Source organism: Pseudomonas rhizoryzae (assembly GCF_005250615.1).
Lineage (GTDB): Bacteria > Pseudomonadota > Gammaproteobacteria > Pseudomonadales > Pseudomonadaceae > Chryseomonas > Chryseomonas rhizoryzae.
The window spans coordinates 1-113,254 of record NZ_SULM01000009.1; the positions used below are offsets into that span (position 1 = coordinate 1).

The 113,254-nt window shown below is 65.2% G+C and carries 99 protein-coding genes, 6 tRNA genes and 2 pseudogenes (1 of these 107 cut by a window edge); 50 read left to right on the forward strand and 57 right to left on the reverse strand.

The annotated features are described in order from the left end of the window. The coding region (locus FAZ11_RS15670; RefSeq protein ID WP_241667486.1) for a thiamine pyrophosphate-dependent enzyme at positions 1–522 on the forward strand (522 nt) is incomplete at its 5' end. Positions 523–757: 235 nt separating this feature from the next. After that, on the forward strand, positions 758–1,492 hold the full coding sequence (locus tag FAZ11_RS15675) for an IclR family transcriptional regulator (RefSeq protein ID WP_058764793.1): 735 nt from the start codon (positions 758–760) through the stop codon (positions 1,490–1,492). A gap of 165 nt (positions 1,493–1,657) precedes the next feature. Here the strand turns inward: FAZ11_RS15675 and FAZ11_RS15680 are convergent, their stop codons facing one another. From FAZ11_RS15680 to FAZ11_RS15695, 4 genes are all read right to left on the reverse strand, one after another. Next, positions 1,658–3,526 (reverse strand): feruloyl-CoA synthase, encoded by a 1,869-nt coding sequence (locus tag FAZ11_RS15680; RefSeq protein WP_058764791.1) that lies wholly within the window; start codon positions 3,524–3,526, stop codon positions 1,658–1,660. A 77-nt stretch (positions 3,527–3,603) separates the two neighbouring features. After that, entirely contained in the window at positions 3,604–5,052 is a 1,449-nt protein-coding gene (locus FAZ11_RS15685) for an aldehyde dehydrogenase (protein WP_058764789.1), read from the reverse strand. 88 nt (positions 5,053–5,140) lie between these two features. Further along, positions 5,141–5,971, reverse strand: coding sequence for a p-hydroxycinnamoyl CoA hydratase/lyase (locus FAZ11_RS15690; protein ID WP_058764786.1), 831 nt, complete (start codon positions 5,969–5,971; stop codon positions 5,141–5,143). A gap of 118 nt (positions 5,972–6,089) precedes the next feature. Further along, positions 6,090–7,421: an MFS transporter gene (locus tag FAZ11_RS15695; RefSeq protein ID WP_058764783.1), complete on the reverse strand. Its 1,332-nt coding sequence runs from the start codon at positions 7,419–7,421 to the stop codon at positions 6,090–6,092. Between the two features lie 385 nt (positions 7,422–7,806). On the opposite strand from FAZ11_RS15695, the gene FAZ11_RS15700 reads away from it, so the two are divergent. Next, positions 7,807–8,865: an aromatic ring-hydroxylating oxygenase subunit alpha gene (locus tag FAZ11_RS15700; protein WP_058764781.1), complete on the forward strand. Its 1,059-nt coding sequence runs from the start codon at positions 7,807–7,809 to the stop codon at positions 8,863–8,865. 10 nt (positions 8,866–8,875) lie between these two features. Beyond that, complete coding sequence (locus FAZ11_RS15705; protein ID WP_058764779.1) at positions 8,876–9,829, forward strand: PDR/VanB family oxidoreductase; 954 nt, start codon at positions 8,876–8,878, stop codon at positions 9,827–9,829. A gap of 66 nt (positions 9,830–9,895) precedes the next feature. Here the strand turns inward: FAZ11_RS15705 and FAZ11_RS15710 are convergent, their stop codons facing one another. Both FAZ11_RS15710 and FAZ11_RS15715 read right to left on the reverse strand, forming a co-directional pair. Beyond that, positions 9,896–10,603, reverse strand: coding sequence for a GntR family transcriptional regulator (locus tag FAZ11_RS15710; protein ID WP_058774416.1), 708 nt, complete (start codon positions 10,601–10,603; stop codon positions 9,896–9,898). Then, positions 10,600–11,505, reverse strand: coding sequence for a LysR substrate-binding domain-containing protein (locus FAZ11_RS15715; RefSeq protein WP_058762321.1), 906 nt, complete (start codon positions 11,503–11,505; stop codon positions 10,600–10,602). Before FAZ11_RS15715 ends, FAZ11_RS15710 begins: the two co-directional genes overlap by 4 nt. 151 nt (positions 11,506–11,656) lie before the next feature. Between FAZ11_RS15715 and ydiJ the strand changes: the two genes are divergently transcribed. Further along, positions 11,657–14,686, forward strand: a complete 3,030-nt coding sequence (gene ydiJ / locus FAZ11_RS15720; protein ID WP_058774417.1) for a D-2-hydroxyglutarate dehydrogenase YdiJ — start codon at positions 11,657–11,659, stop codon at positions 14,684–14,686. Positions 14,687–15,140: 454 nt separating this feature from the next. Here the strand turns inward: ydiJ and FAZ11_RS15725 are convergent. Both FAZ11_RS15725 and FAZ11_RS15730 read right to left on the reverse strand, forming a co-directional pair. Next, positions 15,141–15,217: transfer RNA gene (locus FAZ11_RS15725), tRNA-Asp, on the reverse strand. A gap of 13 nt (positions 15,218–15,230) precedes the next feature. Continuing rightward, positions 15,231–15,306: transfer RNA gene (locus FAZ11_RS15730), tRNA-Val, on the reverse strand. Positions 15,307–15,526: 220 nt separating this feature from the next. On the opposite strand from FAZ11_RS15730, the gene rdgC reads away from it, so the two are divergent. Further along, positions 15,527–16,447, forward strand: coding sequence for a recombination-associated protein RdgC (gene rdgC / locus FAZ11_RS15735; protein WP_058774415.1), 921 nt, complete (start codon positions 15,527–15,529; stop codon positions 16,445–16,447). A gap of 61 nt (positions 16,448–16,508) precedes the next feature. After that, the gene (locus tag FAZ11_RS15740; RefSeq protein WP_058762323.1) at positions 16,509–17,450 is read left to right on the forward strand and encodes a bile acid:sodium symporter family protein; all 942 of its coding nucleotides are present in this window, start codon (positions 16,509–16,511) and stop codon (positions 17,448–17,450) included. Here FAZ11_RS15740 and FAZ11_RS15745 read toward each other — a convergent pair. Both FAZ11_RS15745 and FAZ11_RS15750 read right to left on the reverse strand, forming a co-directional pair. Then, positions 17,400–19,856: a putative bifunctional diguanylate cyclase/phosphodiesterase gene (locus FAZ11_RS15745; RefSeq protein WP_137279370.1), complete on the reverse strand. Its 2,457-nt coding sequence runs from the start codon at positions 19,854–19,856 to the stop codon at positions 17,400–17,402. The two genes, FAZ11_RS15740 and FAZ11_RS15745, sit on opposite strands and share 51 nt — an antisense overlap. A 184-nt stretch (positions 19,857–20,040) precedes the next feature. Continuing rightward, positions 20,041–20,607, reverse strand: a complete 567-nt coding sequence (locus FAZ11_RS15750; protein WP_058762325.1) for a GNAT family N-acetyltransferase — start codon at positions 20,605–20,607, stop codon at positions 20,041–20,043. 157 nt (positions 20,608–20,764) lie between these two features. Between FAZ11_RS15750 and FAZ11_RS15755 the strand changes: the two genes are divergently transcribed. From FAZ11_RS15755 to FAZ11_RS15770, 4 genes are all read left to right on the forward strand, one after another. Then, positions 20,765–24,235 (forward strand): hybrid sensor histidine kinase/response regulator, encoded by a 3,471-nt coding sequence (locus FAZ11_RS15755; RefSeq protein ID WP_058774413.1) that lies wholly within the window; start codon positions 20,765–20,767, stop codon positions 24,233–24,235. Positions 24,236–24,813: 578 nt separating this feature from the next. Beyond that, positions 24,814–25,695, forward strand: a complete 882-nt coding sequence (gene rfbD / locus FAZ11_RS15760) for a dTDP-4-dehydrorhamnose reductase (protein ID WP_058774412.1) — start codon at positions 24,814–24,816, stop codon at positions 25,693–25,695. A 97-nt stretch (positions 25,696–25,792) separates the two neighbouring features. Beyond that, on the forward strand, positions 25,793–26,074 hold the full coding sequence (locus FAZ11_RS15765; protein ID WP_058762328.1) for a DUF3509 domain-containing protein: 282 nt from the start codon (positions 25,793–25,795) through the stop codon (positions 26,072–26,074). A 23-nt stretch (positions 26,075–26,097) separates the two neighbouring features. Next, positions 26,098–26,535 carry a hypothetical protein gene (locus FAZ11_RS15770; protein WP_058783299.1) on the forward strand — a complete coding sequence of 146 codons (438 nt, stop codon included), beginning with the start codon at positions 26,098–26,100 and terminating at the stop codon, positions 26,533–26,535. Positions 26,536–26,660: 125 nt separating this feature from the next. Here the strand turns inward: FAZ11_RS15770 and FAZ11_RS15775 are convergent, their stop codons facing one another. Further along, on the reverse strand, positions 26,661–26,948 hold the full coding sequence (locus FAZ11_RS15775; RefSeq protein WP_058762330.1) for a DUF3509 domain-containing protein: 288 nt from the start codon (positions 26,946–26,948) through the stop codon (positions 26,661–26,663). Positions 26,949–27,280: 332 nt separating this feature from the next. On the opposite strand from FAZ11_RS15775, the gene FAZ11_RS15780 reads away from it, so the two are divergent. The 6 genes from FAZ11_RS15780 (at position 27,281) to FAZ11_RS15805 (ending at position 33,764) form a co-directional block, all read left to right on the forward strand. After that, positions 27,281–27,676 carry an ElaB/YgaM/YqjD family protein gene (locus FAZ11_RS15780; protein ID WP_058762331.1) on the forward strand — a complete coding sequence of 132 codons (396 nt, stop codon included), beginning with the start codon at positions 27,281–27,283 and terminating at the stop codon, positions 27,674–27,676. Between the two features lie 15 nt (positions 27,677–27,691). Further along, positions 27,692–28,081 carry a phage holin family protein gene (locus FAZ11_RS15785; protein WP_058762332.1) on the forward strand — a complete coding sequence of 130 codons (390 nt, stop codon included), beginning with the start codon at positions 27,692–27,694 and terminating at the stop codon, positions 28,079–28,081. Further along, positions 28,078–28,425 (forward strand): hypothetical protein, encoded by a 348-nt coding sequence (locus tag FAZ11_RS15790; RefSeq protein ID WP_058762333.1) that lies wholly within the window; start codon positions 28,078–28,080, stop codon positions 28,423–28,425. The genes FAZ11_RS15785 and FAZ11_RS15790 overlap by 4 nt, the downstream gene beginning before the upstream one ends. A 103-nt stretch (positions 28,426–28,528) precedes the next feature. Beyond that, entirely contained in the window at positions 28,529–29,707 is a 1,179-nt protein-coding gene (locus tag FAZ11_RS15795; RefSeq protein ID WP_058787329.1) for an EAL domain-containing protein, read from the forward strand. A gap of 94 nt (positions 29,708–29,801) precedes the next feature. Beyond that, entirely contained in the window at positions 29,802–31,133 is a 1,332-nt protein-coding gene (locus FAZ11_RS15800; protein WP_058762334.1) for a deoxyguanosinetriphosphate triphosphohydrolase, read from the forward strand. A gap of 9 nt (positions 31,134–31,142) precedes the next feature. After that, positions 31,143–33,764, forward strand: a complete 2,622-nt coding sequence (locus FAZ11_RS15805; RefSeq protein ID WP_058774320.1) for a ligase-associated DNA damage response DEXH box helicase — start codon at positions 31,143–31,145, stop codon at positions 33,762–33,764. On the opposite strand, the gene FAZ11_RS15810 is transcribed toward FAZ11_RS15805, so the two are convergent. Then, positions 33,718–34,569: a CvfB family protein gene (locus tag FAZ11_RS15810; protein WP_058782256.1), complete on the reverse strand. Its 852-nt coding sequence runs from the start codon at positions 34,567–34,569 to the stop codon at positions 33,718–33,720. The genes FAZ11_RS15805 and FAZ11_RS15810 overlap by 47 nt on opposite strands. Positions 34,570–34,824: 255 nt before the next feature. Between FAZ11_RS15810 and FAZ11_RS15815 the strand changes: the two genes are divergently transcribed. From FAZ11_RS15815 to dacB, 4 genes are all read left to right on the forward strand, one after another. Then, positions 34,825–35,034 carry a cold-shock protein gene (locus FAZ11_RS15815; protein WP_007159089.1) on the forward strand — a complete coding sequence of 70 codons (210 nt, stop codon included), beginning with the start codon at positions 34,825–34,827 and terminating at the stop codon, positions 35,032–35,034. 99 nt (positions 35,035–35,133) lie between these two features. Then, positions 35,134–35,787, forward strand: coding sequence for a hypothetical protein (locus FAZ11_RS15820; RefSeq protein WP_058774318.1), 654 nt, complete (start codon positions 35,134–35,136; stop codon positions 35,785–35,787). Beyond that, complete coding sequence (locus FAZ11_RS15825) at positions 35,784–35,963, forward strand: hypothetical protein (protein ID WP_137279369.1); 180 nt, start codon at positions 35,784–35,786, stop codon at positions 35,961–35,963. Before FAZ11_RS15820 ends, FAZ11_RS15825 begins: the two co-directional genes overlap by 4 nt. Positions 35,964–36,131: 168 nt before the next feature. Beyond that, entirely contained in the window at positions 36,132–37,592 is a 1,461-nt protein-coding gene (gene dacB, locus FAZ11_RS15830; protein ID WP_058762338.1) for a D-alanyl-D-alanine carboxypeptidase/D-alanyl-D-alanine endopeptidase, read from the forward strand. Between the two features lie 146 nt (positions 37,593–37,738). Here dacB and FAZ11_RS15835 read toward each other — a convergent pair whose 3' ends face one another. The 25 genes from FAZ11_RS15835 to FAZ11_RS15955 form a co-directional block, all read right to left on the reverse strand. After that, a complete protein-coding gene (locus tag FAZ11_RS15835) occupies positions 37,739–37,897 on the reverse strand; it encodes a DUF3309 family protein (RefSeq protein WP_007159093.1) in 159 nt (52 codons plus the stop codon). A gap of 208 nt (positions 37,898–38,105) precedes the next feature. Then, complete coding sequence (locus tag FAZ11_RS15840; RefSeq protein ID WP_058762339.1) at positions 38,106–39,761, reverse strand: cation acetate symporter; 1,656 nt, start codon at positions 39,759–39,761, stop codon at positions 38,106–38,108. Further along, positions 39,758–40,069, reverse strand: coding sequence for a DUF485 domain-containing protein (locus tag FAZ11_RS15845; RefSeq protein WP_058762340.1), 312 nt, complete (start codon positions 40,067–40,069; stop codon positions 39,758–39,760). The genes FAZ11_RS15840 and FAZ11_RS15845 overlap by 4 nt, the downstream gene beginning before the upstream one ends. Before the next feature lie 105 nt (positions 40,070–40,174). Next, on the reverse strand, positions 40,175–41,077 hold the full coding sequence (locus FAZ11_RS15850) for an efflux RND transporter periplasmic adaptor subunit (protein ID WP_058774317.1): 903 nt from the start codon (positions 41,075–41,077) through the stop codon (positions 40,175–40,177). A gap of 30 nt (positions 41,078–41,107) precedes the next feature. Next, positions 41,108–41,311, reverse strand: a complete 204-nt coding sequence (locus FAZ11_RS15855; protein WP_058762342.1) for a DUF1656 domain-containing protein — start codon at positions 41,309–41,311, stop codon at positions 41,108–41,110. Further along, a complete protein-coding gene (locus tag FAZ11_RS15860) occupies positions 41,298–43,289 on the reverse strand; it encodes an FUSC family protein (RefSeq protein ID WP_058774316.1) in 1,992 nt (663 codons plus the stop codon). The genes FAZ11_RS15855 and FAZ11_RS15860 overlap by 14 nt, the downstream gene beginning before the upstream one ends. Positions 43,290–43,443: 154 nt before the next feature. Then, positions 43,444–44,442, reverse strand: a complete 999-nt coding sequence (locus FAZ11_RS15865; protein WP_137279368.1) for a tRNA dihydrouridine synthase — start codon at positions 44,440–44,442, stop codon at positions 43,444–43,446. A gap of 10 nt (positions 44,443–44,452) precedes the next feature. Beyond that, positions 44,453–44,884, reverse strand: a complete 432-nt coding sequence (locus FAZ11_RS15870) for an acyl-CoA thioesterase (protein ID WP_058762345.1) — start codon at positions 44,882–44,884, stop codon at positions 44,453–44,455. Between the two features lie 75 nt (positions 44,885–44,959). Further along, positions 44,960–45,036 (reverse strand) — tRNA-Arg (locus FAZ11_RS15875). 60 nt (positions 45,037–45,096) lie between these two features. Further along, positions 45,097–45,173 (reverse strand) — tRNA-Arg (locus FAZ11_RS15880). Positions 45,174–45,280: 107 nt separating this feature from the next. Further along, positions 45,281–45,371, reverse strand: a tRNA-Ser gene (locus tag FAZ11_RS15885). A gap of 61 nt (positions 45,372–45,432) precedes the next feature. Then, a complete protein-coding gene (gene csrA, locus FAZ11_RS15890; RefSeq protein WP_007159101.1) occupies positions 45,433–45,618 on the reverse strand; it encodes a carbon storage regulator CsrA in 186 nt (61 codons plus the stop codon). Positions 45,619–45,773: 155 nt separating this feature from the next. Further along, positions 45,774–47,009 (reverse strand): aspartate kinase, encoded by a 1,236-nt coding sequence (locus tag FAZ11_RS15895; RefSeq protein WP_058762346.1) that lies wholly within the window; start codon positions 47,007–47,009, stop codon positions 45,774–45,776. A gap of 92 nt (positions 47,010–47,101) precedes the next feature. After that, positions 47,102–49,726, reverse strand: coding sequence for an alanine--tRNA ligase (alaS, locus tag FAZ11_RS15900; protein WP_137279367.1), 2,625 nt, complete (start codon positions 49,724–49,726; stop codon positions 47,102–47,104). Between the two features lie 185 nt (positions 49,727–49,911). After that, positions 49,912–50,910 (reverse strand): low-specificity L-threonine aldolase, encoded by a 999-nt coding sequence (gene ltaE, locus FAZ11_RS15905; protein ID WP_058782254.1) that lies wholly within the window; start codon positions 50,908–50,910, stop codon positions 49,912–49,914. 10 nt (positions 50,911–50,920) lie between these two features. Next, complete coding sequence (gene astE / locus FAZ11_RS15910) at positions 50,921–51,928, reverse strand: succinylglutamate desuccinylase (protein WP_058774312.1); 1,008 nt, start codon at positions 51,926–51,928, stop codon at positions 50,921–50,923. A gap of 36 nt (positions 51,929–51,964) precedes the next feature. Continuing rightward, the gene (locus FAZ11_RS15915) at positions 51,965–52,261 is read right to left on the reverse strand and encodes a hypothetical protein (protein ID WP_058762350.1); all 297 of its coding nucleotides are present in this window, start codon (positions 52,259–52,261) and stop codon (positions 51,965–51,967) included. A gap of 14 nt (positions 52,262–52,275) precedes the next feature. After that, a complete protein-coding gene (astB, locus tag FAZ11_RS15920; protein ID WP_137279366.1) occupies positions 52,276–53,637 on the reverse strand; it encodes an N-succinylarginine dihydrolase in 1,362 nt (453 codons plus the stop codon). Next, positions 53,634–55,097, reverse strand: a complete 1,464-nt coding sequence (gene astD, locus FAZ11_RS15925) for a succinylglutamate-semialdehyde dehydrogenase (RefSeq protein ID WP_137279365.1) — start codon at positions 55,095–55,097, stop codon at positions 53,634–53,636. Before astD ends, astB begins: the two co-directional genes overlap by 4 nt. Before the next feature lie 9 nt (positions 55,098–55,106). After that, entirely contained in the window at positions 55,107–56,114 is a 1,008-nt protein-coding gene (astA, locus tag FAZ11_RS15930; protein WP_137279364.1) for an arginine N-succinyltransferase, read from the reverse strand. A gap of 26 nt (positions 56,115–56,140) precedes the next feature. Then, entirely contained in the window at positions 56,141–57,160 is a 1,020-nt protein-coding gene (aruF, locus tag FAZ11_RS15935; RefSeq protein WP_058767168.1) for an arginine/ornithine succinyltransferase subunit alpha, read from the reverse strand. A gap of 62 nt (positions 57,161–57,222) precedes the next feature. Then, a complete protein-coding gene (locus FAZ11_RS15940) occupies positions 57,223–58,443 on the reverse strand; it encodes an aspartate aminotransferase family protein (RefSeq protein WP_137279363.1) in 1,221 nt (406 codons plus the stop codon). A gap of 187 nt (positions 58,444–58,630) precedes the next feature. Beyond that, positions 58,631–59,095 carry an outer membrane lipoprotein gene (locus FAZ11_RS15945; RefSeq protein WP_058762357.1) on the reverse strand — a complete coding sequence of 155 codons (465 nt, stop codon included), beginning with the start codon at positions 59,093–59,095 and terminating at the stop codon, positions 58,631–58,633. Between the two features lie 134 nt (positions 59,096–59,229). After that, a complete protein-coding gene (gene pdxH, locus FAZ11_RS15950; RefSeq protein WP_137279362.1) occupies positions 59,230–59,877 on the reverse strand; it encodes a pyridoxamine 5'-phosphate oxidase in 648 nt (215 codons plus the stop codon). An 82-nt stretch (positions 59,878–59,959) separates the two neighbouring features. After that, the gene (locus FAZ11_RS15955; protein WP_137279361.1) at positions 59,960–60,805 is read right to left on the reverse strand and encodes an OmpA family protein; all 846 of its coding nucleotides are present in this window, start codon (positions 60,803–60,805) and stop codon (positions 59,960–59,962) included. A gap of 270 nt (positions 60,806–61,075) precedes the next feature. On the opposite strand from FAZ11_RS15955, the gene FAZ11_RS15960 reads away from it, so the two are divergent. Beyond that, on the forward strand, positions 61,076–61,879 hold the full coding sequence (locus FAZ11_RS15960) for a formate/nitrite transporter family protein (protein ID WP_058779163.1): 804 nt from the start codon (positions 61,076–61,078) through the stop codon (positions 61,877–61,879). Here the strand turns inward: FAZ11_RS15960 and FAZ11_RS15965 are convergent. Next, entirely contained in the window at positions 61,865–62,794 is a 930-nt protein-coding gene (locus FAZ11_RS15965) for an AraC-like ligand-binding domain-containing protein (protein WP_058793556.1), read from the reverse strand. The genes FAZ11_RS15960 and FAZ11_RS15965 overlap by 15 nt on opposite strands. Positions 62,795–63,137: 343 nt before the next feature. Between FAZ11_RS15965 and FAZ11_RS24690 the strand changes: the two genes are divergently transcribed. The 11 genes and pseudogenes from FAZ11_RS24690 to FAZ11_RS25550 all read left to right on the forward strand — a co-directional run. After that, complete coding sequence (locus FAZ11_RS24690) at positions 63,138–63,290, forward strand: hypothetical protein (protein WP_155523357.1); 153 nt, start codon at positions 63,138–63,140, stop codon at positions 63,288–63,290. 33 nt (positions 63,291–63,323) lie between these two features. Next, positions 63,324–64,379 carry an aliphatic aldoxime dehydratase gene (gene oxdA, locus FAZ11_RS15970; RefSeq protein ID WP_058786513.1) on the forward strand — a complete coding sequence of 352 codons (1,056 nt, stop codon included), beginning with the start codon at positions 63,324–63,326 and terminating at the stop codon, positions 64,377–64,379. A 45-nt stretch (positions 64,380–64,424) separates the two neighbouring features. After that, positions 64,425–65,288, forward strand: a complete 864-nt coding sequence (locus FAZ11_RS15975; protein WP_137279360.1) for a transporter — start codon at positions 64,425–64,427, stop codon at positions 65,286–65,288. A gap of 174 nt (positions 65,289–65,462) precedes the next feature. Continuing rightward, positions 65,463–65,942 (forward strand): group I truncated hemoglobin, encoded by a 480-nt coding sequence (locus FAZ11_RS15980; RefSeq protein WP_058762364.1) that lies wholly within the window; start codon positions 65,463–65,465, stop codon positions 65,940–65,942. Between the two features lie 93 nt (positions 65,943–66,035). Next, positions 66,036–67,550: an amidase gene (locus tag FAZ11_RS15985; RefSeq protein WP_058779168.1), complete on the forward strand. Its 1,515-nt coding sequence runs from the start codon at positions 66,036–66,038 to the stop codon at positions 67,548–67,550. Positions 67,551–67,581: 31 nt separating this feature from the next. Continuing rightward, positions 67,582–68,211: a nitrile hydratase subunit alpha gene (nthA, locus tag FAZ11_RS15990; protein ID WP_058777011.1), complete on the forward strand. Its 630-nt coding sequence runs from the start codon at positions 67,582–67,584 to the stop codon at positions 68,209–68,211. 16 nt (positions 68,212–68,227) lie between these two features. Continuing rightward, complete coding sequence (gene nthB / locus FAZ11_RS15995; RefSeq protein WP_137279359.1) at positions 68,228–68,881, forward strand: nitrile hydratase subunit beta; 654 nt, start codon at positions 68,228–68,230, stop codon at positions 68,879–68,881. Further along, the gene (locus tag FAZ11_RS16000) at positions 68,878–69,297 is read left to right on the forward strand and encodes a nitrile hydratase accessory protein (RefSeq protein WP_058786516.1); all 420 of its coding nucleotides are present in this window, start codon (positions 68,878–68,880) and stop codon (positions 69,295–69,297) included. Before nthB ends, FAZ11_RS16000 begins: the two co-directional genes overlap by 4 nt. A gap of 48 nt (positions 69,298–69,345) precedes the next feature. Beyond that, positions 69,346–70,023 carry an energy-coupling factor ABC transporter permease gene (locus tag FAZ11_RS16005; RefSeq protein ID WP_058786517.1) on the forward strand — a complete coding sequence of 226 codons (678 nt, stop codon included), beginning with the start codon at positions 69,346–69,348 and terminating at the stop codon, positions 70,021–70,023. A gap of 61 nt (positions 70,024–70,084) precedes the next feature. Continuing rightward, positions 70,085–71,062 (forward strand): annotated as a pseudogene (locus FAZ11_RS25220) (PAS domain-containing protein); the annotation flags it as partial. Positions 71,063–71,137: 75 nt separating this feature from the next. Continuing rightward, positions 71,138–71,326 (forward strand): annotated as a pseudogene (locus tag FAZ11_RS25550) (methyl-accepting chemotaxis protein); the annotation flags it as partial. Between the two features lie 69 nt (positions 71,327–71,395). Here the strand turns inward: FAZ11_RS25550 and FAZ11_RS16015 are convergent. The 8 genes from FAZ11_RS16015 to FAZ11_RS16050 all read right to left on the reverse strand — a co-directional run bounded on the left by FAZ11_RS16015 (position 71,396) and on the right by FAZ11_RS16050 (position 80,775). Further along, positions 71,396–71,953: a TetR/AcrR family transcriptional regulator gene (locus FAZ11_RS16015; RefSeq protein WP_137279358.1), complete on the reverse strand. Its 558-nt coding sequence runs from the start codon at positions 71,951–71,953 to the stop codon at positions 71,396–71,398. Positions 71,954–71,956: 3 nt separating this feature from the next. Continuing rightward, positions 71,957–73,090 carry an acyl-CoA dehydrogenase family protein gene (locus FAZ11_RS16020; protein WP_058793549.1) on the reverse strand — a complete coding sequence of 378 codons (1,134 nt, stop codon included), beginning with the start codon at positions 73,088–73,090 and terminating at the stop codon, positions 71,957–71,959. A gap of 28 nt (positions 73,091–73,118) precedes the next feature. Next, positions 73,119–74,777, reverse strand: a complete 1,659-nt coding sequence (locus tag FAZ11_RS16025) for an AMP-binding protein (protein ID WP_058777018.1) — start codon at positions 74,775–74,777, stop codon at positions 73,119–73,121. 104 nt (positions 74,778–74,881) lie between these two features. Further along, on the reverse strand, positions 74,882–75,910 hold the full coding sequence (locus FAZ11_RS16030; RefSeq protein WP_058786519.1) for an AraC family transcriptional regulator: 1,029 nt from the start codon (positions 75,908–75,910) through the stop codon (positions 74,882–74,884). Between the two features lie 126 nt (positions 75,911–76,036). Next, positions 76,037–77,182 (reverse strand): serine hydrolase domain-containing protein, encoded by a 1,146-nt coding sequence (locus tag FAZ11_RS16035; protein WP_058782258.1) that lies wholly within the window; start codon positions 77,180–77,182, stop codon positions 76,037–76,039. A 159-nt stretch (positions 77,183–77,341) separates the two neighbouring features. Then, positions 77,342–79,486, reverse strand: coding sequence for an ATP-dependent DNA helicase DinG (gene dinG / locus FAZ11_RS16040; RefSeq protein WP_137279357.1), 2,145 nt, complete (start codon positions 79,484–79,486; stop codon positions 77,342–77,344). A gap of 275 nt (positions 79,487–79,761) precedes the next feature. Further along, the gene (locus tag FAZ11_RS16045) at positions 79,762–80,025 is read right to left on the reverse strand and encodes a DUF1145 domain-containing protein (RefSeq protein ID WP_058762376.1); all 264 of its coding nucleotides are present in this window, start codon (positions 80,023–80,025) and stop codon (positions 79,762–79,764) included. A gap of 90 nt (positions 80,026–80,115) precedes the next feature. Further along, positions 80,116–80,775: a PA1041 family peptidoglycan-binding anchor lipoprotein gene (locus FAZ11_RS16050; protein ID WP_058762377.1), complete on the reverse strand. Its 660-nt coding sequence runs from the start codon at positions 80,773–80,775 to the stop codon at positions 80,116–80,118. 137 nt (positions 80,776–80,912) lie between these two features. On the opposite strand from FAZ11_RS16050, the gene FAZ11_RS16055 reads away from it, so the two are divergent. Next, positions 80,913–81,410, forward strand: coding sequence for a DUF6231 family protein (locus tag FAZ11_RS16055; protein WP_137279356.1), 498 nt, complete (start codon positions 80,913–80,915; stop codon positions 81,408–81,410). Position 81,411: 1 nt separating this feature from the next. Then, the gene (locus tag FAZ11_RS16060) at positions 81,412–81,885 is read left to right on the forward strand and encodes a YchJ family protein (RefSeq protein WP_058774292.1); all 474 of its coding nucleotides are present in this window, start codon (positions 81,412–81,414) and stop codon (positions 81,883–81,885) included. 185 nt (positions 81,886–82,070) lie between these two features. Here FAZ11_RS16060 and FAZ11_RS16065 read toward each other — a convergent pair whose 3' ends face one another. Continuing rightward, the gene (locus tag FAZ11_RS16065; RefSeq protein ID WP_058774291.1) at positions 82,071–82,628 is read right to left on the reverse strand and encodes a hypothetical protein; all 558 of its coding nucleotides are present in this window, start codon (positions 82,626–82,628) and stop codon (positions 82,071–82,073) included. 167 nt (positions 82,629–82,795) lie between these two features. Between FAZ11_RS16065 and FAZ11_RS16070 the strand changes: the two genes are divergently transcribed. Further along, complete coding sequence (locus tag FAZ11_RS16070; protein WP_058762381.1) at positions 82,796–83,287, forward strand: LEA/WHy family protein; 492 nt, start codon at positions 82,796–82,798, stop codon at positions 83,285–83,287. Beyond that, the gene (locus FAZ11_RS16075) at positions 83,284–83,481 is read left to right on the forward strand and encodes an SEC-C metal-binding domain-containing protein (RefSeq protein WP_058762382.1); all 198 of its coding nucleotides are present in this window, start codon (positions 83,284–83,286) and stop codon (positions 83,479–83,481) included. Before FAZ11_RS16070 ends, FAZ11_RS16075 begins: the two co-directional genes overlap by 4 nt. A 580-nt stretch (positions 83,482–84,061) precedes the next feature. On the opposite strand, the gene FAZ11_RS16080 is transcribed toward FAZ11_RS16075, so the two are convergent. Next, positions 84,062–85,555 carry a RimK family protein gene (locus FAZ11_RS16080; protein WP_058774419.1) on the reverse strand — a complete coding sequence of 498 codons (1,494 nt, stop codon included), beginning with the start codon at positions 85,553–85,555 and terminating at the stop codon, positions 84,062–84,064. 139 nt (positions 85,556–85,694) lie between these two features. Here FAZ11_RS16080 and FAZ11_RS16085 point away from each other — a divergent pair, with 139 nt between their 5' ends. The 9 genes from FAZ11_RS16085 (at position 85,695) to FAZ11_RS16125 (ending at position 100,031) form a co-directional block, all read left to right on the forward strand. Then, entirely contained in the window at positions 85,695–86,822 is a 1,128-nt protein-coding gene (locus FAZ11_RS16085; RefSeq protein WP_058774418.1) for a GNAT family N-acetyltransferase/peptidase C39 family protein, read from the forward strand. 222 nt (positions 86,823–87,044) lie between these two features. Further along, positions 87,045–87,947 carry an AraC family transcriptional regulator gene (locus FAZ11_RS16090; protein ID WP_058762385.1) on the forward strand — a complete coding sequence of 301 codons (903 nt, stop codon included), beginning with the start codon at positions 87,045–87,047 and terminating at the stop codon, positions 87,945–87,947. Positions 87,948–88,018: 71 nt separating this feature from the next. Then, positions 88,019–88,852 carry a glutathione-dependent disulfide-bond oxidoreductase gene (gene yghU / locus FAZ11_RS16095; protein ID WP_058774043.1) on the forward strand — a complete coding sequence of 278 codons (834 nt, stop codon included), beginning with the start codon at positions 88,019–88,021 and terminating at the stop codon, positions 88,850–88,852. A 156-nt stretch (positions 88,853–89,008) separates the two neighbouring features. Beyond that, entirely contained in the window at positions 89,009–90,193 is a 1,185-nt protein-coding gene (locus tag FAZ11_RS16100) for an MdtA/MuxA family multidrug efflux RND transporter periplasmic adaptor subunit (RefSeq protein ID WP_137279355.1), read from the forward strand. After that, positions 90,190–93,354 (forward strand): efflux RND transporter permease subunit, encoded by a 3,165-nt coding sequence (locus FAZ11_RS16105; protein ID WP_137279354.1) that lies wholly within the window; start codon positions 90,190–90,192, stop codon positions 93,352–93,354. The genes FAZ11_RS16100 and FAZ11_RS16105 overlap by 4 nt, the downstream gene beginning before the upstream one ends. Then, positions 93,351–96,452: an efflux RND transporter permease subunit gene (locus FAZ11_RS16110; protein WP_137279353.1), complete on the forward strand. Its 3,102-nt coding sequence runs from the start codon at positions 93,351–93,353 to the stop codon at positions 96,450–96,452. Before FAZ11_RS16105 ends, FAZ11_RS16110 begins: the two co-directional genes overlap by 4 nt. A gap of 11 nt (positions 96,453–96,463) precedes the next feature. After that, entirely contained in the window at positions 96,464–97,903 is a 1,440-nt protein-coding gene (locus FAZ11_RS16115) for an efflux transporter outer membrane subunit (RefSeq protein WP_058774047.1), read from the forward strand. A gap of 53 nt (positions 97,904–97,956) precedes the next feature. Next, positions 97,957–99,366: an ATP-binding protein gene (locus FAZ11_RS16120; RefSeq protein ID WP_058774048.1), complete on the forward strand. Its 1,410-nt coding sequence runs from the start codon at positions 97,957–97,959 to the stop codon at positions 99,364–99,366. Beyond that, entirely contained in the window at positions 99,363–100,031 is a 669-nt protein-coding gene (locus FAZ11_RS16125; RefSeq protein WP_058774049.1) for a response regulator, read from the forward strand. Before FAZ11_RS16120 ends, FAZ11_RS16125 begins: the two co-directional genes overlap by 4 nt. Positions 100,032–100,243: 212 nt before the next feature. Here FAZ11_RS16125 and FAZ11_RS16130 read toward each other — a convergent pair whose 3' ends face one another. Beyond that, positions 100,244–102,565 carry a KAP family P-loop NTPase fold protein gene (locus FAZ11_RS16130; RefSeq protein WP_081320075.1) on the reverse strand — a complete coding sequence of 774 codons (2,322 nt, stop codon included), beginning with the start codon at positions 102,563–102,565 and terminating at the stop codon, positions 100,244–100,246. 487 nt (positions 102,566–103,052) lie between these two features. Here FAZ11_RS16130 and FAZ11_RS16135 point away from each other — a divergent pair, with 487 nt between their 5' ends. From FAZ11_RS16135 to FAZ11_RS16150, 4 genes are all read left to right on the forward strand, one after another. Then, positions 103,053–104,096, forward strand: a complete 1,044-nt coding sequence (locus FAZ11_RS16135) for an SDR family oxidoreductase (protein WP_058774050.1) — start codon at positions 103,053–103,055, stop codon at positions 104,094–104,096. An 81-nt stretch (positions 104,097–104,177) separates the two neighbouring features. After that, positions 104,178–104,717, forward strand: a complete 540-nt coding sequence (locus FAZ11_RS16140) for a DsbA family protein (RefSeq protein ID WP_058774051.1) — start codon at positions 104,178–104,180, stop codon at positions 104,715–104,717. 344 nt (positions 104,718–105,061) lie between these two features. Further along, positions 105,062–106,687 (forward strand): methyl-accepting chemotaxis protein, encoded by a 1,626-nt coding sequence (locus FAZ11_RS16145; protein WP_058774116.1) that lies wholly within the window; start codon positions 105,062–105,064, stop codon positions 106,685–106,687. A 191-nt stretch (positions 106,688–106,878) separates the two neighbouring features. Beyond that, positions 106,879–107,316, forward strand: coding sequence for a YqaA family protein (locus FAZ11_RS16150; protein WP_058774052.1), 438 nt, complete (start codon positions 106,879–106,881; stop codon positions 107,314–107,316). Between the two features lie 76 nt (positions 107,317–107,392). Here FAZ11_RS16150 and FAZ11_RS16155 read toward each other — a convergent pair whose 3' ends face one another. From FAZ11_RS16155 to pheS, 8 genes are all read right to left on the reverse strand, one after another. After that, complete coding sequence (locus FAZ11_RS16155; protein ID WP_058774053.1) at positions 107,393–108,166, reverse strand: hypothetical protein; 774 nt, start codon at positions 108,164–108,166, stop codon at positions 107,393–107,395. A 488-nt stretch (positions 108,167–108,654) separates the two neighbouring features. Beyond that, positions 108,655–109,053, reverse strand: a complete 399-nt coding sequence (uraH, locus tag FAZ11_RS16160) for a hydroxyisourate hydrolase (RefSeq protein WP_058774054.1) — start codon at positions 109,051–109,053, stop codon at positions 108,655–108,657. Between the two features lie 11 nt (positions 109,054–109,064). Next, on the reverse strand, positions 109,065–109,541 hold the full coding sequence (locus tag FAZ11_RS16165; RefSeq protein WP_058774055.1) for a GlcG/HbpS family heme-binding protein: 477 nt from the start codon (positions 109,539–109,541) through the stop codon (positions 109,065–109,067). A 268-nt stretch (positions 109,542–109,809) separates the two neighbouring features. Next, positions 109,810–109,886: transfer RNA gene (locus FAZ11_RS16170), tRNA-Pro, on the reverse strand. 63 nt (positions 109,887–109,949) lie between these two features. Next, positions 109,950–110,309 carry a MerR family transcriptional regulator gene (locus tag FAZ11_RS16175; protein WP_058762407.1) on the reverse strand — a complete coding sequence of 120 codons (360 nt, stop codon included), beginning with the start codon at positions 110,307–110,309 and terminating at the stop codon, positions 109,950–109,952. Further along, the gene (gene ihfA / locus FAZ11_RS16180; protein ID WP_007159196.1) at positions 110,290–110,592 is read right to left on the reverse strand and encodes an integration host factor subunit alpha; all 303 of its coding nucleotides are present in this window, start codon (positions 110,590–110,592) and stop codon (positions 110,290–110,292) included. The genes FAZ11_RS16175 and ihfA overlap by 20 nt, the downstream gene beginning before the upstream one ends. Before the next feature lie 3 nt (positions 110,593–110,595). Beyond that, on the reverse strand, positions 110,596–112,974 hold the full coding sequence (gene pheT / locus FAZ11_RS16185; protein ID WP_058774056.1) for a phenylalanine--tRNA ligase subunit beta: 2,379 nt from the start codon (positions 112,972–112,974) through the stop codon (positions 110,596–110,598). Between the two features lie 18 nt (positions 112,975–112,992). Further along, positions 112,993–113,254: the 3' portion of a phenylalanine--tRNA ligase subunit alpha gene (gene pheS / locus FAZ11_RS16190; protein WP_058782231.1), read on the reverse strand. The gene runs 740 nt beyond the window's last position; the window shows 262 of its 1,002 coding nt (coding positions 741–1,002); its start codon lies beyond the right edge, outside the window; its stop codon occupies positions 112,993–112,995.

Sequence of the window (113,254 nt, forward strand, 5' to 3'; positions counted from 1 at the left end):
ATCGTCGCCCTGGACAACGGCATCTACAAGATCTGGTTCGCCCGCAACTACAAGGCCTACATGCCCAACACGGTGCTGCTGGACAACGCCCTGGCCACCATGGGCGCCGGTCTGCCCTCGGCCATGGCCGCGCGCCTGGTGCATCCCAACACCCCCATCGTGGCGGTGTGCGGCGACGGCGGCTTCATGATGAACAGCCAGGAGCTGGAAACCGCGGTGCGCCTGAAGATGAACCTCGTGGTCATCATCCTGCGCGACGACGGCTACGGCATGATCCGCTGGAAGCAGGCGCAGATGGGCTTCGAGGACTTCGGCCTGGACTACGGCAACCCGGACTTCGTTCGCTACGCCGAGAGCTACGGCGCCCAGGGCCATCGCGTGGACAGCGCCGCCGCCTTCGCCCCGCTGGTGCAAAAGTGCCTGGACACCCCCGGCGTCCACGTCATCGACTGCCCGGTGGACTACTCCGAGAACGACCGCATCCTGCACCAGGAGATCAAGGAACGCAGCGCGGCGGTTTGAATATTGAGGAAACCCGGGACGCCCTGGCCGCACGGCCAGGGCACTCCTTGATGCCGACGTTTTGCGACCTCGCGCAGAGGCAGTGCAGGCCCGGCGGGCCAAGGCCACGGAAATACCCGGACCTAATAAAGGATACCTGCGCCGCCTGGATGGCTGACCAGCGTGAGCGATTCACTAGGCGCACGCCGGGCGCTCGCGGATAATGGTGCGATAGCTGCCCTTTAGGAACACGAGCTTGAACACCACCCGTCCTCGTCCAGGCGTTTCCGGCGTTGCCTCTGCTGATCGCGTCTTGACCGTTCTCACCGCCTTTCGCATCGGCGATGCCGCCCTGAGCCTCGCCGAACTGGCCAATCGCACCGGCCTGATCAAGAGCACCATCATGCGTCTGGTGGTGTCCCTGGAAAAATACGGCCTGGTAACCCGGCTCGCCGATGGCAACTACATCCTGGCCAGCGAGGTCGTGCGCCTCAATGCCGTCTACCAGGACTCCCACGATGTCGGCCGCCACATCATGCCGCGGCTGCACCAGCTCACCGAGCAGAGTGGCGAAACCGCTTCCTTCTATGTGAAACATGGCGCCTATCGACTCTGCCAGTATCGAGTGAACTCCCCGCATCGCCTGCGCCTGCACCTGCAACCCGGCGACATGCGCCCCATGGACCAGGCCGCCGGTGCCCTGGCCCTGCAGACGCCCTATGAAGTGGCCAAGGCGGGGATCATCCCCTTCTACTCCTGCGGCGCCACCGACCCGCACGCCTCTTCCGTGGCGCTCCCCATCTACGACGCCCAGGAAGAGCTGCTGGGCGCCATCGTGATCTCGGGGCCGGCCAATCGCCTCAGCCTGGAACGCGCCCAGACCCTGTACGAAGTGCTGCGCGAGGCTGCGGATGAACTGACCCGTAGCCTGGGCGGCAAGCCCATCTACGGCACGGGCCAGGCAAAGCGTAAACCTCGCAAGAGTGAGTGATCGGACGTAGAGCGGTCCCTGGCGCCGGTCACCGCCGCCCTCGCGTGTTGGGCTTCGCTGCGCTCAACCGCAACCTACGAAAGCCCGGCTCCACGTCGAGCGCAGCCCCGGGTGCCCCCTCTCCCTCCGGGAGAGGGCTGGGGTGAGGGAAACCCAACGCCTCCGCTACGCCCGAATCAGCAACGGCGCCGTACCGCCATAACAGGCCGCGACTCGCTCCGCTCTATGGCTCAGCACGCTGCGCTGATTCAGCGAACCCTTGTCGGTGATCTCGCCCCGGTCGGCGGACGGCGGCTCTTCCTGCAGGGCGATCCATTCCAGGCGGCTGGCGTTGCCGGAGGCGTGACGATTGAGGCGGGCCAACCAGTCGGCGAACCAGCGCTGCACCGGCGCACTGGCCAATACCGTTGCTGCATCAGCGGCCTCGTCCAGCCCCGCCAGTTGCCGGCAATCCGCCAGGCGGGGAAAGACCAGTAGGCCCAGGCACTCGCGATCCGGCGCCGCCACCACCACGTCCTGCACCAGGGGCGTACCCTCCAGCACCGCGCGATTGCGCAGCGGACCGACACTGACGAACACCCCGGACGACAGCTTGAAGTCCTCGGCGATACGGCCATCGAACATCAGCCCCAGCTGCGGATTGGCCGGATCGACCAGCTTGAGGGCATCGCCCGAACAGTAGAAACCTTCCTCGTCGAAGCAGGCCGCGGTCTGCTGCGGATCGCGCCAATAGCCGGGCATGATGTGCGGGCCACGGAAGCGCCCTTCCAGCTTGCCGTCCACCGGCACCAACTTGAGTTCGCAGCCCGGCGCCGGCACCCCGACGTAGCCGGCCACGGAAAGTGGCCCGGTGGTGAAGGTGCAACTGGGCGAGGCCTCGGTCATGCCCAGGCCGGCCATCATGCGGATGCGTTCGCCGCAGTGGGCCTCGGCGATGCGATCCAGGCGATCCCAGACGCTTTGCGACAGCCCCGCCGCGGCAAAGAAGAACAGCCGCATGCGCGCAAAGAAACGCTCGCGCAGCTCGGCGTCGCGCTCCAGGGCGTTGGCCAGCTCTTCCCAGCCGCGCGGCACCGTGAGGTAGGCGGTGGGCGAGACCTCGCGCAGGTTGCGCAGGGTCTCGCCGAAGCCCTGGGGTGTCGGCTTGCCGTCATCCAGGTAGAAGGTGCCACCGTTGTAGAGCACGATGCCCAGATTATGGCTGCCACCGAAGGTGTGGTTCCAGGGCAGCCAGTCCACCAGCACCGGCGGCTCCTCGCCGAACACCGGGAAGGTCTGCAGCAGCATCTGCTGGTTGGCGCAGAGCATGCGCTGGGTGGTGGTCACCGCCTTGGGCAGCTTGGTGGAGCCGGAGGTGAAGAGAAACTTGGCGATGCTGTCCGGTCCGGTGGCCGTGAAGGCCTGATCGGCCGCGGCCAGCTCGCCACGGGCAAGCAGCGCCTCGAAGGCCAGAGTGATGCGTCCCTGCACCTGACCGCGGGTCGCGATCACCGGCACCTCGGCTGGCAGCACGGCGTCCAGCGCCTTCTGGTAGGCCGGCGCATCGCTGACGAATACCAGCCCCGGTTGCAGCAGGCCGCAGACGTGGCGCAACTTGGCATGATCCTGGGACAGCAACGAATAGCCGGGCGACACCGGGCAGAAGGGAATGCCGGCATAGAGCGCCGCCAGGGCCAGTTGCAGGTGTTCGGGATCGTTGCCGGAGAGAATCGCCAGGGGTCGCTCGGCCGACAGGCCGAACTCCAACAGCGCGGCGGCCAGTTGGCGCACCCGCTGCACCATCTCGCGGTAGGAGAACTCGCGCCAGGCGCCGCCGGCGTCCCGCGCGGCGAAGAAGGTGCGAGTCGGGGCAACCTCGGCCCAGTGCAGCAGACGATCCAGCAGCCGTGGCGGCGGCAGGGTCAGGGCTTCCTGGGAGGCCATATAGAGCAGCCCACCCCGCTCCTCGACCGTGACACCAGGCTGCCCCAGGGCCACCGGTCGATAGCGCAGCGGCCGATCCGCGGGCGCACGGGTTTGCGTGACATGGCTCACCTTGAATTCTCCTCTGGGCTGGCGCCCAGAGGCGCCTCTTATTCTTGTTGCGTCAGAAGCGATGGAAACGGCGCTGGCTAGATCGGGTAGTGGCGTGGCCCCGTCTGTAGCGTCACCCAGCGCAACTGGGTGAAATGCTCGATGGAGGCCCGCGAGCCGAAGCTCCCATAGCCGCTGGCCTTGACGCCGCCGAAGGGCATCTGCGCCTCGTCGTGCACCGTGGGGCCGTTGATGTGGCAGATGCCACTCTCCACCCGCTGGGCCAGCGCCAGGGCACGGGCGGTATCGCGACTGAAGATGGCTGACGAGAGGCCGAACTCGGAATCGTTGGCCAGGCGTAGTAGGGCTTCGTCACCCTCGGCGCGGATCACCACCGCCACCGGACCGAAGGACTCCTCGGCATAGAGCTTCATGTCGGCGGTGACGCCATCCAGCAGGGTCGGCTGCAGGATGCTGCCGTCGAGTCCACCACCGCAGACCAGCCGCGCGCCCTTGCCCACGGCGTCGTCGATCAGGGCCTTGATGCGGGTTCCAGCGCTGGCGTCGATCAGGGAACCCAGTACCGAATCGGAGGCGCTCGGGTCGCCGGCCTTGAGGGTGCGCACCTTGGCCGCCAGGCGCTCGACGAAGGCGTCGGCGATGCAGCTGTCCACCAGCAGACGCTCGGTGGACATGCAGATCTGCCCCTGGTTGAAGTAGGCCCCGAAGGCCGCCGCGGCCACGGCGGCATCCAGGTCGGCGTCTTCCAGCACCAGCAGCGGCGCCTTGCCACCCAGCTCCAGCACCGCCGGCTTGAGATGGCGTGCCGACAACTCGCCAACGATGCGACCGACCCGGGTGGAACCGGTGAAGTTGACCCGCCGCACCGCCGGATTGGCGATCAGCCGCTCGACGATGGCCGGGGCATCTTCCGGGGCGTTGGTGACGACATTGACCACGCCATCACCCAGGCCGGCATCCTGCAGCACCTGGCCGATCAGCCGGTGTACGCCAGGACTTTGCTCCGACGCCTTGAGCACCACGGTATTGCCACAGGCCAGCGGCATGGCCAGGGCGCGGGTGCCGAGGATCACCGGGGCGTTCCACGGCGCGATGCCGAGCACCACGCCGCAAGGCTGGCGCAGCGCCATGGCGAAGCTGCCAGGGACGTCGGAGGGAATCACCTCGCCCTGGATCTGGGTGGTCATGGCCGCCGCCTCGCGCAGCATGTTGGCGGCCAGGTGCACGTTGAAGCCATACCAGTTGGCCATTGCCCCGGTCTCGCCGGCCAGGGCGATGAACTCGCCACTGCGCGCGGCCAGGCCATCGGCGGCGGCCAGCAGGCGACGCCGGCGCTCGCCCGGCGGCAGCGCGGCCCAGGCGGGATAGGCGGCCTGAGCCGCAGCCACGGCGGCGTCGGCATCTTCCAGGGTGGCGGCTGCTACCGTGGAGACCACCTCGCCGGTCACCGGATGGCAGCGCTGATAGCTACGACCGTCGCCGGCCGGGCGGCTGGTGCCGCCGATGAGCAGGGATACCTCGACCATGACGCTACCTCTTGTTGTTGTCTTTATGGGTACTGGGCTCGTCTGAACGGCAGCTAGGCTCGGCGACCGTTCGACGAGACCTGGCGCTTCAGCGCTTGTAGGTCTGCAAGCCGGGCTTGATGCTCTTGTCATCGAGGAACTGCTTCATGCCCTGCTCGCGACCGCCTTCCGGGTCTTGCAGACGCGACTGATCGAGCTTGGCGTAGAGGTAGTCCTCGTTTTGCTCCCAGGTCAGCTCGCGGCAGCGTTTGAAGCCAACCTTGGCGGCGCGCAGCACCACCGGATTCTTCTGCAGCAGCTCCTGCGCCAGGGCGGTGGTCACCTCGCGCAATTGGGCGCGCGGCACGCTCTGGTTGACCAGACCCATGGCGGCGGCCTCGGGCCCGCTGAAGGTCTTGCCGGTCATCACATAGTAGAGGGCGGTGCGATGGCCGACGGTATCGGCCAAGGCCTTGCTCACCAGGTTGCCCGGGGGGATGCCCCAGTTGATCTCGGACAGGCCGAAGGTAGCCTCGTCGGCGGTGATGGCCAGGTCGCAGGCCACCAGCGGGCTGAAGCCACCGCCGAAGCACCAGCCATTGACCATGGCGATGGTCGGCTTGGCGTACATGCGCAGGAGCTTCCATTGCCACTGGGAGGCCTCGCGGCGGATCTTTTCCTGCAGGATCTCCGGGCCGGCATCGGTCTCGCGGAAGTATTCCTTGAGGTCCATGCCGGCAGTCCAGGCGTCACCGGCGCCGGTCAGCACCAGCACGCCGGCGCTGGCGTCCTGCTCCAGGGTTTCCAGCACCTCGACCATCTCGCGGTTGAGGGTGGGACTCATGGCGTTGCGTTTCTCGGGCCGGTTGAGCGTTACCCAGGCGATACCGTCTTCGATATCCACCTTGACCGTCTGCCAGCGTCCGTCGTAGCTGCCCATGGCGTGTGCCTCTTGTTGTTTGGGGGGTATGGACAAGAAGCTACGCCGGTAAATTAGTTACGTCAATTAACTATTTTACCAAGACGATGACGCTGCGAAGACGGTTCCGCCGGAGAGCTCACCCCTGCGACACCCTTAAGCCCGCACTCGCGGTACGCCCCTCCGGCCGGGACAGCAGCAAGAGCAGACCCGCCGCGACGAACACCAGCGCGAAGACCAGATAGAGCCGCAGCGGCGGCCAGCCGCCATCCAGCAACAGACCCGCCACCAGCGGCGAGAGGATGGCGCCGAGGCGACCGATGCCGATGCCCCAGCCCACCCCGGTGGCCCGCACCTCGGCACTGTAGGCCAGCGCTGGCAGTGCATAGAGCCCGGCGATACAGCCATTGGCGAAGAGACCGATCAGCAGGCCCATGGCCAGGGCACCCAGGTAGGAGCTGTCCATGTGGGCGAAGGCCACCAGCAGCAGCGCGGTGGTCAGCAGGAAACCACCCAACGCCCGGGACAACGGCAGGCGCGTGAACAGCAGGCCGACCAGGGCGGCGCCGAAGATACCGCCCACGCTCAGCAGGACACCCCCCGCCACCCCCTGTTGCTCGGAAAGCCCCAGGGTGGTCAGCAGCTTGGGCGTCCAGCTCATGATGAAGTAGAAGCCGAACATGGCCAGGAAGAACAGCGTCCACACCAGCAGAGTGGTCCGCCGCAAGTCGGGCGCCAGCAGGCGCCCGACCGTTCCGCCCGTCGCGCGCGTCACGACGACCGGAGGCAGCGCCGCCAGAGGCGGCTGCCCCAACCGCCTGGCCAGGCGATTGACCCGCGCCAGGGCGCCACTCGGTCGCCGGCTGAGCAGGAAATCCAGGGACTCGGGCAAGCCGATCAGCACCAGGGGGATGGCGCCGAGGGTGATGAGACCGCCGGCGCAGAACACCGCACGCCAGCCCCAGAGCGACAGCAGCCAGACCGCCAGCAAGCCACCCAGGGTAGCACCCAGGGCGTAGCCCATGCCCTGCAGGCTGACCGCCAGGCCCCGCCAGCGGCGAGCCGAATACTCGCTGGCGATCACGTTGCTGCTCGCCAACACCCCGCCCACGCCCAAACCGGTCAGGCCGCGCAATAACGCCAGCTGCTGGGGTGAGCCGGCCAGCGCCGACAGCAGCATGCCGACGCCGGACAACAGCAGGCAGACCAGAATCAGGCGGCGCCGGCCCCAGCGATCGGCCAGCGGCGCGAGCAGCAACGAACCGGCCGCCATGCCCACCAGGCCGGCACTGAGCAACATCCCCACCTGCGACCCGGAGAGGCCCCATTCGCGGGACACCGAGGCGGCAGTGAAGGCCATCACCAGTACATCGAAGCCATCGATCATGTTGAGCAGGATGCAGACCAGCACCGCCAGGTACTGGAAAGCCCGCATGGGGCCGCGGTCGACGATTTCGCGCAGGTCGCTCATAGCCCACCTCGCGATGCTGAGCAGGGAGAGATCCGGAGCGAGACAGGTGAAGCGCTAGAAGATACAGAAGGGACAGGTCCTGACATGGCGAGCATCCTTGAGTTTTTGTTGTTGAGGTCACCGCCCGATCAGGCTGGCAAAAATGGATCCAATTCACAAGATGAGCAGGTCCCAGATGGACGTGCTAGCAAGGCCCCAAGGCGTCGCGACGGGCTGAATGTTCAGAGAAATCAAGTGCTCCAATCGGCAAAACCCTTTAGATACGCTGTTAAACACTGGGCGATTATCGAGCAGCTATCGTCTTTCCCGCCGGCCAGAACACATTGACACCCAGGGGCACCCGCCCAATCATTGGATCCAATAGACAACAACAAGAGGTCGCTCCATGTACCCGAAGAACGCCTGGTACGTCGCCTGCACCCCCGACGAACTCACCGACAAGCCCCTGGGCCGGCAGATCTGCGGCGAGCCGCTGGTGTTCTACCGCGACGCCAACCGGCAGGTGGTGGCATTGGAAGACTTCTGTCCCCATCGCGGTGCGCCGCTGTCGCTGGGCTTCTTGCGCGAAGGCACCCTGGTCTGTGGCTATCACGGCCTGGAAATGGGTTGCGGCGGCAAGACCCTGGGCATGCCCGGCCAGCGGGTCGGCGTCTTTCCCGCCGTGCGCGCCTATGCCGCCGTCGAGCGCCACGGCTTCATCTGGGTCTGGCCGGGCGACCAGGCCAAGGCCGATCCGGCGCTGCTTCCCCACCTCGAATGGGCCGAGAGCCCCGACTGGGCCTATGGCGGCGGCCTCTACCACATCCAGTGCGACTACCGGCTGATGATCGACAACCTCATGGACCTCACCCACGAGACCTATGTCCACGCCTCCAGCATCGGCCAGAAGGAGATCGACGAGGCGCCACCCGCCACCCGCGTCGAGGGCGACGAGGTCATCACCAGCCGGCACATGGAGAACATCCCTGCCCCACCCTTCTGGCGCATGGCGCTGCGCGGCAACGGCCTGGCCGACGACGTCCCGGTGGATCGCTGGCAGATCTGCCGCTTCACCCCACCGAGCCACGTGATGATCGAGGTGGGCGTGGCCCATGCCGGCCATGGCGGCTACCACGCCCCCGCGGCGGTCAAGGCGGCCAGCGTGGTGGTGGACTTCATCACGCCCGAAACCGAGACCTCCATCTGGTACTTCTGGGGCATGGCGCGCAACTTCAAGCCGCAGGATGCCGAACTCACCGCCAGCATCCGCGAGGGCCAGGGCAAGATCTTCAGCGAAGACCTGGAGATGCTCGAACGCCAGCAGCAGAACCTGTTGCGCTATCCCGAACGTGGCCTGCTCAAGCTCAACATCGATGCCGGGGGCGTGCAATCACGGCAGATCATCGACCGCCTGCTGGCCGCCGAACAGGCCGCCACCGGCATCCCGGTCCGGCAGATCGCCTAGGAGAAGCAGCATGCTCGATCTGATCGTCACTGCCGTGCAACGCGAGGCACCCAGCATCCTGGCCTTCGACCTGGCCCGCGCCGACGGTGGTCCGCTGCCCGGCTTCACGGCCGGTGCCCATTTGGAAGTCACCCTGGGCGACGGCCTGATCCGTCATTACTCCCTGTGCGCCACGCCCGAACCCGCCCCCACCCGCTATCGCATCGCCGTCCTGCTCGTTCCCGACTCCCGTGGCGGCTCCCAGGCCATGCACCGGCTGCAGCTGGGTGACCACCTACAGGTAAGCGAGCCACGCAATCTGTTCGCCCTGGTCCCGAGCGCGCGCCGTACCCAGCTGCTGGCCGGCGGCATCGGCATCACCCCGCTCCTGGCCATGGCCGAACAGCTCCACCAGCAGGGCGCCCACTTCCAGCTGCGCTATCTGGTGCGGGACCGTGAACACGCCGCCTTCATTCCCTGGCTCAAGGCGCGTCCCTATGCCGATCGGGTCAAGGTGCATTTCGACCAACAGGAGCCGGCGCTGAGACCCAACTTCCAGCACCTGCTCGGTCCGGCGGCGCCGGACGATCACCTCTATGTCTGCGGTCCCGCCGGCTTCATGGCCGCCGTGGTCGAGGCCGCCCAGGCCCAGGGCTGGCAACCCGGGCAGATCCATCGCGAATACTTCGCCGCCGACCCCGCCGCCCAGGGCGAGCAGCGGCCCTTCGAGGTGGAGCTGGCGCGCAGCGGACGTTGCGTCCAGGTACCGGCGGAGCGCAGCGTGGTCCAGGTGCTGGCCGACCTCGGCATCGTCCTGCCGGTATCCTGCGGCCAGGGCCTCTGTGGCACCTGCCTGACCCCGGTCCTGGCCGGCGAACCCGAGCACCGCGACCTCTTTCTCTCCGCGGCCGAACACGCCGCCAACGACCGCTTCACCCCCTGCTGCTCCCGCGCCAAGGGCGAGCGCCTGGTGCTGGACCTCTGACGCCCCAAGCCCAGCTAACCTCCCCCTCTCCCTTAGGGAGAGGGCCGGGGTGAGGGCCGCTTAGCCCTACACCAACACCTTAACCTCCCCCGCCGCCCCCTCTTCCCCACCGAACCACCGTGCATACCCCAGGGTCGCCTGGGCGTGCTCGCGCATGATGCCCTCGGCCCGCGCACCCTGGCCGCGCACCAGGGCATCGAACACCGCATGGTGCTGCAGATGGGCGAAATTGAAGCGGCGGTATTCGCGATCGAGATTTTGCGCATCCACCGCCAGGGCGCTCACCGAAGCGAAGGGCAGATGCTCGTGGCGCCCCAGGGCCACGGCGATGGCCGGATTGCCACTGGCCGCGACGATGGCCTGGTGGAAGCCGCGATTGAGGTCGTGGTATTCCTCCAGATCCTCCAGCAGCACATGCCCCTTGGCGAACAGGCGATCGCCGCGGCGCAGGCAGTCTTCCAGCACGGTCCGCGTCGCCTCATCGAGACCGCGCTCGGCCGCCTGGCGCGCAGCCAGGCCTTCCAGCACGCCGCGCACCTCCACCGCGCCTTCCAGATCCGCGCTCGTGAGCGCCCGCACCTGATAGCCACGGGCGCCACTACTTTCCAGCAAGCCCTCCTGGGCCAGGGTGCGCAAGGCCAGCCGCACCGGCATGCGCGACACGGCGAAGCGCTCGGCGGTGGGAATCTCCGCCAGCCGTTCGCCCGCCGCCAGTTCGCCGGACAGGATCATCTGCCGTAGTGCGGCCAGTACCCGCTGTCCCGGCTTGCTCATGGTTGTGCCTCTCCTTCGTTGATCTCGGCCAGCAGCCATTGGCGAAACGCCTGCAACGACGGCAGTCCCTCGTTGCGCGGCGGATAGACCAGGTAATAGCTGCGGCGACTGACCAGGGGCGTACCGCAGGCGAGCAGGTCACCCTGGGCCAATTCGTCCTCCACCAGTACTCGCGGTACCAGGCCGATGCCGATGCCGGCGCGCACCGCCTGGATCAGGTGCGAGGTCAGCTCGAAACTCGGCCCCGGCCGCATCGCCCGGTGCGGCAACTCGTGATGGACGAACCACTCGCCCCAGGCCTGAGGATTGTTGGCCACGCCGAGCAGCAGTTGCCCGGCCAGGGTGGCGGGTGTCGCGTCCGGCAAGTCGGCCAGGGTGGCCGGACTGGCGATCACCACCAGTTGTTCGGCTTGCAGCGGATGGGCGCGGAGCCCCGGCCAGTCGCCACTGCCAACGCTGATGGCGGCATCGATCTCGCTGGCGGCGAAGTCCACCGCCTGGATGCGCGAATGCAGGTGCACCAGCATGCCGGGATGGGCGGCATAGAAGTCGCCCAGGCGCGGCAGCAGCCACTTGGAACCGAAGGTCGGTAGCACCGCCAGGCGCAGGGTGCCCTGGCCGGAGGCGAAGGCCATGGCCTGCAGGGTGGCGCTGCGGATCTGCCCGAGGGCCAGGCCCAGTTCGCGGCTGTAGGCACGACCCACGTCGGTAAGCACGATCTGCCGGCCTTCGCGGCGGAACAGCGTCAGCCCCAGCAACTGTTCGAGCGCCTGCACCTGGCGACCCACGGCGCTCTGGGTCAGGGACAACTCCTCGGCCGCCCGGGTGTAGCTCTCGTGACGCGCCGCCGCCTCGAAGGCCAGCAGCAACGACATGGACGGCGTCAGCCGACGGTGATTCATTCAGGTTCTTCCGGCATAGGCGGCGGAATCTTCGGTTGTGGCCCCGGCGCGCTGTGGTGAGAATGCCTACTATAGCCAGAAAAGGTCGACGCCATTCCTTCGCTCGCTGAAGGAGACGGCCGTCCGCCGCCAGAGAGCCCGCCTGATGAACATGATCGCCCGCCTGCCGGCCCCGGCGCCCCTCGCCGCCGCCTACACCGACTTCCTCACCGCCCTCGCCGCCAGCGGCTTCCAGGGCGAGATCGCACCGGACTACGCCAGCCGCACGGTCATGGCCACCGACAACTCCATCTACCAGCGCCTGCCCCAGGCGGCGGTCTTCCCCAAGGACAGCACCGATGTCCAGCGTCTGGCCCAGCTGATGGGCGAGTCGCGCTTCCAGGGCGTGGTGCTCACCCCGCGCGGCGGCGGCACCGGCACCAACGGCCAGTCGCTCACCGACGGCATCGTGGTCGACCTCTCCCGTCACCTGAACCAGATCCTCGAGATCAATGCCGAGCAGGGCTGGGTGCGGGTCCAGGCCGGGGTGGTCAAGGACCAGCTCAATGCGGCGCTCCGGCCCCATGGGTTGTTCTTCGCCCCGGAGCTGTCCACCTCCAACCGCGCCACCATCGGCGGCATGATCAACACCGATGCCAGCGGCCAGGGCAGCGTGACCTACGGCAAGACCCGCAACCATGTGCTGGAACTGGATGCCTACCTGATCGGCGGCGAACGCCTGGAGAGCCGCCCGGTGGACCGCGTCGAGCTGGACGCCCTCTGCGCCCGCCAGGATCGCACCGGCATGGTCTACCGCTGCGCGCGGGACATCGCCGAGAACCAGGCCGAACTGATCGAGGCGCGCTTTCCCAAGCTCAACCGTTGCCTCACCGGCTATGACCTGGCGCACCTGGTCGAGCCCGATGGCCGCTTCAACCTCAACAGCGTGCTCTGCGGCGCCGAGGGCTCCCTGGCCTTCATCGCCGAGGCCAAGCTCAACGTCCTGCCGATTCCCAAGTATTCGGTGCTGGTCAACGTCCGCTATGGCAGCTTCATGGACGCCCTGCGCGACGCCCGCGCCCTGATCGAATTGAAGCCGCTGTCCATTGAGACGGTGGATTCCAAGGTCCTGCTGCTGGCCATGCAGGACATCGTCTGGCACAGCGTGGCGGAATACTTCCCCGAAGACGTCGAGCGCCCTACCCTGGGCATCAACCTGGTGGAATTCAGTGGCGACGACCCCGAGGAAGTGGACGCCCGCGTCCAAGGCTTCCTCGACCATCTGCGCCAGGACGCCACCGTGGAACGCCTGGGCCACACCCTGGCCGTGGGCCGCAGCGCCGTGACCCGCGTCTACGCCATGCGCAAGCGCGCCGTGGGCCTGCTCGGCAACGTCCAGGGCGAGATCCGTCCGCAGCCCTTCGTCGAGGACACCGCGGTGCCGCCGGAGCGCCTGGCCGACTTCATCGCCGAATTCCGCGCCCTGCTCGATGGCCACAATCTGCAATACGGCATGTTCGGCCACGTCGACGCCGGGGTGCTGCACGTACGTCCGGCTCTGGACCTCAAGGACCCGCGCCAGGCGGCACTGGTCCGCCCGATCTCCGACCAGGTGGCCGAGCTGACCCAGAAATACGGCGGGCTGCTGTGGGGCGAACACGGCAAGGGCGTGCGCTCGGAATATGCGCCGGCCTTCTTCGGCGACCTCTACCCCGCCCTGCAGGCGCTCAAGGGCGCCTTCGATCCGCACAACCAGCTTAACCCCGGCAAGATCGCCACCCCGCTGGCCAGCGGTGCCGAACTGCTGAAGATCGACGGCGTGACCCTCCGCGGCGAACTGGACCGCACCCTCGACGAGCGGGTCTGGCAGAGCTACGGCACCGCCATGCACTGCAACGGCAACGGCGCCTGCTACAACTACGACCCCGACGACGCCATGTGCCCCTCGTGGAAGGCCACCCGCCAGCGTATCCACTCGCCCAAGGGCCGCGCCTCGCTGATCCGCGAATGGCTGCGTCTACAGGGTCAGGCCGGTATCGATGTCCTGGCGCCGGCGCCGCGGGGCGCGCTGAACTGGCTGAAGGCCCTGCCCCAGCGCTGGCGCAATGGTCGCGCCGCCGAGGCGGACTTCTCCCATGAGGTCTACGACGCCATGGCCGGTTGCCTGGCCTGCAAATCCTGCGCGGGCCAGTGCCCGATCAAGGTCAACGTCCCGGAATTCCGCTCGCGCTTTCTCGAGCTCTACCACAGACGCTACCTGCGCCCGCTGCGCGACTACCTGATCGGCTCCCTGGAATTCAGCCTGCCGCTGTTCGCCCGCGCCCCGGGGCTCTACAACGCCGTGATGGGCGCGACGCCGATCCAGCGACTGTTCGCCGAGCGCATCGGCATGGTCGACAGCCCCCTGCTCAGCCGTTACGACCTGGTGCCAGTCATGCAGCAATGGCAGGTGCAGATCGCCACGCCCGAGCGCTTACTGGCCCTGAGCGATGAAGAGCGCGCCAAGACCATCGTGGTGGTACAGGACGCCTTCACCCGCTACTTCGAGACGCCGCTCACCGCGGCCTTCCTCGAACTCGCCGCGCGCCTCGGTCAGCGGGTATTCCTCGCGCCCTATCGCGCCAACGGCAAGCCGCTGCAGGTGCAGGGCTTCCTCGGCGCCTTCGAGCGTACCGCGCGGCGCAACGCGGCCCAGCTCGCCAGCCTGGCCGGCTTCGGCGTGAAGTTGGTCGGCCTCGATCCGGCCATGACCCTGGTCTATCGCCAGGAGTACCCCAAGGTCCCCGGCATCGCCCGGATGCCCGAGGTGCTGCTGCCCCAGGAGTGGCTGCTGCAGGTGCTGCCGAAAGAGCAAAAGGTAGTCGGCGACAAGGTCTATCGCCTGCTCGGCCACTGCACCGAGAAGACCAACGCCCCGGCCAGCGTCGGCCAGTGGCAGCAGGTGTTCGAACGCCTGGGCCTGGGACTCAAGCCGGAGAGCACCGGCTGCTGCGGCATGTCCGGCACCTACGGCCACGAAGCGCGCAACCTGGCGACCTCCAAGACCATCTACGACCAGTCCTGGGCCCGCGCCGTCGCCGTCCCCGCCGAACAAGGCGAAGCCCTGGCCACCGGCTATTCCTGCCGCAGCCAGGTCAAACGCCTCGACGACCGCCGCCTCCGTCATCCACTGGAGGCGGTGTTGGATGCGGTGCGGGGCTGATATGCGCTGAGCCGGACAATTCCTTAGCGCAACCCTGGCGGTCCGCCGATGCGGCCGCCCATCCAGGTGGAGGCACGACGGTTTATCGCGATTTCGCCGGGGCTGATGTAACTGAACGTCTGCTTGGATAGCCCCTCTACCCTCGGGAGAGGTTTGGGGTGAGGGCGCCCCCGCCGAAAAGTCTCCAGTGGAAAAGGCTGCGCGGTTTTCCACGCTACGGTTCTGGTCGCGGCCATGGGCGCGAGCGGGGCTCAGCGCGTAGGGTGGAAAACCGCACAGCGTTTTCCACGCGTGGCTGGTTAGGCCGAAGTGCAAACACCATCGACCCAAGCAGCTATATAAAGAAAGGAAACCGCCAGAAAGCCCGATCAGAAAAATCGCGCCCAAACGAAAAAGCGGCCACTAGGGCCGCTTCTCGGTGGTTACTGGCGTTCAGGACCAGACAACCTTTAAATGGCGCAGCGGACGGGACTCGAACCCGCGACCCCCGGCGTGACAGGCCGGTATTCTAACCGACTGAACTACCGCTGCGCATTACCTCGAGTGGTGGGTGATGACGGGATCGAACCGCCGACCCTCTGCTTGTAAGGCAGATGCTCTCCCAGCTGAGCTAATCACCCGTTTGCTCTCGAAGTGGGGCGCATTCTACGGAGGGGTTCCCTACCTGGCAACCCCTTTTTGAAAAAAAATTTCCCAGCACTTCCAAAGGCTTAGCGCTGCCCCTTCGACCCCTGAGGAAAGCGTGCCCGAGCGGGCATTCCCGACGACCACCGCGATCCGGGGTTGGCCTCGGAGGGGAGCGACGCGGATAATGCGCGCTTCGTTTTTGGGAGTGACACCATGTGGTTCCGTAATCTGCTCGTCTACCGTCTCACCCAGGAAGTCGCCTTCGAGGCCGAAGCCCTCGAAGCCGCCCTTGCCGCCAAGCCGGCGCGCCCCTGTGCCAGCCAGGAGCTGTCCACCTATGGTTTCGTCGCGCCCTTCGGCAAGGGTCCGGACCTGCCACTGGTGCACGAAAGCCAGGGCTTCTTCCTGATCGCTGCGCGCAAGGAAGAACGCATCCTGCCCAGCAGCGTGGTCAAGGAAGCCGTGCAGGAGAAGGTCGACGAGATCGAGACCCAGCAGATGCGCAAGGTCTACAAGAAGGAGAAGGAGCAGATCAAGGACGAGATCGTCCAGGCCTTCCTGCCGCGCGCCTTCATCCGTCGCCAGACCACCTATGCCGCCATCGACCCCAAGCAGGGCTGGATCCTGGTGGACGCCTCCAGCGCCAAGCGCGCCGAAGACCTGCTCTCCACCCTGCGCGACGCCCTCGGCTCGCTGCCGGTGCGCCCGTTGGGCGTGAAGCAGGCGCCCATGGCCACCTTCACCGACTGGGTCAAGGCCGGTGACGCCACCCACGGCCTCTACATCCTCGACGAGTGCGAACTGCGCGATGCCGGCGAAGACGGCGGCGTGGTCCGTTGCAAGGGCCAGGACCTCACCAGCGAAGAGATCCAGAACCATCTGGCGGCCGGCAAATTGGTCACCAAACTGGCGCTGGCCTGGCAGGACAAGTTGGCCCTGCTGCTGGACGACAAGGTCACCATCAAGCGCCTCAAGTTCGAGGACCTCTTGCAGGACCAGGCCGAGCAGGACGGTGGCGAAGACGCCCTCGGCCAGCAGGACGCCAGCTTCGTGCTGATGATGATGACCCTGGCGGAATTCCTGCCACAGCTGATCGAGGCTCTCGGCGGCGAAGAATTGCCGCAAGGATTGTAAGATCGATCAAGGCCGGCAGAGACCGGCCTTTTTTCTGCCTCTTATAAAAAAGGAGTTTGCCATGCGTGCCCTGGCCGCCTTCAGCCGCTTCGTCGGCAATACCTTCGCCTTCTGGGTGCTGTTCGCCGCCCTGCTGGCGTTCTTCGCGCCCGCCGTGTTCAAGCCGCTGAGCGTGGCCATCGTGCCGCTGCTGGGAGTGATCATGTTCGGCATGGGCCTGACGCTCAAGGTCGAGGATTTCGCCGCCGTCGGCCGCCATCCCTGGCGGGTGCTGCTGGGCGTGGTGGCCCACTTCGTCATCATGCCGGGGGTGGCCTGGGCGCTGTGCCAGCTATTCCACCTGCCGCCGGAGATCGCCGTGGGCGTCATCCTGGTCGGCTGCTGCCCCAGTGGCACCGCCTCCAACGTCATGACCTGGCTGGCCAAGGGGGACCTGGCGCTATCGGTGGCCATCGCGGCGGTGACCACCCTGCTCGCTCCCCTGCTGACCCCGGCGCTGATCTGGCTGCTGGCCTCCACCTGGCTGCCGATCTCCTTCGCCGGCCTGTTCTGGTCGATCCTGCAGGTGGTGCTCTTGCCCATCGCCCTGGGGCTGATCGCCCAGCGGGTACTGGGCAATCGCGTCGGCGCCCTGGTCGAGGTGCTGCCCCTGGCCTCGGTGATCAGCATCGTGGTGATCGTCGCCGCCGTGGTGGCCGCCAGCCAGGCGCGCATCGCCGAGTCCGGCCTGTTGATCATGGCGGTGGTGATCCTGCACAACGGCTTCGGCTTCCTGCTCGGTTACCTCACTGGCAAGTTCTGCAAGCTGCCGGTGGCCCAGCGCAAATCCCTGGCGCTGGAAGTCGGCATGCAGAACTCCGGCCTCGGTGCGGCCCTCGCCACCGCACACTTCTCGCCGTTGGCCGCGGTGCCCAGCGCCCTGTTCAGCGTCTGGCACAACATCTCCGGCGCGCTACTGGCGACCGTTTTCCGCCGCTTCAAGGACAACGACGTCCGCCCCTGATCCCTCGCGCCAGACCTGCCGGAGCAAAGCCCGGCAGGTCTCCTCGGTGAACGGCTGCGGGCGGGCGATGCCATAGCCCTGGGCGTAGTCGACCCCCATCTTCGCCAACGCCGCCACCATCGCCTCGTTCTCGGCGAATTCGGCGATGGTCTTCTTGCCGGTGAGCTGGCCCAACTGGTTGATCGCCTCGACCATGGCGGCATCCACCGGGTCCTCGAGCAGGTGGCGGACGAAGCTGCCATCGATCTTCAGATAATCCACCGGCAGATGCTTGAGATAGGTGAAGGACGACATGCCGGCGCCGAAGTCGTCCAGGGAGAACCGCACCCCCAGCCCGCGCAACTCCGCCATGAATTGCCGTGCCGCGTCCAGGTTGGCCACGGCACTGGTCTCGGTGATCTCGAAGCAGATCCGCGTCGGTGCGATCCGCCAGCGCTGTAACTGCGCCTGAACGAAACCCACCAGCCCCGGATCGCCCAGGGAATGTCCCGAGAGGTTGATAGCCAGGGTATCCAGCAGTCCCGCCGGCAGCTCGGCGAAGCGCGCCAGGGCCGCGGCGATCACCCAGCGATCCAGATCCGGCATCAGGCCATAGCGTTCCGCGGCCGGGATGAAGGCGCCCGGCGCGATCAACTGGTCACCTTCCGCCAGCCGCACCAGCACCTCGACGTGACGGTCAGTCGCCGTCCGCCCACCCAGGCCGAGGATGGGCTGAACATAGAGCCGGAATCTGTCTTCATCCAGTGCCCGGTGCAGGCGCTGTACCCAGGTCATCTCGTCGTGGCGGCGGTCGAGCTCCACATCGCCCGGCGCGAATACCTGGACGCGGTTGCGACCCTTGTCCTTGGCGGCGTAACAGGCAAGATCCGCCAGGCGCAGCGCTGCCTCCGGGGTCAGTGCCTGACCGCCGAGGTGCACCACGCCGATGCTCAGGCCGACCCGGAAACCCTGGCCGGCCGCCTCGAATTGCAAGGCACCCACGCAGCCGCGCAGGCGCTCCGCCAGGGCCTCGGCGGTGCTCGGCGAGCGATCCTCCAGCAGCACGCCGAACTCATCGCCGCCCAGGCGCGCCAGGCAGTCGTCCTCGCCCAGCTCGGCAGCCAGTAATTCGCACAGCTGGCGCAGCAGACGATCGCCGTGGAAGTGCCCGGAGGTGTCGTTGACGATCTTGAATTGATCCAGGTCGATGAACAGCAACGAGGCACAGGTCAAGTCCTCACGGGCCAAAAGACGCTCCAGCCGGGTCTCGAATTCCCGGCGATTGAGCAGCCCCGTGAGAGCATCGTGACTGGCCTGCCAGGCCAGATCGTGCAAGAAAGCGCGCTCGCGGGTCTGGTCGTGCATCACCAGCACCGTACCGGTATCGGATTCACCCACGGGCAAGGCGGTCACCCTCAGGGCCACGGGAATGCGCGAACCATCGGTCAGCACCAGCTGATGCGCCTGGGGCTCGCTGCCCTTCCGCCACGCCTCGCTCAGCAACCGATCGGCCAGGGGTTCGGTGGACCCCTGCTGCCCCTCGGTCTGGATATCGAACAGTTGGGTGACCGGCGTTCCGACAACGGACAGTGGCTGCCGCAACAACCGCTCCGCAGCGGGATTGAGATAGAGCAGCCGCCCCTGGGCGTTCATCGCGAGCACGGCATCGCCGATGGAGGCGAGGATCACCTGGACCCGCTGCTTTTCCGCCTGCAGGGCGCGTTCGGAGCGCCAGCGCTGCTGCACCAGGCGGTGCATGCGCCAGACGGTCAGCAACACCAACAGCGCCCCGATCAGGACATTGGCGACCAACAGCCCCCAGACCAATTGGCGCGAAGCCACGCCGAGCCGCTCCGAGAAGGCCACCGTTTCCGGCATCATCCGATCGTGCAAGTCCAGCAGGTGGCGCTTCAGCGGGATCAACGCCGGCCCCGGCCCTTGCAGCTTGATCAGTTCGAAACCCGTCCGCGCCAGCGCCTGGAATTCATCCAGGTACGTATCGGTGGCTTGCCAGCGGGCGATCACCCCCTCGAACGGCTCGACGTGGCGGGCCAGCTCGAAGAGCTGGATGAGCCAGGGGATGTCGTCCGGGTCGTTACCGGCCATCCGTAGCAGCCGCGTGGCCTCATGCCGAGTGCCACCGCCGTCCAGCTCGTAGCGCGCAGCGCGGTCGAGCTCGTTGACGCTGATCGACGCCAGGTAGGCTTGATAGGCCTCCGGCCGCCCTTCGTCCAGGTAGACGCCCAGCGAGAGCATGGCATTGCCCAGACTCTTGCTCCACAGGCTTTCCGCCGAGACATAGGCGCGTACCGTGGACAGCAGTTGCAGGCTGACGATGGCGACCAGCGCCTGGCAGGAGAGGATGATGACGAAGGGCCACACCACCTTGAGCGTGCGCAGCGCAGAGGAAGGCAATAGTGAAGACATACAGCGATCCGCAGATGAGTGCAGGCGAATTCATGCCCTTGGGCAAGAATGTCGACTGCAATGCGGAAAACTGTTGGGTAGCTAACGAGTGCCGCTGGAATCTCGACACCGAAGTCGCGACCTAGAGCCTCTGCCAGGATGTTGCCTTCGCTTCATCCCGACGAACGGTCACGGCGCTGGCGGCTCAGTTGAAGGACGCCTCCAGCCGCGCCTTCACCTCGGGCCATTCGCGATCGGTGATGCTGTACATCACGGTATCGTCCAGCCGTCCGTCCGCCAGGCGTCGATGATTGCGCAGCAGCCCCTCACGTACCGCACCGAGCTTCTCGATGGCGCCTTGCGAGCGCAGGTTGGTCGCCGCGGTCTTGAGCTGGACCCGCACCAGTTGCCAGTGCTCGAAGGCGTGCCTGAGCATGAGGTACTTGATGGTGCCATTCAGACCGCTGCCGTGCTGTTCGCCGTCGAGCCAGGTCCAGCCGATCTCGGCCGCGGGCAGTGCCGGTAGGAAGTCGGCGAAGCGGGTGGTGCCGACCAGGCGATCGGCGATCCGCACGGCGAAGGGCAGCGCCCGCCCCTCGCGCTGCTCGGCCAAGGCCTGACGATACCAATCCGGCCGCAGCGGACCGCTCAGGTAGTGCAACGCCTCGCGGTTGCGCTCGGCCAAGCCGACCAGCTCCAGGACGTCGCCTTCCGCCAGGGGGTCCAGGCGCAGCGCACCACGTTGCAGGGAAATGGGCTGCGCTTGAAACATGGCACTCTCTCTCACTCGAATCAGCCCGCCAACCTAACAGGGCTGGCGGCGTGGCTCAACCCGCGACGGCATCCATAGTACGACACCTGACGTCCGGCGCACCAAGGTGCGACACTTCGCCCCGGCGCGACGGGCGCCTGGAACGTCGGGAGTCATCATGTCCCTGCCCAGCGGACTCATCATCAGCGTTACCTTCGGCTACCTGGCCCTGCTGTTCGCCATCGCCTTCTATGGCGACCGCCGCCCACCGCTCAAGCCGCGCCTGCGCGCCTGGGTCTACAGTCTGTCGCTCGCCGTGTACTGCACCAGCTGGACCTTCTTCGGCGCGGTCGGCCAGGCCGCCGACCAGCTCTGGTCGTTCCTGCCCATCTACCTGGGCCCCATTCTCTTCCTGCTGCTGGCGCCGCAACTGGTCAAGAAGATGGTATTGATCAGCAAGCAGGAAAACATCACTTCGATCGCCGACTTCATCGCGGCGCGCTACGGCAAGTCGCAGACCCTGGCCGTCGTGGTCGCCCTTATTTGCCTGGTCGGCGTCCTGCCCTACCTCGCCCTGCAACTCAAGGGCATCGTCATCGGCGTCAACCTGTTGACCGGCATCAACGCCGAAACCCAGGGCACCCGCGCCCAGGACACCGCCCTTTTCGTCTCCCTCATATTGGCGCTGTTCGCCATCCTGTTCGGCACCCGCAACCTCGACGTCACCGAGCATCACCGCGGAATGATGCTGGCCATCGCCTTCGAATCCCTGGTCAAGCTCGCCGCCTTTCTCGCCGTGGGTCTCTGGGTCACCTACGATCTCCACAATGGTTTCGCCGATCTGCTCAGTCGCTCGCAACAGGCGCCCCAGCTGCAGGAATACTGGCGCGAGACCCTGGACTGGCCCGGCCTGCTAATCCAGACCGGGATCGCCTTCATCGCCGTGATGTGCCTGCCCCGCCAGTTCCACGTCACCGTGGTGGAAAACACCCATACCCACGACATCAACCTGGCGCGCTGGGTCTTTCCCGTCTATCTGGCGCTGGCGGCCCTGTTCGTCATTCCCATCGCCCTGGCAGGCCAGCTGCATCTGCCGGGTGGTGTGCTGCCCGACTCCTTCGTCATCAGTCTGCCGCTGGACCAGCACCGGCCTTGGCTCGCGCTGCTGGCCTTCCTCGGCGGTGCCTCGGCCGCCACCGGCATGGTGATCGTCGCCTGCGTGGCCCTGTCGACCATGGTTTCCAACGACATCGTGCTGCCCTGGCTGCTCAAGCGGCGCGGTCAGGTGGAGAGTGCCCACGAGGTGTTCAGCCACTGGATGCTCACGGTGCGCCGCGTCAGCATCGTGGTGATTCTGGCCCTGGCCTATTGCAGCTATCGCCTGCTCGGCTCCAGCGCCAGTCTCGCCACCATCGGCCAGATCGCCTTCGCCGCCATCGCCCAACTCGGCCCGGCCATGGTCGGGGCGTTGTTCTGGAAAGCCGCCAACCGCCGCGGCGTCTTCGCCGGCCTCACCGCCGGGGCGCTGCTGTGGGGCTATCTCATGGTGCTGCCGGTGGTCGCCGTCAGCCTGCAGTGGCCGCTGGATGCCTTCCCGGGCCTGGCCTGGTTCGAACAACCGGACAGCGACCGCACGCTGCAGCCCACCACGGTCGGCGCCCTGGTCCCCCTGGCCGGCAATTTCCTGTTGTTCGCCCTGGTGTCTCTGCTATCGCGCACCCGGGTCGCGGAATACTGGCAGGCCGGTCGCTTCATCGCCCAGTACGCCCTGCCACGACCGCGCAACCGCGCGCTACTGGCGGTGAAGCTGGAGGACCTGCGCCTGCTCGCCGCCCGTTTCGTCGGTGACGAGCGGGCGCGCCTGAGCTTCAGCCGCTTCGCCGAACAGAGCGGCCTGACCTACCGACCCGGCAGCAATGCCAACAGCGAATGGATCGCCCAGACCGAGCGCCTGCTCGCCGGCGTCATCGGTGCCTCCTCGGCGCGGGCCGTGGTCAAGGCGGCCATCGAGGGGCGCGACATGCAGGTCGATGACGTGGTACGCATCGCCGACGAAGCCTCGGAGGTGCTCGAATTCAACCGGGCGCTCTTGCAGGGCGCCATCGAGAACATCTCCCAGGGCATCAGCGTGGTCGACCAATCGCTGCGCCTGGTGGCCTGGAACCAGCGCTATCTGGAGTTGTTCGACTATCCCGACGGCATGATCCAGGTGGGCCGCCCCATCGCCGAGATCATCCGCTACAACGCCCTGCGCGGCCTCTGCGGCCCGGGTGATCCCGACGAGCACGTGGCACGCCGGGTGGAACGGATGCGCCAGGGCATCCCTCACACTTCGGAGCGCACCTTTCCCAACGGCCGGGTGATCGAGTTGATCGGCAGCCCCATGCCGGGGCGTGGCTTCGTCATGAGCTTCACCGACATCACCGCCTTCCGCGACGCCGAACGGGCCCTGCGCGAAGCCAACGAAAGGCTGGAGCAGCGCGTGGAAGAGCGGACCCGTGAATTGTCCCAGCTCAACCAGGCACTGGTGGAAGCCAAGGCCCACGCCGAGGCGGCCAACCAGTCCAAGAGCCGCTTCCTCACCGCGGTGAGCCATGACCTCATGCAGCCGCTCAGTGCCGCCCGGCTGTTCACCGCCGCCCTCGCCCACCAGGACGGCCTGGCTCAAGAGGCCCAGGAACTAGTGCGCAACATGGACAGCGCCCTGAGATCCAGCGAAGACCTCATCGCCGACCTGCTGGACATTTCGCGGCTGGAGAACGGCCGTATCCTCGCCGCCCCGGCGCCTTTCCCCCTGACGACGCTGTTCGACGCCCTGGGCGTCGAATTCAAGGCCCTGGCACAAGACCAGGGTACGTCCTTGCGCATTCGCAACAGCCGGCTGGTGGTCAACAGCGACAGCAAGCTGCTCCGGCGGGTGCTGCAGAACTTCCTCACCAACGCCCTGAGATACGCCGACGGCCGCGTGCTGCTCGGCGTGCGGCGCCAGGCTCAGAGCGTGAGCCTGGAGGTCTGGGACAGCGGCCCCGGCATCCCGCCGGACAAGCTCGACCTCATCTTCGAAGAATTCAAGCGCCTGGACAGCCACCAGACCCGCGCGGAAAAGGGCCTGGGGCTGGGCCTGGCCATCGCCGACCGTCTGTGCAGGGTGCTGGGTCACGAGCTGTCGGTACGCTCCTGGCCGGGTCACGGCAGCGTCTTCAGCGTCAAGGTGCCCCTGGCCCCACCCCTGGCCATCCAGGCCGCTGCGGCCAGTGAGGCCAGCCAGCCGCTACCGGGCGATCCCGTGCTGTGCATCGACAACGAAGACAGCATCCTGCTGGGCCTGAGCAGCCTGCTCGGGCGCTGGGGCTGCCAGGTCTGGACCGCTCGCAGTCGCGAAGAATGTGCCGCCCTGCTGGAGCAGGGCGTGGCGCCGCGGCTGCTCATCGTCGACTACCACCTCAGCGACGCGGACACGGGTCCGGATGTCGCCGAATGGATTCGCCAGCACCTGGGGCGGGATATCCCGGGCATCGTCATCAGCGCGGACGGTCGTCCAGAATGTCTGGCCAAGGTGCGCGAGGCCCGCCTGGACTTCCTGCCCAAGCCGGTGAAGCCGGCCTCGCTACGGGCCTTGCTGAGCCGCCAATTGGCGCTCTCGGGTTGAGTGGCAAGTGCGCGTCCCTGGCGCCTGGACGCTGCCTCTTCGAGTGGCTTTCGTTCAGCCGCGATTAAGCTTGCAGGGACGCGGCTTTCCGGAACAATCCACAGCTTCTGTTGATAACTTTGTTGAAAACGTGGTGGAAAAGAACCCGGAGCCTTGCTCTGCGGGCCCCGCAAACAAGTTGATCATTTTTTGAACACTTTGATAAGTTCAACGTAATCAATAACTTAATTCAAAAGTGCAGATTTGGGCGCTGCCAAAGCGGTGCCACAGAGGGCTTGACAACCGCTAGCACAGGTTGTGCACAACTCCAGGAGCAGATGACCGACGGAGACCTGTCATCCACAGCCCGATTGTCAAGTATTCGTAAAACAAATTTTTTCCACACCCCTGCAAGTCGATGCTCATCCGCGGGGCCGCGGATTAGAGCCCTGGCTATCCGGCAGGGGCAGGCCAATCGCTATCCTTGTTCTGCGCCGGTCATCGGGTAGACTGAGCCCCTTTTATTCGGGGCTGTCATGGCGACGCCCACCGGTCACTCAGGCACGGACACGCCAGCCCTTCTGGAATAACTCGGTCACATGAACGTTTTCATCGCGGGTCAACACGGACAACTCTCTCAAGCGCTGCAGACGCTACTGGCCAGCAAGGCCCAGGTAACCGTCGTCGGACGTGCCCAGGTGGACTTCACTCAACTGGACGAACTCTACCGACGCGTCCTGGCCGAGCGCCCCGATGTCATCATCAATGCGGCGGCCTACACCGCCGTCGATGCCGCCGAAAGCGACGTCGAGACCGCGACCTTGATCAACGAGAGCGTGCCCCGCGTCTTCGCCCAGGCCGCCCAGCACCTGGGCATTCCCCTGGTGCACTATTCCACCGATTACGTGTTCGATGGCACCCAGGAAGGCCGCTATCGGGAAGACGCCCCCACCTGTCCGCTCAACGTCTACGGCCGCACCAAACTGGCCGGTGAGAATGCCGTGCGCGAAGGCGCTGAACGGCACCTTATCCTGCGGACCAGTTGGGTCTACTCCTGGCAGGGCAACAACTTCCTGCGCACCATGGTCCGTTTGCTCAGCGAGCGAGACGAGTTGAACATCGTCGACGACCAGGTGGGCGCGCCGACCTGGACCCGCACCATCGCCGAGGCCACCGAGCGCCTGCTGGCCTGCAGTCGTCACCGGGATGATCTCTGGGGTACCTACCACCTGACCGCCAATGGGGCTACCTCCTGGTTCGGCTTCGCCGAGCAGATCGCCCAGCGACTGCGCGAACAGGGCCGACTCAAGGCTCGGCTCAACCCCATTCCCAGCAGCTCCTATCCCACGCCGGCCTATCGACCGAGCAATTCCCGTCTGGCCACCGACAAGCTCGCTGCCGTCCTCGGACAACCGCTGCCCGAGTGGCAGACGGCTTTCGCCCAGTGTTGGGATGAGCAGACGAGTCATGTCGGTAGCTGAAACGGGCCGTCGGTCATACTTCTGAAGCAAAGGTAAGAACTACCCCGGCCCCTCGAAGTCAATGGCTCTGACCCCGCTCACGCCAGTCAGGTATGCCATGAACAACCCTTTCCAACTCATCGCCGCGGCCTTCGAGCAGGACTTTCGGGTCAATTTCCGCATAGAGCGCCTCGATGGCAGCGTCAGCCTCACGTTGTCGGACGACACGGGGATCAAGGTGAAGCGGTTGATCAGCAAGCAGCAACTACATGACCAGGCTCGTCTCGCCCGGTTGATCGACAGCATTCGCCTGGGGATTGCCATCGACGAGGGCCATGGCGTCACGGCCTTGCTGGCCAGCGGCGGAAATCCGCTGAATCGCCTCTCCGTTGCCAACTGAACCAGATCCGGGAAGCCGATACCATGGAAGGTGTGATCGCCAGTCTGTTGTCGCCAGCGCCGTCTGCGGCGAATCCAGCCACGCTGTTCGATGGTTTGACCCCGGCCCCCACCGCGGAAGCCGCTGGCGCCTCGGCGTATCAACTAGCCTGCGCCCGTCTCGATGAGCAACTGGCGCCGCTCAAGGTCTGGCCAACCCTGCCGGATCGCACGGGACGTTTCTGCTTCACGCTACTCGACCGCTGCGGCCGCATCCTCTATCGCTCGCCGGCTTTGCGCCAGGCGCTGTATCGCGAAGAAGACCTCTTCAACGGCATGATCGCCAGTGCCCGACTCGCGGCCACTCAGGCAGGACAAGGATTCCCGTCCTGGGGTGTAGCAGAGGTAGCCTGCCCCATGTACGAGTTGCCAGCCAAACAATTGCCTTGCGCAAACTGCCGCCTCTTGAAGTGCAAAGGCTGACATCGGCGCTTTCAAGAATCGCTAATTAGCTGATCTATAGCTCTATTGTTCAGCCTTCGAGACCAACGAATGCGGGCGCATCCGTACTGCAAGTCTCGATCTGAACCTTACCCGAACGGGTAATCCTACTCGGAATATCTCAACATATTGGCACCAGTGGCACGCAACACGGCCATCGATTGCGGGGCCAACGCACCGGCACGCAGCGAAACATCCTTGCGCACCTCATCGATCACTGTTTTCAACAACTGGCTTTCGCCCAGCTGACGCGCGCTGATCACACGATTGACCCGGGCGTCATCGCATTGCCGATCCTGTACCGTCAGTACGATGCTACCGTCGGGGCGAGGCGCCGTAACCGAGCATTTATAGGTACTGAAAGCGGCTGTCAGTCTATCTATGGCGTTTTCCATCTTTCCCCCTTTTATTTGTCTAGAAGTGCGTGGATGAGCAAATACGACGCAACTGACAGTGATAGAAACAGCAAAGTTCTAAGCCGCTACTTGAATAAGGCGACTAATGGAGCTACCGCTCTGTTTTGTGAGCAACCTCATTTCCTGAGGAAGGCTGCGGAACTTTCCATCGAAGACACTTCGTCGCCTCTCGGGCCCAGACAGGGGCGTCTTCCAGACCTGACGCCGCCTCGCCAGGTCTTGCGCGGACAGCTCTAAAACGTGGAACCTTTGATCTGGCAGGTCACTCGAAAGGCCTGAAACGGATACCCATCGCCTCATAGGAGCACGCCATGACCGACAAAACTCCCCCCGTCATCAAAGATGAACTGGCCGCTGACATCGACCAGCAGGCACACAAGCACAATGCTGAGCGGGTTCGTCGTCACCTGGGCGAAGCCGAGCAGGCGCTGACCGATGAATTCCACACCCTGCTGGCCGATGCCGAGCAGTTGCTCAAGCACACCGCGAGCATGGCCGGCGAGCAGGCGGACGAACTGCGAGCCAAGTTGAGCTCCAGCCTGGAGCGGTCGCGCGAAGTCCTCAAGAACAAGCATGAAGACCTCTACCGCCAAGGCGTCGCAGCCAAGGAGACCACCGAAGAGTACGTGGTCGACAATCCTTTCAAGGCGTTGGGAATCGCGGCCGGTGTCGGCTTCCTGATCGGCCTCTTGGCTTCGCGCCGCTAAGGCTGGGGGAACACCATGGACACCTCACCTCCACGGGAGCTGCCTGACGAGGCGCCCAAGCCTTCGGTCAAGCGTCTGGCCGGCGCTGTGGTTGGATTGCTGCAGAGCCATCTCGAACTGCTGGGCATCGAGGTTCAGGAAGAGAAGGTCCGTACCTTCCAGCTGTTCCTTTTCACCGGATTGAGCCTGATCTTCGGTCTGCTGGTGCTGGTCGGAGTCTCGGCGGCGATCATCATCGCCTTCTGGGATACCCACCGCATGACCGCGACCCTGGCGCTCTGTGCCTTCTATGCCCTGGCGCTGGTGATCTGCATCGTGCGGGCCCTGAGCCTGGTGAAGGGCGCAGCCCCCTTCCATGCCACCCTGGAAGAGTTGAATCGCAACCGGGAGCGTCTACTGCCATGAATCAGCCACTGACGTCCGCCACGAGTCGCGAGAAGCGCAAGGAGCTGGTAAGGCTGCGCATGGAGATGTACCGCCAGCAGCTGATCTATAACGCTCAGCCGCTGCACAACCCCATCAGCCTTATCGGTGACCTGATCCGCCCAAATAAGGACAAGGTCGCCAGCTCCGCGAAGAAGCCGCTGATGCTGGGTGCCACGGTGTTCCTGTCGCTGTTCGGCAAACGGCTGGGCGCGGTAGGGCGACTCGCTCGCATCGGGTTGGCCCTGTACCCCATCGTCAATCGCCTGCAGACCAGACACCGCGAACAGCAGCAGACCGATCACCCTCTACCTCCTCCGCGTTGAACATCGACGGCTCCCTAGGGAGCCGTCGATGTTTATGGCATTCTTTTCGCACGGCGTATTGTTTGCCTTGGTGCAACCACCGCTGCCAGATAAGGATTCCATCGTGTTGCGAGGCCAGCCTACCGCCTTCTTTCAACCCTTCATCGATACGGCTACCGGTCGTATCGCCGGGGTCGAGGCACTGGGCCGTCTGCGTCAGGCGGATGGCACCCATGCTTCCGTCGGTCCGCTGTTCGCCGATCCGACTACGCCGACCGCGGCCCTGCTGAACCTGGACCGCACCCTCCGCGAAGACGCCTTGAGACGTTTCGCCAACGCGCCCTCCGACTGGTTCCTGAGCGTCAATCTGTCTCCGCGCTGGATCAGCCAGCTCGAACTTGGCGCGGATCTACCGAGCCTGGCGCAGCTGGAACAGTCGGGTATCGCTCCCGAGCGCATCGTCTACGAGATCACCGAAGCGGCAGGAGATCTGCCGCGTCTCATCGACGCCGTCGCGCGCTATCGCGAGATGGGCATTCGCATCGCCATCGATGATTTCGGCTCCGGCTATTCGCAACTGGATCGTGTCCTGGACCTGCAACCCGACATCCTCAAACTGGACATGCGCTTGTTTCAGGCGGCCGCGCGCGGCGGCGCCCGCGGTGACGTGGTCAAGGCGTTGGCGCAGATGGCGGAAAAGACCGGCTGCTGGCTCATCGCCGAAGGGGTGGAGACCGAGACCGAACTCGACTTCGCCCTGGAGTGCGGTGCGCGCTATATCCAGGGCTTCCTCTTCGCCCAGGCGACCTACGAGTTGGGCCGCAGTGACCAGTATCAAGACCGTTTCGCCGCCCTGCGCAGCCACTTCGTCGATGGCAAGCTGGCGCAGCAGACACAGCTGCTGGAGTTGCGTCATCGCTTGGCGGACTTCGTCATGCGCTTGAGGCCCTGGGCGGAACAGGGCGGCCCCCTGAGCGCCCTGCCCGACCCCCATGAATTCCCCGGCCTGCTGCGCATCTACCAGTGCGATCGCACCGGCACCCAGATCACGCCCAATCTGGAGTGGAACGGCATGTTCTGGCGCGAGAATCGCCGCTACCTCAACCACAACTGGTCGTGGCGGCCCTACTTCTATGCGCTGCTGGCCGAGGGCTGGAACGAACGTCGGCTGACGCTCTCGACGGTCTATCGCGACGCCACCACCAACCAGTACTGCCTGACCGCCAGCCAGTTCATGGAAAACGGCCAGCGCCTGCTGCTCATCGACCTCGACGCCAGTCTGCTGCCGGGTTTTGCCAAGTAGCGGGTAATGATCGTATGTTGCCGAGGTCAGAACGCAGAAGCGTCGCACGGCCTCCGTCGACGCGCCCCTTACCGGTGATAGCTCGAGGACGGCCTTGGACTGGCAGACACTTCTTATCCGCGAACGGCTGGGCAAACCGCTGCACAGCCCGGATGAACTGGGGCGCAGCCCCTTTCACAAGGACCACGACCGCATCATCTTCTCCGGTGCCTTCCGCCGGCTGGGCCGCAAGACCCAGGTGCACCCCGTCACCAGCAACGATCACATCCATACCCGCCTGACCCATAGCCTGGAGGTCAGCTGCGTCGGCCGCTCCCTGGGCATGCGGGTCGGCGAAAGCCTCAGGGGCGCCCTGCCCGACTGGTGTGACCCGAGCGATCTTGGCATGGTGGTCCAGTCCGCCTGCCTGGCCCATGACATCGGCAATCCACCCTTCGGCCACTCCGGCGAAGACGCCATCCGCTACTGGTTCACCCAGGCCGCCGGGCGCGGCTGGCTGGACGACATGAGTGAAGCGGAGCGCCAGGATTTCCTGCATTTCGAAGGCAACGCCCAGGGTTTCCGCGTACTCACCCAACTGGAGTATCACCAGTTCGACGGCGGCACCCGCCTGACCTATGCCACCCTCGGCACCTACCTCAAGTATCCCTGGACCTCGCGCTATGCGGCGGCCCCCGGCTACAAGAAGCACAAGTTCGGCTGCTACCAGAGCGAGCTGCCCCTGCTGGAGCAGATCGCCGAAAAGCTCGAGCTGCCCCTGCTAGGCCCCGAGCGCTGGGCCCGGCACCCTCTGGTCTACCTGATGGAAGCCGCCGACGACATCTGCTACGGCCTCATCGACCTGGAAGACGGCCTCGAAATGGAGTTGCTGGACTATGCCGAGGTCGAGGCGCTGCTGCTGGGCCTGGTCGGCGATGACCTGCCGGAGACCTATCGGCAATTGGGTCCGCGCGACTCCCGGCGGCGCAAGCTGGCGATCCTGCGCGGCAAGGCCATCGAACACCTGACCAATGCCACCGCCCGGGCTTTCGTCCAGCAGCAGGACGCCCTGCTCGCCGGCACCCTCGGTGATGACCTGGTCGAACACATGGACGGCCCGGCCAAGCTCTGCGTGCAGCGGGCCAAGGCCCTGGCGCGGGAAAAGATCTTCCACGACAAGCGCAAGACGCTGCACGAGATCGGTGCCTACACCACCCTGGAGATCCTGCTCAATGCCTTCTGCGGTGCCGCCCTGGAACAGCATCGCGGCCGCGAACCCTCGTTCAAGAGCCGGCGCATCCTCGATCTGCTGGGCAACAGCGCGCCCGATCCGTCGTGGACGCTGCACCAGGCCTTCATGCGGGTGATCGACTTCATCGCCGGCATGACCGACAGCTACGCCACCGCCATGGCGGCCGAGATGACCGGGCGCTCCAGTCCGGTCTGAGGAGTGCAGATGGCCACCGCTACACGAACGCGCAAAGGCCCTGGCAGCCGCTGGCTGGCGGCCCAGGGCTGGAAGGCCTTTCCCTTCCAGCGCGAGGTGGCCAAGGCCATCGCCGCGGGCGAATCCGGCTTGCTCCACGCCACCACCGGCTCGGGCAAGACCTATGCAGTCTGGCTCGCCGCCCTGGATGCCTTCGTCGCTCCCAAGCCGATGACCGCCAAGGGTCTGCCCAGCAAGCGCAAGCAGGCCCCGCCACCGCTTACCGTATTGTGGCTGACGCCCATGCGCGCCCTGGCGGCGGATACCCTGCGTGCCCTCGAACGCCCAGTATTGGACGAGGAGCTGGAGTGGACCCTCGGCCTGAGGACCGGCGATACCGGCAGCAGCGAGCGAGCCAAGCAGAATCGCCGCCTGCCGACCGCCTTGGTCACCACTCCAGAAAGCCTTTCCTTGCTGCTGTCCCGCGAAGATGCCGAAGAAACCCTGGGCAGCATCCGCCTGGTGGTGATCGATGAATGGCACGAACTGCTCGGCAACAAGCGCGGCACCCAGACGCAACTCGCCCTGGCTCGCTTGCGCCGCTGGAGTCCGCAACTGCTGACCTGGGGCCTGTCGGCGACCCTGGGCAACCAGGCTCATGCGCTCGACGTGCTGCTGGCCGGCGCCCCCGGCCATCTGGTGCAAGGCCGGCAGGACAAGCGCCTAGAGGTGGATACCTTGCTGCCCGAGGGTGGGGTCGAGCGTTTCGCCTGGGCCGGTCACCTGGGCATGCGCCTGCTGCAGCAGGTGATCCGCGAGTTGGAAGACAGCCCCACCACCCTGGTCTTCACCAACACCCGCGCCCAGACCGAACTCTGGTACCAGGCGCTGCTGCAGGCCCGCCCCGAGTGGGCCGGCCTGATCGCCCTGCACCATGGCTCCATCGAGAAACAGGCCCGCGAATGGGTCGAGGCCGGTCTCAAGAATGGCCAGCTCAAGGCGGTGATCTGTACCTCCAGCCTCGACCTCGGCGTGGATTTCCTGCCCGTGGAGCGAGTGCTGCAGATCGGCTCGCCCAAGAGCATCGCGCGCCTACTGCAACGGGCCGGCCGTAGCGGCCACGCGCCCGGGCGTGCCTCGCGCGCCACCCTGGTGCCTACCTACAGCCTCGACCTGCTGGATGCCGCGGCCACGCGCCATGCCATCGCCGCCGGCGAGATCGAGGCCCGCAGTGCGCCGCTCAAGCCGCTGGATGTCCTGGTGCAGCACCTGGTAACCGTGGCCCTGGGCGGCGGCTTCGAACCGGACGACCTGTTGCCGGAGATCCGCAGCGCCTGGGCCTATCGCGACCTCAGCGACGGCGAATGGGCCTGGGCTCTGGCGTTCGTCCGTAACGGCGGCGCCTCCTTGTCCGCCTACCCGGATTATCGCCGCGCCGAGCCGGATGCCGAGGGTATCTGGCGGGTCCCCGACAAGCAGCTGGCCAAGCGGCATCGGCTGGACATAGGCACCATCGTCAGCGAAACCAGCCTAAACGTGCAGTTCTGGTCCAAGGGCGGCGGGGGCAATCGCCTGGGCAACATTGAGGAAGGCTTCATCGCCCGGCTGCGCCCCGGCGATCATTTCCTCTTCGCCGGCCGCACCCTGGAGCTGGTGCGGGTGGAAAACATGACGGTCTATGTGCGGCGCGCCAGCGGGCGCAAGGCGGCCATCCCACGCTGGAGCGGCAGCCGCATGCCGCTGTCGGACACCCTCGCCAAGCATGTCCTGGCACTGCTCGAAGACGCCGAGGCCAATCGCTACGAGAGTCCGGAAATGCGCCTGCTGCAACCGCTGCTAGACATCCAGCGGCAATGGTCGGCGCTACCCAGCGCTCATTACCTGCTCGCCGAAACCCTCGAATCCCGTGAGGGCTCGCATCTCTTTCTCTATCCCTTCGCCGGTCGTCATGCCCACCTGGGGCTGGCGAGTCTGCTGGCCTGGCGCCTGGCGCAGCGGCGGCCCTGCACCTTTTCCATCGCCGTCAACGACTATGGCCTGGAATTGGTCTCCCCGGTCAGCCTGGAATGGGAACAACTGCTCGACGCCAGCCTGTTCAGCACCGACGACCTGCTCAGCGATACGCTCGCCAGCCTCAATGCTGCCGAACTCGCCCAGCGGCGCTTTCGCGAGATCGCGCGTATTTCCGGGCTGATCTTTTCCGGCTATCCCGGCGCCCACAAGAGCAACCGTCAACTGCAGGCCAGCAGCAGCCTCTTCTACCAGGTCTTCCGCCAATACGACCCGGATAACCTGCTGCTCGGCCAGGCGCAGAACGAAGTCCTGCGCCAGGAGCTCGATGCGGACCGGCTACAGCAGACGCTGATCCGCACCGGCGCTCTGCCCTTGCGCCTGGTGGCCCTGGAGCGTCCCTCGCCCTTCGCCCTGCCGCTCATGGTCGAGCGCCTGCGCGAGAGCCTGAGTTCGGAGAAGCTGGCCGACCGCATCACCCGTCTGGTCGGCGACCTCGAACGCGAAGCCGGCCCGGACGAGCGCGCCCGCGCCTTCGACCCCGATTCCCTGGTACAGCCGACCCACGACAGCGACCTCACCCCACGGCGCTCCGCTAGTCCGCGGCGTCCTCGCGTACCGAAATCCGGTCGTCCTCGATGACGATGCGGCCCTGGCGATAGAGATGGCCGATGGCTTTCTTGAAATTGCCCTTGCTGACGCCGAACAGTTGGTGGATCAAGGCCGGCGGACTCGCATCGCTGACCTCCAGCACACCGCCGCGGGCCTTCGCCAGGCCGAGGATCTGCTCGGCCAGATCGGCCCCGGCCGCGGCGCCCTGGGGCTGCAGCGTCAGGCTGATCTTGCCGTCCGCGCGCACTTCGCGAATGAAGCCACGCTCGCGTTGCCCCGGACGTAGCGGCTTGAATGCCTCGTTACGATGCACCAGGCCCCAGTGCTTGTTGTCGACGATCACCTTGTAGCCCAGGTCGGTCTGCTCGACGACCAGCAGAGGTACCGGCTGGCCGGTCTTGTAGCGCGGTGGCTCGCGATCCAGATAGCGATCCAGCCGCGCGGTGGCGACGATCCGCCGGGTACGGGCATCCAGGTGGACGTGGACCACGCAGTGATCACCCACCTGCAACGGTCGCTTCTCTTCGGAATGCGGCAGCAGCAGATCCTTGGGTAGGCCCCAATCGAGGAAGATCCCCACCCGGCCCACCTCCACCACGCGCAGGCTGGCGAAGCCGCCGACCTGCACCCGCGGTTTCTCGGTGGTGGCGATCAGGCGGTCTTCGCTGTCCAGATAAAGGAAGACGTTGAGCCAGTCACCTTCGGCGCAGGGTTCGTCGCGCGGGGCATAGCGACGTGGCAGCAAAACCTCGCCATCGCTGCCGGCATCGAGGAACAGACCGATGGGCGTATTACGTAAGATCTGCAAGCTGTTGAAGCGACCCAACAAGGCCATGAATTAAGACTCCTGTAGAAAGCGAACCATTTTACCGCGAGCATCAAAGCCGCTGTCTTGATAGGTAAAATTCACCGTAAAAACAGTCGCACAGGGCCACGGAAAGCGTTAGAGTGCCCGCACTGTGTTGCTCGTGTACCGAAAATCGACCTGGTTCGTCTCGATCCACTTACGGCTCGGTTCTTTGACTCTTTGCACTCAGTCGCGGCCTGGGCGGTCCAGTGCCGTTGTCCAACTTTGTTCAAGGAGAAATCCATGTCTACTCGCCAAACTGGCACCGTCAAGTGGTTCAACGACGAGAAAGGCTTCGGCTTCATCACCCCCCAGAGCGGCCCGGACGTTTTCGTTCACTACCGTTCCATCCAGGGTAACGGCTTCAAGAGCCTGCAAGAAGGCCAGGCTGTTTCCTTCCTGGTCGTGCAAGGCCAGAAAGGCCTGCAGGCCGATGAGGTGCAGGTGATCTAATCACCCGCCTTCTCGAAAAAGCCCAACCCCCGGTTGGGCTTTTTTTTGGTCAGATTGTAGCCAGACTCGCTATCGCCACTTAGGGATGAGGTGCGTTTCGTGAAAAACCTAGCCGCTCTGCTCTGCCTGCTCCTGCTCGCCGGTTGCGCCGCCTTTCCGGGTGACGAACTTTCCTCTCAACCCTTCCGCGCCCCTGCCAACGAGCAACAGCATCGCCCCAACATTCTGGTGGAATTCAACTTCTATCGCGGTGAAGCCCAGGACAAGGACGCCACCTCCATCGCCGTGGCCCGTGAAGGCTTGAAGCCCACGTTGCGCCAGGTGCTCGAGCGCTCCGGCCTCTTCGACCGTATCACCCTGGTACCGGCAATCGGCCAACCCGATGACGCCCTGCTCCGCCTGAAGCTCTACAACAGCACCTCCTACGCCGCTGCCATCGCCAGCGGCATGATCACCGGCGCCACCTTCTTTCTCGTTCCGGGTACGGCCAAGGACGATTACGTGTTGACCGCCGAATGGCTGCCACCGGGCAGCCAAACAGCCCTGCGCGCCAAGAATGCGGCTTCGGTACGCACCTGGATGGGCGTCTGGTTCCTGCCGCTGGCCGCCAGCCATTCGGCCGGTACCGCCATCGAAGAAACCTTCCGTCGCCAGCTCAACGACGTCTTGAAACAGCTGCAGGCCAGCGGCGCGTTCGCTGACCGCTCCTCGGCTCAGGGGAACGGCGAAACACCGGCCCAGGTCACACCTTGACCGGTAATCACGCAGACGAGGATTCCATGGCCGAAGAACAGCGCAAAGCCGACGAACGTAAACTGCCCAAGGATGAGAAGCCCCTGCGCAGTGAGCACGCCAAGACCGATGACGGACGTGATCCGCCTTCGCCCAACAGTCCGGACCGTACCAAGGACGCCACGGGCTACAACTGATCCCGCGCTTTTTCGAAACGACCGCACTAGCGGTCGTTTCTTTAACTGAGCCACGCCCAGAGGGGTTGGCTCGGCACTCCCTCCTTACTGCATAATGCCCACACTCCGACGTCTATCGGCCCCTTTTCTCTTCAACTAGGCCGGTACCCTGCCAAGGTGTGTGTCCCGATGCGAAATCCCTTCCGTTCCCTGGGCCTGCTGCTGAGTTGCTGCGCCCTGGGTTTTGCCCTGCCCGTCCATGCCGATACGTCCTTCCTGCCGCCACGGATCGACAAGGCCATGCAAACCAACAAGATCCCCGACAGCGACCTGTCACTGGTGATGCTGCCGCTCGATGGCCCGGGTGAGAACGACTACTACAATGCCGACGTCTCGGTGAATCCGGCCTCGACCATGAAGCTGATCACCACCTATGCCGCTCTGGAGCTGCTGGGGCCCACCTACCAGTGGAAGACCGAGTTCTATACCGATGGCACCGTGCATAACGGCATTCTCAACGGCAATCTCTATCTGAAGGGCGGTGGCGATCCCAAGCTGAACATGGAGCGGCTGTGGCTGCTCATGCGGGATCTGCGCGCCAACGGCGTATTGGAAGTCACTGGCGACCTGGTCCTGGATCGCGGCCGCTTCGTGAAACCCAACCTGCCGGCCTTCAACGACGATGGCGACGACGAAAACAAGACCTTCCTGGTGGGTCCCGACTCGCTGATGGTCAACCTCAAGTCGGTGCGCATGGTGGTGCGCTCGGCGGATGGCCGGGTCAGCGTTTCCATGGACCCGCCGCTGACCAACGTCAACATCGACAACCAGATGCGCGCGACCGGCAAGAGCGGTTGTCCGGCCTGGCCGGACGTACGCTTCAACCCGGTACCCCAGGCCGATGGCAGCACCAGCCTGGTGGTCAGCGGTCAACTGCCGGATGGCTGCAACGCCCAGAGCTATCTGTCGCTGCTCGATCATCCCGCCTACACCGCCGGTGCGGTCAGGGCCATCTGGCAGGAGCTCGGCGGCACCATCAAGGGCCGCACCCGTGAAGGCAGCGTACCGCGCAACGCCGAGCTGCTGGCGCGGGCCTTCTCGCCCGACCTGGTCGAGATCATTCGCGACATCAACAAGTACAGCAACAACACCATGGCGCAGCAGCTGTTCCTCTCCATCGGTGCGCAATTCCGCACCTCGGCGGATGCGGACGATGGCAAGGCGGCGCTGCGGGTGATTCGCCAGTGGCTGGCGCGCAAGGGCATCAATGCCAGTCACCTGATCATGGAGAACGGTTCGGGCCTGTCGCGCACGGAGCGCGTCAGCGCTCGCGAGATGGCGGAGATCCTTAGAGCGGCCTGGCAGAGTCCGTACGCACCGGAGTTCATCTCCTCCCTGCCGCTGGCAGGCATGGATGGCACCCTGCGCAAGCGCATGAAGAATTCGCCGCTGACCGGCCAGGCGCACATGAAGACCGGCACCCTGAACAACGTACGGGCGCTGGCGGGCTTCGTCAGGGATGCGAACGCGCGCAGCTGGGTAGTGGTCGCCATCCTCAACAGCAACCGCCCCTGGGGTGCTTCGTCCATCCTCGACGAAGTGGTCCTGGACCTCTACCAGCGCAGTCGCCAGGACGGCGCGGCCAACTGAGCCAAAAAACAAAACCGGAGTCTGCTCACGCAGACTCCGGTTTTGTTTACATCACTCGGCAAGGCAGGCCGTAGCGCTGAAGTTACCCTGATGCACCGCTATGGGCAAGAACTTTGTCTAGGGCACCATTTCGGGGCATTTTCAGGCTAGATCATGCCGAGCAGGAGTAGCACCAGCAGCACGACCAGGATGGCGCCGACAATGCCGGACGGGCCGTAGCCCCAGCTGCGCGAATGAGGAAACACCGGAAGTCCGCCGATGAGCAGGACCAGCAGCACCAGAACCAGGATGGTCGAAAGAGTCATCTGCCATTCTCCATGAAGTCCAAAGATCGGCCGACGTCGTAACACCACGATACGAAGCGACGGGCTTAATCAATGGACCTGCGTTCCGGGTAGAAAAATCCCGGTGCGCCAAGCTAGGCGTGGAATCCTCGACCGCTGCTCCTTTCCCGCTCAATGAAAAAGCCCGGATCGATGACTCGATCCGGGCTTTGTCCTACCGCCTAAGCTATCAGTGCGCGACGGCGCCGCTGGCACCCAGACCGGTCTGGGATCTTACGAACTGCGGATAGAAGCGTGCACGCTCTTCCTCGCCCGCCGCCGACTTGTCGGTGATGGAGAAGAACCAGATACCGATGAAGGCCACGGCGATGGAGAACAGCGCCGGATACTCATAGGGGTAGATCGGCTTGGCATGACCGAGGATGGTCACCCAGATGGTCGGGCCGAGCACCATCAGGGCCACCGCGGTGATCAGGCCGAGCCAGCCACCGATCATGGCACCCCGGGTGGTCAGACGCTTCCAGTACATCGAGAGCAGCAGGATGGGGAAGTTGCAGCTGGCGGCGATGGAGAACGCCAGGCCCACCATGAAGGCGATGTTCTGCTTCTCGAAAAGGATACCCAGGGCGATGGCGACGACGCCCAGCGCTACCGTGGTCATCTTGGAGACGCGGATCTCGTCCTTCTCGTTGGCGTGGCCCTTCTTGATCACGCTGGCGTAGAGGTCATGGGACACCGCCGAAGCGCCGGCCAGGGTGAGGCCAGCCACCACCGCCAGGATGGTGGCGAAGGCCACCGCCGAGATGAAGCCCAGGAAGATGCTGCCGCCCACGGCATTGGCCAGGTGCACCGCCGCCATGTTGTTACCACCCAGCAAGGCGCCGGCGGCGTCCTTGAAGGCCGGATTGGTGCTGACCAGCAGGATGGCACCGAAGCCGATGATGAAGGTGAGGATGTAGAAGTAGCCGATGAAGCCGGTCGCGTAGAACACGCTCTTGCGGGCTTCCTTGGCGTCGCTGACGGTGAAGAAGCGCATCAGGATGTGCGGCAGGCCGGCAGTACCGAACATCAGCGCCAGACCCAGGGAGAAGGCAGAGATCGGATCCTTCACCAGGCCACCGGGGCTCATGATGGCTTCGCCCTTGGGATGCACGGCGATGGCTTCGGCGAACAGCCGGTTGAAGTCGAACCCGACGTGCTTCATCACCATGAAGGCCATGAAGCTGGCACCGGACAGCAGCAGCACCGCCTTGATGATCTGCACCCAGGTGGTGGCCAGCATGCCGCCGAAGAGCACATAGAGCACCATGAGGATGCCTACCAGCACCACGGCGACGTTGTAATCGAGGCCGAACAGCAGCTGGATCAGCTTGCCGGCACCGACCATCTGGGCGATCAGGTAGAGGGCGACCACTACCAAAGAGCCACAGGCGGACAGGGTCCGGATGTCCTTTTGCTTGAGGCGATAGGACGCCACATCGGCGAAGGTGTACTTGCCCAGGTTGCGCAGGCGCTCGGCGATCAGGAACAGGATGATCGGCCAGCCCACCAGGAAGCCGATGGAGTAGATCAGGCCGTCATAGCCCGAGCTGAACACCAGCGCGGAAATACCCAGGAAGGAAGCCGCCGACATGTAGTCGCCGGCGATCGCCAGGCCGTTCTGGAAGCCGGTGATACGACCGCCCGCCGCGTAGTAGTCCGCCGCCGAGCGATTGCGCTTGGAGGCCCAGTAGGTGATGCCCAGGGTGGCCCCGACGAAGGCCACGAACATGAGGATGGCATGCACGTTCAACGGCTGGCGCTGCACCGCGCCGCTGATGGCATCGGCAGCCCAGAGTGACGGCGCGAGCGCGAGCAGCCCGGTGGCTACGAGTAGACGTCTCATACCTGCACCTCCCGCAGAATTTCCTGGTTGAGCCGATCGAACTCGCCATTGGCCCGCCGTACATAGATGCCGGTCAGGATGAAGGCCGAGAGGATCAGGCCGACGCCCAGCGGAATCCCCCAGGTCATGGCCGTCTCCGCATGGATGCGGGTGCCGAGGACCTTGGGCGCGAAGGCGATCAGGAGGATGAAGGCGGCGTAGAGCCCGAGCATGATGGCGGAGAGCGTCCAGGCGAATCGCTCGCGCTTGGCCACCAGTTCTTTGAAACGCGGACTGGCTTCAATCCGCCGGTAGGTGCTGTCGTTCATTATTGTTGTTCCTTACAGCGTGACGGGAGCGTCGAGCTCTACTCTAGGCCCGCCCCGTGCAGCTTCCAGACGACTTTAGTCGTAACGACCCGACCCGGCGTTGGCTCAGTAATCCCAGATCCGTCGCCAGCCAGCCAACGGCTGGTGCCCCTCGGCATCGATCACCGAGACGCTGGCCGTCATGCCGGCGCTCAGGTGAACCTCCGGCGGCACCTCCAGCAGTTCGATGCGTACCGGAATGCGTTGCGCCAGACGCACCCAGTTGAAGGTCGGCGCGACCTTGGCCAGCAACAGGGCATTGTCCGTGTCATTCAGATCGGCGATGCCGCTGCTGATGCTCTGCACCCTGCCCTGCAGGGGTTCGGAACGATTCATCAGGCGGACCCGCACCGCGTCGCCGGGATGGATGTGCGGGATCTTGGTCTCCTCGAAATAGGCCAGTACGTAGAAGGACCGGGTATCGACCAGTGCCGTGACCGCCTGGCCGCTACGCACATAGTTGCCCTGGGCGAATTGCAGATTGGTGATCCGTCCTTCGCGGGGAGCCAGGACCCGGCTGCGATCCAGGTTGATCTGCGCCAGGTGGACGTCGCTCAGCGCCTCCTGGTACTGGCTACGGGCGATGGCCACGTTGACCTGGGCGGTTTCGCGATCCTCGGCGCTGATGGCGCTGGTGCCCAGGCGCTCGCGCCGAGCCGCCTCGCTCTCACGCTGGCGCAGTTGCTCCTGGCGGGTGGCGGCCACGGCCTGGGCATGGGCCAGCTCGGCCTGGTAGCGCTCCTGGTCGATCTGCAGCAGCAGGTCGCCCTGGTGCACCAATTGGTTGTCCTGGACCGCCAGGCGCGTGACCCAGCCGGAGACGTCGGGCGCGATCACCACCACGTCGGCACGGATGCGCGCATCGCGCGTCCAGGGCGTGTAGAGATAGAAGTGCCAGAGCCAGGTACCGGCCAGCACGGCCAGCAACACCACCAGCAGAGTCAGGGCCACGCGCAGGGCTTTGGGCATCGTCGTCGTTCCTTGCAGCGGATACTTAAATCAGGTGGCGAGCAGGCCGACGATCCCGGCCAGCCAGAGAACAAAGAGGGCACAGGCGAACAGGGTGTCGTGCCAGAGGTAACGCATCAGGCCACTCCATTGCAGCAACCACAGCGACAAGGCCGTCGGTACCAGGGCCAACAAGCAATAGATCAGCAGGGGACTGACATAGACCCCGCCCAGCGACCACTCATGCAGATACACTGCTCGCCTCCCGTTCCAGACAGAAACTACGCCAGGTTTGCTGGAGCTGCCCTACCGCGCTCCAGGCCAGCCGATTGGACTCGCCATCCGCGGCTTCGATCAAGGCGTGGCGCAGGTGCTCTCCCACGTCGTCCAGCCGATTCGGCTGGAGACCGTCCGCCCCCACGGCCAGGCTCTCGGCAAAACGCCCGAGAAAGGCCTCCTGCGCGCTTCTGAGCTCGCCCTTGGTCTGGGCCAGGCAGGCGCGCAGATGCAGGAGCTCATTGCCCAGATCCAAGGCGAGCAAGCCCAGCGCCCAGCGATGCCGCTCATGGGATGGCAACAGGTCGATGTGGCGCGCCAATAACAGCAGACGGTCGGCCATGCGCCCGCCGAACCAGGGTTCGGCAGTGCGCAGCGGCAGCGACGTCAGCCGCTGCAGGTCATAGAGCGTGGCTTCGAGGATGCGTTTGGTGGTCCGGCGTGGCGCGCTCAAGGTGAACAGCCGAAACATCAGCACCGCCCAGCCCACACCGATCAACAAGCCGAGTTCCGTATTGAGCAAGGCATCCAGCTCGGTCACGCTCTCGTTCCGGGGTACGGTCAGCGACAGCAGGAACAGCGCGAAGGCGGTCGCCGTCCCTCTACCCGCCAGCGGACCGGCCATACCCAAGGTGGCGAAGAACAAGGGTCCGCCCAGCACCAGGCACAGCAAGGGAAAGCTATTGGCCTGCGGCACCAGGAGCTGCGAGAGAAGAATCGCAAGCAGGCACGCGTAGAAAATCCCCCGCATAAAACCCAGGCCCACGGCGAAGGCGTTGTCACGATTGGCGAACAGGCTGCAGACCACACCGGCAATGAGCATGGCACCGGGTCCCGCCGACCAGGCGCTACCCAGCCAGAACAGGCCGAGCCCGAGCAACGAACCGGCACTGCGCAGACCGTAGAGCAACGCCGTCTGCACGTCTCTATGATGGGCCAGGGCGGAAGGCGCGGCCGCCTCCAGCCGGGTGGTGTCGACGCTTTCCAGCGATTGGCGCGCGATGGCGATCTTGTCCAGCAAGATTGCCAGGCGCGCCAGCAGATAGCGCTGGTCGCTATCCAGCGGGGCCTCGGCGACCGCCTCGCGCAGCTTTTGCGTGAGCGCAGCGAGCGGTTCGGCATGTGGCTCGTCGAGGGCCGTGAGCACCGCCTCCAGCCACGGCTGGACGAGTGGACGCTGCGACTCGTCGAGATTGCGCACCTGACGAGCCGCGCCACGTGCGGTGCGTAAGACGCCGAGCAGGTCCCGCGACAGCAGGCGCAAGGCGCGGGCCCGCTGGCGCCCCCGATACCCTTCGAACCAGGCATGGTCGCGTTGCGAATCGATGGCGACCATCTGGCCCAGCAGTGCCAACAGGCCTTGCACGGCATTCTCCGTGCCCGCCAGCTCCGCCCGAGCGGCCGTCACCGCCTGGCGCCAGGTCCTGGTCGCCTCGACGAAGAGGTTCGCCTCGACCCGCTGCGGCCAGAACAGCGCATGCACCGCAGAGCCGACCAGCAACCCCAGACAGATCTCGGTGCAGCGGGCGATGGCATGGTCGAAGACCTCCAGCGGTTGGGCGATCGACGGCAGGCAGATGATGGCCGCCGTATAGCCTGCCAGCACGAAGCCATAGGCGACATGGTTACGCAGCAGCGTCGAAGCCGCAGTGCAGAGGGCCAACCAAAGGGACAGGGCGAGGAGGAACAACCAGGGCGTCTGCGCGAACAGCGCCATTATCACCACTGCCATGCTGGTACCGACCAAGGTCCCCAAGAGGCGAAAAAGGCCCTTGGCCACGACCATGCCCGATAGCGGCTGAGACACCACGATCACCGTCATGCAGGCCCAGGACGGCTGTTCGAGATCGAAGCGATAGGCCAGCCACAACGCGAGCCCCGCGGCGAACAGCGTCTTGCACGCGAACTGCAGCGCGGCGGAAGAAGGTGCGAGAAAAGCCGTCCAGGGTAGGCGCACGAGGATTACGGGTCCTTGGCAAACCTGCATAGGCTACCCGTCTATTCCCGAAGTTCCAGCCTGGACCAAGAAAAAAGGCGACCCGGAGGTCGCCTGAAGTGCCTTGCGTGCTCGAGATGGAGGCAAGCCTTTGCTGCCTCCATGGGTACCCAGCCTAGGCCAGCCTGGATTCCACCTCTTGATCCAGATCAATGTCCACGGCATCCAGCGGCGCGAAGCCGAGCAGGACATCGATCAAGGCACAGGACGATTCGCGCCGGATCTGGGCGAACAACAGCTCCGCCTCCGGATAGCTGCGCGTCAACATGCCCAGCCACTGCTTGAGGCGCCCCGGCGCATAGCGTGGCGCCAGCTTGCGCCGGGCCAGCATCCAGAAGCGGCGCAGCAACTCCAGGATGGCCGGCCAGGCCAGCGGCTGTACGGCCTCGCCACGGGTCGCGGCAGCGATCTGCCGGGCCAGGTCAGGGCGTGACACCAGGCCCCGACCGAGCATCACCGAAGCCTGGCCACTGACGCTACGGCAGCGCTGGTAGTCCTCCAGGGTCCAGATCTCGCCATTGGCCAGCACCGGCACGGACACTCGGTCCGCCACCCGCGCCACCCACTCCCAGTGCGCCGGCGGCTTGTAGCCTTCGACCTTGGTCCGCGCATGGACCACCAGCTGAGCGGCACCGCCCTCGGCCAGCGCCTCGGCGCAGGCCAGGGCGGCATTCGGGCCGTCGTAGCCCAGGCGCATCTTGGCGGTCACCGGAATATGCGCTGGCACGGCCTGGCGTACGCTCTCGACGATGCGATTGAGCAGTTCCGGCTCCTTGAGCAGTACAGCCCCACCCCGGGACTTGTTCACGGTCTTGGCCGGACAGCCGAAGTTGAGGTCGATCACCGGGGCGCCCAGGGTACAGGCGAAGGCGGCGTTGTCGGCCAGGCAGGCAGGATCGGACCCGAGCAGTTGCAGACGCAGCGGCGTACCCGCTGCGGTGCGCGAGCCACGGGCCAGCTCGGGGGCCAGCTTGGTGAAGGCGTTGGCCGGCAGCAGCCGGTCACAGACACGGATGAACTCGCTGACGCACCAGTCCACCCCACCGACCTCGGTGAGTAGTTCGCGAAGGATGTCGTCGACGAGCCCCTCCATGGGGGCCAGAGCGATCTGCATGAGCGTTTTCCTAATCGGGCAAGGCCTGACCATAGCCGGCCAGGAATTCGGCCGGCATGCGCCTTGGGCGGCCGCTGGAGAGCTCGATGCAGGCGAAGGTGGTAGTGGCGCGTACCAGGGTGGCGCCATCGGCCGGGCGCAGCAGCTGGAATTGGCGGGTCATGCGCAGACGCCGATCCCAGTCCACCAGCCAGGTGCCCAGCACCAATTCGTCGCCGAGGCGGGCGCTGGCCAGGTAATCGATCTCGTGGCGCACTACCGCCATGGCCCGATCCAGGCGCTGGAAGGTGGCCAAGTCCAGGCCCAGGGCGCTGGAGTGCTGCCAGGCGCAGCGTTCGAGCCAGGCAACATAGACCGCGTTGTTGGCATGGCCGAGGCCGTCGATGTGCTCGGCCGTGACGGCCAGCGCCAGGGTATGGGGCTGGGGTCTGTCCCACTGCATGATCGCGTACCTCCAAGCCAGGAAAACGGCCCAAACGAAAAAGGGCCTGCATCGCTGCAGGCCCTTTTCACTTTTTGGCGCACTCGGGAGGATTCGAACCTCCGACCGCTCGGTTCGTAGCCGAGTACTCTATCCAGCTGAGCTACGAGTGCGTTTCGGTGCGTTTAGCCAGAACACCGCTGGTACTGCTGAAGCCAGAGGCTTCGTCGATTTGGCGCACTCGGGAGGATTCGAACCTCCGACCGCTCGGTTCGTAGCCGAGTACTCTATCCAGCTGAGCTACGAGTGCGTTGAAGCTGCGTATTCTAGCTACCGTTTCTGACGTGTCAAGCAAATTTTCTTGTTTATCAGGTACTTACCTTCGTAGGTCAGTACAGCGGAGCCAGGTCTTGCAAATGGCGGTGAGGGAGGGATTCGAACCCTCGACACCCTTTTGAGGTGTACTCCCTTAGCAGGGGAGCGCCTTCGGCCACTCGGCCACCTCACCGCAACGGGGCGAAACTATATCGAAGGTTTGCCCGTTTGCAAAGAGAAAAATTCAAAAAAAATCAGTGGTTTGGTTCTTGGTCCTTTTCCTTCTGGATGCGCTGGTAGATTTCCTCGCGATGAACCGCGACTTCCTTGGGTGCATTGACGCCGATCCGGACCTGGTTGCCCTTGACTCCCAGCACCGTCACGGTGACTTCGTCACCCACCATCAGGGTCTCACCAACCCGACGAGTCAAAATAAGCATTCCATTCTCCTTCAGCTTTAACTCAGTCTGCATGTATAAACCGGAACGATCCCTGAATGGACCCTCTAGTCGCTATTGACCTGTCTGCAGGCAACTAAAGTTCCGCAGTCAGGGCGATAGATGAGGTCCCTGTGGCAGAGACCTCGCTTCAGTGATTACTCGGCGCCGCGAGCCGGTGCATCGAGCTCGAAGGCGGTATGCAGCGCACGCACGGCCAGCTCGAGGTATTTCTCCTCGATGACCACGGATACCTTGATCTCGGAGGTGGAGATCATCTGGATGTTGATGCTCTCCTTGGCCAGGGCTTCGAACATCTGGCTGGCCACCCCGGCATGGGATCTCATGCCGACGCCGACGATGGAAACCTTGGCGATCTTGGTGTCGCCCACGCATTCACGGGCGCCGATCTCGACGCCGGTGCGCTTGAGGATCTCCAGGGCGCTCTGGTAGTCGTTGCGGTGCACGGTGAAGGTGAAGTCGGTGGTGTTATCGTGCGCCACGTTCTGCACGATCATGTCGACTTCGATGTTGGCGGCGCTGATCGGGCCGAGGATCTTGAAAGCCACGCCGGGGGTATCCGGTACACCGCGAATGGTGAGCTTGGCTTCGTCACGGTTGAAGGCGATGCCGGAGATGATCGGCTGTTCCATGGATTCCTCTTCATCAAGGGTAATGAGGGTGCCCGGACCCTCCTGAAAGCTGTGCAGGACGCGCAGCGGCACGTTGTACTTGCCGGCGAACTCCACCGAGCGGATCTGCAATACCTTGGAGCCGAGGCTGGCCATTTCCAGCATCTCCTCGAAGGTGATCTTGTCCAGGCGCTGGGCCTGGGGTACCACGCGCGGATCGGTGGTGTAGACGCCGTCGACGTCGGTGTAGATCTGGCACTCATCGGCCTTCAGCGCGGCCGCCAGGGCCACGCCGGTGGTGTCGGAGCCACCACGACCCAGGGTGGTGATGTTGCCCTGCTCGTCGACGCCCTGGAAGCCGGCCACGACCACGACTTTGCGGGCCTTGAGGTCGGCGCGGATACGGGCGTCGTCGATCTGCTGGATACGCGCCTTGGTGTGGGCGCTGTCGGTGAGGATGCGCACCTGACTGCCGGTGTAGGACACCGCCTGCACACCCCGCTTGAGCAGCGCCATGGCCAACAGGCCGATGGTGACTTGCTCGCCGGTGGAGACCATGACGTCCAGCTCGCGCGGATCGGGTTGTTCCATGATCTGCTTGGCGAGGCCGATCAGGCGATTGGTCTCGCCACTCATGGCCGATACCACCACCACGATCTCGTCACCCGCTTCGTGGAAGCGTTTCACCTTCTCGGCGACCTGTTCGATACGCTCTACCGTACCCACGGAGGTACCGCCGAATTTCTGTACGATCAATGCCATTGCTGCTGCCCGTCCGCAGAAAAATCTGATTTACATTGTTTGATGAGGAGTCGGGCCGCCCTCCCCGGCGACCCGACCTCGCCTTGGAGGCGTTAGAGGCTTTCCTCGGCATATTGACCGGCACAGGCCAGGGCGGCGTCGAGCTGGCTGGCATCGGTGCCGCCGCCCTGGGCCATGTCGGGGCGACCGCCGCCCTTGCCACCGACCACGGCCGCGGCACGCTTCATCAGCTCGCCAGCCTTGAGCTTGGCGGTCAGGTCGGCGGTGACGCCAGCCACCAGTACCACCTTGCCCTCGGCTTCGCCACCCAGCAGGATGATGCCGCTACCCAGCTTGTTCTTGAGTTGGTCGACCAGCGCCAGCAATGCTTTGCCATCGAGGCCGTCAAGGCGCGCGGTGAGGACCTTGGCGCCCTTGATGTCCACCGCCTGGTTGACCAGGTCACCGGCGGAGGCACTGGCGGCCTTGGCCTTGAGTTGCTCGATTTCCTTTTCCAGCTGGCGATTGCGCTCGACCAGTGCGGACAGCTTGTCCAGCACGTTGTCGCGGCTGCCCTTGAGCAGGCTGGCAGCTTCGCGCAGCTGCTCCTCGGCGCCGTTCAGGTAGGCCAGGGCCGCGGTACCGGTGATGGCTTCCACGCGGCGTACGCCGGAGGCCACGCCACCTTCGCTGACCAGCTTGAGCAAGCCGATGTCGCCGGTCTGGGCCACATGGGTACCGCCACACAGCTCGACGGAGAATTCACCGCCCATGCCGACCACGCGCACCACGTCGCCGTACTTCTCGCCGAACAGCGCCATGGCGCCGCGAGCCTTGGCTTCGTCGATGGCCATGACTTCGGTGGTCACAGAGCTGTTCTTACGAATTTCTTCGTTGACGATGGCCTCGATACGCTTGAGCTCTTCGGGCTTGATGGCCTCGAAGTGGCTGAAGTCGAATCTCAGCCGCTGGTCGTTGACCAGGGAGCCCTTCTGGTGGACGTGGTCACCCAGCACCTGGCGCAGCGCGGCGTGCAGCAGGTGGGTCCCGGAATGGTTCAGGGCGATGCCCTGGCGGCGGCCGGCGTCGACCTGGGCCATGAGCGCGGTGCCTACGTTCAGGCTGCCCTTGGTCACCACGCCGTGGTGCAGGAAGGCGCCCTGGGTCTTGGTGGTGTCGCGCACGGCGAAGCTGACGCCGGCGCTCTCCAGGGTACCGGTATCGCCCACCTGGCCGCCGGACTCGCCGTAGAACGGCGTCTGGTCGAGGATGACCACGCCCTCCTCGCCTTCCGCCAGGCTGTCCACCGGCTGGCCGGCGCGATACAGGGCGACGATGGTGGCCGAGGCACTGGTGGTGTCGTAGCCGAGGAAGAGTGTCTCGCCCTCGACCTTGACCAGGCTGTTGTAGTCCACACCGAAGGCGCTGGCGGAACGGGCACGCTCGCGCTGGGCCTCCATCTCGCGCTCGAAACCTTCCTCGTCGAGGGTGAGGTTGCGCTCGCGGGCGATGTCGTTGGTCAGGTCCACCGGGAAGCCGTAGGTGTCGTAGAGCTTGAACACCACGTCACCGGGAATGGTGTCGCCCTGGAGTTGCGCCAGATCCTGTTCGAGGATCTTCAGGCCCTGCTCCAGGGTCTTGGCGAACTGTTCTTCCTCGGTGCGCAGCACGCGTTCGATGTGCGCCTGCTGCTGGACCAGCTCGGGATAGGCCTGGCCCATCTCGGCCACCAGAGCGGCGACGATCTTGTGGAAGAAGGTGCCCTTGGCGCCCAGCTTGTTGCCGTGGCGGCAGGCACGACGAATGATGCGGCGCAGCACGTAGCCACGGCCTTCGTTGGACGGCAGCACGCCGTCGGCGATCAGGAAGCTGCAGGAGCGGATGTGGTCGGCCACTACCTTGAGCGACGGGGCATCGTCGTTGGCGCAGCCGATGGCCTCGGCGGAGGCTGCCAGCAGATTCTGGAACAGGTCGATCTCGTAGTTGGAATGCACGTGCTGCAGCACGGCGCTCACCCGCTCCAGACCCATGCCGGTGTCGACGCTGGGCGCCGGCAGCGGATGCAGGACGCCATCGGCGGTGCGGTTGAACTGCATGAAGACGTTGTTCCAGATCTCGATGTAGCGATCACCGTCTTCTTCCGGCGAACCGGGCGGGCCGCCCCAGATCTCCGGGCCGTGGTCGAAGAAGATCTCGGTGCAGGGACCGCAGGGACCGGTGTCGCCCATGGTCCAGAAGTTGTCCGAGGCGTAGGGCGCGCCCTTGTTGTCGCCGATGCGCACCATCTGCGCTTCCGGCACCCCGACTTCCTTGGTCCAGATGTCGTAGGCCTCGTCATCGGTGGCGTAGACGGTGACCCAGAGTTTTTCCCGGGGCAGACCCAGCCACTGCGGCGAGGTGAGGAATTCCCAGGCGAAGTGGATGGCGTCGCGCTTGAAGTAATCGCCGAAGCTGAAGTTGCCCAGCATCTCGAAGAAGGTGTGGTGACGCGCCGTGTAGCCGACGTTCTCCAGGTCGTTGTGCTTGCCGCCGGCGCGGACGCACTTCTGGCTGGTGGCGGCGCGGGTGTAGCTGCGCTTTTCCATGCCAAGGAAGCAGTCCTTGAACTGGTTCATCCCGGCATTGGTGAACAACAGGGTGGGGTCGTTCGCGGGGATCAGCGAACTGGAGGCGACCCGGGTGTGCCCCTTCTCTTCGAAGAAGCGGAGGAAGGCTTCGCGGATTTCGGCGCTTTTCATATTCATTCCAGACAATGGGCTTTTCGACGCGCGTGACGGGCATCCGACTGGATCGCAGACGAGACGAACGGAGCGGGCGCCGCAGACGCGGCACGTGCGGAAAACGGACACGCATGTTCGGGAGTATATCGACGCCCGCGCCCAGCTGTCGCCCGGTTGCGCAGGAAAAAACGCCGTCGGCAGGCCTAACGGCGGCGGTAGGCGGCGAACGCGGCGATCACGGCGTCGATATCGGCCGCACTGACGTCCAGATGGGTGACCAGGCGCAGGCGTGGCGCCGGGCTGATGCGGATGCCCCGCTCGGCGAGGAAGGCCTGCAGGGCGGGGGCTTCGTCGCCCATGGCGAGGTAGACCATGTTGGTCTGCACCGGCTCCACCTGGAAGCCTAGTTTCGTCAAGGCGGCCCCCAACTGCGCGGCATGGTGATGGTCTTCGGCCAGCCGCTCGATGTGGTTATCCAGCGCATGCAGCCCTGCCGCCGCCAGCATGCCGGCCTGGCGCATGCCACCGCCGACCACCTTGCGCCAGCGACGCGCCTTGGCGATGAGCGCGGTATCGCCACAGAGCACCGAGCCGACCGGCGCACCGAGGCCCTTGGACAGGCAGACCGAGACCGAGTCGAAATGCCGGGTCACCTCGCGCACGGGAACGCCCAGCTTGACCACGGCGTTGTACAGCCGCGCGCCATCCAGATGCAGCGCCAGATCGTGCTCACGGGTGAAGGCCCGCGCCGCGGCGAGATAGTCGAGCGGCAGCACCTTGCCGTGCATGGTGTTTTCCAAGGCCAGCAGGCGGGTGCGGGCGAAGTGGAAATCATCGGCCTTGATGTAGCTGCGTACCCGCTCGAGGTCCAGGCTGCCATCGGCCTCCATCTCGATGGGCTGCGGCTGGATCGAGCCGAGCACGGCGGCACCACCGCCCTCGTACTTGTAGGTATGGGCCTGCTGCCCGACCAGGTATTCGTCGCCGCGCTCACAGTGCGCCAGCAGACCGAGCAGATTGCTCATGGTACCGCTGGGTACGAAGAGCCCGGCAGCCAACCCGAGATCGCCGGCGAGCCGTTGCTCCAGACGGCTGACGGTGGGATCTTCGCCATAGACATCGTCCCCGACCTCGGCGTCCAGCATGGCCTGGCGCATCGCCTGGGTGGGACGGGTGACGGTGTCACTGCGCAGATCGATCACGGGTTGCCTCTCATGCCGGGACGACGATGAGTCCGGCCCGCAGCCCCACGGCTACCTTGGGATTGGGGAAGATGATGCGCGCGTCGGCCTCGTCGACGATCCAGCGCTCGCTGCCGTCCTCGGCCAACAGCGAACCCTGCCGCAGTGGCGAGAAGTTGGCCACGTCGTCCGCCAGATGCAGCTGGAAACGCGAGCTGGACTTGAAGACCTGGCGCGCCACGCGGAATCGCAGCAGTGAAGAGTCGGGCGGCGGCAACTCGGCTTCACGCCCCTCGACCAGGGCTTCGAGCATCAGGCGCAGGCGACTCAAATCGAGTTCGCTGTTCTCGCCGAAGGGGCGCGCCTGGCCCAGCTCCAGGGTCAGGGCCTCGGCCTGGCATTCGGCATAGGTGTAGGCGCTGAAGGTGATGCCCGGTTTGTCGTAGAGCAGTACGGCTTCGATGCCGGCGGCTTCGAGGCGCTGGAGTTCGGTTTCGGAATGCTGGCGACCGGCGCTCCAGGGATAGAGGGCGAAGCGCGGCAGCGCCGAGGCGCGCAGGGCGGTGTGCAGGTCGTAATGCAGACGGGCGCGGTCCGGCTTGCTGAAGAACTGCGCGGACAGCCGCTCGAGATCGTTGGCGCGCTGGGCCTCGGGGCCCTCGGCCTGGGCATGGCGCCCGTTGAACAGGCGATTCAGATCCTGCTCGACATAGCGGGTGCCGCGGCGCATGGCATCGGGGTTGCCGTACATGAACAGTAGGCGACTGGCAGGACGCAGGGCGCCGCTGGCGATACCGCCGAGCAGCTCGTCGAGCAATTCCATGGGCGCGGTTTCATTGCCATGGATGCCGGCCGAGAGCAGCAGGTCCATGCCGTTATCGCGGGCGACCGGAGGTGTCACTTCCAGGACGCCCTCGGCCAGCCAATGGAGACGGGTACCGTCGGCGGTCAGTTGAATCTTCTCGGTCGGCTCACGGCCGGCCAGGGTCAGGTCCAGCAGGCGGCCAAGCGCCAACCGATAACGTTCAGATGCAGCCATGCTCTACTCCGCTGAGCGACGTGTCGCGCTAGATACTCAATGATCGTGGCCGCAACCGCAATCGGCGTCATGCACATGATTCTCATCGCCGTCGTCGGCGAAGGTCTCCAGGGCGATGGTCAGACCGAGGGCATTCAGGGCCTGGGGCCGCAATACCAGCACCGGGGTCTGCTCTTCGTCGTCCTGGGAGTCGGCGAAGATATTCAGACCACCCGCGCCATCGGCTTCCAGCCAGAGGTCGCGGCCAGCGAGACGGATGGCCAGGCGCTGGACCTGGATTTCCTGCTGCTGGTCAGCGTTGGATTCGAGGATGAGGTCGAGACGGTCGCTCATGGAGACTCCGGGTATCAAGGCAGTTGGAAGGGGTAAACCGAGCCGAGGCCCAGCAACTGGGTCAGCTCGTCCAAGGCGGTACGGACCTCACCCAGCAATTGCGGATCGGCGAGATCGGCCGGTTCCAGGCGATCACGGTAGTGGCGATCCACCCACTCCAGCAACTGGGCATGCAGCGCCGGTGTGAAGCGCACCGCCGGATTCACCGCCGCCAACTCGTCGGCCTTGAGCGCCACGCGCAGGCGCAAGCAAGCCGGCCCACCGCCGTTCTGCATGCTCTGCTTGAGATCGAAGACCTTGACCTCGCCCAGCGGTCCCTGGCCGCCCACCTGGGCTTGCAGATAGTCCCAGACCGCGGCGTTCTGCCGGCACTCGTCGGGCACCACCAGGAGGGCGCCCTGGCCTGGGCGATCCAGCAACTGGCTATTGAACAGATAGGAGCGCACGGCGTCGCCGACGCTGATCTCGCTGCGGCGCACGCAGAGACGCTGCAACCGGCCGCCGCGCTGTCCGAGCTTGAGTTCCAGTTCGTCCAGCACGCGATCGCTGTCGAGGAAGGCATCCTCGTGATGGAACAGCACCTGGGCGTTGCCCACCGAGATGACGTCGTTGTGGAAGACGCCCTGATCCACCACCGCCGGATTCTGCTGGGCGAAGACCACGCCCTCCTCGCTCAGCCCATGCAGCCGGGCGATGGCCTGGGAGGCTTCCAGGGTCTGCCGCGCCGGGTAGCGATGGGGTTCCGGATAGCGCGGATCGAAGGCACTGCGACCGAAGACGAAGAATTCTACGCCCGGGGCGCCGTGATCGCGGCTGAATCTCGTGTGGTTGGCCGCGCCTTCGTCGCCGAACTGGGCTACCGAGGGCAGCGGTGCATGGTGCTGGAAATGCGCCGGATCGCGAAACATGGCCTGGAGGATGCGCGCCGTGGTGCTCGGCTCGAGGCTGCGGTGGAACTTGCAGGCCAGGTTGGCGGGGGTGAAGTGCACACGACCGTCGCGGGTGTCGGCGCTGGGGCTGACGGTGGCGGCGTTGGCCGTCCACATGGCCGAGGCCGAACTGGCCGAGAGCAGTAGCGGCAAGGCCTCGCGAGCGGCGCTTTCCAGTACCTGGGCATCGCTGCCGGCAAAGCCCAGGCGCCGCAGCGAGGCGATGTCGGGCCGCTCGTGGGGCGCCAAGACGCCCTGCTCGAAGCCCAGCTCCATCAGCGCCTGCATCTTGGCCAGGCCCTGGCGCGCGGCCTCACGTGGATTGGAGCGCTGTTGCTTGCTGGCCTGGGAGGCGACGTTGCCGTAGGACAGCCCGGCATAGTTGTGGGTCGGGCCGACCAGGCCGTCGAAGTTGACCTCCCGAGCAGCGGGGGCGACGTGACTCATAGCGGTAGTCCTGGAGGCAATTGGGCGGGCAGACGCAGGGTGTCACTTTCCAACGAGGCGACTGGAAAGGCGCAGTAATCCGCGGCGTAGTAGGCACTGGGCCGATGGTTGCCGGAGGTCCCGACGCCGCCGAAGGGTGCCGCGCTGGCCGCACCGGTAAGAGGACGATTCCAGTTGACGATGCCGGCGCGTACGCCCAGCCAGAACCTTTCGTAGGTGGCCGGATCGTCGGCCAGCAGCCCGGCCGCCAGGCCGAAGCGGGTGGCGTTGGCCAGTGCCAGGGCATCGTCGAAGTCGCCATAGCGCTGGACCTGCAACAGCGGACCGAAGACCTCTTCATCGGGCAGGTCGGCGATCGCCGACACGTCCAGGATGCCCGGTGTGAGCAGCGCGCGACCTGCTTCCGGCTGCCGCATCTCCAGCAGCGCGCGTCCACCCTGCGCCAGGCGCTGGGCCTGGGTACGCAGCAGGGCCTCGGCGGTCGCCAGGGAGATGACCGTGCCCATGAAGGGAGCTGGCTCGGCGTCGAAGCGCCCGACCGCGAGCCCAGCGCTGACCGTGACCAGGCGCTCGAGCAACGCATCGCCCCAGGCGCCCTCGGGGACGAGCAGGCGCCGGGCGCAGGTGCAGCGCTGCCCGGCGGAGAGAAAGGCGGACTGGACGATGGTCAGCACGGCCGCCTCCAGATCGGCGACCGGCGCCACCACCAGCGGATTGTTGCCGCCCATCTCCAAGGCCAGCAGCCGCTGGGGACGCTCCGCGTTGAGCCGGTGCAGGGCGGCACCCGTGGCACTGGAGCCGGTGAAGAGGATGCCATCCAGGCCGGCGTGGGCGGCCAGCGCCTCGCCGGTGGCGCGGCCGCCCTGGACGAGATTGAGCACCCCGGCCGGCAGCCCGGCGGCGATCCAGCAGTCCAGGGTCAGGGCGGCGAAGCGCGGCGTCAGCTCGCTGGGCTTGAACACCACCGTATTGCCGGCCAGCAGCGCCGGCACGATATGGCCATTGGGCAGATGGCCGGGAAAGTTGTAGGGACCAAATACCGCCAGTACCCCGTGCGGGCGATGGCGAGTCACGCTGCGGGCATCGGCTACGACCGCGGAACGCTCACCGCTGCGCATCTCCTCCGCCTGGGCGGAGATGGCCACCTTGGCGATCATGCTGCCGAGCTCGGTGTCAGCCTCCCATAGCGGCTTGCCGGTTTCCTCGGCGAGCGCGCGGGTCAGCTCAGGGCGACGCTGCTGCAGCACCTGGGCGAAGGCCTGGAGGATCTCCAGTCGCGCGGCCTGGCCGCGTCTTTCCCAGGCGGGAAAGGCCTGGCGTGCCGCCGCTATGGCCTGATCGACATCCGCCGCGTCGGCCGCCGCGCCCTGCCAGAGCGTGGCGCCAGCATAGGGGTCGATCGAGGTAAAGGTTGCGCCCTGACCGGGGCGCCATTGTCCAGCGATGTACAGGCTGTCCATAGGGTCTCCTCAGGGCATCAGCCGCACGGCACGGACCTGGGCGCCGGCCATCAGCCGCAGCTCGCGGGCAGTGGCCAGGTCCACCACCAGGGTGCCCGCGGCCAGCCGGGCGCGGGCGCTGGTAATGCGGCAGTCCTGGCACTTGCGGTTGTGGATCAGATAGACCTCGGCGTCGTCGCCCGGCGTGCCCACGGCCAGCACCAGACGCTGGCTGTCGCGGATCGCCCTGACCTTGGCGGTCTCGGCTTCCAGGGTCGGGCCGGCATCGAAGATGTCGACGTAGCCCTGGTAGTTGAAACCCTCGGCCTCCAGCAAGCGGCGCGCGGCTTCGGTGTCCGGGTGGACCCGGCCGATCACCTGGCGCGCCTCGGGGGTGAGGAAGCAGGTGTAGAGCGGGAAGCGCGGCATCAGCTCGGCGATGAAGCCGCGGTTGCCGATGCCGGTGAGGTAGTCCGCCTGGGAAAATTCCATCTTGAAGAAATGCCGGCCTAGGCCTTCCCAGAAAGGCGACTGGCCGTTGCTATCGGACATGCCGCGCAGCTCGGCGATGAGGCGCTCGGCGAACAACTCGCGGAATTCGGCGATGAACAGGAAGCGCGACTTGGACAGCAAGCGCCCCGCCGCCCCGCCGCGGCGATCGGCGCGCAGGAACAGCGAGCAGAGCTCGGAGCTGCCGGTCATGTCGTTGGCGAGGAACAGCGTGGGGATCTGCCGATGGATGTCCAGCTCGCGCGAGGCGCTCACCGTCAGTCCGACACGGTAGTTGTACCAAGGCTCGCGCAAGCCCAGGGCAGCGGCGATGCCGGCGATGCCGATGACTTCGCCGTCGTCTTCCAGGGCGAAGAGATAATCCGCATCGGCGGGCTGGGCCTGCTGCAGGAAGCTGCGCTCGGCATTTTCCACCCGCTGCAGCAGACGCTCTTCGCTGGCGGGCAGCGTGGTGAGGCCGGCGCCGGCCGCTTGCGCCAATTGCAGCAGCGCGGGCACATCGACACGGGTGATGGGACGGACGATCATCGGACCTCCAAAGACGCTAGGATCGGCTACAGCGCTACCAGACGGACCCGATCGCCTTCGGCGATTTCCAGGGCGGCGATCTGCTCGGCGGAAAGGGCAAGGGTCTCGCCGGGTGCCCAGCGCAGCGGCGTGGCCAGCGCCCGGAAGTTCTCCAGGCCGTCGTTGGCGATGAGGAACCAGGGCGCCTCGTCAGCTGCCGGCGCGCCTTCGCTTACCGGCACCAGACAGCTCTCGGCAATGGAACGGATGGCGGTGGTCCGGGCATGCAGCGTCGGGCCGCCATCGAAGATGTCGATGTAGTTATCGGTCTCGAAGCCTTCGCGACTGAGGATGTCGAAGGTGATCTGGGCCCGCGGATGCACCTGCCCCATGGCCTCCTGGGCGCTATCCGGCAGCAGGGGGACATAGAGTGGATAGGTCGGCATCAATTCGGCGAGGAAGGTGCGGCTCTTCTGCCCGGACAGGCGTTCGGCCGCGGCGTAGTCCAGGTCGAAGAAGTTGCGCCCTACCCCGTTCCAGAATGGCGATTCGCCGGCGTCGTCCGACAGACCGACGATCTCCACCACCACCGACTCGGCGAACCGCTCCGGATGGGCAGCCATGAACAGCAGGCGGGCACGGGAGTTGAGTTCGGCATGGGGGGTGTCCAGCAGCGGTCGCTGGACATAGAAGCTGCTCAGCAGGCTGTTGCCGGTCAGGTCGTGACAGAGCGACAGCACATGGACCTTGTTATGGATCTTCAGCTCGCGCGAGGCGTGGATGAAGGTCTCGTTGCGAAAGCTGTAGAAGGGTTCGGAGAAACCGGCCGAGGCGACGATGGCCGAACACCCCAGCAGCTCGCCGCTGGCGGTGTCTTCGAGCACGAAGAAATAGCTCTCCTCGCCGTGGAAGCCCACCTCGGCCGCCAGCGACGACTCCGAGGCGCGGATCTTGTCGCGCAGGCGCTCGGGGTTGTCGGGCAGCGAGGTGACGCCGACCGGGCTATCTGCGGCGAGCCGCTGGACCAGGGGTAGGTCCGCCGCGCGCGCAGGGCGCATTACCAGCATGAGAACTCCTTGTGTACGGATCCATCCCTGGATACGAGCGGTACGCGTCCCGCGTCCGGAGATTAGCCTTGCGTGAGGCGCGCCAGAGCACGATCCAGGCGCGCCAGACCTTCGTCGATATCGGCTTCGGGAATGATCAGGCTCGGCGCGATACGCAGCACGTCCGGACCGGCCTGCAGGATCATCAGGCCCTCCTCGTTGGCGGCGGTGACGATATCCTTGGCGCGCCCCTTCCAGCTGTCGTTGAGTACCGCGCCGATCAGCAGGCCCATGCCGCGGACCTGCTCGAACAGACCGTAGCGGGCGTTGAGACGCTCCAGGCCCGCAACGAAGCGCTGGTGCCGGGCAGCGACGCCGCTCAGGGTCTCGGGCGTGGCGACGATGTCCAGCAGCGCGGCGCCGACGGCGCAACCCAGCGGGTTGCCGCCATAGGTGCTGCCGTGTACGCCGGCGCTGAAATGCTTGGCGAGTTTGTCGGTGGTCAGCATGGCCGCCAGCGGGAAGCCGCCGCCGATGCTCTTGGCGGTGGTGAGGATGTCCGGCACCACGCCGTAATGCTGATAGGCGTAGAGGTGACCGCTACGGCCCACGCCACTCTGCACCTCGTCGAAGATCAACAGGGCGCCATGGGTGTCGCACAGGCGACGGGCACCTTCGAGGTAGGCCTGGTCGGCCGGCAGCACGCCACCCTCGCCCTGGATGGGCTCGAGGATGACGGCGCAGGTCTTGTCCGACACCACGGCTTCGAGGGCCGCCAGGTCGTTGTAGGGCACATGGCGGATGCCTTCGATCTTGGGACCGAAGCCATCGGAATACTTGGGCTGACCACCCACGCTGACGGTGAACAGGGTACGGCCGTGGAAGCTATTGCTGGCAGCGACGATCTCGTAGCGGCTGCCGCCACTGACATCGTGGCCATAGCGGCGGGCCAGCTTGCAGGCCGCCTCGTTCGCCTCGGCACCGGAGTTGGCGAAGAACACCCGGTCGGCGAAGGTGTGGTCCACCAACTTGCGCGCCAGGCGCAGGGCGGGCTCGTTGGTGTAGATGTTGGAGACGTGCCAGAGCTTGCCGGCTTGCTCGGTCAGGGCGTTGATGAGCGCAGGATGACCGTGACCCAGGGCACTGACGGCGATGCCGCCAGCGAAGTCGACGTATTCACGGTCGGCCTGGTCCCAGACGCGGGAGCCCTCTCCTCGCACCGGGATGAACGCGGCAGGGGCGTAGGTCGGAACCATCACCTCGTCGAAGGCGGCGCGTTGCACATTGGGTTGAGCAGCGGACATCGGGGTACTCCTGCCGATCACGGCGGTCACTGAAGGGGATTGTAGGGCGAGCCATTAGGGCGGCATTGCGCCCAGGCGACAACTATTTACGGACGAAAACGCAAACGGGCGTCCGATTCGCAGTCTAGCGATTCGGCCGCCCGTTCTGGAAGGGTGTGGACGTATCTGGTTGGATACGTCCTGAAGATCAGTTGGGCGCGACGCGGCTGGTGCCGTCGACGGTCAGGATGCGCACGCGCTCGCCGACCCGGAACATCTCACCCTTGCTCACCGCCTGGACGTAGGCACGGGTGCTGCCATCGTCTTCCTTCACGGTGATCTCCACGCCGTTGGCCTTGGTGAAGCCTTCTTCGGTCGCCGCGCCCAGCAGACCGCCGGCTACCGCACCGATGATGGCGGTGACGAAGCTGCCACGCCCACCGCCGATGGCACTGCCACCGATGCCGCCGACGATGGCGCCAGCGCCTGCGCCGATGGGCGACTGGGTACCCTCGATGGTCACGGGCCGCAAGGCGACGATGGTACCGGTGCGGACCGTCTCGGCCTGCATCACCTGACCACGGGAATAGACGTCGCCGGACTGATTGGAGACGCAACCGGCCAACAGGGCGACGGCGGTCAGCGAGGCGGCGAGTTGGAGGATTCTTTTCATGGCGCTACTCCACAAGCAGTTGAAGAGACGGGACCGCACTGGGCGGGTCCTTAATAAGGCAGATCGCTATATCCTTGACCCAGAGCGCCTGGGGAGGTTTCCGGCGACTCTAAAGACGATACCTTGCGAATGCCTTAAGGCGCCAGGCGCTGGCGCTGCCAAGCGCCCTCGACCCACTGGTAGTCCAGGCGATCATGCAGGCGGCTGGAGCGGCCTTGCCAGAATTCGATGCGCTGCGGCTTGAGGCGATAGCCACCCCAGAACGGCGGCCGACTCGGCTCGCCATCGGCGAAGCGTTCCTGCACGGCAGCCAGACGCTGCTCCAGCTCATGGCGGTCGGCGATGGTCCGGCTCTGGGGCGAGGCCCAGGCGCCCAGGCGACTGCCCAGGGGACGTACGCGATAGTAGGCGTCGGACTCTTCACCGGACACCTGCTCCACCATCCCTTCGATACGTACCTGACGCTCCAGCGCCGGCCAGAAGAAGGTCATGGCCGCGCGTGGCTGGGCGGCCAGTTGCTGGCCCTTGGCGCTGTCATAGTTGGTATAGAAGACGAAGCCCTGGGCATCGACGCCCTTGAGCAGCAGCACGCGACAGTGGGGTTGCCCCTCGGCATCGACGGTAGCGAGCCAACAGGCATTGGCTTCGACGGGAGGTTGCTCGGTGCGCACCGCCTCTTCGAACCACTGGCCGAAGAGGGCGTAGGGATCGGCGGGCGCCTGAGCTTCGGTCAGGCCGTCGCGGGTGTAGTCGCGACGCATATCGGCGAGGGACGGTGACATTGGTGGTCTCCTGCTGGATCGTGATGACCTAGCTTAACCAAGTCCCGCCCCGGTCGCCTGCTTCAGGACAAGCTTTGCCGACCTAGCGTGCGGCCAGGGACTGCAGGCTGGCCAGCACGGTCGCCCGCGGCTGGATCAGCACCTCGACGCGACGGTTGGCGGCGCGACCGGCCGCGGTGGCGTTGTCGGCACGCGGATGGGCAGCGGCCAGGCCACGCACGATCAGGCGATTGCCGCTGTAGCCGCTGAGGCGGAAGATCGCCGCCACGGCTTGCGCACGCTGCAGGCTGATCTTGTCGTTGAGCGCCGCGGCGCCGGTGCTGTCGCTGAAGCCGAGCACGATGACGGCGCTGTCGTCGTCGGTGCTGACCGACTTGGCGGAGCGCGACAGCGGGCCGAGCATGGCCGGCAGCAGCAGCTCGGCGCGATCCGGATTGAAGGAGCCGTCCACCGGGGTCACCAGCACCAGGGCGTCGTCCCGACGCTCGACCCTGACGTTGCTGCCCGCCACGGCAACGCGCAGCTTCTGCTCGTGCTCGTCCAGCCAGGCCTTGCTGACCTTGACCGGTACCGGCTTGAGGGCTTCCCCCTGGGCAACGGGCTTGACGTCCTCGCCGCCGAACGGCCACCACCAGTGGCCACCCTTGGTGTCGGCCGCCGCGGCCTGCTCGGATTTGGCGGCCGGTGCCTTGGCCGCGATCTTGGTTTCGGCCTTGGGCTCCGCGGCCTTGGCTACCGGCTTGGTCGGCTCGGCAGGCTTCTCGCTGCCGCCGAAGGGCCACCACCAGTGGCTGCCGCTGGCAGCGTTGCTGGCTTGGGCGTTAGCGGGCTTGGCGGACGCAGCGGCCTGGTCGCCATGGCCTTGGAAGGAACTGCAGGCGGATACGCCCATGCAGAGGATAAGGGTGGTGGATTTGATCAGCTTCATGCAAAGTTTCCCATCGGCGAGCCGGAGGACGAGTGGATCCAGCGCCCCGGCCAGAGCCGTAGCGCAAGTGAACTTAAAGTAGTTTCGAGATTGTGGCCGCAAACCTACGCCGCGCAAAGCGGCGGAGTCACGAAATTTGCGTGCGTGCCGACCAGCGGCAGGGGTAGGTATGTCATAGCATCAGCCTATGACCTCCATAGCCAACGCCACCTTGTGACTGCTGTTACAACCTTCTTACAGTCCGCGCGTCGTTCCCTCCCCCGAGTCATCATGTCTCTGAATACCCCCAAGGAAATCGCGCTGCTCGCCGTACAGGCAGGAGTCGCCAAGAGTCGGCTGTCCATTGGTAATCTGCTGGTGCTGGGTTTTCTCGCCGGCGCCTTCATTGCCCTGGGCTTCCTGTTGGACATCCATGTCATAGGCACCCTGCCCGGCAGCTGGGGCTCGCTGAGCGCCCTGCTCGGGGCGATGGTGTTTCCGCTGGGTCTGATTCTCACCGTGCTGGCCGGCGGCGAATTGCTCACCGGCAACATGTTGCTGCTGCCCATGGCCTGGTTCGCCCGGCGCATCCGCCTGCTGGCGGTGCTGCGCAACTTCTTCTGGGTGACCCTGGCCAATCTGCTCGGCGCGCTGGCGGTGGCCTACTGCTTCGGCCACCTGCTGGGGCTCACCGAAGGCGCCTTCCTGGCCAAGACCACCGCCATCGCCCAGGCCAAGGTGGCCGCCAGCTTCATGCAGGCGTTCATTTCCGGGGTGGGCTGCAACTGGCTGGTCTGCCTCGCCGTCTGGTTGGCCTTTGCCGGCAAGGACGTGACCGGCAAGCTCCTGGCGATGTGGTTCCCGATCATGGCCTTCGTCGCCATCGGCTTCCAGCACGTGGTGGCGAACATGTTCATCCTGCCGGCCGCCGTCTTCGCCGGGACACTGGAGTGGGCGCAGCTGCTGCCCAATCTCGTCGCGGTGTTCCTCGGCAATCTGGTCGGCGGCGCGGTGTTCGTCGGCCTGGGTTATCACCTGGCCTACCGGCCGGGCAAGCAGGCGGCCGAGCGCGAGGGGGCGTCAGTGCCGCTGTAGCAGCGAGTGGGGCGCAACGCCAAAGGCTTTGCGAAAGGCGCGGCTGAAATGTGAGAAATCGGAAAAGCCGAAATCCAGCGCTGCCTGGGACACGCTACGGCAACGCCCCTGCTCTATGGCCTGGCGGCTGGCCAGGAGCCGCTCTTGGAGAATCACGCTCATCAGGGTTTTCTGATGACGGGCAAAGGCCCGGGTCACGGTGCGAGTCGAGACGTGGTGCGCCTGGGCAACGCTCTCCAGATTCAGTTGCGGATCGCTCAGATGTCTCAGGACATGGTTCATCAGGCGTGGATAGAGATCCCGCTCAGCCACGGCCCGCTCCGAGCCCTGCAGTTCGAGACTCAGCACCAGTAGGTCGAGCAGGGTCTGGGAGAAACGCAGGGCGTAGGTCTCGTCTTCCAGCGCCGGCGAGCCATCGGCGGCCTGGCGCAGCATTTCCCGCAGCGGCACGATGCCAGGCCGGGCTTCGTCGAGCACCGTGGCGGTGAGCCGCTCCACGCCGGGTAACCGGGTACTGAGCAGGTAGCGCGGAATGCGCACCAGGCGGTTGTCACCGCCGAGGCTGAAGTCGAAGGCCTGATCGGCGTCGTAGAGAAAGAGGCGATTCGGTGCCAGGACCGCCTGCCGGCCGCCCTGCTCCAGCTGTCCATGACCGCCTTGGCTGAAGCCGAGCCAGAGATCGTCGTCCGGCCCGCTGCGCAGATGGCTGGCACTGCGCCGCCAGTGGTGCAGCGGTGCGGACAGCGTACAGACGTCCAGCAAACCCAGCGGCGTTACCTGGAGTTGGGCATCGAAGTCCAGCCCGGACTCCTGTCGGCTGGATGCCGGAATGCAATGCCGGCAGACCACTTCCTTCCAATACTCGAAGCGCCGTTCCGCAGAAACGACCAGGGTGGAGTAGCGCGTGCTGCTCATGCTGCTCATCCTCGTTGTGACCGACCCTATCGGGCAACGCAGACCGCAACAACCATGCCATCCGCGGCCTAGACGGCTTCGCGCCCTTGCCTCGGCACGCCGCCCGCACGGCCTGCAGGCTGCCAGGTGGCTATCGCTACCTAACTCTCGCCCATCCGAAGCTTGCCGACGCTGCACCCAAGGCATGCAGCGGCCACGTTCGGCCGTTCCGCCATGGTGCAAACCGCAGCGGATCTGCCCCGTTGTCCCTCCCAGTCAAGCACCTGTCCAGCTGGAACAAGCCGGTCCAGACGGCTGCGCCTTACCTTGGCCCTCAGCGAAGCCTAGACCCGCAGGTATCGAGATGATCAGCCCTGTCACCCCTCTTTCAACCGCCGAATGGGCCAGTGCCCATCCCGGCGAGCTGGTGGCTGAAGAAGCCATGGCGCTACTGATCGTAACGGCCTGGCAGCACCTGATGCTGCGCCTGAGCAGCCGGACCAGGGTTCGTCGGTAACAGCCTATCCAGCCGTGTCTCGAGGAGTTCACCATGGAATCCGCCATCGCCAAGCACCTGCAATGCCCCCGTACTTTGAGTCGTCGCGTACATGACGAGTACGAGCCGCCCTACCCCATGTTCGTCGCCCGCGCCGGCGAAGACCTGACCCAGGTCGTCATGGCCTACCTAGGCGTGCAGTTCCGTCAGGAGCGGCGCGCTGCGGCCTTGCAGGCACTCCGTACCCTGGTGGCCAGCTTCGCGGCCGCCGACGGGCCCGGCAATCACGACCTCACCTATCACGAAGATGCCCAGGGCTACGGCAACTTCATCGTGGTGGGTTACTGGCGTGATCCCGCCGCCTACTGTCGCTGGCTGCATTCGCCTGAGGTCGCCGACTGGTGGGCGGCTGATGCACGGCTGCAGGAAGATCTGGGCTACTTTCGCGAGGTGATAGCGCCGCGGGCCGAGCAGTTCGAGACGCTGTATGCCTTCACCGAGGATCTGCCCGGTGTCGGCGCGCTCATGGATGGCATCAGCGGTGATATTCAGGAGCACGGTTACTGGGGCTCGGCACGGGATCGCTTCCCGGTCTCCCAGACCAGTCGGATGCAGCCCGACACCGAGCTCCAGGTGATCTCCGGCGACCCCCAGCAGGGCGGACGGGTGGTGATCCGCGGCCACGACAACCTGACGCTGATCCGCTCCGGCCAGGACTGGGTCGAAGCCGGCCAGGAAGAACGCGACATCTACTTCAACGAATTGCTGCCGCCGCTGCAGGCGGGCATGGATTTCCTGCGCGATGAAGGCCAGGCACTCGGCTGCTACAGCAACAGATTCGTCCGCAACATCGACCTGGACGGCAATCTGCTGGACATCGCCTACGACATCGGCCACTGGCGCTCGCTGGACAAGCTGGAGCGCTGGGCGGAGTCCCATCCGACGCACCTGCGCATCTTCACCACCTTCTTCCGAGTGATCGGCGGCCTCTCCAAGCTGCGGCTGTACCACGAGGTGTCGGTCGCGGACGGCAACAGCCAGCAGTTCGAGTACATCAATTGCCACCCCGCCACGGGAATGCTGCGCGATGCGCGTCCCCTATCGGCCTGAAGCCCATCCTGACGCCAGCCCTCTCATCGAAAAGGATCTTCCATCATGAAGACGCTCCGCTATGCGCCTCTGGCGCTGCTGCTCGCCAACCAAGCCCAAGCCCTCGAGGTGGCACCCGGCGACTACGAACAGCTCCCAGCCGGTACCAACCTGGGCGTGCTCTATTACCAACATGCGACCACCGACCGCCTCTATGCCAAGGGTCACCAGGTCCAGCCCGACGCCCGACTGACCTCGGACATCGGCATCCTGCGTCTGGTCCATGTTCTCGGACTGAGCGATACCGTCACCCTGGATCCCCAGCTGCTGTTGCCCTTCGGTCATCTCGACGCCAGCGGCGATATCGCGGCCTTGGGCAGTGCCAATGGCACCGGCGATCTCATCTTCGCCGCGCCGCTGCGTTGGCGGCTCAACCCGGAGCGCGACATCCTCGCCATCACGCCCTATGTCTACGCACCCACGGGCAGCTATGACCGCGACCACGCGCTCAACCTTGGCGAGAACCGCTGGAAGCTCGATCTCCAGGCCGCCTACGTCAAGCACTTCAACGACAAGTGGGCGATGGACCTGGTCGCGGACGCCATCTGGTACGGCGACAACGACGACTATGGCCCTTCAGGCGTGCGACGCGAGCAGGACACTTCCTACGCCGTCCAGCTCATGGGGCGCTATCAATTCGATGAGCGCACCAGCTTCGGGCTTGGCTTCGGCCACAACTGGGGCGGTGAAAATCGGATCGATGGGGTCGCCCAGGACGACCGCACGAAAACCACCAATTTCCGTGTCACCGCCGCGACCTTTCTCACCACCACCGACCAGGTGCAGCTCCAGCTGGGGCGCGACCTGGCGGTCGACAACGGCTTCCGCGAAGACTTCCGGATGAACTTGCGCTACGTCCACGTTTTTTGATGAGCGCAGGGCAAGGCGAGCGGATCCTCGCGGGCACCTGCAGTCCTTCTCGGACAAATGACTGTCCTTCCCAGCCAAGCCCATCCGCCTTGGTCTGCCCTAGTGTGAATGCGGCCGCGGGAATCCTGGCGGCGACCAGAAGACGACCCACCGTATCGATTTAGGAGAGAGCCCATGACCAGCGCACTACAGCCTTCACTCTATGAACGCCTCGGCGGCTATGACGCCATCTATAGCTTCGCCGGCCTGATCCTGCGCAAGTGCATGGAGCATCCAGCCATCGGCCATATCTGGAGTCACATGTCCGAATCGACGTTCCAGAAGGAACACATCAACTTCGTCGACTTCCTGGCCGAGCACTGGGGCGGCCAGGCCAAGTACCGCGGTCGGGACATGGTGACCGCCCACCGCGGCATGGGCCTGACCGAGGTCCACTGGCAAGCGGTCTTCGAATGCCTCGACGCCTGCTACGAAGACGCCGGGGTGCCTGCCGACATTCGCGAGGAAGTCAACGCCTTCCTGACCAAGTTCAAGCCCGCGGTCATCGGCAGCCCGTCGTATCGCGACGTGGTCCTGGCCCATCCCGAAATGGACGTAGCCAAGGGCATGCAGAGCGTGGGCATCACCTGGCCAGAGCCGGGCAAGAAAGGCTAGCGCCAGCCCCTCACCGCTCCGCTCGCCGGAGCCTGTGAAACCTCTTCGACAGCCCGCCGCCGGACGGTACCGGCGCTTCTAAAGGACACCCACATGGCCATCACCCGCCCTACTCCCGCCCAACTCCAGGCCCTCGCCAACCGCCTGCACATGCAGCTGAGCCCCGACCAGGCACAGGATTACCTGGAGCTGATGCAGGCCAGTTTCGACGCCTACGACCTGATCGACGACCTGCCCGACGAGGTCCCGCCGGTAAGCTTCGCCCGCGGCGCCGGTCACCGGCCTGGTGCCGCGGAAAATCCGCTCAACGCCTGGTACTACCGGGCCGAAGTCCAGGGTGCCAGCAGCGGCAAACTGGCCGGGCGCACCGTGGCGCTCAAGGACAACATCGCCCTGGCCGGGGTGCCGATGATGAACGGCTCCACCACCCTCGAAGGCTTCGTACCGAGCTATGACGCTACTGTGGTGACCCGCCTGCTGGAGGCCGGCGCCACCATCCTGGGCAAGGCCACCTGCGAACATTTCTGCCTGTCCGGCGGCAGCCACACCTCGGATCCCGCACCGGTGCACAATCCTCGTCGGTATGGCTATAGCGCCGGCGGCTCCTCGTCCGGCAGCGCCGCCCTGGTGGGCGCCGGCGTGGTGGACATGGCCATCGGCGGCGACCAGGGCGGCTCCGTCCGTATCCCCTCGGCCTTCTGCGGTACCTACGGCATGAAGCCCACCCACGGCCTGGTGCCCTATACCGGGGCCATGCCCATCGAGGCGACCGTGGATCACCTCGGCCCCATCACCGCCAACGTGGCCGACAACGCCCTGATGCTGGAGGTGATCGCCGGCGCCGATGGCTTGGATCCGCGCCAGTATGCGCCGCCGGTGGCTCCCTATACCCAGGCCCTGGAGCGCGGGGTGGCGGGCTTGCGCATTGGGCTGCTCAGCGAAGGCTTCGGGCTGGCCAACCTGGATCCGCGGGTGGCGGACAGAGTCCAAGAGGCCGCCGCGCGGCTGGAGGCTCTGGGAGCCAGGGTCGAGGAGGTCTCGGTACCCGAGCACCTGCTGGCCGGCGCGCTCTGGCAGCCCATCGGCTGCGAGGGCCTCACCGCCCAGATGATGCACGGCAACGGCATGGGCTTTAACTGGAAGGGTCTCTATGACGTCGGCCTGCTGGATGCCCATAGCGCCTGGCGCGAGCGGGCCGATGACCTGTCGCCCACCCTCAAGCTGTGCATGTTCGTCGGCCAGTACGGTCTCGAGCGCTATCGCGGGCGCTTCTATGCCAAGGCCCAGAACATCGCCCGCCGCGCCCGGGCCGGCTATGACCTGGCGTTGGAGCGCTACGACCTGCTGCTGCTGCCCACCCTGCCCATCGTCGCCCAGCCGCTGCCGGCGGCGGACGCCCCCCTGGCCGAGTACGTCGCCCGCGCCTTCGAGATGATCGGCAACACCGCTCCCCTCGACATCACCGGTCATCCGGCGCTGTCGCTGCCCTGCGGCACCGTGGATGGCCTGCCGGTTGGGGCGATGTTGGTGGGTCGGCATTACGCCGAAAGCACGATCTACCAGGCCGCCGCCGCCTTCGAGGCCAGCGTGGACTGGCAAACCCTGTGAGACGGACCCGCTCGACCGAGGAGGAAACCACATGAGCCATGACCATCATCACGACCATGACCACGATCACACCGAGCCACCGGAAGACGTCGCTCTGCGCGTCAAGGCGCTGGAATCGCTACTGCTCGAAAAGGGCTTGATCGATCCGGTCGCCATGGATGCCCTGATCGATACCTACGAGCACCAGATCGGCCCGCGCAATGGCGCCCAGGTGGTGGCCAAGGCTTGGGCCGATCCGGAGTACCGCCGCCGTTTGCTGGAAGATGCCACCGCCGCCATCGCCGAACTGGGCTTTTCCGGCGTCCAGGGCGAGGACATGGTGGTGGTGGAAAATACCCCGGCGGTGCACAACGTGACCGTGTGCACCCTCTGCTCCTGCTATCCCTGGCCGACCCTGGGGTTGCCGCCCGCCTGGTACAAGTCCGCGCCCTATCGCTCGCGCATCGTCATGGACCCGCGCGGGGTATTGGCCGAGTTCGGGCTGAGCATCGCCGCGGATCGGGAGATCCGCGTCTGGGACAGCAGCGCCGAACTGCGCTACCTGGTGCTGCCGCAGCGCCCGGACGGCACCGCTGGCTGGAGCGAAGAGCAACTGGCCGCCCTGGTCACCCGCGATTCCATGATCGGCACCGGGCTGGCGCTGCCACCCGCGGCCACCTAGCAGAGGAGTTTTGTCCATGAACGGTATCCACGATCTCGGCGGCATGCATGGCCTCGGCCCCGTGGCGCCACCCGCCAGCGAGCCGGTGTTCCATGCCGAGTGGGAGCGGCGGGTGTTCGCGCTCTTTCCTTCGCTGTTCGTCGGCGGCTATTTCAATGTCGACGAATTCCGTCACGCCATCGAACGCATGGCGCCCAGCGAGTACCTGGAATCGAGCTACTACGAACACTGGCTGCACGCCTTCGAGACGCTGCTGGTGGAAAAAGGCGTGATCAGCGCCGAGGAGCTGCACGGCCAGGCCAAGCCGACAGCGCCGACCCAGCCGGTCACGGTACTGACGCCCGAGCTGGTTCAGCCAGTGGTACTCGGCGGGGCCTCGGCCCGGACCACCCATGGCGAGCCGGGACGCTTCCAGCTTGGCGATCAGGTGCGCACCCGTAACCTCAACCCTGCGGGCCACACCCGCCTGCCGCGCTATGCCCGCGGCAAGCTCGGCACCATCGAGCGGGTGCACGGGCTGTTCATCACGCCGGACACCGTCGCCCATGGGCTGGGCGAACAGCCGCAGCAGGTCTACGCGGTTCGCTTCAGCGCTCGGGAACTCTGGGGCAACGACAGCCCGGATTCCATCTGCATCGATCTGTGGGACAGCTATCTGGAGGCGGTATGACGACTCTCGCACTCGAACAGCCCCTGTCGCCCAGCGGAGAGGGCCCGGCCTTCGACAGCCCCTGGCAGGCCCAGGCCTTTTCCCTGGTGGTCCATCTGCACCGCGACGGACTCTTTCCCTGGCAGGACTGGGTGGCGATCTTCAGCGCCGTGATAAAGGAAGCACCAGCTACCGCCACCGAAAGCATCAATGACGCCTACTACCGGCAGTGGTTGCTGGCGACGGAGCGCCTGGTGGAAAGCCTGGGCCTGACCACGGCAACGGCCATCGCCGAGCGCACCGAAGAATGGCGCCAGGCCTATCTCAACACGCCCCATGGCCAGGCGGTGGCCCTGAGCCACGCCAGCTGTCCGCCGAGCGCCGGGCACCACCACCCACCTCGCCGCACGCCCGTGGCCGTCAGCCAGGCGCACTAGCACTTCCCCCCCCCCCTTACGCCGCCCCATGGCGGCCTGGAGATCGTCATGCATATCGAACCTGGACTCGTGGATGCCGCCAAGATCGGCCTGAGCTACCTGACCGCCGCCGGTGCCGGCGCCTACGGCCTGAAACTGCTGGGCGCGACGCTGCGCGAGCGTGGCCTGGTGTCGCTGCTGGCGCGCAGCCTGGCGACCACCGCCCTGGTGTTCGCCTTCTTCGAGGTGCTGCCGCATTACCCGGTCGGTGTCTCCGAGGTCCATCTCATCCTCGGCTCGACGCTGTTCCTGCTGTTCGGCGCCGCGCCCGCGGCCCTGGGCCTGGCCCTGGGCCTATTGTTGCAGGGCCTGTTCTTCGCCCCCTTCGACCTGCCGCAGTACGGCATGAACGTCACCACCCTGCTGGTGCCCCTGTTCGCCACGGCGGCGCTGGCCAAGCGCCTGATCGCCCCCAGTACGCCCTACGTAGCCCTCACGTATCGCCAGGCGCTGGCGCTGTCCACCGCCTTCCAGGCCGGCATCGTCGCCTGGGTGGCCTTCTGGGCGCTCTATGGCCAAGGCTTCACCAGCAGCAACCTGGTCGCCATCACCCACTTCGGGGGTGCCTACCTGAGTGTCATCCTGCTCGAACCCCTGGTCGACCTGGGGGTGCTGGCCCTGGCCAAACGCGCCGCCCGCCTGCAAGGCCATGCCTTGCTCGAACGCCGCCTCTATCAAACCGCCTGAACGAAGAACCGCGTCCGCGGCGCCACAGTTGGCGCCGCGGCAGGTCGCCAAGGAGTTGCTGATGGACCTCTTCAGTCGCACCTTCAATCGCCAGCTCGACGGCCTCATCAGCGCCCTGCAGACTGGCGCAAGAGCGACCCCGCTCGCAACGGCGGACGCCAGGCTGAAACGGCTGGAAACCACCGTCGACCAGCAACTCGCCGAGCGGCTTGACCTCGTCCAACAGATCAGGGTACTGCAGCTGCAGACGGAGCAGCTGGATGTTCAATGCCAAGATTTGCAACGGCAGCTGGCCTTGGCCGAGCGACGTTGGCAGCTGGTCGCTCCCGCCAATGGGGCCTGTTGGGAAATCAGGCTACCCGCCCCTGGTCGGGGGCAGGATGAGCCGACCCTACGCTGGTCCGCAGACATTGCTGGCCTCGGCGCTCTACCGACTCGGTTGCAGGCTTGGTTGGAGCTGATCCATCCGGACGAGCGCGCGGAGATCCGCAAAGCCCTGCTCACCCCTCAGGGACCGAACCCATTCAGCTTCGAACTGCGCCTGGCAGAGGGCGCCGGCACCTATCGCGGCTTCACCTTGCAGGGTCGACGCCTCGCTGGCACCCCAGGGGAGGCACCGCTGCTGCTGGGCACGCTACAGGACGTTCACGAGCAGCGCAGCCGCGACCGGGCCCATGCCCTGCTCAAGATCCGCTTCGATATCGCCCGCGACTGTATCCAGGATGCCCTGTGGGATATCGACATCAAGGACGGCGATCCGGCCAATCCCTCCAATGTCATCTGGTTCTCCCCGCAGATGCGGCGCTTGCTCGGCTACGAGTCAGTGGAGGAATTTCCCGATGTGCTCAACAGCTGGCTCTCCCATCTGCACCCCGAAGACAGCGACCGCGCCGTGCAGGCCTTCGTCGATCATGTCGGCGATCGCAGTGGCAAGACGCCTTTCGACGTCTCCTACCGACTCCGGTTGCGCAGCGGAGACTATCGTTGGTTCCGCGGACGCGGCGAAAGCCAACGCAGTGCGGACGGCACCGCATTGCGCACGGTCGGCGCCATCATCGATATCCAGAGCCAAGAAGAGGAACGCTGGTTGCGCCAGGAGTACGAGCAGCAGAGCGAGGCGGCCCAGACCACCCTGCAACGCCTGACCCGCATCGTCAGTACCATCCAGGGCATCACCCACCAGACCAATCTACTCGCGCTCAACGCGGCCATCGAGGCCGCCCGGGCGGGTAGCGCCGGACGCGGTTTCGCGGTGGTCGCCGACGAGGTGCGTAAACTGGCGATCCGCGCCAGCGAGGCCACGAGCGCCGCGGTCGAGATGCTCGAAAATCAGACGCAGGCCAAAGGGAAATTCTGAGGGTTACCGGATCGCCTAGAGCCGGCGGCGCGCCAATTCCACGATCAGTCCGGCAACACCGCTCGCCATGGCGTCGTCGGCCTGCGCAGGGGGCATGGCCAGCAACAGCTGCGCCAGCCCTTCCAGTGCCAGGCCCTGCTCGCGCCCGGCGTGGCCGAGCACCTCGCTCAGGGCCTGGACCTGTCGTCGCCGGATCGTGCGAATACGCGCCTGCTGACCGGGATTCAAATGTCGAAACTCGTGGTGGGCCACCTGGGCGGACGCCCGCTGCGCCTGGACCAGCTCAAGGTAATCCTCGAGCAGACCACGGGGTGCCTGCCAGACCGGACGCTTGCCCGCGGCGGCCTTGAACAGCTGCAGCACCTCCAGCTCATGGTCCTCGATCAGCTCGAACAAGAGCTCCTGCTTGCCTTCGAAATGATGATAGAGCGAGCCGGGCAGCAGGCCGACGACGTTCGCCAGGCGGCGCAGACTGACGCCGTGGTAGCCATCCTGGCTGAACAATTCCAGGGCGGCCTGACGCAGGCGCTCGCCGCTGTCCTCGAAGCCCTGGTGCGAGGCGACGGCCGCCATGCCCTAGTCACCCAGGTGGCGAGCGATGACCAGGCGCTGGATGTCGCTGGTGCCTTCGTAGATCTGGCAGATGCGGGCGTCCCGATAGATCCGCTCCAGCGGATAATCGTTCAGGTAGCCGTAGCCACCCAGGGTCTGCAAGGCCGCGGAGCAGACCCGCTCGGCCATTTCCGAGGCGAACAGCTTGGCCATGGAGGCCTCCACCAGCGCGGGGCGCCCGGCATCGCGCAGGGCCGCCGCGTGCAGCACCATCTGCCGGGCCACGGCGATCTCGGTGGCCATGTCCGCCAGGCGGAAGGCGACCGCCTGGTGCTCGACGATGGGTTTGCCAAAGGTCTGCCGCTCGCGAGCGTAGCCCTTGGCATAGTCGAAGGCGGCACGGGCCATGCCGACCGCCTGGGCGGCGATGCCGATACGCCCGCCTTCCAGATTGGCCAGGGCGATGCGATAACCCTCGCCTTCGGCGCCCAGTAGGTAGCTCGCCGGTACACGCACCCCATCGAGCTGGATCTGGCAGGTGTCGGAGGCGTGCAGACCCAGTTTGTGCTCGACGCGCACCACCTGGTAGCCGGGGGTATCGGTGGGCACCAGGAAGGCGGAGATGCCCTTCTTGCCCGCCGCCGGATCGGTGACCGCGAACACCAGCACCACCCCGGCCTGGCTGCCGGAGGTAATGAACTGCTTGGCCCCGTCGATGACATAGTGGTCACCGTCGCGCCGCGCCCGGGTGCGCAGGTCGCTGGCATCGGAACCCGCCTGCGGCTCGGTGAGGGCGAAGGCACCGATCATCTCGCCAGTGGCCAGAGGCGTGAGGAAGCGCTCTTTCTGCTCCTCACTGCCGAAGCGGTCGATGGGCACGCAGCCAACCGAATTGTGCACGCTCATGATGGTGGAGCAGGCCCCGTCGCCAGCGGCGATCTCTTCCAGGGCCAGCGAATAGGCGACGTAGCCGGTGTCGCAGCCGCCCCAGGTATCCGGCACCAGCATCCCCATGAAACCCAACTCGCCCATCTCACGCAGCGCGTCACGGGGGAAGGCGCCGCTGCGGTCCCAGTCGGCGGCGTGGGGCTGCAACCGCTCCTGAGCGAAACGGCGCGCCATATCGACGATGCCCTGTTGTTCTTCGGTGATCAGCATGGAGGTTCTCCTTGCAGGGATAGGGTGGCTAGGCGCTCTGCCGAACCGCCTGGGCCTTGGCGATTTCCTGGTTGCGCAGGATGAAACGCTGCAACTTGCCGCTGGGGGTCTTCGGCAGCTCGGCGACGAATTCGATCTCCCGCGGATAGGCATGGGCAGCCTGGCGCCGGCGCACGTGCAGACGCAGTTCCTCGGCCAGCGCCGCACTCGGTTCGAAGCGGGGATGCAGCACCACGAAGGCCTTGATGATCTCGGTACGCTCCGGGTCGGGCTTGCCGATCACCGCGGCTTCGATCACCGCCGGATGCTCGATCAGCGCACTTTCCAATTCGAAGGGGCCGACGCGATAGCCGGAGGTGGTGATGACGTCGTCGGCGCGGCCGACGAAGCTGATGCTGCCGTCGGCGTTCAGCTCGCAGGTGTCGCCGGTCAGGTAGTAGTGGTCGACGAAGGCTTTGGTCGGGCTGCCGAGATAGCCACCGAACCAGCACAGCGGCGACTGCGCGAGATCCAGGGCCAGGATGCCGGGCACCCCTACCGGCAACTCCTGCCGCGTCGTCTCGTCCAGCACCACCACCCGGTGGCCCGGGCTGGCGAAGCCGGCCGTGCCCGGCTGTACCGGATGGCGCAGGGCGTGGTGGTTGCACAGCACCATGCCCAGCTCGGTCTGGCCGTAGTGATCGTGAATCGGCGCCTGCAGCTGCTCGGCGAACCAGCGGATGACCTCCGGGTTGAGCGGCTCGCCCGCACTGCTGACCACCCGCAGCTGGCCACGGAGCGCCTGGCTGACCGCCTCGCCGCCAGCGATGAGCAGGCGGTAGGCGGTGGGCGAACCAGCCAGGTTGGTGATGCCGTGCTCGCGCACCAGGCGACAGGTACTTTCCGCGGAGAAGGGACCGTCGTAGAACAGGGTGGGATGGCCCAGCGCCAGGGGGCCGGTGACCGCGTAATAGAGGCCATAGGCCCAGCCCGGATCGGCCAGGTTCCAGAAGGCGTCGGTGGGTCTCAGGTCGACGGCCTCGAGCATGTAGCCCATGAAGGCCACGATGGCCTTGAGCGGCACCGCCAGCGGCTTGGCCGGTCCGGTGGTACCCGAGGTACACATCAGCAGGAAGGGATCTTCCGCGGTCCGTAACACGGGGTCGAAGAGGGTCGGCTGGCGCTCCAGCTCGTGCCAGAAGCTGAAATCGCCCCGCTCGATGCCCAGGCCGCGCCGCTGGCCCACGGTCAGGATCGCGGGGCAGCCCGGCACCTCGTCCAACTTGCTGCGGTTGCCGGCATCGGTTACCACCAGCCGCGCCTGGGAGACGGCCAGACGGTGCTCGATGGCCTTGGGCCCGAAGGCGGTGAAAAGCGGTTGGTACACCGCGCCGAGCCGCCAGGTGCCGAGAATGGCGATCAGCAACTCCGGGGTGCGCGGCAACAAGCCGGCCACTCTATCCCCGGGGCCGATGCCCTGGCTGGCGAGGAAACCGGCGAACTGCGCGGCACGCTGCTGCAGTTCGATGAAGGTCCAGGACTCTCGCTGGCCATCGCGGCCTTCCCAGAACAGCGCGATCCGCCCGGGCAGCGCATGGCGATCGCAGCATTCGACACAGGCGTTGACGGCGGCGAGCGAGCCACTCAGGCGCTGCGCGACACTGGCGGCGTAGTCGAACCGAGCATGGACGTCGGCATAGTCCTGCATGATCCCTTCCTCGATCTTGTTGTTATGGAATGGGATCGACTCTAGCGCTCGCCTTGCGCCAGACAATGACCTATAGCTGCAACAGGGCTGAGCGGTTTGGACAGTCAGGCCGGTGCGGCACCGGCCAGGATCAGTTGGCGGTAGTGGCCGGGATTGGTCCCGGTCCACTTGCGGAAGCCCTTGTAGAAGGCGCGGACGTCGGAGAAGCCCAGGGCAACGGCGATGTCCTCCAGGCTGCGCTGGCGGTCGGCCAGCCAGGCGATGGCGCGCTCGCGGCGCACGCTGTCCTTGAGCGCCTGGTAGGACTGCCCCTGCTCCGCCAGCCGGCGGCGTAGCGTGGCCGAAGACAGGTGCAGTTGCTGCGCCATGTCCTCCCCGGTCGGCCACTGGTCGCCGGGCAGGTCACGCAGGCGCGCCTTGAGACGCTCGGCCAGACTCTCGGCATCGCGATAGCGCTGCAGGATGTTGTTCGGTGCCCCGGCGAGAAAACGGGCCACGTCGGCCTGGCTACGCCGGATCGGCGCATCCAGCACCTCGGCGGCGAAGATCAGCCGGGTCTGCGGCTGGCCGAATCTGAGGTTGTCGGAAAACAGCACCCGGTAGTCGTCGGTGAAGTCCGGCTCGGCGCACTGCAGTTCCACTGCCAGCAAGGGGATGCGCCGCCCGATCAGCCAGCAGGCCAGGCCGTGCACGATCAGCCAGTAGGTGAAACAGGTAAAGGCGCGGGGTGCTGACCCGTCAGGCGCCCGCAACTGGATCGATGCCAGGCTGCGCTGGTGGACCAGTTGCGCCTCCAGGCGCTCGAAGCCGAGGTTCAAGAAGCCCAGCGCCAGCTCCAGGGCATCGCCCAGGCGGGCTTGGGTCAGGCATAGGCGACAGAGAAAGGCGAAGCTGCCGGAGCGCAGCCGGCGGGGGTCCATGCCGAAGAATTCATCGTCGAAGCGCAGGGCCAGACGCCGCCAGAGCCGGCCATAGAGCGCTACCGGCACCCGCGACTCAGCCAGACAGCGCGGATCCAGGCCCAGCTCGACCAACAGCGCCTCCAGCGGGCGTTCGACAGTGACGAAAGCGGCCAGAGCCTCGCGCACCAGCTCGGTGGCTATGGTGCCGCGCGACGGCGGGGAGGACGACATGGGTACTCCTGTTCGAGGCGAGGCCGACCGCTACGGCCAGACCTACCTTATCCATGAATGCGCCACAGCTAAGCATACCCAGGCGAGACCAGACAAACCCCGGCTGGCCTGCGAGGGTGCCCGGCCTTACAGACACTCCCCTACCGCCCGGGCCAAGGCCTGGGCGCGTGGGTCCATCAGCACATAGGGTCCCAGGGTGTTGGTGACGAAACCGAAGGCCACCTCGCGTTCAGGGTCAGCGAAGCCGGTCGAACCGCCCGCGCCTGGATGACCGAAGGCCTGGGGGCCGAGGCCATAGGTGGCATTGGCCTGCTCAGGCTGGTCGAGCATGAAGCCCAGGCCGAAGCGGGTCGGCGTCAGCAGGGTGCGATCCTCGCCCTGGCTATGCTCGCGCAGGGCCTCGCTCAGGGTTTCCCATTCCAGCAGATCGCCCGCCAGCAGCCCGGCATAGAAGCCGGCCAGGCTGCGCGCATGGCCGTGGCCATTGGCCGCCGGTTGCTCGAAACGCCGCCACTCGGCCTTGTTGGTGCTGGTGAGCACCCCGGACGGATTGCCGAAGGCCAGGGTCGGCAAGGCGGCGGGGTCACTCATGGTGGTCTTGAGCAAACGCTGGGCCGCCGCATCGCCCAGCACGCCCTTGCCGCGAACGATGTGGGCGACCCGCTCGTCCTCGCTCGCCGGCAGGCCGATGTGGAAATCCAGGCCGAGACGGCCAGCGGTGCGCGCCACGATGGCTTCGCCCGGCGCCCGACCATCGGCGCGGCGGATCAGCTCGCCGAGCAGCCAGCCGAAGGTGATGGGGGCATAGCCATGGGCGGTGCCGGGCGTCCACCAGGGCGCCTCGGCGGCCACGGCGGCGGTCATCTGTGCCCAGTCGTAGAGGGCATCGCCGGGCAGCCGCTCACGCAGGGCCGAGACACCGGAGCGGTGGCTGAGCAGTTGGCGCAGGGTGATCTCGGCCTTGCCGGCGGCGGCGAACTCGGGCCAGCGCTCGGCCACCGGGGCATCGAGCGCCAGCTTGCCCTCCTCCACCAGTTGCAGCGCCGCCACCGAGGTGAAGGCCTTGGTACAGGAAAACAGATTCAGCAGGGTATCGGTGTGCCAGGGCGTCTGGCCGTCCTTGTCGGCCAGGCCGCCCCAGAGATCCAGCACGGTCTCCCCGGCCACCTGCACGCACAGGGCCGCACCCCGGGTCTGGCCGGCGGCGAGCAAATCGGCGAAGGCCTCGCGGACGGATTCGAATCTCAGGTCGTGATAGCCGTGGACGGTCATGGGGTGTCCTTCCAAAAATTTGTCGAGCATCGCGGCCATGGGCCGCTCCTACAGGAGCGTCAAACCATTGTAGGAGCGGCCCATGGCCGCGATGAAACAGTTGATCGTAACGCCCGTAGGAACGGCGGCATTGACGGACCGAATGGCCGCGAAGGCCTCCTACTGAATCTCCCGCCGAAACGGCGGCAATGCATTGAGGATGGCCTTGCCATAGCGCTGGGTCACCAGGCGGCGGTCGAGCAGCGAGATGGTGCCGCTGTCCTGTTCGGTGCGCAGCAGTCGGCCGCAGGCCTGGATCAGGCGCAGCGAGGCGTCGGGTACGGCGATCTCCATGAAGGGATTACCGCCACGGGCCTCGATCCACTCGGCCAGGGCGGCTTCCACCGGGTCGTCCGGCACGGCGAAGGGGATCTTGGCGATAACCACGTGCTCGCAGTAGGCGCCCGGCAGGTCGACCCCCTCGGCGAAGCTGGCCAGGCCGAACAGCACGCTCGCCTCGCCGTCGTCGACGCGCTTCTTGTGCTTGTTGAGGGTCTCCTGCTTGGACAGGTTGCCCTGGATCAGCACCCGCTTGCGCCAGTCACGCTCCAGACCTTCGAAGACGTCCTGCATCTGCCGCCGCGAGGAAAACAGCACCAGGCTCCCCCGCGCTCCTTCGAGCATGGCCGGCAGCTCGCGGACGATGGCCGCGGTGTGCTCGGCGGCGTTGCGTGGATCGGCCTTCAGATCCGGCACCCGCAGCACTCCCGCCTCGGCATGGCGGAAGGGACTGGGCACGATGGCGGTGGCCGCCGAGCGCGGTAGGCCGGATCTCATGCGGAAGCGGTCGAAGGTCCCCAGGGCGGTCAGGGTCGCCGAGGTCACCAGGGCGCCATAGGCGACGTTCCACAGGTGCCGGCGCAGCATGTCCGCCGCCAGGATGGGGCTGGCGTTGACCTCGATGTCGTACAGCGAACCGGTCTCGGCCAGGGTCATCCAGCGCGCCATGGGCGGGCTGTCTTCCGGGTCTTCGCAGGTGAAGGCCGTCCACAACTCCCAGTTACCCTGGGCGCGGGCCAAGAGGCTGCCGAACAGCGGATACCATTCCTCGGCCTGGTAGCTGGCGAGGCCGATGCTGGACTCGCCATCCATGGCCTGCTTGAGCATCTCAGTCAGGCGGGTGAACAGATCGGTGAGCTTGGCGAAGCCCTTCTTCAGCTCGATGCCCATCTCGCGCAGGTCTTCGGGGATCACCCCACCGACGAATCTATGCCGTGGCCGCTCGCGGCCTTCCATGTCCTCGCCGGCGCGAAAGTCGGCCAGGGCCTCGCAGGCACTGAACATGAATTGCTGCTGGGTCCTGATCTCCCGCGCCAGCTCCGGCACCTGCTCCACCAGCCGGCCGAGATCACCGGGCAACGGATGCTGGGCCAGGAGCTTGGTGAGGTTCTTGGCGATCTGCTCCAGCCACTCGGCGGTGGATCTCAACCGGGTGAAATGGGCGAAGTGGCCGATAGCCTTGTCCGGCAGGTGGTGGCCCTCGTCGAACACATAGAGGGTGTCGCGCGGATCGGGCAGGATGGCACCGCCCCCCAGGGCCAGGTCGGCCAGCACCAGGTCATGGTTGGTGACGATGACATCGACCTTGGTCATGCCTTCGCGCGCCTTGTAAAAGGCGCACTGCTGGAAGTTGGGACAGTGGCGATTGGTGCACTGGCTGTGGTCGGTGGTGATGCGCGACCACTGGACATCCTCGATGGCCTCCGGCCAGCTGTCGCGGTCACCGTCCCAGCGGTTGCCGGCCAGGCGCTCGATCATCTTGCCGAACAATTCGTTGGACGCCTCGTCGATGTCGATCTTGAAGCCATCCTCGGCGAACAGCTGGGCAGTGGCGTTCTGCGCCTGGCCTTCCTGCAGCAGCATGTCCAGTTTGGACAGGCACATGTAGCGACCACGCCCCTTGGCCAGGGCGAAGCTGAAGGACAGACCGCTGTTGCGCAGGATGTCCGGCAGGTCCTTGTGCACGATCTGCTCTTGCAACGCCACGGTGGCGGTGGCGATCACCAGGCGCTTGCCGGCGGCCTTGGCCGCGGGAATGGCGGCCAGGGCGTAGGCCACGGTCTTGCCGGTACCGGTGCCCGCCTCCACCGCCACCACCGCCGGTTCACCCTCGCGATGGCCTTCCTCGTCCTGGGCGATGGCACCCAGGCCCTTGGCCGTCTCCGCGATCATCAGCCGCTGGCCATAGCGCGGCTTGAGCGACTTGGCTTCGAGGAAACGCGTGTAGGCGCCCTGGATCTGGGTCTTGAGTTCGGTGCTGAGCATGCCTGGTTCCGGGCGATGACAAAAAAGCGCCGCGTCCGACGGACGAGCGCTGTATGCATCTACAGTAATGGATCTGGGCCGCTATGATAACGCGCCTGTCGTCAGGATGCGCCCGACGTTGAGGTCGCAGGCCCAGAACCTGTTCAAAGGCTGCTGCGCGTCGGCCAAACCGCGTTGGAAATAGCTTCGGAATGCTCATTTACCACTCGTAAACTCCGCTTCCTCAGCTATTTCCGCCTTGTTTGACTCTAGCTCGCGAGCCTTTGAAAAGGCTCTTAGAGCGCACCCGGCAACTGGGGTGGCAAACGATGAAAGGCGCCGAAGATCAGCAGGGCAACCCGGTCTAGCCAGGGATGGCGGCGCAGGCGCAGGGCGCGGCGGCTGGCGAAGAGTTCACCCAGGTGCAACAGCAGCAGGGCCAGGGCGACCAGCGCGAGCAATTCAGGGAAGGGGCGAGCGAGAGGCAGAGCGAGGGTAGCGGCTGCGGCGAGCCAAAATAGCAGGAGAAGGATTTTGCCGGTAAGGGACAGGGTTTTCATGAAATCCAGCAGGAGAACGAGATGGATTGGACCATAACGCCACTGGCTGGAAAAAGTAAAGGCGGCGGACCTCGATCCGCCGCCTTTGGATCACTCGCGGTCGATCTGGATTTCGACGCGGCGGTTCTCGGCACGGCCTTCAGCGGTTTCGTTGGTGGCGACCGGGTTGGATTCACCCATACCCTTCACCGAAACGATGCTGCCCGCAGGGATGCCGGCGTTGATCAGGTATTCGCTGACCGACTTGGCGCGACGCTCGGACAACCGCTGGTTGTAGGCAGGGGTGCCGACGCTGTCGGTGTAGCCGGTGATCGACAGGCGGGTGCTGGCGGCTTCGCCGCGCAGACGACCGGCGATACCGTCGAGCTGGGCCTGGTCACGCGGGTTGATCTTCGCGGAGTCGAAGGCGAAGTGCAGGTCACGCGCGGTGATCACTTCCTGCTTGGGCAGCGGCGCCGGAGCGGGAGCCGGAGCGGGCGCAGGAGCCGGGGCCGGCGCGGGAGCGACACGAGCGACCTGCTCGTTGCCCTTGCCATGCACCCAGCAATAGGCACCAGCGGTGGTGCCGAAGCCCAGGGCCGCCATACCGGCGACGTTGCCGTTCTGGGTAGCACCGGCAGCGCCGCCCACCAGGGCGCCGACCGCTGCGCAGACCGGCCAATCGGATTTCTGTACGCCGCCCGCACAGCCGGCCAGCACAGTGCTCGCCATGATGAGGGGTAAAGCTGTCCTTGCGATGCTCTTGCTCATGAAGGGGTCTCCTATAGACCAGGTACCGCGAGTTGTGCTCGTCTTTGGCTTTATTGCGCTGTCAGACTAATGGTGGCGTACACGTCTTGACAACGCTGGTTGCTTAGTCAACAGAGATTTAATTAGGGTTCCCTTAAATGGCAAATTTATTCTCGTCCCGCACCCCGCAACAGGCTCTGGCAAGCCTCTTGGAGCACCACAAGCCGTCTCGCCTGTTGTGCCTGGCGCGTGAAGCGCTGCCGGCGATACAGGCCTATGCCGAGGCGCATCCTGAATGTCGCCTGGTGGAAGCTGCAGTGCCGCTGGAGGACGCCAGTCTGCTCGGCGAACGCTACGATTTGGTGATCCTCGCCGACTGCCTGGAACATCTCCCAATGCGCCAGGGCCGTGAATTGCTCGGCGGCCTGCGCAACTTCAATACGTCGCGGCTGGCCGTGCTGGTGGATCTGGCCGCCAGCGAGTGGCAGGCGACGGATTTCTACGCCCTCGCCCTCCAGGCCAGTGAACGCTTCGCCCGCGACGGCCAGGTGGTGACGCTGTTCAGCTATGATCTGCACGACTACAAGCAGGTCCCGGACTGGCTCAACGCCAAGTTCTGGGCCAATCCGCAGAATTTCGGCAAGTACTGGTGGTGAGATGGATTCCTTGGCCCGCTGCCCCTGTGGCTCGGAACTCGCCCTCGGCGATTGCTGCGGCCCCTTGCACGCCGGTGCGCCGGCGCCCGATGCCGAACGCCTGATGCGCTCGCGCTACAGCGCCTATGTGCTGGGGCTGATCGACTATCTGGTAGGCACCACAGCGCCGGCGCAGCAGGCGCGGCTGGACCGGGAGGCCCTCACCGCCTGGAGCCTGGGCAGTCGCTGGCAGGGTCTGCAGGTGCTGGAGCATCACCCTGCACCAGGCGATCCTACCCATGCCCGGGTCAGCTTCGTGGCACGCTGGGAGGATGGGCGCGGTGCCCATCGCCATGAGGAACGCTCAGGCTTCGTCCAGCGTGATGGTCGCTGGTTCTTTCTCGATCCCACGGTGCGGCCCCTGCCGGGCCGCAACGACGCCTGCCTGTGCGGCAGTGGCGCGAAATTCAAGAAGTGCTGTGCCGATTATCTCTAAGAGCCTGTTCAAAATCTCACGAGCTAGAGCCAAACAAGGCCTGGGCGGCCCCACGAAAACGCCTGAGGAAGCGGACCGAGCTCGCGAACGAGTTTACGAGTGGTAAATGAACATTCCGAAGCCATTTTCAACGCGGTTTGGCCGACGCGCAGCAGATTTTGAACAGGCTCTAAGGCGAACGGACGCTATTCCCTGACCAGCGTCAGGTGATCCGTATCCGGCACCGCCACGGGCAGGGCCGCTTCGGTCGGGCCCAGGTCGCTGCCGACCGGCGCGAGACTCAGATGGGAAAGATCGACCCGGGGCGTCGCCACGGGCGCGGCCTGGTCCTGGAGATCGGCGCCTACGGGAGCCAGGCCGAAATCCGGTGCCTGGACATCGACGAAGGCGGCCATCACGACATCGCGCGGAGCGACGGACAACGTGGCGTGCGCCCCGGTTGCCGCTGGGACGACCGGCGCGGTGGCGGGAGCTGCGGCAGGGGCAGCCGGAGCCGGCGTGACCGTCTCGGCCATGGGCACCACCTCGACCACCGCCCCGGCCTGCGCCAGGGTGGCGCGATAGCGTTCCGCCGTGGCGGCATCCAGGCGATTCTTGATGATCATGCGGCGACCGGAAAACAGCACGGCGATGCGCTGTTCATCTGCCTGAAACAAACGCATCAGATTCTGCCGGGTCTGTTGCGCGTCGGCGCCAGCGATCAGCTCGCCCTGGAAGGCGATTTCATAGAGAGCGGCGGACATGACGACCTCCTCGGTCACGGCAAGATGCGCAGGATGCAACGCCGGACACGGGCGGTCCAGCCCGCACAGTCGCCAGGACCCGGCGTTTTTTTGTTAGCCTGTGCCGCTGCGGCCCCGACTGGGCAGCAATCGGTGCTTATTGAACTGCACAAAAACAGGAGTGCCGCATGCTTCGCCAGGCCTTGATCCTTACCCTGTTCAGCGTTTTGCTGACCGGTCTCGGCGGCTGTTCCTTTGGCAGGCATAGCTACGAAGAACCTCAGGTCGAGCTGACCGGCGTGGAGTTGATCCGCGCGCGGCTGTGGAGCCAGGACTTCGTGCTTAACTTCCGAATAGAGAATCCCAACGATCAGGCCCTGTCCATCCGCAAGATGGCCTACACGGTCTATCTGAACGATCTGCTGCTGGCCCAAGGGATCGCCAACCTGGGGTCGTCGGTGCCGGCCAACGGCCATGCCAGCTTCGCGGTACCGGTGCAGACCAATCTGTGGCGCTACGTGAAAGACGTGGGCCGCATGCTGGAAAAGCGCGATCAGCCGGTTAGCTATCGCCTGCGTGGTCAGTTGAAGACGGGCTGGCTGTTCGGGCGCAGTATTCATTTTTCTAGCCAGGGGCAATTCGTACCCGGCGCCCATCTTCCTACTGGAGTCCTTAGATGAACCAACATGTCCACGGCCCTGACTGCAACCATGATCATGATCACGACCATGGCCATGCGCACCACGTCCACGGCCCGCACTGCAACCACGGCCATGCCCAGGAGCCGGTGCGCAATCCGTTGAAGGAAGTGGGACGCAACGATCCCTGCCCATGCGGCAGCGAGAAGAAATTCAAGAAGTGCCACGGCGCCTGAGCGCCCTCGGTATTGATGTAATTGGGTAGGTTGGGTTGAGCGAATGCGAAGCCCAACGGTGCCCAGGTCGAGCCCCCCATGTTGGGCTTCGACGATAGGGCCGTCTCAACCCAACCTACGCCAAGGGCTGGCACCCGTAGGTTGGGCCGAGCGAAAGCGAAGCCCAACGGTGCCAAGGTTGAGCGCATCCTGTTGGGCTTCGACGGTAGAGCCGTCTCAACCCAACCTACGCCAAGGGCTGGCACCCGTAGGTTGGGCTGAGCGCAGCGAAGCCCAACGGTGGCAAGGTTGAGCCCGCCATGTTGGGCTTCGACGATAGGGCCGTCTCAACCCAACCTACGCCAAGGGCTGGCACCCGTAGGTTGGGCTGAGCGAAAGCGAAGCCCAACGGTGCCAAGGTTGAGCGCATCCTGTTGGGCTTCGACGGTGGAGCTGTCTCAACCCAACCTACGCGAAAGGCTGGCACCCGTAGGTTGGGTTGAGCGCAGCGAAGCCCAACGGTGCGACGCTGAGCCCTCATGTTGGGCTTCGACGATAGAGCCGTCTCAGCCCAACCTACCTTTCTCGCGACCCTGGCGCGTTACCAGGGCTGGCCGCCGCGTTGTGACTCCAGCCGCCGGATGAATTCTTCCAGCACCAGGGCGTAGAGATCGTCCTTGAGCACCAGGTCTTCCACCCCGCAGTCGATGTTGGGGTTGTCGTTGACCTCGATCACCGCCAGCTTGTCGCCTGCCTGCTTGAGGTCGACGCCGTAGAGGCCGTCGCCGATCAGGTTGGCGGTGCGTACCGCCAGTTCCACCACGGCGTGGGGGGCGTCCTGGACCGCCAGGGTGCGGAAATCGCCGCTCACCTCGGTGGCGCTGGCGCTGTGGTCGTAGATCTGCCAGTGGCCCTTGGACATGAAGTACTGGCAGGCGAAGATCGGCTCCTGATTCAGTACGCCGATGCGCCAGTCGTATTCGGTGTAGAAGAACTCCTGGGCCAGTAGCAGCACCGAGCGCTCGAACAGCTCGGCGCTGGCCTTGCGCAGTTGCTCCTGGTCCTCGACCTTAATGACGCCACGGGAAAAGGAGCCATCGGGAATCTTCAGCACCAGCGGAAAGCCCAGGCGCTCGCCGAGGCCTTCGAGCTGCGCGGGATTGTCCTTGTAGAGGATCTCGGTGGCCGGCATGTCCAGCTTGTGGGCACGCAGCAGGTCGGCCAGGTAGACCTTGTTGGTGCACCTCAGGATGGAGCGCGGATCGTCCATCACCACCAGGCCCTCGCTTTCGGCCTTCTTGGCGAAGCGATAGGTGTGGTGGTCGATGGCGGTGGTCTCGCGGATGAACAGGGCGTCGAATTCGCCCAGCCGCGCATAGTCCTTCTTCTCGATCAGTTCGACGTCCAGCCCCAGGTGCTTGCCGACCCGTACGAAGTTCTTCAGCGCCTTGGCATCGGACGGCGGGAAGGCTTCCTTGGGGTCGTGCAGGATGGCCAGGTCGAAGCGGTACTTCTCGCGCCGCCCGGGCTTGAGCCAGACGCGCCGGCTGAAGCGGTCGAGGGCGTTGGCGAAGAGGTCTTCCTGGGTCTCGTGCAGCTTGTGGATGCTGCCCAGCTTGAGCCCGCCGATATGCCAGCCGGCACGGTCGCGGCGGAATTCCACCAGCAGCAGCGGACAGGGGAAGGCTTCGAACAGTTGGCGCGCCAGATCCTGCAGGGGCTCGATGTCGGTGGTGCCGAAATAGAGCGTGAGGGTGAAGCCGTCGGCGCTGCCGTAGGGATGGCCGGCCAGGGCCTTGGTCAGCAGCTTGTCGAGATCCTCCAGGGCCAGGCCATAGAGCGCCTTGCGCGCCAGCTCGCTGATGGTGCGCACCGAGGGGATGACCTTGTGCCCACGGGCTTCGGCCAAGAGCGAGCAGTAGTAGCCGTGGCCGAGGTATTTCTGGCTGCGGCAGAGGTTGATCACCTGCACCCGCTTGCCGTTGTCCTGTTCGTTGGATTGCTCCAGGTATTCCTGGGCGGTGATGACATCTTCGCTGGGATAGTAGGACGACCAGTCTTCCTTGCGTTCCACGACGATATACAGCTTGCTCACTGGACCTCCTCGATACGGGATGTGGTCACGACGGAAACCCGGGTGTTGTCGGACCACTCCAAGGGTTGTAACGCGGGTGCTATTAACCGTTGCTTAACCGTGGCAGGCTGCCCGCTCCGTTCCAGGAGGATCCTTCGCGATGAGTTTCACGCTCAGGCCCGCCGGGCTGGACGATCTGGCGGCGCTGGTCGATCTGGAAGCCCGCTGCTTCAGCTATGACCGTCTTTCCCGGCGCAATTTCCACTGGATGCTCACCCGGGCGAACGCCGTCCTGATCCTGGCGGAAAGCGCGGAGCGCGTAGCGGGCTATGCCCTGGTGCTGTTCCACCAGAACACCTCCCTCGCCCGCCTCTACTCCATCGCCGTGGACCCCGCCGCGCGCGGCCATCGCCTCGGCCAGCGCCTGCTGGACGCCGCCGAAGCCGAGGCCGTGGAGCGCGATTGCGCCTATTTGCGGCTGGAGGTACGACCGGACAATGCCACCGCTATCGCCCTCTACGAACGCAACGGCTACCTGCCCTTCGCCACGGTGGAGGACTACTACGAGGACCACAGCCTGGCGCTACGCTTCGAGAAGCGTATCCGCCAGCCCCGCGCGGGCCAGGCCCGTCCGGTGCCCTTCTACCGCCAGACCACCGATTTCACCTGCGGCCCGGCCAGCCTGCTGATGGCCATGGGTGCTCTGCAGCCCGGTCGACCGCTGGAGCGCCGCGAAGAGCTGCGGCTGTGGCGCGAGGCGACCACCATCTTCATGACCGCCGGCCATGGCGGTTGCGGGCCCCATGGCCTGGCCCTGGCCGCCCACCGGCGCGGTTTCCAGGTGACCCTGCAGGTCAATACCCGCGGTCCCCTGTTTCTCGATGGCGTGCGTAGCGAGGAGAAGAAGGAAGTCATGCGCCTGGTGCACGAGGACTTCAGCGCCGAGGTCAAGCAGTCGCCCATCGAGCGCCTCTATCGCACCCGCCTGGACGTGGCGGCCTGGGTCGCCGAAGGGGCCTTCCCGCTGGTGCTGATCAGCTCCTTCCGCCTGACCAAGGCCAAGGGTCCGCACTGGGTACTGGTCACCGACTGCGACGAGGATTTCGTCTACCTGCACGATCCCGACGTGGACCACAGCCAGCATCGGCGCGAGCTGGATTGCCAGCACATCCCGGTGTCCCACGCCGAGTTCGACAAGATGAGTCGCTTCGGCCGCGGCAAGCTGAGGGCGGCGGTGATCCTAGGTCCTGTACGAAAAGTCGCCGAGCGAAGGTCAGGCGAGGCCTAGGCGGCCCCGCGAAAAAGGCTGAGGAAACGGATCGGACTCGCGCTCGAGTTTACGAGCGGTAAATGAGCATTGCGACCGGGCTGGCGATCCAGGCCTTTTTCAACGAAGCATCACCGAGCGCAGGCACTTTTCGTACAGGACCTAAGGGCGGGCTGAACCCTGGGTTGCGATGGACGTCGAACAGGACCAGCATCGCGACCAACAAGAACGGCGGGTCGACCCATGAGTCAGTCCTTGCGCAAGAGCAATCCCTCCTATGAATTGATGGAGGACCTGAGCGGGCATTCGGTGATCTACCGGGAGCACGGCTTTCCCTGCCCGCTGGTGCGCTGGCACTTCCACAAGGAGTACGAGTTGCATCTGCTGGTGGCCAGCTCGGGCACCGCCTTCATCGGCGACTACATCGGCAACTTCTACCCCGGCACCCTGTTCCTCACTGGACCGAATCTGCCGCACAACTGGATCAGCCGCATCGCCGAGGGTGAGGTGGTGACCAAGCGTGACATGCTGGTCAATTTCACCGATGAAACGGTGGACAATGCCACCGCCGTCTTCCCCGAACTCAATGGCCTGGCGCCCCTGCTGGAGCGGGCGCGCTATGGGATCGAATTCCAGGACCCCGAGCTGATCGCTCGGGCCGAGGTGCTGCTGCAGCAGATCGCCGACAGCGGCGGTGCCACTCGTCTCGGTCATTTCCTGGTGCTGATGGAGGCCCTGGCCACCTCGGAGCGCTACCAGTTGCTCTCCGGTGCCGTGGAGCCGGGTACCGCCAGCGAGCAGGCGGTGGATCGCACCAACCGCACGGTGAATTTCATCTTCGATCACTACCAGCGCGATCTCACCCAGGAGGAAGTGGCCGAGCACCTGGGGATGACCACTACCTACTTCTCACGCTTCTTCCGCCAGGCGACCGGCCGGACCTTCGTCGAATTCGTCAACAGCCTACGCATCAGCAAGGCCTGCGAGATGCTGTCCCACAGCCGCATGCCGGTGACCGATATCTGCTTCGAGGCCGGCTTCAACAATATCTCCAACTTCAATCGGCGCTTCCACCAGCTCAAGGGCATGACCCCGCGCCAGTATCGTAGCCTCACGGCGCAGAGACTGACCGAACAAAACGCCTGAGCCGAGCCCTAAAACGCAAAGTTCGGTTATGATCGAACTACCGATCTTCACCGACCGAGGACAGAGCCACCATGAGCGATTCCTACACTCCCCCACGCGTCTGGACCCCCGTCACGTCGGGTGGCAACTTCGCCAGCATCAATCGGCCCATCGCCGGTGCGACCCACGACAAGGACCTGCCGGTAGGCGAGCATCCCTTCCAGCTCTATTCGCTGGGTACGCCCAATGGCATGAAGGTGACCATCCTGCTGGAAGAGCTGCTGGCGCTGGGACACCAGGACGCCGAGTACGACGCCTGGCTGATCCGCATCGGCGAAGGCGAGCAATTCTCCAGTGGTTTCGTCGAGATCAACCCCAACTCCAAGATCCCGGCCCTGGTGGATCGCCGGGGTACCGAGCCGCTACGGGTGTTCGAGTCCGGCGCCATCCTGCTCTATCTCGCTGACAGCTTCGGCGCCTTCATCCCCAAGGATCACGCTGGCCGCACCGAGACGCTGAACTGGTTGTTCTGGCAGATGGGCTCGGCACCCTTCGTCGGCGGCGGCTTCGGCCACTTCTATGCCTATGCGCCGGAAAAGCTCGAATACCCCATCAACCGCTACGCCATGGAAACCAAGCGCCAGCTCGATGTGCTCGACCGCCTGCTGGCCGAGCGGACCTATGTAGCGGGCGAGGAATACGGTATCGCCGACATCGCCATCTGGAGTTGGTACGGCAACCTGGTGCTGGGACAGCTCTACAACGCCGCGGAATTCCTCTCCGTGCAGGACTACAGCCACGTCCAGCGTTGGGCCAAAGCCATCGCCGCACGGCCGGCGGTACAACGCGGGCGGCGGGTCAATCGCACCTGGGGCGAGCCGGGTGAGCAACTGGCCGAACGGCATTCGGCAGCGGACCTGGATTGACGCCTTCTAGAAAGCAGCGGGGCCGTTGGGCTTCGCTGCGCTCAACCGCAACCTACCTGAACCTGGAGTGCCGCTCAGCGCGCAGCTGAGCGCCTTTCCATATTTTCTGCACATTTGCCCAGCAGCCTGACTCCATCTCAGTCAGGTCTGGCAGGCATGAGCAGGAAATCCCGCATTCTCGTCGTCGTTGTCTTGGTCGGTGCCGCCGTGGCGCTGGGCCTGAAGCTGCATGAGCGTTCGAACGACACGGGTAACACCGCGCACAGCGGCCACGGCGGTCATGGTTGGGCCGGCGCGCCGGGACAGGGGCAGCCGATCACCGTGGCGGTGGGCCAGGTCGGGCATGCCGACGTGCCGGTCACGCTCACCGCCCTGGGCACCGTGGTGGCCAACGCCAGCGTGACGGTGACCACCCGGGTGGCCGGTCAACTGGAGCAGGTGTTCTTCACCGAAGGCCAGCGCGTGAAGAAGGGCCAGGTGCTGGCGCAGATCGATCCGCGTCCCTATCAGGCCACCCTCGACCAGTACCGCGGCGACCTGGCGCAGAACCAGGCGCAGCTCAAGAGCGCCCAACTGACCCTGGAACGCTACCGCCGGCTGGTCGCCAAGGACTCCCTGGCCAAGCAGGAGCTGGATACCCAGGTGGCCACCGTGGGCCAATACCAGGGCGCGGTGCAGGCCGACCAGGCGCAGATCGCCGCCGCCCAGTTGAATCTGCAATACGCCCGCATCACGGCGCCGCTGGATGGCTACGTCGGCCTGCGCCTGGTGGACCCCGGCAACTACCTGGCCGCCGGCGACACCACCGGCATCGTCAGCATCACCCAGACCGATCCCATCGCCGTGACCTTCAGCCTGCCCCAGGCCAATTTGGCCACCCTGCTGCCCAAGGTACGCCAGGGCCAGGCGCTGCCGGTCACCGCGCTCGGCCAATTGGATAACACCCCCCTGGCCGAGGGCACGCTGAAGTTCATCAGCAACGAGATCGATACCAGCACCGGTAGCCTCAAGCTCAAGGCGGTGTTCGCCAACCCGGACGAGAAACTCTACCCCAACCAGTTCGTCAACGTGCGCTTGCAGACCGGCACCCTCAAGGATGCCGTGGTGGTCCCCGCCGCCGCCGTGCAACTGGGCAGCGACGGCAGCTTCGTCTACGTGGTCGGCGCCGACGACAAGGTGGAAAGACGCGGCATAACCACCGGCCCGGCGCTGGGCGACCGGGTGGCCGTCACCCAGGGACTCAAGGGGGATGAACGGGTGGTTACCCGTGGCGTCGACCACCTGCGCGACGGCGCCCAGGTCCGGGTGGCAGCCACGCCGGCGGCGGATGCCAGCCGATGAATCCGTCGCGGCTGTTCATCCAGCGACCGGTGGCCACGGTGCTGCTGATGGTGGCGGTGCTGTTCGCCGGCATCCTGGGCTATCGCCTGCTGCCCATCTCGGCGCTGCCGGAGGTGGACTATCCCATCATCCAGGTCACCACCCTCTATCCCGGTGCCAGCGCCAAGGTGCTAGCCACCGCGGTGACCGCGCCGCTGGAGCGCCAACTGGGGCAGATGGCCGGTCTGGCGCAGATGTACTCGACCAGCTCGGCCGGCGCCTCGGTCATCACCCTGAAGTTCGATCTCAGCCTGTCGCTGGACGTCGCCGAGCAGGAGGTGCAGGCCGCGATCAACGCCGCCAACAGCTTCCTGCCGAACGACCTGCCCAATCCGCCCACCTACAAGAAGGTCAATCCGGCCGACGCCCCGGTGCTGACCCTGGCCGCCACCTCGGACAGCCTGCCACTGACCCAGGTACAGGATCTGGTCAACACCCGCCTGGCGCTGAAGCTGTCGCAGATCTCCGGGGTCGGCCTGGTGACCCTGGCCGGCGGCCAGCAGCCGGCGGTGCGCATCGACGTCAATCCCAAGGCCCTGGCCGCCCACGGCCTGACCCTGGAAGACGTCTATACCGTGGTCAACGCGGCCAACGTCAACGGCTCCAAGGGCGGTTTCGACGGCCCCAACCACTCCATCACCATCGACGCCAACGACCAGTTGCGTAGCGCCGCCGAGTACGGCGAGTTGGTGCTCAGCTACGAGAACGGCGCCGCCCTGCGCCTGAAGGACGTGGCCACCACCGAGGAGGCGCCAGAAAACGCCTATCTGCAGGCCACCGCCAACGGCCATCCGGCCATCGTCATCAACATCCAGCGCCAGCCGGGCGCCAACGTCATCGGCGTGGTCGACGCCATCCAGGCGCAGCTACCCAAGCTGCGCGCAGCCCTGCCGGACAGCGTGCAGTTGACGGTGCTGGCCGACCGTACCCAGACCATCCGCGCCTCGCTTTCAGACGTGCAATTCGAGTTGGTGCTGTCCATCGCCCTGGTGGTGCTGGTGACCTTCCTGTTCCTGCGCAACTTCACCGCCACCCTGATCCCGAGCCTGGCGGTGCCGCTGTCGCTGGTGGGCACCTTCGGCATCATGTACCTGGCGGGCTTTTCGCTGAACAACCTGACTCTGATGGCCCTGACCATCGCCACCGGCTTCGTCATCGACGACGCCATCGTGGTGGTGGAGAACATCGCCCGCCATTTGGAAGACGGCGAGCCGCCACTGCAGGCGGCGCTACGCGGTTCGCGGGAGATCGGCTTCACCATCATCTCCCTGACCTTCTCGCTGATCGCCGTGCTGATCCCGCTGCTGTTCATGGGCGACGTGGTGGGCCGGTTGTTCCGCGAATTCGCCATCACCCTGGCGGTGGCCATCCTGGTCTCCATGTTCGTCTCCCTGACGCTCACCCCGATGCTTTGCAGCCGGCTGCTGCACCACGTGCCGCTGGAACGCCAGGGGCGTTTCGCGCGCTGGGGCGAACGGCAGTTCGAGCGCCTGGTGGCCGGCTACGACCGCACCCTCGGCGTGGTGCTGGACCATCCGCGGCTGACCCTGCTGGTGGCCACGGCCACGGTGGCGCTGACCGCCCTGCTCTATGTCCTGGTACCCAAGGGCTTCTTTCCCAACGAGGACACCGGCCTGCTCGTCGGCTTCACCCGCGCCTCCCAGGACGTCTCCTTCGACGCCATGGCGCGCCGCCAGCAGGCGCTGGTGCAGCAGGTACTGGCCGACCCGGCGGTGGCCACGGTCACCTCCAGCATCGGCGTAGACGGCACCAACGCCACCCTCAACCAGGGCCGCCTGCAGATCCAGCTCAAGCCCTTCGACGAGCGCAACGAGCGCGCCCCGGCGATCATCCGCCGCCTGGAGCAGGCCGCCGCGGGGGTCGCCGGCATCCGCCTGAATCTGGTGGCCAGCCAGGACCTGACGGTGGACGACCAGCTCACCCCCAGCCAGTACCAGTTCACCCTGGACGACGCCGACGGCACCCAACTGGCCGCCCTGCTGCCGCGGCTGATGCCGCGCCTGCAGGCACGCCCGGAATTGCGCGATGTGCTCGACGACCTGGAGGACCAGGGCCTCACCGCCCAGGTGGAACTGGACCGCACCGCCGCCGCCCGTTTCGGCATCACCGCCGCCGACGTGGACACCGCCCTGTACAACGCCTTCGGCCAGCGGCTGATCTCCACCATCTTCACCCAGGCCAACCAGTACCGGGTGGTCTTGCAGGTGCCGGGGGCCTTCCAGCAGAGCGTGGCGGCCTTCGGCGACATCTACCTGGCACCCACGACGACCTCGACCGCTAGCAACAGCGCCAGTACAACGAACAGCGGCTCGACGACCAGCAGCACCAGCGACGCCGCCAAGGGCCTGGTACGCCTCACCGATATCGCCCGCATCGAGCAGCGACCCGGCGCCCTGTCCCTGACGCGCCTGGGGCAGTTCCCGGCGGTGACGCTGTCCTTCAACCTCGCCGACGGCTATTCCCTGGAACAGGCGCAGCAGGCCATCGCCCAAGCCATGCAGGAGGCCCAGGCGCCGAGCAGCGTCACCCTGAGATACCAGGGCGCGGCCCAGGCCTTCCAGCAGGCGGCCGGCAATACCCTGTGGCTGATCCTGGCCGCGGTGGTGGTGATGTACATTGTGCTCGGGGTGCTCTACGAGAGCTTCATCCACCCGGTGACCATCCTCTCCACCCTGCCCTCGGCGGCCATCGGCGCCCTGCTGCTGCTCTTGCTGACCGGCACCGAGTTCACCCTGATCGCCCTGATCGGGGTGATCCTGCTGATCGGCATCGTCAAGAAGAACGCCATCATGATGGTGGACTTTGCCCTAGAGGGTCGCCAGCAGCTGCACCTGGCGCCGCGCGAGGCCATCCACCGCGCCTGCCTGCTGCGCCTGAGACCCATCCTGATGACCACCATGGCCGCCCTACTTGGCGCCCTGCCGCTGATGTTCGCCGGCGGCTCCGGCGCCGAGCTGCGCCGGCCGCTAGGGCTGGTGATCGTCGGCGGACTGCTGGTCAGCCAGGTGCTGACGCTCTACACCACCCCGGTGATCTACCTGGCCTTCGATAGCCTCGGCGAGCGGCTCGGCCGGCGGCTGCAGCGGAGCGCCGCGCGATGAATCCGCTGCGCCTGTTCGTGCTCCGGCCAGTCGCCACCCTGTTGCTGAGCCTGGCGGTGCTGCTGCTCGGCCTGCTCGGCTACGCCCAGTTGCCGGTGGCGCCGCTGCCCAAGGTGGATTTCCCCACCATCGTGGTCAATGCCAGCCTGCCCGGGGCCAGCCCCGAGACCATGGCGGCCACCGTGGCCACGCCGCTGGAGCGCAGCCTCGGCCAGATCGCCGGGATCACCGAGCTGACCTCCAGCAGCAGCCAGGGCGCCACCACCCTGATCCTGCAATTCGACCTGTCGCGCAACATCGATGGCGCCGCCCGCGACGTCCAGGCCGGCATCAACGCCGCGCGCAGCCTGCTCCCCAGCGGCATGCCCAGCCTGCCCACCTACCGCAAGGCCAACCCCACCGAGTCACCGATCCTGATGCTGGCGCTGACCTCCAAGACGCGCAGCCCGGGGGAACTCTACGACCTGGCATCGAGCATCCTGCAGCAGAAGATCGCCCAGGTGCAGGGCGTCGGTCAGGTGTCGATCCGCGGCAGCTCGCTGCCGGCGATCCGTATCGATCTGCAGCCCCAGCAACTGGCCCATGCCGGCATCGCCCTGGACAGCGTGCGCAGTGCCATCGCCAACGCCACCACCCACGGCGCCAAGGGCGTGCTGCACGCCGAGGGCCAGACCTGGTCCATCGACAGCAATGGCCAGCTGGAGCAGGCGGCGGACTATGGGCGGTTGATCGTCGGCTACCAGCAGGGCGCCGCGGTGCACCTGAGCGACGTGGCGCGGGTCTATGCCACGGTCGAGGACGTCTACGTCAGCGGTTCGCTGAATGGCCAGCCCTCGGTTACCCTGGCCGTGACCCGCCAGGCCGGTGCCAACATGCTGCAGACCCTGGACGCCATCAAGGCCCAGTTGCCGGCCCTGCAGGCCCTGGTGCCGGGCGATGTGGACCTGGTGCCGGTGATCGATCGCTCGGCCAGCATCAAGGCCTCGCTGCACTCCACCGAGGAGACCCTGCTGGTGGCGGTGCTGCTGGTGATCGGGGTGGTGTTCGTCTTCCTGCGCGACCTGCGCGCCACCCTGGTGCCGGCGCTGGTGCTGCCGCTGTCCCTGATCGGCACCTGCGCGGTCATGTACCTGCTGGACTACAGCCTGGACAACCTGTCGCTGATGGCGCTGATCATCGCCACCGGCTTCGTGGTGGACGACGCCATCGTGGTGCTGGAGAACGTCACTCGCCATCGCGAACTGGGTCGCGGGCCGTTGCGCGCGGCGCTGATCGGCGGGCGCGAGGTGGCCTTCACCGTGCTGTCCATGACCCTCTCGCTGATCGCCGTGTTCATCCCGCTGTTGCTCATGGGCGGTATCGTCGGCCGGCTGTTCCGCGAATTCGCCGTGACCCTCAGCGTGGCCCTGGTCATCTCCATGCTGCTGTCGCTGAGCCTCACGCCCATGCTCTGCGCCCGGCTGCTGCGCGAGCGGGCGCCCGACGCGCCGGTGCCGGCGCTCTATCGGTGGATCGAGAGCGGCCTGGCGCGCCTGCAAGCCGGCTATCTGCGCGCTCTGGACGGGGTCTTGCGGCATCCGCTGCTGACCCTGGCGAGCCTGGCGCTGACCGTGGCGCTCAACGTCTATCTCTATGTGGTGGTGCCCAAGGGCTTCTTTCCGGACCAGGACACCGGGGTGCTGCTCGGCGCGATCCGCGCCGACCAGAGCATCTCCTACCAGGCCCTGGCGCCCTACGTGAAGGAGATCGCCGCCCAGTTGCGCCGCGACCCGGAGGTGGCGGCGGTGATGGCCTCCACCGGGGGCGGCATGTTCGGTTCGCGCAACTCGGCGCAATTCTTCATCCGCCTCAAGGACTACAGCGAGCGCAAGGACAGCGCCCAGCAGATCGCCAATCGCCTGAGCCTGCTCGGCAGTCGCCACGCTGGCATCCAGCTGTTCCTCATGCCCGCCCAGGATCTGCGGGTCGGGGGGCGCAGCGCCAACGCCACCTACCAATTCAGCCTGCAGGCCGACGACCTCGACGAGCTGCGCAGCTGGACGCCCAAGGTCGAGGCCGTCTTCAAGACCCTGCCGGAACTCACCGGGGTGGATTCCGATGCCCAGAACGGCGGCCAGGAGGTGCGCCTGGACATCGACCGCGCCGCGGCCATTCGCCTGGGGGTGAGCGTCAAGGAACTCGACACCTTCCTGGACAACGCCTTCAGCCAGCGTCAGGTGGCCACCCTCTATCGCACCCTCAACCAATACCACGTGGTGCTGGGGCTGGCGTCGGCCTACACCCAGGACCCACAGGTCTTGCACCAGCTCTATGTGGTGACCGCCAGTGGCGCCCAGGTCCCACTGGCCGCCTTCGCCCGCTTTTCCGGCGGCAACGCGCCCCTGGCAGTGGCGCACCAGGGCCAGATGGCCACCAGCACCCTGGCCTTCAATCTGGCCGACGGGGTCTCCCTGGACCAGGCCCAACAGGCGATCCAGGCGGCGCTGATCAAGGTCGGCCTACCACGGGATATCCAGTCCGGCTTCCAGGGCACCGCCCAGGCCTTCACCACCCTGGTCGCCCAGATCCCCTGGCTGGTGGCCGCGGCCCTGGCGGCCATCTACCTGGTGCTGGGCATGCTCTATGAGAGCTACATCCATCCGCTGACCATCCTCTCCACCCTGCCCTCGGCCGGGGTGGGCGCCCTGTTGCTGCTGCTGGCCACCGGCACCCAGCTGACCCTCATCGCCCTGATCGGCATCCTGCTGCTGATCGGCATCGTCAAGAAGAACGCCATCCTGCTGGTGGACTTCGCCCTGGTCGCCGAACGCGAGCAAGGCCTCGCGCCCGCCATCGCCATCCGCGAGGCCTGCCGACTGAGATTCCGGCCGATCCTGATGACCACCCTGGCGGCCTTCTTTGGCGCCCTGCCGCTGGCCCTGGGCAGCGGCGGCGACGACGAACTACGCCGCCCCCTGGGCCTGGCCATCGCCGGTGGCCTGGCGCTGAGCCAGGTGCTGACACTCTTCACCACCCCGGTGGTGTTCCTCTGTCTCGACCGCCTGAGCCGCGCCAGTCGCCGCCTCTGGCGCACGCAGCTGCGCCGCTCCGCGGCCTGAAGGTGACGACCATGCCCGCCCTACGCGACCTCCCCCCGCTGCTCCTGCTGGCCCTGCTCGCTGGCTGCACCGTCGGCCCCGACTACCAAAGGCCCAGCGCTCCGCTCTCGACGCAATTCAAGGAGGCGGCCGGCTGGAAGGCCGCCAGTCCGCGCGACGACCAGGCCAAGGGCGCCTGGTGGCAAGCCTACGAAGATCCCCAGCTCGCGGCCCTGCTGGGCCAGGTGGCGGTCTCCAACCAGAACGTCGCCCAATACCAGGCGCTCTATCGCCAGGCCCGCGCCCTGGTGCGCGAAAGCCGCGCCGAGACCCTGCCCAGCGCCACCCTGGACGCCAAGGCGACCCGCAGCGAGAACGCCAGCAGTGCCAGCGGCTCCAGCAGTACCACGGCGGGGGGCGCCACGGTCAGGAACGCCGAGAGCCTGAGCCTCGGCCTGAGCTGGGACCTCGACCTCTGGGGCAAGCTGCGCCGCACCCTGGAAGAAGACCGCGCCAGTGCCCAGGCCAGCGCCGCGGAGCTGGCCAATGCCACCCTCAGCGCCCAGGCCGAGTTGGCCCAGGACTACTTCCAGCTGCGCATCCTGGATCGACGCCTGGCGCTCTACGACCAGACCCTGGCCGACTACCGCCGCTACCTGGCGGTGATCCAGAACCGCTACGACGAACAGCTCGCCTCCCGCGCCGACCTCGCCCAGGCGCGTACGCAACTGGACAGCGCCGAAGCCGACCGACTGGCCCTGACCGCCCAGCGCGCCCAGCTGGAGCACGCCATCGCCCTGCTGCTCGGCAAGCCGCCGGCGGACTTCAGCCTGGCCGTCGATCCGCACTGGCAGGCGCGGCTGCCGGACATCCCCGCCGGCCTGCCCACCGCCTTGCTGGAGCGCCGTCCCGACATCGCCCAGGCCGAGCGGCAGGTGGCCGCCGCCAATGCCGCCATCGGCGTGGCCACCGCCGCCTACTACCCGGACCTGACCCTGAGCGCCAGCGGCGGCTACCAGAGCAGCCTGCTCGGCGAGCTGTTCAAGACCCCCAGTCGCTTCTGGTCCCTAGGTCCGACCCTTTCCGGCACCCTGTTCGACTTCGGCGCCACCCGCGCCGGCGTCGATCAGGCCCGCGCCGCCTACGACGCCAAGGTCGCCAGCTACCGGCAGACGGTGCTCACCGCCCTCGGCGAAGTGGAGGATTACCTGGTGGCCCTGCATACCCTGGACCCCGAGATTGCCGCCCAGCGCCGGGCCGTGGCCGCCGCCCGCGACTCGGCCAGTGTGACCCGCGACCAATACGAGGCCGGCATGATCGACTACCTGGACGTGGCCACCACCCAGGCCACCCAGCTCAGCCAGGAGCAGAGCCTGCTGCAGCTGGAATCCAGCCAGTTGGTGACCAGTGTCCAGCTGCAGATGGCCCTGGGCGGCGACTGGCAGGCCACGCGCCTGGCCGACGAGCCCTGACAGCAAGAGCCGGAGCTGCTAGCGTGCCCCTACCTTCCGCCGCCGAGATCCGCATGGGCCTGCTTCGCCTGTCGCTGTCCGCCAAGGTCTTTCTCGCCGCCCTGGCGCTCTGCGCCTTCGCCGTGCTGGGCATGGCCTGGGCCTCTTACTTGAGCTTCTCGCGGGATTTCCTCGGCTACCTCAACGGCCAGGCCGAGCAGCGGCTGGACGCCCTGGTGCCGCGCTTCGAGCACGCCTATGCCGAGCATGGCAGCTGGAACTTCCTGCTCAACCAGCATCCCCCCGAGGCCTGGATTCAGCTGCTGCGGCCGGAGTTGCCACCGAATACCACCACGCGGCCCTCCCCGCCGGTGTCGGATCTCACCGGTGCCTTTCTGCGCTTCTCGCTGCTGGACGCCGACCGTCGCTACCTGATCGGCTTTCGCGATTTGCCACCCAAGCCGCTGCTGCGCGCCCTCCACTGGCAAGGCCAGGTGGTCGGCTGGCTGGCGCTGACCCCCTTCGAGGCGGTGATCAGCGACGGCGACCGCCGCTTCCAGCAGAGCCAGATCCGCTCCAGCCTGGTGATCGCCTTCGTCTGCCTGCTGCTGGCCGCCGCCCTGGCCTGGTGGATCGCCCGCACCCTGCTGCGACCGATCCGCACCGTGGCGGCCGCTACCCACCGCCTGGCGGCCGGCGACTACGGTATCCAGCTGCCCATCCGCTCCGCCGACGAGGCCGGCCAGCTGGCCCAGGACTTCAATCGCCTGGCCAAGGCCCTGGCGGACAACGAACGCCAGCGCCGGGTGTTCATGGCCGATATCTCCCACGAATTGCGCACGCCGCTGGCGGTGCTCAAGGGCGAACTGGAGGCGATGGAGGACGGCATCCGGCCGTTGGATATCGGCGGTTTGAAGTCGCTGCAGACCGAGGTCGGCTCGCTGAACAAACTGGTGGACGACCTCTTCGAACTGTCCCTGGCCGAAGTCGGCGGCCCCACCTATCGCCATGAGGCGGTGGACCTCACGACCCTGCTGGCATTGACCGCCGACGCCTGGCGCCCGCGCTTTCACCAGGCCGGCCTGGACCTGCAACTGACATTGCCGGACGCCCCCCTGATGATCCGTGGCGACGAGGCGCGCCTCGGCCAATTGTTCTACAACCTGCTGGAAAACAGCTTGAGATACACCGAGGCACCCGGCAAGGTGCGCCTCGCCGCGCGCCAGGTCGGCCCACTGCTGCAGGTCGACCTGCAAGACTCCGCCCCCGGCGTACCCGCCGCCGATCGCGAGCGGCTGTTCGAACGCTTCTATCGCGTCGAGGGCTCGCGCAGCCGCCGCAGCGGTGGCGCCGGTCTGGGTCTGGCCATCTGCCGCGGCATCGCCGAGGTCCATGGCGGGCACCTGCAGGCACAGGCCTCCCCCCTGGGCGGTCTCTGGCTGGAACTCCAGCTGCCCGCCCTCGACGAGAGGAGCCCAACATGAACCAGACCATCCTGCTGGTAGAAGACGAACCCAAGCTCGCCGCCCTGCTCGGCGACTACCTCAGGGCCGCCGGCTTCGCCTGCGACTGGCGCGCCGACGGCCAGGAAGCCCTGGCGACCATCCGCGCCACGCCGCCCGACCTGGTGCTGCTCGACCTCATGCTGCCCGGCCTGGATGGCCTGGAGGTGTGCCGTGCGGTACGCACCTTCAGCGCCCTGCCGATCATCATGGTCACCGCCCGGGTCGACGAGATCGACCGCCTGCTCGGCCTGGAACTGGGCGCCGACGACTACATCTGCAAGCCCTTCAGCCCGCGCGAGGTAGTCGCGCGGGTCAAGGCCGTACTGCGTCGCAGTGCGACGGGCAGCCCGGCCACACCCAGCGGCTTGCAATTGGACGCCGAAGCCTACCAGGCCAGCTTCAACGGTCAGCCCCTGGAGCTGACCCCGGTGGAATTCCGCCTGCTGGCGACCCTGGCCAAGCACCCCGGCAAGGTGCTCTCCCGCGACCAATTGCTCAACCACCTGCACGCCGACTACCGCATCGTCACCGACCGCACCGTCGACAGCCACGTGCGCAACGTCCGCCGCAAACTGCACCGCCTCGACCCGGACTGCGAGCTGATCCGTTCGATCTATGGCGTGGGGTATTGTCTGGAGCCTTGAGGCGGGTTGACCGGGCTCAGGCGGTTGCATGTGAGCTCCAGTCGGCTCCTTTCGTTTAGAAAATTAATAGACCACTGTCTATTTAATAGCTGCCCTGCCCGCAAAAACCATATATTTGGCCATAAAAGATAGACAGCAATAACATTATCATGCAGCCGCAAAAAATTTTTTAAAACAAAAATGAACGACACCTGCAAGTGAATCATTCAAGCTTACAGATAAATAAAACTATCTTCACCCTTCGACCAAGCATCCAAGTGCTTACGAAGAGTCACCAAAGCCAATTCACACCCTGGGAAATCCAACAAGTTAATAGAGTCACATCTCTTTCTTGCTTCATCCAAACCAATGAAATCACTAATATTATCTTTACTGAACATATTGTGGAATTTCGATACGCGATCCCCTACCGCATGACTTGTACCGACACTCATCATTCCTTTAATAAGACTAACGAACCCTTCGTCTGTACTACTGACTTTCGACACCCAGTCTCTTGGCTCATCAATAGAACCTGAAAAACTCTTCCATCGATATAGCAAGGACACAAGGTCCGGCTCACTGATCATTTTTTCCTCATCTGTGGCAAGATCTCTGACCAACTGCAGCCAGACTGACTTCATTTCATTAACAGTATTCAAATCAAGCGCAGGATCAAATTTGTCCGACCCTCTATGATCATTGGGATCGCTCAAATGGATCAAAATCCCAGCAACGGAAAGCGCTTTGGTCGTGCGTAGCGACTCTATCGCGAGCATTCCCCTGATGCTCTCTGGTATATTTTTTAGATACCAAGATGTTGCTCGCCATGCGGAAACCCATGGCGAACTGAAAGAACTCTGCTGGGAACCTACAAATTTTTGCGCAATTAAAAACATTCCAGGTAATAAAATTGGGGCATGCTCCACTGGTAAGCGCCCTACAGACTCATCCAGTCTATTCACAAGAGAGGCCAACAAACCCTCTCTCTCGATCTCAAGAATGAGATACCCAAGAGTTTTAGGATCGGACGATGCCTCAAGAAACTCGACAAATCGGCGCTCCGAAATTTCACCGAGTGCTGTTTGCAGCTCAAAGTAACGAGGAAAGAAACGAGAAGTACATACGCGTTTTTCTGTCAGCCACTGCTGACGAGAACCTTCACCGTAGTGTGTATTTCCCAAGACCCCTTCAATGGTAGGAAATAGATATACAACGGTGCTTCGGGCGAGTTCACGACGCACTTCTGGAACAATCTCAATCACTGCATTTAAAAGTTCCTTTGCCCCTGCCGCTCTGCCATCGCCTCTATACCGATGCTCCTGCAAAAACAACGATCTTTCTCTAAAAATAGCTTCATGTAGGTCTGGCTCAAAAACGCGCAGCGTCTCCAAAACCAAAAAATCTATTATATTTACTTCAAATAGATTTTCGTCGGCGTGAAGTGGTATGTGTACCGCGATGGAAGAAAGCAGCCTGTAAGCATCTCGCATATTAAGTAAATGAGGCTGGATACAGCCTATCAAGCCATTACCCCAACGTATATCTGAAAAACCATTTTGTTCTGTAGCATATTGAATTGCTAATTGAGATAGTTGCTCAGCAAAAATCTTATGCACCATACCTATTGAAACAGCAGGAAGATCAAAGTTAGCTTGTACAATTTTCTCAAGAAACGCACGACCGTTCCCAGCCGCAATCGGATCAAGAGCTTTTTCTACAATGCTCGGCTGAAATAGCAAAACAAAAACAATGTTAGGCAAATTTGCATTTGACTTTACCTGCTTTAACAGCACACGTATTTGATCAGGCTCAAGTCTATCAATATCATCAACAAATACAATTAGCGGACGCTTTAACCTGCGCAGTCGCCTCTCTAGATCCACACGAGCCTTTTCAAGAGGCTCACTACTGCGATCACGCCCAAAATATTTTAATAAATTTCCGCCCAACGACGTCGCAATAGATAGGCCTGCAAGAACAGCTGCGACTATCGCAGCAGTAGGAAGACTGAAGCCTATCGCTGCAGCAACGGAAACCACTGAAGCGTTCGTCAGTATTGACGAGATCTTCTGACCTGCTCCCAATTGTTTGAGCGGTAAACTAGCACCAGCAAGTATTTCACCATAGCGCCTCAACGTTCGCGCGCGCTCTACAGCAGCCCGGGAGTAGCCGCCGCCTAGTCGATCAGCCATCTGACCAAAAAGTGCTCTTGTGATGGCCTCACCGTCCCCCCACTGCCAAGGGTTGAAATCGAGCCAATCCGCTTTACCACTATTGGCTTCAAGCTTTTCAATTACAAGATACTTGAGTGAAGACTTACCAAATCCCCAGCCACCTCGAATCGCAAAAACACGACCTTCGCGAAGACTCAGTTCTGAAAGCACATCAGCGATACGACTAGCGTAGTCTGATCTTCTAAGGCGATCCTCGGCCTTCGTACGAATTGGAGTATCCGATCCAATTTCCACCGACTGCACTGCTAAGGACTCGCCACCTAGCTTTTTTTCTTGCCTATAGAAGTACTGCTTAAGAAAAAACCATAACGCAGCCATTGACCACCTCCGCTAGAAATGCAAACTAATTTCGCAGTCAAAATATGACTCTATACCAGAAACTCAAAATTCAAAATATTTATCTTAAATCCAAAGACAGGCATCCAAACTTACACCGAAATAAAATTAAAACAATCAAAATAAATCACATTGGGGTCGCGCAACGCCGCCATTACCCGCCCTAAACATCAACCAAAACCAATCAAATTCACAGATATTATTAATCAAACAAATCAAAAAAGACAGGATACTAATTAACCAATCTCTTACACCAAAACAACAAGCCTAAAACTTAATCATTCCAAATTTCGGAGGAGGAAGTTGGACTAGCTTAGCCTGGAGACTCCAAGACTGGACAGCGAAGCTTCCACAGTGACCGTAATTGGCGCGGCATAGAACCCCGACCGTCCAGCCCGACGCGGGGACAAATCGAGGGCAGCCGGGGTCTCCCCTTCATCGCCCTCGACAGACTTCACCGGGAGACCCCATGACAGCAAGACAGCTACTCATCGCCGGCGCCAGCGGCATCATAGGCCAGGCCGTGCTGGACGCCTTTGCCCAGGGCGGCTGGTCCATCATCACCGTGGGCCGCTCGCAGGACGCGCCGAGCCGCTTCCCCCACGTGACCGCCGACCTGCTGGATGTCGACAGCCTAACCGACGCCAGGGACAGGTTCGCCGGGGTGACCCACCTCTTCTATAGTGCGCTCAAGCCCAATCCGGACCCGGGCGTGGAGGCCGATGAAAACGCCGCCATGCTGGAAAACCTGGTGGCCGCGGTACGTAGCGCGGGCGCCCCCCTGGCACGCATCACCTTCGTCCAGGGCGGCAAGATCTACGGCGCCCACCTGGGCGTCTACAAGACGCCAGCGCGGGAAGACGACAGCCGCCACTTCCCGCCCAACCTCTATTTCCGCCACGAGGATTTCGTCCGCAGTCTGGAAGGGGACGGCATCCGCTGGACCGCCCTGCGGCCCGACATCGTCATCGGTCACTCGCTCGGTTCGGCGATGAACCTGGGCAATCTCATCGGCCTCTATGGCGCCCTCTGCCGGGAGACCGGCACCGCCATGCAGTTCCCCGGCCCGGAGCAGGCCTATCGCGGCGCCCTGGTCAACGTCACCGCCGCGCCGCTGCTGGGCGAGGCAGCGGTCTGGGCCGCCGAAGAAGAACGCGACGGCGCCTTCAACCTCACCAATGGCGACGTCTTCCGCTGGAGCCATGTCTGGCCCAAGCTGGCCGACTGGTTCGGCCTGGAAGTGGGCGAGCCCCAGCCGATCTCCCTGGACCAGCGGCTGACCGCGCTCAAGCCGACCTGGCAGGCCTTGGCCCAACGCGAGAACCTGATCGAAGCCGATCCCCGGCGGATCGCACCCGGTGCCTTTGGCGACTTCATCTTCCATGTCGAGAAGGACGCCATCTTCGACGTGACCAAGGCGCGTCAGGCTGGCTTCCAGCGGATGATCCTGAGGTCGGACGAGGTGCTGCTGGAGCACCTGGAGGACATGCGGCGGCGGCGCCTGATTCCCTGAGAGCCTTCCGCACCGGGCAAACACCAGGGACGGCGTGCGGTCTCATTCCGGTCGCTTCGCCCAACGTCACAGGAGCTCTTGATGTACACCGACACCCTCAGTTGGGGCCAAGGCCCGCGCACCTTCGAAGTCTTTCTCGAACCCACCTGCCCCTTCTCGGTCAAGGCCTTCAACAAGCTCGACGACCTGCTGGCCCAGGCCGGCCCTGACCGGCTCACCCTGAAGATCCGCCTGCAATCCCAGCCTTGGCACCTGTTCTCCGGCGTGGTGGTACGTTGCGTGCTGGCCGCGGAAACCCTCGCAGGCGGCAAGGAGAGCGCCAAGGCGGTACTGGCCGCGGTCGCCGCTCACCGCGAGGAATTCGAGTTCAAGGATCACGCCACCGGTCCCAACCGCGACGCCACGCCCAACGCCATCATCGCCCGCCTGGAAGGCTACAGCGGTCTGGCCCTGGCCGAGGCCTTCGCCAATCCCGACCTGCAGCACGCCATCAAATGGCACTGCAAGTACGCCCGCCAGAACGGCATCCATGTCTCGCCCACCTTCATGATCGACGGCCTGGTGCAGCCGGATATGGGCAGCGGTGATGCCGTAGCGGACTGGATCGCACGGTTGAATTGACGCGGGCGCAGCCATTCGTCTGATGTTTTAGCGATGGACGGTGTGACGCCCTTCTCGGGCCACCGAGGGTGCGATCTCCATTCAACTTGGCCCCAGGCACCAATGGTAGTACTCGCACCCCGCCTAAAACCGCTTGCACCGGAGACTCGTACCGCCCACCCCCCTGCTAAACAGTCGGACGGTAGGCTGCGGTATTACCAAACGGCAACACGGTAGTTCAGCGGAAATAACCGGACCGATAAATCCACAGGGAAAGTCCGGTCTTCTATACAGAAAATGTATTGCAGAACCTGAACGAGCCGCCAATAACCTGAGGACACCGATTACCTGAAAGGATGTTCATCATGCTGCTCCGGCGGATGGGATTGACGCCAAGGGCTGTTTTCATCTTTTCGATTATCGTCGCAATCGTATTCGCACTAGGGATTGCTGCCGTCGTGCAGATGGGCAAGCTCAAGGACTCAGAGAAAGTCGTGGAAGACGACTGGATGGAAAGCGTGCGCCAGGCCGGCCTGATCAGCTCCAGCATGCTGCGGCTCCGGCTGGAAAGCCTGAGAGGCACGACCACCGGCGATACGCAACTGCGCCAGAAGGTCCTGGACGACTTCCCCAAATACCGCAAAGCCCTGGTCGATGCGATCGCGCAATACGCCCCGCTGGTTTCCAGTGCAGAGGAGCGCGGACTATACGAGCAAATCCGTACTACCTCCGATAACTACCAGCAGCTGCTGGAAAAATTCGAAGCCCTGTTCCGCAGCGGCGACAATGCCGCCGCGCTGACCCTGATCAATGGCGACATCCGCCCGGTCACCGACAGCATGCAACAGCAGCTGCAGGGGCTCATCGAATTCAACGACAGAGGCGCCGAACAGGCTGGAGCAGAGGCCAATGAAATCTATGCGACGGGCTTGAGACTGGTCATCGGGCTGATCGCCGCCACCTTGCTGGCAACCTGCATCCTGGCGTTCCTGCTCATTCGCAGCATCACCGTCCCCATTGGCGAAGCCTTACGCATCGCCCAGCGTATCGCCGCCAAGGACCTTTCCGAACGCATCACCGTCGTGGGTCAGGACGAAGCTGCCGGCCTGTTGACCGCCCTGGTACAGATGCAGGGCAACCTGAAAACCACCATCACCCATCTCTCCGAGAGCTCGACCCAGCTGGCTGCCGCTGCGGAAGAGATGACCGCGGTGATCGACGAGGGCAATCGTGGCCTGGTGCGCCAGAACGACGAGGTCAACCAGGCGGCCACGGCCGTCACCGAGATGAGCGCCGCTGTCGACGAGGTGGCACGCAATGCCGAGCAGACCGCCGAAGCCTCGCAACGCACCCAGGGCCTCACCCATGTCGGGCTGGGCCATGTCAGTTCCACCCTGACCGCGATCCGCGACCTGAGCCAGAACGTGGGCGATACCAGCGAACAGGTCCAGGCCTTGTCGTCCCGCGCCCAGGAAGTCAGCTCCGTGGTCGAGGTGATCCGCTCCATCGCCGAGCAGACCAACCTCCTCGCCCTCAACGCCGCGATCGAGGCGGCACGTGCCGGCGAACAGGGCCGGGGCTTCGCCGTAGTGGCCGACGAGGTGCGCGCGCTCGCCCATCGCACCCAGCAATCGACGCGCGAAATCGAGCAGATGATCAGCGCCATGCAAAGCGATTCGCAGCAGGCCACTCAAGCCATCCAGAACAGTCGCCAGATGGCGGGCCAGTCGATCCAGGTGGCGCAGAACGCCAGCAGCGCCCTGACGGAGATCGCCGGAGCCATGGCGACCATCAACGAACGTAATGCCCTGATCGCCACGGCGGCGGAAGAACAGGCCCAGGTCGCCCGGGAAATCGATCGCAACCTCATCAGCATCAAGGATCTCTCGCACCAGACGGCGACCGGCAGCCACCAGACGGCAACCGCCAGCAACGAAGTCTCGCGGCTGGCCATGGGCTTGCACCAGGTCGTCGCTGAATTCGTGCTTTGACCGACCGAGCCGCCAGGCGGTAGCCGATCAGGCGGCGGGAAGCGCTCCAGACCACTAGGACGCTTCCCGCGGCACCGCTCTCGACCTTTCCCGGCGGCCGTCTTCGCGCCTTCGGCCTTTCTGCACTACCCTGGCTGGACGCCTGATCACGGCCCGACAGGCCTGCGCCTTACCATCATGGAGATCCCGTCCTGGAAGCCCTGAGCGTCTACCTGGGCCTGAGCGCCCTGGCCTTCGGCGCCGCCACCCTGCTCCCCCTGCAATCGGAAGCCGCGCTGGCCGGGCTGCTGCTGACCGAGCGCTACGCGACAGCACTCCTGCTGCTGGCTGCCACCCTCGGCAACGTCGCCGGCTCGACGCTGAATTGGTGGCTGGGCCTGCACCTCGAACGCTTCCGCCAGCGTCGCTGGTTCCCGGTATCGCCAGAGCGGCTGACGCGCATCCAGGCGGCCTACCACCGTTATGGCTGGTGGTCGCTGCTGCTCAGTTGGACACCGATCATCGGCGACCCCCTGACCCTGGTAGCCGGGGTGATGCGGGAACCGCTCTGGCGCTTTCTGCTGGCCGTGACCCTGGCCAAGGCCACCCGCTACGTCCTGGTCGCCTGGCTCGCCCTGGGCTGGCGGTGAGGATCAAAGGTCAGTTGATCGCGAGGGGCCGCTGTTTCGCTCTCCTGAGCGACTGCAATTACCCTGGGCCCGTCGATCAGCTGGCCTGGCGAGTCCGCTGACCCAACCAGGCCGCCTCGACGGCGGCAAGATCGGCCCGCGGGATGAGCTCGGCAGGAACGCGGCTGGTGCGCGAGAGATTGAACACCTGGCGCCCTTCGGCCGCGAGCACCGTCTGCATGATCGTCAGGCCGGGCAGGATGCGGTGATACAGATGCTCGTCCAGGCCGCAGGGCGATGCTGGACGGTTACCGTCCTCATAGAACCGCGGTGCCTGGGCGTTGAGATCGACGCCGGCCAGATAAAGCTCCGTGAAACCCAGGTGGTAGGCCAGTTGCAGGGCAATGTAGGCGACGGTACGGACATCGAAGATGCCGTAATCCATATCGCGACTGAAACCTAGGTCGCGCGCCCGCCGGCTGAGCAAGGTGAGGATGCGTTCAGCCTGATCGCGCTCGCGCCCGAGGTAATGCTCCAGACGCCGACTGGGCGCGCGCCTCAGCACATGGGCCTTGCCCTGTAGCTTCGCCGATAACCTTTCGATCGCCGCCGGCCACAACGCCAGCCGTTGCGCCTGCTCGAGTCCGAGTTCGTAGAGGTCGGGTTGCTGCTCGGCAAAGCTCAGGTCGCTGCACACATAGAACAGCGGGCGGATACCACTCCCACTCAGCTTGGCGATGGCGCCGTTCATGGTGATGATCGGCACATCCCGCCAGGCGTCCAGGCAGAGCTCTGCCGCCGAAGGTCCGGAGGCGAGCAGAAGTACCGGACCGTGTTGGCTGTTGCGGAGTGACGCGAAGCCCTGGCTCACGACTGCGACCTGCCTGAGATCGCGTAAGCAAAACAGCTGGAAAAGCTAAGCGAAGACCGATCGGACGGCATACCCACCAGCTCCCGATAAAGCAACGGTGAACGTCATTGGTCATACATGATCGATGGCGCCGGCCGAAAAAATAACGGGGCACAACAACGATTGACGCGATCAACGCTACACATTGCCGATTAGGACTCACTTAATGCCGTTGTCTCGACGGCCTCCTCCACAGCCATTAATCAACTTATTCATAAGCTAGAACCATCCCGACTGCCCCAGGGGTTGCAGCGCTACCGAGGCCGGTGCCCCCATTTCAACCCAAGGAAAAACAGGTCCCATGACCTTGCCGCCCAGCCTGCAGCGCGCCGCTCTTGAGGGACCTGGGATACGGGAAGAGGCGGCGGGCGCTATCGCTTTTCAACAGACCGCACGGCGCCGGCCTAGGCGCAGCAGAAGAGTGCAAGGCAGGCCGCCTCGCCATCCCGCTAGGAGCCGCGGTAGGTGCTGAATCCATAGGGACTGAGCAGCAGCGGAATATGGTAGTGCTGCGCCGGCTGGGTCACCTCGAACACCACCGGAATCTCCGGGAAGAAGGCGCTACGCCCCTGCTGGCGGTAGTAGTCCCCGGTCTTGAAGACCACCCGGTACTCACCCTTCGCAAAAGTCTGGTCCTCGGGAAACAGCGCCGGCACTCGCCCCTGCTCGTTGGTGACCTCTTCCGCCAGCGGCTGCCAGCTCTCGCCTACCTGGCGCTCCAGGGTCACGTGAACCCCCGCCGAGGGCACCCCGGTTTCCAGATTCAACACATGGACACTGAGGGGATTGGGCGCGGCGACGGCCAGGCCCGGTAGCGCCAAGGCGGCCAAGAGCACGAAAGTCTTCATGGGATTCTCCTTTAGGGATGGGATTGCAAAGCGAGGTGTCGAGCCGCGGCCAGCGCACAGCGCTCATCGGCCCCGCCACCGCCGGCACCGGCGATGCCCAGGGCACCAACCAGTTGGTCGCCTTCATAGAGCGGGATACCACCGCCCAGCAGCAGCAACTCGGGCAGCGTGACGAGGTTGGCCGCATCGGGGTTTTGCCGCGCACGTTCGGCCAGCGCCTGTGACGACGTGCGGGTGGACAGCGCGGTGAAAGCCTTGCGCCGCGCCGCCTCGGCGTTGTGCGGCCCAACGCGGGTATCGCGCTGCAGGAGGATCGGCTGGCCGCTGCGGTCGAGCACCGCGAGAGCCGCGCTGCAGGGCGCGGCCTGCGCCAAGCGCTGGGCGGTCGCGAGGTCGAGATCGGGATGCTGCGGCAGGGCCGCCTGCGCCTGATCGAGCAGCGCGGTCCCCAGCAGGGTGAGAGTCAGAGAAGAAAGAAAGCGCGACATGATTCGAGGTCCAGGAGATGACCTCGCTAAATTATCCTGATCGAATGGTCAGGAATTGGTACCGGCGCATGACAATTTTGTCAGGGATATAGAGGCATGGACAGGCAGGATCGAAGATCCGCAGGGGTAAAAAGCAGGTCCTATGAAAAGGAAGAGAGCCAAGCAGGATAAAGGCCCAGCGCTAGATCCGTTGCCAGCTACAAGGTAGATTTTTGACCTACAAAACAAAGAGGCCAATCGTTTCCGATTGGCCTCTTTGTTTACTATTTGGTCGGGACGGAGTGATTCGAACACTCGACCCCTTGCACCCCATGCAAGTGCGCTACCAGGCTGCGCTACGCCCCGACTGTGTTCCCTAGGGAACGGCGTGCATCTTACTGCAACACTTTGATTAACGGAAGCTTTTTTTCACTTTTTCAGTACGACGAGGACTTCTTCGAGTTCGCTGATCATCTGGCGGATGAGCTGGTGGTATTGCGAACCTTCATCACGGGTCTCGTCGCCCTGGGTGAGACGCTGCCGCGCCCCGCCGATGGTGAAACCTTCGTTGTACAGCAGTGCGCGGATCTGGCGGATCATCAGCACGTCATGGCGCTGGTAGTAGCGCCGGTTTCCGCGTCGTTTCACCGGGTTGAGCTGGGGAAATTCCTGCTCCCAGTAGCGCAGCACGTGCGGCTTGACCAGGCAAAGGTCGCTCACCTCACCGATGGTGAAGTAGCGCTTGCCCGGTATGGGCGGCAGCTCGTCGTTATGACTTGGTTCCAGCATAGGCCTCGACCCTGGCTTTGAGTTTCTGCCCGGGGCGGAAGGTCACCACACGGCGGGCCGTGATGGGTATTTCCTCCCCCGTTTTGGGATTGCGTCCGGGGCGCTGGCGCTTGTCGCGCAGGTCGAAGTTGCCGAAACCGGACAACTTGACCTGCTCGTTGCTTTCGAGCGCATGACGAATTTCTTCGAAGAACAGTTCGACCAATTCCTTGGCTTCACGTTTGTTCAGACCGAGCTCTTCAAACAGACGTTCGGCCATCTCAGCTTTCGTCAGGGCCCCCATGCGCTATTTCCTTAACGTGGCGTTGAACCTTCTTTCCAGAGAAACGAGGATTTTCTGCGTCGTTTCGTTGACTTCTTCATCGGTTAATGTGCGCGATGGATGTTGCAAGGTCAAGCCAATGGCGACGCTTTTTCTATGCGGATCAATACCTTTGCCTTGGTAGACGTCGAATAGACGTAGCTCCTTGAGGCCGTCTCCGGCGTTTTCGCGGATGTCAGCCAGGAGGTCACCAGCGGCGACGGTTTCGTCCACTACCAGCGCCAGGTCACGCCGCACTTCCGGGAAGCGCGACAGCTCACCAAAGCGCGGCAGGCTGCCGGTGGTCAGGGCATCCAGCACCAGCTCGAAGAGGAATACCGGACGATCTACGTCCAGCTCACGCGCCACTTCCGGATGCAAGGCGCCCAGGTAGCCCACCGGCTGCCCTGCCCGCTCGATCAGCGCGGTCTGCCCCGGGTGCAACGCCGGATGCTCGCCTGAGACGAAGCGGAAGTCGCTACCTGCCCCAGCCTGGGCCAGCAGCGCCTCGACATCGGCCTTGACGTCGAAGAAGTCCACCGCCTCACGGCCGGACGACCAGCTCTCCGGCAGACGCGAACCGCAGACCGCACCGGCCAGGACGTTTTCCTGGACCAGGTTATCCAGTTGACCGACGAATCTCAGCCCCGACTCGAACAGCCGGACGCGGTCCTGCTGACGGTTGAGGTTGTATTGCACCGCCTTGACCAGACCCGGCCACAGCGAAGAGCGCATCGCGGCCATGTCGGTGGAGATGGGGTTGGCCAGCATCACCGGCTGGGCCTCGGGGGCGAACAGACGGAAGGTCTTTTCGTCGATGAAGCTGTAGGTGATGGCTTCCTGGTAACCGCGGGCCACCAGCAGGCGACGCAGCTGGCTCAGTTCGCCCTTGCTTTCGGGCAGGGGTTGCGGCGCCAGGCGTGCCTGGGGAAAACGGATCGGCAGCTGGTTGTAGCCGTACAGGCGGGCCAGTTCTTCGATCAGATCCACTTCGATGCTGATGTCGAACCTGTGGCTGGGCACGCCTACCTGCCAGCGACCGGCTTCCAGGCGGGCTACGGCCAGACCCAGACCACTGAGCAGCCGCTCGACCTGGGCATCGTCCAGGGTCAGACCCAGGACGCGCTCGATGCGCTCGGCGCGCAGCAGGATCGGCTCGACCTGCGGCAGGTGCTCGGCACTCACCACCTCGATGACCGGACCGGGCTCGCCACCGACGATGTCCAGCAGCAGGCGGGTCGCGCGCTCCATGGCCTTGCGCGCCAGCTCGAAGTCCACGCCCCGCTCGAAACGGTGGGAGGAATCGGTGTGCAGGCCATAGGAACGGGCCTTGCCGGCCACGGCGATGGTGTCGAAGAAGGCGCTTTCCAGGAACAGATCGCGGGTACCGGCGGCCACACCGCTGTGCTCGCCGCCCATCACGCCAGCGATGGCCAGGGCACGCTCGTGGTCGGCGATCACCAGGGTATCGTTACGCAGTTCGATGTCCTGGCCGTCCAGCAGCACCAGGCGCTCGCCGGCATCGGCCAGGCGTACCCGGATGCCACCCTTGATCTGGTCCAGATCGAAGGCATGCATGGGCTGACCCAGTTCGAGCATCACATAGTTGGTAACGTCGACGGCGGCGTCGATGCTGCGCACGCCGCTACGGCGCAGGCGCTCGACCATCCAGTCCGGGGTTGGACGGGACAGGTCGACATTCTTGACCACGCGACCTAGGTAGCGCGGGCAAGCCTCGGGCGTCAGCACCTCGACCGGGCGGGTCTCCTGGTGCACGGGGGCCACCGGCTCGACCTGCAGCGGCTCGACCGCGGTGTCGTAGAGCGCACCGACTTCCCGCGCCAGACCGGCGATGGACAGGCAGTCGCCGCGGTTCGGCGTCAGGTCGACGTCGATGATGGCGTCGTCCAGCTGCAGGTAGCTGCGGACGCTCTCGCCCACCGGAGCAGCGGCGGGAAGCTCCAGCAGTCCGCTGTTGTCGTCGCTGATCTGCAGTTCGCTGGCCGAGCAGAGCATGCCGTGGGATTCCACGCCGCGCAGCTTGGCCTTCTTGATGGTGAAATCACCGGGCAGGGTGGCGCCGACGGTGGCGAAGGGCACCTTCAGGCCGGCGCGCACATTGGGCGCACCACAGACCACCTGGAAGGATTCCTGACCGTTGCTCACCTGGCAGACATTGAGCTTGTCGGCATCGGGATGACGCTCGACGGAAACCACCTCGCCGACGATGACGCCTTGGAAGCTACCAGCCGCCGCTTCGACGCCGTCCACTTCCAGGCCGGCCATGGACAGCCGGGCGACCAGATCCTCGTGCGTAGCCGCGGGGTTCACCCAGCTACGCAGCCATTGTTCACTGAATTTCATAGGACTCCCGTCTGGCGGCTAGCGGAATTGCGCCAGGAAGCGCAGATCGTTGTCGAAGAAGAGGCGCAGGTCGTTGACCCCATAGCGCAGCATGGCCAGGCGCTCGGCGCCCATGCCGAAGGCGAAGCCCTGGTACTTCTCCGGATCGATGCCGGCCATGCGCAGGACATTGGGGTGGACCATGCCGCAGCCCAGCACCTCGAGCCAGCGCGAAGCCGGTTCGCCGTCGCGGCTCGGACGACGGATATCCACCTCGGCGGAGGGCTCGGTGAAGGGGAAG

Bases quoted from the DNA above. Each gene is read 5' to 3' on its own strand.
- FAZ11_RS15850 (WP_058774317.1), bottom strand. From the start codon at position 41,077: ATGCCCAAAGCCCTGCGCGTGGCCCTGACTCTGCTGGTGGTGTTGCTG.
- aruF (WP_058767168.1), bottom strand. From the start codon at position 57,160: ATGCTGGTAATGCGCCCTGCGCGCGCGGCGGACCTACCCCTGGTCCAG.
- FAZ11_RS15840 (WP_058762339.1), bottom strand. From the start codon at position 39,761: ATGAGACGTCTACTCGTAGCCACCGGGCTGCTCGCGCTCGCGCCGTCA.
- FAZ11_RS15715 (WP_058762321.1), bottom strand. From the start codon at position 11,505: ATGAATCACCGTCGGCTGACGCCGTCCATGTCGTTGCTGCTGGCCTTC.
- FAZ11_RS16020 (WP_058793549.1), bottom strand. From the start codon at position 73,090: ATGCTGATCACCGAAGAACAACAGGGCATCGTCGATATGGCGCGCCGT.
- FAZ11_RS16175 (WP_058762407.1), bottom strand. From the start codon at position 110,309: ATGCTGGAACCAAGTCATAACGACGAGCTGCCGCCCATACCGGGCAAG.
- FAZ11_RS15685 (WP_058764789.1), bottom strand. From the start codon at position 5,052: ATGGTCGAGGTATCCCTGCTCATCGGCGGCACCAGCCGCCCGGCCGGC.
- uraH (WP_058774054.1), bottom strand. From the start codon at position 109,053: ATGAAGACTTTCGTGCTCTTGGCCGCCTTGGCGCTACCGGGCCTGGCC.
- dacB (WP_058762338.1), top strand. From the start codon at position 36,132: ATGCGAAATCCCTTCCGTTCCCTGGGCCTGCTGCTGAGTTGCTGCGCC.
- astB (WP_137279366.1), bottom strand. From the start codon at position 53,637: ATGAGTCACGTCGCCCCCGCTGCTCGGGAGGTCAACTTCGACGGCCTG.
- FAZ11_RS15915 (WP_058762350.1), bottom strand. From the start codon at position 52,261: ATGAGCGACCGTCTCGACCTCATCCTCGAATCCAACGCTGACCAGCAG.
- FAZ11_RS15810 (WP_058782256.1), bottom strand. From the start codon at position 34,569: ATGGCCTTGTTGGGTCGCTTCAACAGCTTGCAGATCTTACGTAATACG.
- dinG (WP_137279357.1), bottom strand. From the start codon at position 79,486: ATGCTCAGCACCGAACTCAAGACCCAGATCCAGGGCGCCTACACGCGT.
- FAZ11_RS16030 (WP_058786519.1), bottom strand. From the start codon at position 75,910: ATGTCGTCCTCCCCGCCGTCGCGCGGCACCATAGCCACCGAGCTGGTG.
- FAZ11_RS24690 (WP_155523357.1), top strand. From the start codon at position 63,138: ATGATCAGCCCTGTCACCCCTCTTTCAACCGCCGAATGGGCCAGTGCC.
- FAZ11_RS16065 (WP_058774291.1), bottom strand. From the start codon at position 82,628: ATGTCCGCCGCTCTCTATGAAATCGCCTTCCAGGGCGAGCTGATCGCT.
- FAZ11_RS15700 (WP_058764781.1), top strand. From the start codon at position 7,807: ATGTACCCGAAGAACGCCTGGTACGTCGCCTGCACCCCCGACGAACTC.
- pdxH (WP_137279362.1), bottom strand. From the start codon at position 59,877: ATGTCACCGTCCCTCGCCGATATGCGTCGCGACTACACCCGCGACGGC.
- ydiJ (WP_058774417.1), top strand. From the start codon at position 11,657: ATGATCGCCCGCCTGCCGGCCCCGGCGCCCCTCGCCGCCGCCTACACC.
- FAZ11_RS16045 (WP_058762376.1), bottom strand. From the start codon at position 80,025: ATGAAAACCCTGTCCCTTACCGGCAAAATCCTTCTCCTGCTATTTTGG.
- FAZ11_RS16000 (WP_058786516.1), top strand. From the start codon at position 68,878: ATGACGACTCTCGCACTCGAACAGCCCCTGTCGCCCAGCGGAGAGGGC.
- FAZ11_RS15865 (WP_137279368.1), bottom strand. From the start codon at position 44,442: ATGCAGATCGCTCTGGCCCCCATGGAGGGGCTCGTCGACGACATCCTT.
- FAZ11_RS16145 (WP_058774116.1), top strand. From the start codon at position 105,062: ATGCTGCTCCGGCGGATGGGATTGACGCCAAGGGCTGTTTTCATCTTT.
- FAZ11_RS15785 (WP_058762332.1), top strand. From the start codon at position 27,692: ATGGACACCTCACCTCCACGGGAGCTGCCTGACGAGGCGCCCAAGCCT.
- FAZ11_RS15980 (WP_058762364.1), top strand. From the start codon at position 65,463: ATGACCAGCGCACTACAGCCTTCACTCTATGAACGCCTCGGCGGCTAT.
- FAZ11_RS16110 (WP_137279353.1), top strand. From the start codon at position 93,351: ATGAATCCGCTGCGCCTGTTCGTGCTCCGGCCAGTCGCCACCCTGTTG.
- FAZ11_RS16070 (WP_058762381.1), top strand. From the start codon at position 82,796: ATGCTTCGCCAGGCCTTGATCCTTACCCTGTTCAGCGTTTTGCTGACC.
- alaS (WP_137279367.1), bottom strand. From the start codon at position 49,726: ATGAAAAGCGCCGAAATCCGCGAAGCCTTCCTCCGCTTCTTCGAAGAG.
- nthA (WP_058777011.1), top strand. From the start codon at position 67,582: ATGAGCCATGACCATCATCACGACCATGACCACGATCACACCGAGCCA.
- FAZ11_RS16140 (WP_058774051.1), top strand. From the start codon at position 104,178: ATGTACACCGACACCCTCAGTTGGGGCCAAGGCCCGCGCACCTTCGAA.
- rdgC (WP_058774415.1), top strand. From the start codon at position 15,527: ATGTGGTTCCGTAATCTGCTCGTCTACCGTCTCACCCAGGAAGTCGCC.
- FAZ11_RS15790 (WP_058762333.1), top strand. From the start codon at position 28,078: ATGAATCAGCCACTGACGTCCGCCACGAGTCGCGAGAAGCGCAAGGAG.
- FAZ11_RS15945 (WP_058762357.1), bottom strand. From the start codon at position 59,095: ATGAAAAGAATCCTCCAACTCGCCGCCTCGCTGACCGCCGTCGCCCTG.
- FAZ11_RS15755 (WP_058774413.1), top strand. From the start codon at position 20,765: ATGTCCCTGCCCAGCGGACTCATCATCAGCGTTACCTTCGGCTACCTG.
- FAZ11_RS16060 (WP_058774292.1), top strand. From the start codon at position 81,412: ATGGATTCCTTGGCCCGCTGCCCCTGTGGCTCGGAACTCGCCCTCGGC.
- csrA (WP_007159101.1), bottom strand. From the start codon at position 45,618: ATGCTTATTTTGACTCGTCGGGTTGGTGAGACCCTGATGGTGGGTGAC.
- FAZ11_RS15740 (WP_058762323.1), top strand. From the start codon at position 16,509: ATGCGTGCCCTGGCCGCCTTCAGCCGCTTCGTCGGCAATACCTTCGCC.
- FAZ11_RS16125 (WP_058774049.1), top strand. From the start codon at position 99,363: ATGAACCAGACCATCCTGCTGGTAGAAGACGAACCCAAGCTCGCCGCC.
- FAZ11_RS15895 (WP_058762346.1), bottom strand. From the start codon at position 47,009: ATGGCATTGATCGTACAGAAATTCGGCGGTACCTCCGTGGGTACGGTA.
- yghU (WP_058774043.1), top strand. From the start codon at position 88,019: ATGAGCGATTCCTACACTCCCCCACGCGTCTGGACCCCCGTCACGTCG.
- rfbD (WP_058774412.1), top strand. From the start codon at position 24,814: ATGAACGTTTTCATCGCGGGTCAACACGGACAACTCTCTCAAGCGCTG.
- FAZ11_RS16100 (WP_137279355.1), top strand. From the start codon at position 89,009: ATGAGCAGGAAATCCCGCATTCTCGTCGTCGTTGTCTTGGTCGGTGCC.
- FAZ11_RS15835 (WP_007159093.1), bottom strand. From the start codon at position 37,897: ATGACTCTTTCGACCATCCTGGTTCTGGTGCTGCTGGTCCTGCTCATC.
- FAZ11_RS15710 (WP_058774416.1), bottom strand. From the start codon at position 10,603: ATGAGCAAGCCGGGACAGCGGGTACTGGCCGCACTACGGCAGATGATC.
- FAZ11_RS16130 (WP_081320075.1), bottom strand. From the start codon at position 102,565: ATGGCTGCGTTATGGTTTTTTCTTAAGCAGTACTTCTATAGGCAAGAA.
- FAZ11_RS15955 (WP_137279361.1), bottom strand. From the start codon at position 60,805: ATGAAGCTGATCAAATCCACCACCCTTATCCTCTGCATGGGCGTATCC.
- FAZ11_RS15690 (WP_058764786.1), bottom strand. From the start codon at position 5,971: ATGGGCAGCTACGACGGACGCTGGCAGACGGTCAAGGTGGATATCGAA.
- FAZ11_RS15815 (WP_007159089.1), top strand. From the start codon at position 34,825: ATGTCTACTCGCCAAACTGGCACCGTCAAGTGGTTCAACGACGAGAAA.
- FAZ11_RS15745 (WP_137279370.1), bottom strand. From the start codon at position 19,856: ATGTCTTCACTATTGCCTTCCTCTGCGCTGCGCACGCTCAAGGTGGTG.
- FAZ11_RS16115 (WP_058774047.1), top strand. From the start codon at position 96,464: ATGCCCGCCCTACGCGACCTCCCCCCGCTGCTCCTGCTGGCCCTGCTC.
- FAZ11_RS15750 (WP_058762325.1), bottom strand. From the start codon at position 20,607: ATGTTTCAAGCGCAGCCCATTTCCCTGCAACGTGGTGCGCTGCGCCTG.
- FAZ11_RS15805 (WP_058774320.1), top strand. From the start codon at position 31,143: ATGGCCACCGCTACACGAACGCGCAAAGGCCCTGGCAGCCGCTGGCTG.
- FAZ11_RS15845 (WP_058762340.1), bottom strand. From the start codon at position 40,069: ATGAACGACAGCACCTACCGGCGGATTGAAGCCAGTCCGCGTTTCAAA.
- FAZ11_RS16165 (WP_058774055.1), bottom strand. From the start codon at position 109,541: ATGTCGCGCTTTCTTTCTTCTCTGACTCTCACCCTGCTGGGGACCGCG.
- pheT (WP_058774056.1), bottom strand. From the start codon at position 112,974: ATGAAATTCAGTGAACAATGGCTGCGTAGCTGGGTGAACCCCGCGGCT.
- FAZ11_RS15985 (WP_058779168.1), top strand. From the start codon at position 66,036: ATGGCCATCACCCGCCCTACTCCCGCCCAACTCCAGGCCCTCGCCAAC.
- FAZ11_RS15765 (WP_058762328.1), top strand. From the start codon at position 25,793: ATGAACAACCCTTTCCAACTCATCGCCGCGGCCTTCGAGCAGGACTTT.
- FAZ11_RS15870 (WP_058762345.1), bottom strand. From the start codon at position 44,884: ATGCAGTGGGACAGACCCCAGCCCCATACCCTGGCGCTGGCCGTCACG.
- FAZ11_RS16035 (WP_058782258.1), bottom strand. From the start codon at position 77,182: ATGACCGTCCACGGCTATCACGACCTGAGATTCGAATCCGTCCGCGAG.
- FAZ11_RS16085 (WP_058774418.1), top strand. From the start codon at position 85,695: ATGAGTTTCACGCTCAGGCCCGCCGGGCTGGACGATCTGGCGGCGCTG.
- FAZ11_RS16135 (WP_058774050.1), top strand. From the start codon at position 103,053: ATGACAGCAAGACAGCTACTCATCGCCGGCGCCAGCGGCATCATAGGC.
- ihfA (WP_007159196.1), bottom strand. From the start codon at position 110,592: ATGGGGGCCCTGACGAAAGCTGAGATGGCCGAACGTCTGTTTGAAGAG.
- FAZ11_RS16005 (WP_058786517.1), top strand. From the start codon at position 69,346: ATGCATATCGAACCTGGACTCGTGGATGCCGCCAAGATCGGCCTGAGC.
- FAZ11_RS15770 (WP_058783299.1), top strand. From the start codon at position 26,098: ATGGAAGGTGTGATCGCCAGTCTGTTGTCGCCAGCGCCGTCTGCGGCG.
- FAZ11_RS16090 (WP_058762385.1), top strand. From the start codon at position 87,045: ATGAGTCAGTCCTTGCGCAAGAGCAATCCCTCCTATGAATTGATGGAG.
- FAZ11_RS16025 (WP_058777018.1), bottom strand. From the start codon at position 74,777: ATGCAGGACTATGCCGACGTCCATGCTCGGTTCGACTACGCCGCCAGT.
- FAZ11_RS16055 (WP_137279356.1), top strand. From the start codon at position 80,913: ATGGCAAATTTATTCTCGTCCCGCACCCCGCAACAGGCTCTGGCAAGC.
- astA (WP_137279364.1), bottom strand. From the start codon at position 56,114: ATGATCGTCCGTCCCATCACCCGTGTCGATGTGCCCGCGCTGCTGCAA.
- FAZ11_RS16075 (WP_058762382.1), top strand. From the start codon at position 83,284: ATGAACCAACATGTCCACGGCCCTGACTGCAACCATGATCATGATCAC.
- FAZ11_RS15780 (WP_058762331.1), top strand. From the start codon at position 27,281: ATGACCGACAAAACTCCCCCCGTCATCAAAGATGAACTGGCCGCTGAC.
- nthB (WP_137279359.1), top strand. From the start codon at position 68,228: ATGAACGGTATCCACGATCTCGGCGGCATGCATGGCCTCGGCCCCGTG.
- FAZ11_RS16015 (WP_137279358.1), bottom strand. From the start codon at position 71,953: ATGGCGGCCGTCGCCTCGCACCAGGGCTTCGAGGACAGCGGCGAGCGC.
- FAZ11_RS15695 (WP_058764783.1), bottom strand. From the start codon at position 7,421: ATGAGCGACCTGCGCGAAATCGTCGACCGCGGCCCCATGCGGGCTTTC.
- FAZ11_RS15960 (WP_058779163.1), top strand. From the start codon at position 61,076: ATGTCTCTGAATACCCCCAAGGAAATCGCGCTGCTCGCCGTACAGGCA.
- FAZ11_RS16105 (WP_137279354.1), top strand. From the start codon at position 90,190: ATGAATCCGTCGCGGCTGTTCATCCAGCGACCGGTGGCCACGGTGCTG.
- FAZ11_RS15705 (WP_058764779.1), top strand. From the start codon at position 8,876: ATGCTCGATCTGATCGTCACTGCCGTGCAACGCGAGGCACCCAGCATC.
- FAZ11_RS16050 (WP_058762377.1), bottom strand. From the start codon at position 80,775: ATGAGCAAGAGCATCGCAAGGACAGCTTTACCCCTCATCATGGCGAGC.
- FAZ11_RS15940 (WP_137279363.1), bottom strand. From the start codon at position 58,443: ATGTCCGCTGCTCAACCCAATGTGCAACGCGCCGCCTTCGACGAGGTG.
- FAZ11_RS15975 (WP_137279360.1), top strand. From the start codon at position 64,425: ATGAAGACGCTCCGCTATGCGCCTCTGGCGCTGCTGCTCGCCAACCAA.
- astE (WP_058774312.1), bottom strand. From the start codon at position 51,928: ATGGCTGCATCTGAACGTTATCGGTTGGCGCTTGGCCGCCTGCTGGAC.
- FAZ11_RS15965 (WP_058793556.1), bottom strand. From the start codon at position 62,794: ATGAGCAGCACGCGCTACTCCACCCTGGTCGTTTCTGCGGAACGGCGC.
- FAZ11_RS16120 (WP_058774048.1), top strand. From the start codon at position 97,957: ATGGGCCTGCTTCGCCTGTCGCTGTCCGCCAAGGTCTTTCTCGCCGCC.
- oxdA (WP_058786513.1), top strand. From the start codon at position 63,324: ATGGAATCCGCCATCGCCAAGCACCTGCAATGCCCCCGTACTTTGAGT.
- astD (WP_137279365.1), bottom strand. From the start codon at position 55,097: ATGGACAGCCTGTACATCGCTGGACAATGGCGCCCCGGTCAGGGCGCA.
- FAZ11_RS15775 (WP_058762330.1), bottom strand. From the start codon at position 26,948: ATGGAAAACGCCATAGATAGACTGACAGCCGCTTTCAGTACCTATAAA.